Below are 112,378 nucleotides of genomic sequence, written 5' to 3'. Positions count from 1 at the left end.
CGCGGCCGAGCGGCTCGACGAGGGCGTGCGCCACCGGGTGGTGCGCGACCGGACGGCGTTGGAGACGCCCGGCGCCCTGGGGGGTACGGGCCGGAAGCGGTCGGCCTGCGAGGAGGTCCGGGTGGCGACGAGCCTGCCGATGCGGCTGTGCATCGCCGACCGGTCACTGGCTCTGCTGCCGCTGGCTCCGGAGACCGAAGTACCCAGCCCCGCGATGCTGTTGGTCCGTCCCAGCGGTCTGCTGGACGCCCTCGTCGCGCTCTTCGAGTCGGTGTGGGCGTCCAGCACGCCCTTGCGGGAGCGGGGCTCCGGCGGGCGCAGCGCCGTCCAGTTACGGATCCTGGCGATGCTGGTGAACGGCAGTACCGACCAGGCGATGGCCCGCGCGCTCGGGGTCGCCGTCCGTACCGTGCAGCGCCATCTCGCGGTGATGGAGCGTGCGGCGGGGGTCGAGAACCGCGTCCAACTCGTCTGGCACGCGGCACGGCACGGCTGGCTCGACGAGCCGGGAGCGGGGAACGGCGCTGGGGCGGGCGGTACCGCCGGCGGGCAGGCGAACGGAGGCGCAGACGGAGCGGCGGCGTCCGATTGACAGGAACGTGACGCTGAAGGCCGGGTCAATGACTGTCAGGTATCCGACAACCTTGTCACGTTCCGCTGATACGGCTGAGGCGTAGGTATACGCAAGCGGTCCATTGGACCCGCCGTCGGCCGGTCGACCCCGTGCACCGGCCGGCTCCGGTCAGATTCCAGGAGTCCTGCTTTGCGTATACCCATACCGCGGCGGCCCGGAAGACGCAGAGGCGTGGCGTCGGTCATCGCCGCCGCCGCCTCTGCCGCCGTCGCCCTGCTCGGCCTCCAACTGCCCGCCGCCGCAACGGCGTCGGCCGCCACCTCCGCCCGGCCCGACGTCACGGCCCAGTGCGGCGCCGCCAAGCCCGGTCAGTTCAGCTGCTTCGCGCTGCGCCGCACCGATCTGCACGGCACCGTCGGGATCAACGCCGCGACCCCGAACGGCTTCGGCCCCGGTGACCTGCAGAGCGCGTACGCGCTCCCCGCCGACGGCGGAGCGGGCCAGACCGTGGCCATCGTCGACGCCTACGACAACCCCACCGCGGAGGCCGACCTCGCGGTCTACCGGGCGCAGTACGGACTCCCGGCCTGCACCACCGCCAACGGCTGCTTCAAGAAGGTCAGCCAGCGCGGCGGCACCGACTACCCGGCCCCCAACACCGGTTGGGCGGGTGAGATCTCGCTGGACGTCGACATGGTGTCCGCGGCCGCCCCCAACGCCCACATCCTGCTGGTCGAGGCCGACGACCCCAGCTTTGAGAACCTCGGCGCGGCGGTGGACCAGGCGGTCGCCCTCGGCGCCAAGTACGTCTCCAACTCGTACGGCACCGGCTACGACTCGACGCCCGGCAGCGGCGAGGACCCGTCGGAAACCACCGCGATGGACCCGTACTACAACCACCCGGGCGTGGCCATCGTGGCCTCCTCGGGCGACAGCGACTACGGCGTCAGCTACCCGGCGGCCTCCCAGTACGTGACCGCCGTCGGCGGAACCGCGCTGGCCAGGGACGCGGGCAGCGGGCGCGGCTGGACGGAGTCGGTCTGGCACAACTCCTACGGCGGCCCCGGTTCCGGGTGCTCGCTCTACGAGCCCAAGCCGGCCTTCCAGACGGACACGCCCTGCGGCAAGCGCGCGGTGGCGGACGTCTCCGCGGTCTCCGACCCGCTGACGGGTGTCGCGGTCTACCAGACCTACGGAGCCTCCGGCTGGTCGGTGTACGGCGGCACCAGCGCCGCCTCGCCGATCATCGCGGGCGTCTACGCCGCGGCCGGCACCCCCGGCGCCGGCACCTACCCGAACGCGTACCCGTACGCGAAGCCCGGTTCGCTCAACGACGTCACCACGGGCATCAACGGCACCTGCACGCCGGCCTACCTGTGCACCGCCGGAACCGGCTACGACGGCCCGACCGGCCTGGGCACCCCCAACGGCCTGGACGCCTTCCGCAGCGGACCGCACGGCGTGATCTCCGGTACGGTCACCGACCACGCCACCGGCGCGCCACTGGCCGGAGCGCAGGTCAAGGCAGGTGACCACAGCGCGGTCAGCGATGCCGCCGGCGGCTACAAGCTCGACATCCCGCCGGGCAGCTACGACGTGTCGGCGAGCGCCTACGGCTACGCCACGAAGACCGTCGCGTCGGTCGTCCTCACCGACGGCGGTACGGTCAGCCAGGCGTTCGCGCTGGACGCGGTGCCCCGCCAGACCGTCTCCGGCAAGGTCGCCGACGGATCCGGCCACGGCTGGCCGCTCTACGCGAAGATCACCGTGGACGGCGTTCCCGGCGGCCCGGTCTTCACCGACCCGGCCACCGGCGCCTACCACCTGACGCTCCCGCAGGGCGTCTCCTACACCCTGCACGTCACCGCGGCCTACACCGGCTACCAGTCGGTGGACAAGGTCGTCGCGGTCGGCACGGCCGACCAGACCGTGAACGTCGCCGTCCCCGTCGACGCGATCGCCGCGCAGGCTCCCGGCTACGCCGTCCACCTGAACGGCGCGACCGAGCCGTTCGACTCCACCACCTCCGCGCCCGCGGGCTGGAGCGTGACCAACGCCGACGGAACGACCGGCGGCTGGGGCTTCGACGACGCCGGCAAGCGCACCAACAAGACCGGTGGCACCGGTGGCTTCGCCATGATCGACAGTGACCATATCGGCAGCGGCAAGCACCAGGACAGCCAGCTGCTCTCCCCGTCGTTCGACCTGACCGGGAAGACCACCCCGGTGGTCGGCTTCGACACCGAGTACAAGGGCTACTCCAACTCGACCGCCGACGTGGATGTCAGCGCCGACGGCGGGACCACCTGGACCACGCTGTGGCACCAGACCACCACCTCGCTCCTGGGCCCCCAGCACGTGGACCTGCCGCTGACCGCCTACGCGGGCAAGAGCGACGTCCGGCTGCGCTTCCACTACTCCGGCACCTGGGCCTACTGGTGGGAGCTGGACAACGTCTTCGTCGGCCAGCGTTCCTACGACCCGGTCCCCGGCGGCCTCGTGGTGGGCAACGTGACGGACGCCAACACCCACACCGGCGTCAACGGTGCGACGGTCATCAGCGCCGACGCCCCGACGGAGAAGACCACGACCGCGGCGACACCGGACGACGCGGCCCTCGGTGACGGCTTCTACTGGGTGTTCTCGCATCTGACCGGCAACCACCCGTTCGGGGCCGCAGCCGCCGGCTACACCAAGGCGACCGCCACCGCGAACGTGCCGCCGGACGGCACCGTCCGTGCCGACCTCGCCCTCACGGCGGGCCGGCTCCAGGTCACTCCCGGCGCCATCAGCAAGACGGCCGCCTGGGGCGGCACCGCCACCCAGAAGGTGACGGTGAAAAACACCGGCACCGCTCCCGCCACCCTGAACGTCGGCGAGACCGCGGGCGACTTCGTCATCGCGAAGACCGGCGGCGCCCCGCTGAACCTGGTGAAGACCAGCACCTCCAAGCTGTCCCTCAAGTCGGACAAGGCGCCCCGGGTCACCCCCGCCGCGCAGGGTGCGGCCGGCACCGCCTGGCAGTCGGTCGCCGACCTGCCGGTGGCGACGGGCGACAACGCCGTGGGCGTGGCCAACGGCACCGTCTACTCGGGCTTCGGCTTCACCGGCGCCGCGGACACCAGTGACCTGTACGCCTATGACACGACCGCGGGGACCTGGACCAAGAAGGCCTCCGCGGCCGACACCCGTGAGGCACCCGCCCACGGGGTCATCGGCGGCAAGCTCTACATCGCGGGCGGCTGGGGAGCCTCCGGCGCTCCGGACGCCAAGCTGGAGATCTACGACACCGCGGCCAACACCTGGTCCACCGGGACGGCGGCTCCCAAGCCGTACGCCGGCTCGGGCAGCGCCGTCGTCAACGACAAGCTGTACGTCGTCGGCGGCTGCACCGCGACCGCCTGCGGCACCACCGATGTGTCCGTCTACAACGCGGCGTCCAACAGCTGGTCCGCCGCGGCCGCCTACCCGGAGGCCATCGCCTGGGAGGCGTGCGGCGCCATCAGCGGCAAACTGTACTGCTCCGGCGGGACCACCGACGCGGGCACCGTCAAGCACGGCTACGTCTACGACCCGGCCACGAACGCCTGGTCGCCGATCGCCGACCAGCCCACCGACCAGTGGGGCACGTCGTACACCTCCGCCAACGGCCTGCTGCTGATCGCCGGCGGCGCCATCAACAGCGGTGCAGCCATCACCAACCAGGCGTGGGCCTACAACCCGGCCGACAACACCTGGAGCGCACTGCCCAACGCCAACGCCTCGGTCTACCGCGGCGGCGCCGGACCCGGCTTCTACGCGGTCGGCGGCCTGGCGGGCCAGACGCCCGTCAAGACGGCCGAACTGCTGCCGGGGTACGACCAGTCGGACAGCGCCGACGTCAGCTGGCTGAGCGAGAGCACGGACAAGCTGACCGTGGCGGCCGGCGCGACGGTCACCTTCACCGTCACGCTCGACGCATCGGTTCCGGAGGTCACCCAGCCCGGCACGTTCCACGCCTCGCTGGCCCTGACCAGTGACACGCCCTACCGGCTGGACCCGATAGGCGTCACCTTCACCGTCAAGCCTCCGGCCACCTGGGGCAAGATCACCGGCACGGTGACCGGCGCCGGCACGCCGCTGGCGGGTGCGACCGTCCAGATCAACACCTGGGCGACGCACTACACCCTCAAGACGGGCACGGACGGTACGTACGCCCTGTGGCTCGACGTCCGCAACAACCCGCTCACCCTGATCATCGCCAAGGACGGCTACCAGCCGACCACGACTACCGTGAAGATCAAGAAGGGAGCGGTCACCACCAGTAACTTCAATCTCCTGAAGGATTGACGAAAGGTGAGCTGAACCGCTGAGATCCGTGGAGGGGGCCGGGCGAACCGGTCCCCTCCACGCGGGTGGCGGCAGCGCCACCCCAAGGGAAGGCCGTTTCATGAGCACCGCCTGGTCCGGACTGATCGACGACGCCGCGCTGTTCCCGCCCGGCGACGTACCGCTGCCGCGGGCGCTGCCCGCGCACCTCGGCTACCGGACGGCATGGTTCGCGGACGTCGTCGGCCCCTTCGTCTTCCCCGCCCCCCGGCTCGACGAGCTCGCGGCCGCCCTGGCGGCGCTCCCCGGCGACGACGTCATCGGCATCGGCCTGACGGTGCCCGGCGGCACCCAGGCCCTGCTGCCCGCGCTGGACCTACTGGCGAAGGTGTCCGGCGCCCGGCTGGCGGCGGTGGAGATCGCGCTGCCCGACGGCGCCGCGGTCGGCGAAGCGCTCGCCGTCCTGGACCGGGAGCTGCCCGAGGACGTCACCGCCCATGTGGAGGTACCGCGCGGCGCCCTCGGCCCGGAGGTGGCCGACGCCCTCGCGGCCGGCCGGCACCACGCCAAACTGCGCACCGGCGGCACCGCCGCCGCGGCGTTCCCCGGCGAGGACGAACTGGCCGGGGCGATCGTCACCTGCGCGCAGCGCGGACTCGCCTTCAAATGCACCGCGGGACTGCACCACGCCCTGCGGCACACCGACCCCGCGACCGGCTTCGAGCACCACGGGTTCCTCAACGTCCTGCTGGCCACCGCGGCGGCCCTGGACGGCGCCGACGGCGACGCGGTGGCGGCGCTGCTCGCCGAGCGGACGGCCGGAACCGTTCGGGACCGCGTCAGGGAGCTCGGCGACGAGGGTGTGGCGCGGGTGCGCTCCACCTTCACCTCCGTCGGCTCCTGCAGCGTCCACGAGCCCGTCGACGACCTGACCGCGCTGGGGCTGCTGACCGCCCCGGCCGGGCAGAGCTGAGCGACTACCCCGGCGGGGAGGACAGCAGCCGCCCGCCCTGCGGGGTGCGCAGGTACAGCACCTCGCGGCCCGAACGCGTGCTGCTGACGAGCCCCGCCCGGCGCAGAACGCCCAGGTGGTACGAGACCGTCGCGGGACTGAGGAAGCGCGTCGAGGCCAGCGCCGTGGTGGTCGCCGGCCGGTCGAGCGAGGCGAGCAGATCGGCGCGGGTCGGTCCCAGCAGCCGCGCCAGTTCGGCGCTGGGCGGCGCCTCGGCCACCGCCGGCGGCCGCGCCGGGTAGATCAGCGCCGGCGGCCGGCGGGGCACACCACGGACCGGGTCGATGGAGACACCGACCGCGTAGGCCACCAGGGACGGCACCAGCAGCACCATCGGCGCGGGCAGCGCCACCTCGAAGCGGCTGTCGACGCGGAGGGTTCCGCCGTCCCAGCGGATCGACGGGTGCAGCGAGCCGAAGAGCCGCTCGGCGCCGTAGCGGGCCAGGGTCAGGGCCCGCTGGTCGACCTCGGCCTCCAGGACCGCACGGGCCTGCGGCCAGTGGGCCGCGAAGCCGCTCTCCCAGTAGCGGCCCAGCTCGTCCGCGGCGCGCTCCGCCAGATACCGGCCGCCGCGCTCCAGCGCCTCGCGCACCACGTCCGGCAGCTCCCGTCCCGCCAGCCCGCTCTCCGGGCGGCCGACGCGCACCGCCTCCATTTCGGCGGCGACCCGCTCCGGCGGTGTGGTCCGCACCTGCTCCAGCTCGTCCGCGACATCGGGGGAGGGGACGCTCGGATACGGCGTCAGGAAGTCCGGCAGGTAACCGGACCGGTCCACCGCGAGCGCGGTCAACAGCGGCAGGTCCTCCCTGCGCAGCACCCGCCGGGCCCGGTACACCCAGGGATCCGCGCTCAGCGGTCCCCGCACCCCCCACGGCATCAGGGTGCCGGCCGCCTCGATCAGCGGTGAGACGGCGAACCGGGACCTGGCCAACCCGGTGGAGTCCACTGCCAGTCGGATCATGCTCTCCCCCGGGGCCCGGCCCCTTTTAGCGCCTGTCCGGCGGACGCGTCCAACCGTTTGAACCTCATCGAATCCTGGCACAAACGCTCGCGGTACGGCGGGGCACGTAGCAGCCTGTGCGGTGCGGGGGCGCACCTTGGACGGACGGGGGAGTCCGGGAGGCGCGCCCCCGTACAGCCGTGCCACCACAGGGGAACAACGGGGAATGGGGAACGTTCATGGTCGCAGTGCGGTTCCGCAGACAGGCAGTGACGGGGCTGGTGGCGCTGGCCGCCGCCGGTGCGCTGATGACGGGGGCGGCTCCCGCCCCCGCGGCCACCGGGGCACCGGCCGGCGCGCCCCAGCACCTGGGCCGGCTCACCGGGCAGGCACCCTGCCCGGGGCAGGAGAGCTTCACCTGCGCCACGCTCGCCGTCCCGCTCGACCACTCCGGGCGCACCCCCGGCACCCTGTCGCTCAGCGTGGCCATGACCGGCAACACCCGGGCACCGAAGGGCGATCTGATCTTCCTCGCGGGGGGACCGGGACAGCCGGGCGTGCCCTTCATGACCAGGCTCGCGGGCATCTTGGCGCCGGTACTCGGCCAGTACCGGATGGTCATGATCGACCAGCGGGGCACCGGCGCGGGCGCGCTCCAATGCCCCGAACTCCAGAAGGAGATGGGATCCTCCGACCTGACGCCGCCCACTCCCAAGGCCGTCACGGACTGCGCGGCCGCCATCGGCCCCGACCGGCGCTACTTCAGCACCGCCGACACCGTCGGCGACCTCGACCTGCTGCGGCGGGCGCTGGGCGCGCACAAGATCACCCTGGACGGCGTCTCCTACGGCACCTTCGTCGCCGAACGGTACGCGCTGGCGCACCCGGAGCGCGTCAACCGGCTGGTCCTGGACTCGGTGGTACCGCAACAGGGCGACAACCTGCCGGACCTGACCACGCTCACCGCCACCGCCCGGGTGCTGCGCACCGCCTGCGCGGCCACCGGGTGCACCACCGACCCGGTCCGCGACCTCGCCCAGGTGGTGAGGACCTACCACAACGGCCCCGCCGTCCTGGACATGCTCACCACCTACGAGTTCGTCGACCCCGACTACAAGGGCGTTCCCGAGGCGCTGCATCTGGCCGCGGCCGGCCAACCACAGACCCTGCAGGGGTACATCGACGGCACCCATGAAGGGTCCGCGGCCACCGCCGAGCAACTCAGCCAGGGTCTGCACGCCAGCACGCTGTGCGCCGACTACCGCTACCCGTGGGGCACGTCCGACACTCCGGTCGACGGCCGGGCCGCGGTGCTGGACCGGGTCGAGCGCAGGCTCACCCCGGCCCGGACCTGGCCCTTCGACGCGGCCACCGCCACCCGTAACGGCTTCATCCTCAGCTGCCTGGACTGGCCACGCGAACCCGTGCCGGCGGCCCCGCCCCGTCATCAGAGGTTGCCCCGGGTGCCGGTGCTGCTGCTCGGCGGCGACCGGGACGTGTCCACCCCGATGGAATGGCTCCGCGAGGAGGCGAAGATGGCCCCGCTCGGGCAGGTCGTGATCGTGCCCGGCGCGGCGCACTCCGTGCAGAGCCGGGCCACCAGCGACGCCGGACGCCAGGCGGTGTACGACTTCCTTCTGCGCGGCTGACAGCAGCCCGTGGAACGCGAGGCCCCCGCCGGTCCCTCCCCGGGCACCGGCAGGGGCCTCGTCGCTCGTGTCCGTATTACAGCCCGTCACGAGCCCCGCTCAAGACCGGGCATTGAAGATGGGACCAGGCCAACGACCAGCCCGACCCACCAGGTTGCGCCGCCTGCTGGGTCGGGCCCTTCACCCGCTGTCGGGGCGGGGGAGGGTGTGACAGCGTCGGCCCCGGGATCCGCGGCCAGCTCCGGGTCCCGGGGCCGACGTCTACACGCGCGGACCCTGCGCTCCGGCACCGGTGGGGTCCTTCGATTTCGCGCATCTCTCCATCGAACCGATCTACTGCGAGGCCGCGACGGCCTGCTCGTAGAGGGAACCGATCACGCTGTCGAAGGCCGGGCTGTACGAGACGTCCGGAGTGTCGCCGCCCTCCTCGTAGCCGCCGATGACACCGATGACCGTCCCGGTACCGGTGTCCGGGTCCAGGCCGGTGACCCAGGGGCTGCCGCTGGTTCCGCCGCTGTAGTCGGTGCAGGCGATCCGCAGTTGGTCGGGGGTGTACGCCGTGGCGTCGTTGTAGCAGGTGAGGGGTGCGTCGGCGGTGGAGGGATAGCCGGTGAGGCGCACCGTGGTCGCTGTCGTCCCGTCGTTGTCGCCGCTCCCGCTGGTGCCGATCGTGTAGCCGCCGACCACGTCCTGGATCTCACGGCCGTTCACACGCGCCACCTCGGCGAACGCCACGTCCAGGTCCTGGTCCGCGCCGCTCGTCCACCCCGGGGCGAGCGTCACGCTCTCCAGCGGCCAGACACCGTACGGCGCTTCGCCGTCGTGGTAACCCGGTACGAAGACCGTGTCGCCGGTACCCCCGGACAGGCAGTGCGCCGCGGTCACGACGACGTTCTTGCCGGCGCTCTGCACCACGCTCGCCGTGCAGTAGTGGCCGCCGGACAGCCCGCCGTCGAAGAGCGCGCCGACCTGCTTGATGCTCGCCGTCGCGTGCACGGTGTTCGACACCCCGGGAAGCCCGGCGAACACGGCGGGCCCGCTCACCGCTTCGGAGGCCGCGACAGGCGACTCGCCCGTCGCGATGACCACTCCGGTCCCCGCGACGGTGACGGTCAGCCAGGCCACGACCAGGACACCGCTCCTGCCCAGCCGGCGGGACAGGGCGCGGACGGTTCCACCACACATGGGCTGCGGACGCTTTTTCATACGGCGGGCCCTCTCTCGTCGCCCCGGTTGACCTGATCATCTCGGGCCGGCGTGAGAGTCCTGTGAGAGCGCTGTGTGAGCGTTCTGAGAAGAGCCGCCGGCACGGCGGGGTGGCGATGTCGGATGCTCTGCTTGCACGGACGACTCCTTGAACAGATGAGCGATGCCTTACATCTGTACTTGGGTCGGGCGCCCAAACCCGTTACACGCCTCCGGGCGGTGCGAACCAGGCCCGCTCAGACCGCTTCCGGCGGCCCCCCGAGCAGCCGCGGAGCAGGGGCGCCCTGTGCGGCACCGGGATGGTCCGCCAGTTCGCGGGCCCAGCCGACGAGACCCGCGATGTTGATCCCGTACGGCGCGGCGTCCCGGTAGGGGTCGATGCCGTCGGCCCCCCTGCGCAACAGGCTCGCCGCGCCCGACGCGTTGCCACGTAGCGCGTGGGTGAGTCCCACGGCGAGCTGGGCCAGGGCGCGCCACAGCGCGCGCTGCGGCTCGTCGGCGGCCTTCCACGCGTCCTCCAGCACCTCATGGGCGTGGAACGGCAACCCGGCGTCGAGGAGGCGCTGGGCCTCGGTCAGCGACTGCCCGGGGGAGCGCACCACCCCCTCGGGCTGCCGCTCCACGCCTGGCGCCCCGTACGGCAGCGGGCGGCCGAGTCCGTCGCGCGGCCGGGCGTTGCGGGCCCGCCCGGCCGGGTCGCGGTCGCGGTCGTCGGGCAGGGCACTGTCGTGCTGCGGGGTCTCGTCCATCGTGCGATTGTTCATCAGTTCCCGGCCGGGCGGCGCGAGGGACGGGTCCGGACATCTGGGACGGATGTCGGCCCGGAGGCCTCCATCGGTCCCGGACTTTGCGAGGATCGCTGCCCATGAGGCCCGTCACAGTGCCCGAAACGCGAACCGGCCACGGCCGCCACCGTGCCCGGCACCGGTCCCGGCGTCGCGCTTCCGGCCGGACGGCCGCCCTGGCCGGGGTGACGACGGTGCTGTCGCTGGCCACCGCCGCGGCCTGGTTCGGGATCGGTTCCATCGACCCGGTCATCGGGTCGCGGTCGCAGGACCGGGCGGCCTCGGTCCCCGCCGCCATCAGGGCCGACTCCCGCCCCCCGGCGACGGACGCCGCGCAGGACAACGCGCCGGCCGGCCGGGAGACCGAACGGATACCCGGCCTGGGCCCGGCCGCCCTGGCGGCTATCCCCGCCGCCTCCCGCCAGGTGCTGCTGGCCTCCGGCCGGGCGAAGGACTCCTCCGACTCCACGGTCACCCTGTGGACCCGCGCCGCCGACGGCCGGTGGCGGGCGGGCGTCGTCTGGCCCGCGCACAACGCCCTGCGCGGCTGGATCGGCACGCACTACGAGGGCGATCTGCACAGCCCCATCGGGGTCTTCACCCTCAGCGACGCCGGCGGATTCAAGGCCGACCCGGGCAGCAGATTGCCGTACCACCGCTCCCAGGGCTTCACCGCGGGCGGCACTGGATTCCGCGGCGAGGCGCTGGGCGGGTCCTTCGACTACGTCATCGCCATCGACTACAACCGGGTGCCGGGTGCGTCACCGCTGGACAGCAGGCAGCCGATGGGCAAGCGCCGCGGCGGCGGCATCTGGATCCACGTCGACCACGGAGGCCCGACGCACGGCTGCGTCAGCCTGTCCGCAGCACACATGGTCGACCTGCTGCGGGCGCTCGATCCGCGGAACCACCCGGTGATCGCCATGGGCGACGAGGCCTCACTGGCGCACTGACGGCCGACCCCGCCGGGAGGCGGACATCGTGAGATTGGTGCCGGCACCGGGGAACTTCACGGGCCTGGAACACGTCTGAACGGTGGGGAGTTGGAGCATGAAGAGGTGGTGCGGCGGCCCGGTGGTCCGGAGCCGGGATGATGGCCGACATACCGTGCCGGGCACGGGCATGCCGGAGTTCGAGCCGGCCCTGAGGTCCCTTGGGCTCAGGGCGGCGAGCGGAGAGAATCCTGGCCGCGACCTTGCTGGGGCGCGGCCAGGAAGCTCAGAGCTTCGTAACCTTCGAGTACGGCTTGATGATCCGTACCTGGCGGGATCCGAAGTCGGCAAGCACGGCGACCTCGTCCTCGACACCGATGATTCGGCCGAGTCCATAGACGTCGTGCGTTACCCGGTCACCCACCTCGAAGTTCTCGACGGGAGGGGCGACCGGAATCCGGAAGGGGCTGGCGGGCAGGTGGCGGCGGGTCACGGCTGATTTCGTCATTACCCCCAGTATGGCCCCTCGCAGGCCCCTGCGGTCCTCTCAGCCGGTTCGCTTTCTTCCGGGCAGCTGTCGTGGAGTACCGCCCGGTAGGCGGCTCGTGGTGCCCGGCGGGGTCATCTGCTCAGTTCATCGCGGCAGCGGTCACCGAGCGTCGATCACCGGTGACGCCTCTCGGCGCCGCCGTCGGATCCACTGATTTTCAGCCGGGTGACATCTGTCCACCACCGGAACACTCCTGTACAGCGCCCCTGCGGCTACTTTCGGTGCCGCGATGTCACCTTCGGTGACAAGCCGCTCGGGCCGGCCTAGACGAGTCGCTGAAGATATCCGTTGGCCACCAGCCACATGACGTTGAGAGCGGTGGGAGAGCCGGGTACGAGGGCCGCGTCCAGCTGGTACTGGAGGCCGTAACCGGGCTGCGCGAACCAGGGGGCGATCGGTCCCGCGTCCACCGTGAAGGGCTTCAGGACGCGGTAGTCGTGGTAATTGCAACCGGCGGCAGGAGTGCCGTCGAGACTCTGCGGCGGGATGGAGCGGTTGGCGTACGGCAGGCCCTCGGGGGCCAGGAAGGAGCCGTATTCGCTGCCGAACCGGTCGATGTCCTGGCCGGGGAGCAGGGTCTGGTGCCACTCGACGGGCCGGCCGTCAGGGCCGATGACGTAGCCGTTGCTGGGCGGGTAGATCCAACTGGTGCCGGTGTTGTACGTCGACAGGAACGCCTGTTCGGACAGGCCGCCCGTGCGGTGGTAGAAGATCAGCTCGTTCCCCACCGCTCCCCGGGTCGGCAGCTCCTCCGGGCCGAGCCGCCGGTCCCCTTCGAAGAAGGACGCCGAGCACTCGGTCCGTGCGGTGCCGGCGTTGGCGGGCGCGGTGGTGGCCGCGGCGGCGCCGGCGGTGGAGAGCAGTAAGGCTCCCGCCACCAGTGAAACGAACAGCTGACGCAGCCTCATACAGCCTCCTGGTCAATCGGGTTGGTCGCGAGTTGCAACCGGAGGATCACAGCAGACGCAGTGGGGAGCGGGCAATGGTGCCCAAGCGTTCGAACGGCGGCGAGGGGGCCGGGATCGGAGGCGTAGGGGTTCGAAATGCTGCCGAGCTATTTGTGGGCCGCTGGGGGCACCCCCGGCCGAAGGCTGGGGGACCGTGAATGGTCGATTTCGAACTCCTGCGCCGGAGAGCCCGGCCCCCGTACCCAGGACACACCCGGCTACCCCGAAAGCACCCGCGCCCGACACTCGGCCGGCGTGCCCCACGCCGTGCGCAGCGCGGTCGCCTTGCCGATCCACAACGAAAGGTCGTACTCGGCGGTGTAGCCGATCGCCCCGTGCAGCTGGAGCGCGGTGCGGGCCGCCGCATAGGCGGCTTCGCCGCAGGCGACCTTCGCGGCGGCGATGTCGCGGCCCGCGCCCGACGAGCCGGAGGCCAGCGCCACCGCGGCGCCGTAAAGGAGCGGCCGGGCGAACTCCAGACCGATGAGAGCGTCGGCGAGCCGGTGCTTGACCGCCTGGAAGCCGCCGATGACCGTGCCGAACTGGGCGCGCTGCTTGGCGTACGCGACCGTCCGTTCCACCAGGGCGAGGCCGGTGCCCAGGGCCTGGGCGGCGGTCGCGAAGGCTGCCCAGTCGGCCGCGTCCCGCCCAGCCTCCCGTACGGCCGGGCCGGAGACGAGCGGTTCGCCCCCCATGGGGCGGGCGAGCCGGCGGGCGGGGTCGAGGGAGGCGCGGACCGGGCCGTGGTCGGCCGCGAGCGCCAGGCCGTCCGCCACGAGGTGGAAGACGGCGTCGGCGGCATCCGCGTCCAGGGCGTACGAGTCGGTCGGCGCCAGCGTGACGAGTACCTCGCCGGAGGCGATCCGCGGGAGCCACTCCTTTGCCGGGCCGCGGTCGCCAAGGCCCCGCAGCAGGGCGCAGACGGCGACCGTCTCGGCCAGCGGGCCCGGTACCGCGTGCCGGCCCAGTTCCACGAAAGCTGCGGCGAGTTCGACGGGGAGCGGGCCGAGCCCGTCGTACTCCTCGGACACGGCGAGGGCGAAGACCCCGGTCCTGGCGAGACGTTCCCACAGGGCGCGGCCCGGACCGTGGTCGCCCGCGGACCAGGCGCGGACGACGGCCGGAGTGTCCGCCGCGGCCAGCAGCTGGTCCAACGTGCGAACGAATTCGGCCTGTTCGGCGTCGAGGAGGAACCGCATCACCGGCGTCCCTTCGGGAGGCCGAGCAGTCGCTCGGCGATGATGTCGCGCTGGATCTCGTTGGTGCCCGCGTAGATCGGTCCGGCGAGGGAGAAGACGTATCCCTCCGCCCAGCCGTCGTCCCCGTCGGCGAGTTCTCCGTCGGAGCCGAGCAGGTCGAGGGCGGTTTCGTGCAGCCGGATGTCCAGTTCCGACCAGAAGACCTTGTTGAGGCTGGACTCGGCGCCGATGTCGCCGCCCTCCGCGAGCCGGGAGGCGTTGGCGAAGGTGAAGAGCTGGTAGGCGCGGGCGCCGATCACCGCGTCGGCGACCCGGTCGCGCAGCGCCGTGTCGTGCAGGTCCGCCCGCTCGCGCCACAGCGCGGTCAGCCGGTCGGCGGCGGCCAGGAAGCGGCCGGGGCTGCGCAGGGTGAGGCCGCGTTCGTTGCCCGCGGTGCTCATCGCCACCCGCCAGCCCTGGCCGGGGGCGCCGATGACGTCCTCGTCGGGTACGAAGACGTCGTCGAGGAAGAGCTCGGCGAAGGCCGGCTTGCCGTCGAGCCGCCCGATGGGCCGTACTGTCACGCCCGGCGCGTCCAGGGCGAACATCAGGTACGTGAGGCCGCGGTGCGGGCGGTCCGCCGCCGGGTCGCTGCGGAAGAGGCCGAACGCGCGGTCGGCGAAGGCGGCGCGGGACGACCAGGTCTTCTGGCCGTTCAGCAGCCAGCCGCCGTCGACGCGGGTGGCGGTGGAGCGCAGCGAGGCCAGATCGCTGCCCGCTTCCGGTTCCGACCAGGCCTGCGCCCAGATGGTTCGGCCGCTCGCCATGTCGGGCAGGACGCGGGCGCGCTGCTCGTCGGTGCCGTGTTCGAAGAGGGTCGGGGCGAGCAGGTTGATGCCGTTCTGGCTCACGCGGCCGGGGGCGTTGGCGGCGTAGTACTCCTCCTCGAACACCAGCCAGCGCAGGATCGAGGCGCCCCGGCCGCCGTACTCCTCCGGCCAGGACACCACCGACCAGCGGCCGGCGGACAGCTCGCGCTCCCAGGCGCGGTGCGCCGCGAAGCCCTCGGCGGTCTCCAGCGAGGGCAGGGGGGTTGCGGGAACGTGCGTGTTGAGCCAGGCGCGGGCCTCGGCCCGGAACGCGTCCTCCCCGGGCGTGAAGTCGAGGTCCATCGGATTCCGTCCTCCCCTGACGAGCTTCCCTAACAAGTGTTTGGTAGATTAACGTACGCCCCGTCAGCCGTCGAGGAGGAGTTCCGCGTATGACCGCGAACCTGCGCACCCCGCCCCCGTACCCGCAGGGGCACAACCTCCTGGTCGGACGTACCGCCGTCGTCACCGCCGCGGCGGGCGCCGGCATCGGAGGTGCCACCGCGCGCCGGCTGCTGGAGGAGGGCGCGAGCATCGTCATCGGCGACGCGCACCCCCGCCGGATCAAGGAGTCCGCCGAGGCGCTGGCAGCGGAGTTCGGCGCGGACCGGGTGGCGGGCGTGGCCTGCGACGTCACCAGCGAGGACGACGTCACCGCGCTGTTCGACCTCGCCGAAGAGCGGCACGGACGGCTCGACATCCTCGTCAACAACGCGGGCCTCGGCGGGACCACCGAGCTCGTCGACATGACGGACGAGCAGTGGTCGAAGGTCCTCGACGTCACACTCGGCGGCACGTTCCGCTGCACCCGTGCCGCACTGCGCCGGATGCGGCGGGCCGGCAGCGGTGGCGTCATCGTCAACAACGCCTCGGTGGTGGGCTGGCGCGCCCAGGCCGGGCAGGCGCACTACGCCGCCGCCAAGGCGGGCGTCATGGCGCTCACCCGCTGCGCCGCCGTCGAGGCCGCCGCGTACGGGGTCCGGATCAACGCGGTCTCGCCCAGCCTGGCCATGCACCCGCACCTGGCGAAGGTCACCACCCCCGAACTGCTCGCCGAACTGACCGAGCGGGAGGCCTACGGGCGGTACGCCGAGCCGTGGGAGATCGCCAACGTGATCGTCTTCCTGGCCAGCGGCTACTCCTCGTACCTGACCGGCGAGACCGTGTCGGCCAGCAGCCAGCACGCGTGAGGCGAGAATGACCCGGTGCCGAAAAGCAGCAAGAGCAGCAAGAAGACGACGATGAGCCCCGCCCCCGAGCGCCGCGGCGAACTCCTGGCGACCGCGGCCGAGGTGTTCGCCTCGCAGGGCTACAACGCGACGACCGTCCGGCGGATCGCGGACGAGGCGGGAATGCTCGCGGGGAGCCTCTACTACCACTTCGACTCCAAGGAATCGATGGTCGACGAGATCCTCTCGACCTTCCTCAACGAGCTGTGGGCCGGGTACGACGAGGTGCTGGCTGCCGGCCTCGGCCCGCGGGAGACCATCGAGGCCCTGGTCACGCAGTCCTTCAAGGAGATCGACCGGCACCGCGCGGCGGTGGCGATCTACCAGAAGGAGGCCCGGCACCTGGCCGCCCAACCGCGCTTCGGCTACCTCGCCGACTCGCAGGTGAAGTTCGAACGGGCCTGGCTGGGGACACTGGAGCGCGGGGTGGCCGCCGGAGTCTTCCGCGCCGACCTCGACATCCGGCTCACCTACCGGTTCGTCCGCGACACCGTATGGGTCGCGGCCTCCTGGTACCGGCCGGGCGGACAACACAGCCCGGAGGAGATCGCCCGGCAGTACCTGTCGATGGTGCTGGACGGCGTGGCCGTCCGGAGCTGACATGGATAAAGCGACATTCCCGAAGGACGCCGAGAAGTACACCGAGGAGTAGTCATGGCCGAGGCCTACATCGTCGAAGCGGTCCGCACCCCGATAGGCAGGCGCAAGGGCGGACTGTCCGCCGTGCACCCCGCCGACCTCGGCGCGCATGTCCTCAAGGCGCTCATGGAACGTTCGGGAGCCGACCCGGCGGCCGTCGAGGACGTGGTGTTCGGCTGCCTGGACACCGTCGGCCCGCAGGCCGGCGACATCGCCAGGACGGCCTGGCTGGCGGCGGGACTCCCCGAGGAGGTGCCCGGGGTGACCGTGGACCGGCAGTGCGGCTCCTCCCAGCAGGCCGTGCACTTCGCCGCCCAGGCGGTGCTCTCCGGCACCAGCGACCTGGTGGTGGCGGGCGGTACGCAGAACATGTCGATGATCCCCATCGCCTTCGCCAGCCGGCAGGCCGCCGACCCGCTCGGCCTCACCGAGGGCCCGTTCGCGGGCTCGGAGGGCTGGCGGGCCCGCTACGGCGACCAGCCCGTCAACCAGTTCCACGGCGCCGAACTGATCGCCGACAAGTGGGGCATCACCCGCGAGGCGATGGAGGGGCTCGCGCTGCGCTCCCACCAGCGGGCGCTGCGCGCCATCGACGAGGGACGGTTCGACCGCGAGATTGTCGCGTACGGCGCTGTGACCACCGACGAGGGACCGCGCCGGGACACCAGCCTGGAGAAGATGGCAGCCCTCAAACCGGTGGTGGAGGGCGGCAGGATCACCGCCGCCGTCTCCTCGCAGGTCTCCGACGGGGCCTCGGCGATGCTGATCGCCTCCGAGCGCGCGGTTGCCGAGCACGGTCTGACCCCCCGCGCCCGGATCCACCACCTGTCCTGCCGCGGCGAGGACCCGATCCGGATGTTGTCCGCACCGATCCCCGCGACGGCGTACGCGCTGAAGAAGACCGGGCTGTCCATGGACGACATCGACCTGGTCGAGATCAACGAGGCGTTCGCCCCCGTCGTGCTCGCCTGGCTCAAGGAGACCGGCACCGACCCCGGAAAGGTCAACGTGAACGGCGGCGCCATCGCGCTGGGTCACCCGCTCGGGGCCACCGGCACCAAGCTGATGACGACGCTGCTGCACGAGCTGGAGCGCACCGGCGGCCGGTACGGCCTGCAGACCATGTGCGAGGGCGGCGGCCAGGCCAACGTCACCATCATTGAGCGGTTGTAGGGCCGGTCCTGGAACGGCGGGGCAATTCGTTCGACGGCTCCCACCCCCGGTGGCAGGCTTTCCGGTATGACGTCGACTCCCGCCGCGACGCGTGACCTGCGCACGCTTCCCAAGGCCCATCTGCACGTCCACCTGGAGAGCACCGTGCGGTGGCCGACCCTGGCGGAGATCGGCGCCGCGAACGGAGTGGAGATCCCCGCGCATCTGGTGGACGGCGGTCATGCCTTCGAGAGCTTCGCCGACTTCTTCGCGCAGAACGACCTGGTCCGCTCGTGCCTGTGCCGGCCGGAGGACTTCCGCCGGATCGCCTACGAGTTCTGCGAGGACGAGGCGGCCAACGGCACCCGGTACGCGGAGGTGTCCTTCACCGCCGCCGGCCATGGAGAGCGGCTCGGCGATCTCGACATGCCGCTGGTGAGCGTGTTGGAGGGGCTGGCCGCGGGCCGGGACGCGTTCGGCATCGAGTGCCGGGTGCTGCTGGACCACTCCCGCCGCCGGTCGGTGGAGCGCGCCTGGCGCACCCTGGAGCTCGCCGAGCGCCACGCCGAGGGCGGCGTGGTGGGCATCGGGGTCGCGGGGGACGAGGCGCACCCCGTCGAACCGTTCGCGGAGGTGTTCGTCGCCGCCCGCAAGGCCGGGCTGCACATCGTGCACCACGCGGGAGAGGCCTGTGGGCCGGAGAGCATCCGCGCGGCCCTGGACATCGGGGGAGCGGAGCGGATCGGACACGGCATCCGGATCCTGGACGACGGGGCACTCGTCGCCGAGGTGCGGGAGCGGCGGATCCCGCTGGAGGTGTGCCCGTCGTCGAACGTCGCCCTCGGCTTCGCCGCGTCCCTGCGTGCGCACCCGCTGGAGCGGATGCGCGCGGCCGGGCTGTTCGTCACGCTCAGCACCGACATCCCGTCGATGATCAACGTGTCACTGGCGCGCGAGTACGAGCTCGTCCGTGACGCCTTCGGCTACGACGACGAGGTGCTGGCCGAACTGGCCCGCGCCGGAGTGGACGCCTCGTTCGCTCCGGACGGAACCAAGGCGCGGCTGCGGGCGGGGATCGACGACTGGCTCACCGCCGGCGCCTGACGATCGGTCCGGGTGCGCCTCTAGTGCTCTGGCCGGAAAGGTTCACCGGTTCGCGACGCCCGGCACGGCACCTCGCTGCGTTGTCGGAGTCGTCCGAGTACGCCCGGTACGAGGACGATCCTCCGCCTTGCGATGCACCGCGCCGGCCGCCGCGAACCAGGCAAACCTTTCCGGCCAGAGCACTAGCGGAGCGGCTCCCTGGGCAGCGTGCCGAGCGCTGCCCAGGCCTCCGCCATGATCCGGCCGACGAGCTCGGCGCACGACGGCAGGTCCTCGATCAGGCCCGCGACCTGGCCGGAGGCCATCACCCCGAGGTCGGTGCGGCCCTCGACCATCGACGCCTTGAGCATCATCGGGGTGTTGGCGGCCAGCAGCACCTGGCTCCAGGTCAGCTCCTTGCCGCGCTTCATCGCGAGACCGTCGCGGACCATCTGCCGCCAGCCGAGCCCGGAATCGTGCTTGAGCCCGGCCGCGTGCCGCAGGGCGCGCAGCAGGGCGGCGGGCCGCCCCGAGCGCTCCAGGGTGTCGACCAGTTCCGAACGGAGCATCCGGTGCGGCAGGCCGTCGACCTTCGTGGTGACGGTGACGTCCTTGACCGACGCCGCCAGATAGCGGGCCTTGACCGCGTCCGGGACCGTGCTGTCGGACGTCAGCAGGAAGCGGGTGCCCATCGCGATCCCCGCCGCCCCGTACGCCAGCGCGGCGACGAGCCCGCGGCCGTCGAAGAAGCCGCCGGCCGCGACGACGGGAATGCCGACGGCGTCCACGACCTGCGGGAGCAGCACCGTCGTCGCGACGTTCCCGGTATGCCCGCCGCCCTCGCCGCCCTGCACCAGGACGGCGTCGGCGCCCCACGCCTCGACCTTCTCGGCATGGCGGCGGGCGCCGATGGACGGGATGACGACCACGCCCGCGTCCTTGAGGCGGGCGATCAGGTCCCGGGACGGCGCGAGGGCGAAGGACGCGACCCGCACGCCCTCGTCGATGAGGATCCCGACCCGCTCGCCGGCGTCGCCCGCGTCCGCCCGCAGATTGACGCCGAACGGTGCGTCGGTCCGCGACCTGACCTCCCGCACGGCGGAACGGAGTTGCTCCGTCGTCATGGTGGCGGAGGCGAGGATGCCCAGCGCCCCGGCGTTCGCGGTGGCCGACACCAGCCGGGGGCCGGCCACCCAGCCCATACCGGTCTGCACGATCGGGTACCGCACACCGACCAGCTCGGTCAGCGGGGTCTCGAACGATGCCGGGGTCTCGGACGACGCGGGGGTCTCGTCGGGCGGCCCGCTCATGCCCGTACCTCGCGGTCACGCAGGCCCCGGGGGTCGATCACCTCGCGGATCAGCCGCAGTTCGACGTCCGTCGGTTCGCGGGTGAACGGGACATCGCGGGGGATCACGAGCGGGAAGCCCGTGGCGTCCTGTACCTGCTCGGCGGTCACCCCCGGGTGCAGGGAGCGGATCCGCATCGACCGGTCCGGGGTGTCGAAGTCGAAGACGGCGAGGTCCGAGATGACACGGCGGATCTCGTGGAACCGGGTCGCGGTCTTCCCGGCCGCCGCCACGCGGTCGTAGCCGACCCCGCTGACCATGTCGACGCGCGCCACGAAGACCCGGGCCGAATGCCTCGGAACCCAGTAACTGGTGGGGTTGTTCAGGGTGTTGACGGGTGCGCCCCGGGATCCCAGCAGCTGGCGCTTGGGCTGTTCCCAGTCGCCGATGCAGGAGATGTTCTGATTGCCGAACCGGTCCACCTGGCTGGCGCCCATCATCACATGCCGCTTGCCGCCGGTGACCATCGCCAGGTGCTGGCGGTACGGCAGCCACCCCTCGACCAGCTCCGACGCGCCCCCGATCGCCGGTACATCGCCGATCAGCATCGCCTCGCCGTCGGTGAGCAGCAGATCGGGCGAGAAGGTGAGCTTCGCCAGCCGGGCGCCGATCGCCGGTACGGTGCCCATCGGGCTGGCGAGGATCTCGCCGTCGCCGCGCCAGGCCTCCGCACACGCCAGCACGCAGTACTCGGCCCGGGTCACGCCTACGGTGTCCTGCGAGTCCTTCGCGGTGGTCATGAGCCCTCCTTCGCGAACGCCGCCACAGCGGCCTGGTACGTGTCCTCGTCGCCGGACAGGAAGCGTGCCGTGAACTCCCGCCATGCCGCGGGGTCGGCGGCGGCCTTGGCGTACGCGCTCTGGAAGGCCTCGTCACGGTCGTAGTCCGGGGCGCAGGAGGTGAAGTGCGCGCCGTTCGGGGTCTCGACGACCCCGGTGACCGCATGCCGCTTGACCAGCAACGTCTGCGGCGGGCCCGCCGTCACCAGCTCCGCGCTGGCGACGATGCGCTCACAGCTGACGTACGCGGTGTCGGCCGCCTCGCAGAACAGGTCGTCGAAGTACGGGTCGGGGCCCAGGTACTGGCCGTTGCCGAACGCGTCGGCCCGGTTCAGATGCACGAGCGCGGCGTCGAGCCGGAGGGCGGGCACGGCCACCAGCTCCTCGCCGTCCTCGTACGGGGAGACGATCGTCCGCAGGCCGGGGTTGACCCGCATGAGGTCCGAGCCGAGCCCGGCCCGGATCGGCATGAAGGGCAGCCGGTGCACGGCCGCGGTCAGCCCCCACATGAACATCGCCTCGTCGAGCTCCGTCATCTCGAAGGCGGCGCTCTCGCGGGCGGCCCGGAAGTGCGGTTCCAGCGGGATCGAGTCGAGGGTGGTGAAGGCGGCGACCAGTTTGCGGATCTTGCCGGCGGCGGCCAGCAGTCCGACGTCGGGGCCGCCGTAGGAGACCACGGTCAGGTCCGTGATGTCCGAGCGCAGCAGTGCCCGGATCAGTGCCATGGGCTTGCGGCGGGATCCCCAGCCGCCGATGCCGAGGATCATCCCGCTCTCCAGCCGGCCGACGACCTGCTCGGCGGTCATGGTCTTGTCCGTACTCACCGCTCCTCCTTCACCGGTTGCCCGGGGGTGGTGGTCTTCGCCGATTTCGTCGACACGAACGCGTCCCGATGCCGGTCGGCGAGCCCGCTGAGGTTGGCCTCGAAGGTGAAGCCCTGCTCGAAGCGGTAGCTGCGCCGGACGTCCACCGGGTCGATGCCGTTGATCGCGGCCTTGGCCAGCCGCAGCAACTCGCCGTCCTTGGCCGCCATTTCGCGGGCCAGCGCGAGCGCGGCGTCCAGTACCTTCTCGCGCGGCACGACCTCCCACACCGAGCCGTGCCGGTGCAGCTCCTGTGCGGTGGCGGTGCGGGAGGTGAAGTACAGGGCCCGCATGAGGTGTTGGGGGACGAGCCGGGACAGGTGGGTGGCGGCCCCGAGCGCGCCGCGGTCCAGCTCCGGCAGTCCGAACGTCGCGTCGTCGCTGGCCACGATGGCGTCGGCGTTGCCGACCAGGCCGATGCCGCCGCCCAGGCAGAAGCCGTGCACGGCCGCGATGACCGGAACTTCGCAGTCGTAGACGGCGCCGAACGCCTCGGCGCAGCCGCGGTTGGCGCCGATCAGTGCCTGGTGTCCGGGCGTGCGCTGCATCTCCTTGATGTCGACGCCCGCGTTGAAGCCGCGGCCCGCAGCGGTGAGCACGACGCAGCGGACGGAAGGATCGGCGCCGGCCGCGCGCAGTGCGTGGGCCAGGTCGAACCACCCTTGTACGGGGAGGGCGTTGACGGGTGGGAAGTCGACGGTGATGACGGCGATTCCGTCTTGCGGGGTCGAGGTGGAGACACCCATGATGAGGATCAGCTACCTTTCCACCAAACATTTGTTAGGTAGAAGGTAGCAGTGGTTCGAGCGCTGCGGGAGGTGCCAGTTGACGGTCACCGTCGATCTGTCCGGACGCGTCGCCGTCGTCACCGGCGGCACGAGAGGCGTCGGTGCGGGGATCGCCCGCGCCTTCCTGGAGACGGGCGCCGAGGTGGTGGTCTGCGCGCGCCGCCCCCCTGACGAACCGGTCGCGGCGGGCGGCCGCACGGCGCGTTTCCTCCCCCTCGACCTGCGCGATCCCGGCTCCGTCGACGCGTTCTTCGCTCGGGTGAAGGACGACTGCGGCCGCCTCGACACCCTGGTCAACAACGCCGGCGGAACACCCTTCCGGCTACTCGCCGACGGTGGGGCCGCCCGGCATGCCAGAGTCCTCGAACTCAACCTCACCACCCCGCTGACCGCGTCACTGGCCGCCTACGAGGTGATGCGCGGTCAGGAGAGCGGTGGCTCGATCCTCATGATCGGCAGTGTCAGCGGCGGCCGCCCGTCACCCGGCACCGCCGCCTACGGCGCCGCCAAGGCGGGACTGGACAGCCTGGCGCGCTCCATGGCCGTCGAATGGGCGCCCGCGGTGCGCGTCAACACCCTTGTCCTCGGCATGGTCCGCACCGAACTGTCCCATCTGCACTACGGCGACGACGCCGGTGTCGCGGCCGTCGGCCGGACCGTGCCGGCCGGCCGGCTGGCCGAGCCCGGCGAGGTCGGCGACGCCTGCGTCTTCCTCGCCTCGGACCGCGCCGCGTACATCACCGGGGCGAGCCTGCTCGTCCATGGGGGCGGCGAGCGCCCGGCCTTCCTCGATGCCGCCACCGTCAACCGCGAACCGTCAACCGCGAACAAGGAGAAGTGACATGACCGGAGCCGGAGTCGGAATCTGCGGGGGCCGGGTCGCCGTCGTCACCGGTGCGGGCCGCGGTCTCGGCCGCGCCCACGCACTCGCCTTCGCCGCCGAGGGCGCGAGAGTCGTCGTCAACGACCTCGGGGTCGGTCTCGACGGCGCCGGGGGCTCGGCGGGCCCGGCCCAGCAGGTCGTGGACGAGATCCGCGCGCTGGGCGGTGAGGCGGTCGCCAACGGCGACGACATCGCCACCGCGGCCGGGGCAGCCGCGCTGGTCGCCACCGCGATCGACGCGTTCGGCCGGCTCGACACCCTCGTCAACAACGCCGGGTTCCTGCGCGACCGGATGCTCGTCAATCTCGAAGAGGACGACTGGGACGCGGTGATGCGCGTCCATCTCAAGGGCCACTTCCTGCCGCTCAAGCACGCCGCCGCGCACTGGCGCGCGGAGGCCAAGGCCGGGCGCACACCCGATGCCCGGGTGGTCAACACCAGCTCCGGAGCAGGGCTGCTGGGCAGCGTCGGGCAGGGCAACTACTCCGCGGCCAAGGCCGGGATCATCGGCCTGACGCTCGTCGCCTCCGCGGAAATGGCCCGATACGGCGTCCGCGTCAACGCCATCGCCCCCGCCGCCCGCACCCGGATGACCGAGCAGACCTTCGCCGGGACCATGGCCGCGCCCGGCGGTGACGCCTTCGACGCCATGGCCCCGGAGAACGTCTCGCCGCTGGTCGTCTGGCTCGGCTCGGCGGCCTCCGCCGCCGTCACCGGCCGGGTCTTCGAGACGGAGGCGGGCCGGATCACCGTCATGGAGGGCTGGCGGCCGGGACCGACCGCCGACAAGGGCGCCCGGTGGACCCCGGCTGAAGCCGGCGAGACGGCTCTGAAGCTGCTGGCCGGCTCCGAACCGCCGCAGCCGGTCTACGGGGCGTGAAGATCCCGTCTGCTCCATGAAACGGTTCTGCGACAACGAGGGGCCGGTGATCCAACTCCGCCGGGGAGACGGCATAGTGGAGGCCGCCCCGGATGGGGCCATGACAAGAAGCGTACAAAAAGCACGTACATGGGGGAACAACTCAATGCCATTCATTCGACGGTCCGCCCGAGCCGCGGCGGCGTTGACCGCGCTGCTCGCGCTCACCGCCACCGCCTGCGGCCCGGACGACAGCGACGCGGCGGCGAAGCCGACCGCGGCTGCCAGTACCTCGGCCAAGGCCGACACCGGTTCCGACGCCAAGCTTCCCAGCGGTCTGCCGACCAGCATCAAGGACCTGGAGAAGTGGAAGCAGGGCGACTGGAAGAACTGGGACAAGTGGGCGCGTGAGGCGGCCGACTTCGCCAACCCGGTCATCAAGGACCTGTGGAAGCCGGCCCGGATGTCCGGGGCGAAGGAGAACCAGAACACCGTCCAGTCGAACTTCGGCTCGGACCAGGGGACCACCGACCCCGCTCCGCGCACGGTGGCGGCCAAGGAGGTCGCCCGCCCTTACCACCAGCACGCGGCACCCGTCGGCAAGATCTTCTTCGACAGCCCCGACGGCCCCAAGGTCTGTTCCGGCACCGTCGTCGACGACCCGGCGCACCCGGGCAAGTCGAACCTGGTCTGGACCGCCGGCCACTGCGTTCACAGCGGCTCCAAGGGCGGCTGGTACCGCAACATCATCTTCGTCCCGTCCTACAACGACAACGGGCTGTCCGCCTCCCGGGTCGACAACTCCCCGCAGCGCAACATCACCCCGTACGGCGCCTGGTGGGCCGACTGGGCGCAGACCTCCTCGCAGTGGATCGCCACCGGCACCCACACCGGGGGCGGCGGCTCGCCGTACGACTTCGCGGTGCTGCACGTCAAGCCGGAGAACGGCGGCGGCAAGTCCCTGCAGGAGACCGTCGGCGCGTCCCTGCCGGTGTGGTTCGGCGCCCCGTCGCCGACGCTGTTCAGCGGCATCGGCGCCTGGGGCTACCCGCAGGCGGCGCCGTACGACGGTGCGCGGATGTTCGACTGCATCGGCAAGCCCGGGCGGCTGTCGATGGGCGCGAGCATGCCGACCGAGTACCGGATCGGCTGCACGATGACCGGTGGTTCCTCGGGCGGCGGCTGGTTCGCCACCATGCCGAACGGAAAGACGGCCCTGGTCTCGAACACCTCGATCGGCCCGTCCAACGACACCTGGCTGGCCGGCCCGCACCTGGGCCCCGAGGCACAGGGCGTCTACAACGCGATCAGCCGGAAGTTCAGGTAGCAGGCAGGACGGCTACCGCGACCACGTTGGTCACGCGGTGAAGTGAAGTGAAGAGGAGGCCCGCCCCCGGATTCCAGGGGCGGGCCTCCGTGCGTCAGGTCTGGTTCAGTAGGTCTGGTTCAGTTCTGACTCAGGTCGACGCCCGGGTAGAGCGGGAACCCGGCCAGCAGGTCGGCGGAGCGCCCCGCGACCTGGTCCGCCACGGAGGCGTCGAGCACATGACTCGCCTTCGACGGAGCGCCGCTCGCGGTCGTGCCGGGGCGGGTGTTGGACAGCACGGTGTCGATCAGGCCCGCGATCTCGTCCATCTCCGGCACACCGAGCCCGCGCGTGGTGAGCGCCGGGGTGCCGATACGGACACCGGACGTGTACCAGGCGCCGTTCGGGTCCTGCGGGACGGAGTTGCGGTTGGTGACGATGCCGGCGTCCAGCAGCGCGCCCTCGGCCTGGCGGCCGGTGAGGCCGTATCCGGAGACGTCGGCGAGCACCAGGTGGTTGTCGGTGCCGCCGGTGACCAGGGAGGCGCCGCGCCGCCGCAACCCCTCGGCCAGCGCGGACGCGTTGTCGACGATGCGCCGGGCGTAGTCGCGGAAGTCGGGCCTGCGCGCCTCGGCGAGCGCCACCGCCTTGGCGGCCATCACGTGCGGCAGCGGGCCGCCGAGCACCATCGGGCAGCCGCGGTCGACGTGTTCGGCCAGTTCGGCGTCGCACAGGACCATGCCGCCGCGCGGCCCGCGCAGCGACTTGTGCGTCGTGGTCGTGACGATGTTGGCGTGCGGTACCGGGTCGAAGTCGCCGGTGAGCACCTTGCCCGCGACCAGACCGGCGAAGTGCGCCATGTCGACCATCAGGGTGGCGCCGACCTCATCGGCGATCTCCCGCATGATGCGGAAGTTGACCAGTCGCGGATAGGCGGAGTAGCCGGCGACCAGGATGAGCGGGCGGAACTCGCGGGCGGTCTCGCGCAGCGAGTCGTAGTCCAGCAGCCCGGTCGTGGGGTCGGTGCCGTAGCTGCGCTGGTCGAACATCTTGCCCGAGATGTTGGGCCGGAAGCCGTGGGTGAGGTGGCCGCCCGCGTCGAGCGCCATCCCGAGCATCCGCTGGTCGCCGAGGTCGCGGCGCAGCGCAGCCCACTCCTGCTCGCTGAGGTCGTTGACGTGCTTGACCTGGGCCCGCTCGAGCGCCGGGCTCTCCACCCGCTGGGCGAGCACGGACCAGAAGGCGACCAGGTTGGCGTCGATGCCCGAGTGCGGCTGCACGTAGGCGTGCGTCGCGCCGAACAGTTCCCGGGCGTGCTCGGCGGCGAGCGCCTCGACGGTGTCGACGTTGCGGCAGCCGGCGTAGAAGCGGCGGCCGACGGTGCCCTCGGCGTACTTGTCGCTGAACCAGTTGCCCATGGTCAGCAGGACGGCGGGGGAGGCGTAGTTCTCGCTGGCGATGAGCTTGAGGGAGGCGCGCTGGTCCTCGATCTCGGCGCCGATGGCGTCGGCGACGCGCGGCTCGACGGCCCGGATGACATCCAGTGCGCTGCGGAAGGCGATGGATTCGGTCGATTCGCCGGGCTTGATGTTGAATGACGACGGTTCTGCGGCCATGCGGGCCTCCTGAACGAGAAGGGAACGGCCCAGGCGCGCGGCATCACATCGTCGGGAGACGGAGCCGCTCCCCGATGGTCGGTCCCATCCAAGCGCCAGTTACGGCTCACGCCGACCCTAGCAGCGCGGCCGGCTCCGTGCTCAGTCCGGCCGGCTGCCGAGATAGGCCCGCAGCACCCGCTTGCACTCGGCGATCAGGGCCGGGTCGCCGTCCGGATCGGTGCGGAAGGCCAGCCGCAGTACGGCGTCGGCGCACTCGAGGGCGACGCGGCCGGCCAGTCGGGAGGCGGCGGGGTCCAGGAGCCCGCCGGTGAGGGACCACAGCCGGTCGGCGACGGCGGTGTTGTTGTCGATCTCGGTGTCGAGCAGATGCATGGCGGCGGCGTCCTCGCGGCCCACGGCGCCGAAGTCGACCACGCCGAACCCCGGCACCGCCCGCCGCATCGCGACGAACTCCTCGACGGCGAGGTCCACGAGGGCGGCGATGTCCCGGGGGGACTCGGCCGCGATCCGCCGGGAGAGCCGGTCGGTGTAGCGCTCCAGGTTGCGGGTGGCTAGGGCGCCGAGCAGCCCGTCCTTGCCGGGGAAGAACTGGTAGAGGGTGCCGATCGGCACCTCCGCCCGGCGGGCCACCTCCTTGGTGGTGAGCGCGGTGTAGCCGACCTCGTCCAGCAGGACGGCGCACGCGCCCAGGATGCGTTCCACCCGCTCGGCGCTGCGGCGCTGCACCGGGCTGCGGCGGACGGCGGCGGAGGCGGGGGCCGCGGTGGGGGTGTTGCCCGCGGGGGTGGTGCCCGCGGGGGTGGTGCCCGCAGTGGGGGCGGGGCCCGCAGTGGGGGCGGGGCCCGTGGCGGACGCGGGGTCCGTGGCGGGGGCGGCGTCCTGGGTCTGTTCCTGCATGGGGCCACTCTGCCGGATCCGCTCCGCCCTTGGCGACCAGCTATCGTGAGCCTTGCTCATGTTCTGCGTTTTGCACAACGCTATGCCATGCCATGCCATGCCATGCCATGCCATGCCCCGCCCTGTCATCTCGTGCCCGTTCCCGCCCCGCCCCGCCAAGGAGTGAGCCAGTGCCGGACCCGTCGACACCGCAGTGCCCGCAGCTTCCCGCATCCTTCACCTGGGGCGTGTCCACCGCCGCCTACCAGGTCGAGGGGGCCGTCACCGAGGGCGGCAGGGGGCCGTCGATCTGGGACACGTTCACCGCGCGCCCGGGCACGGTCCGCGACGGTCACACCGGAGCGGTGGCCTGCGACCACTACCACCGCTACCCGCAGGACGTCGCCCTGATGAAGGACCTCGGGCTAGACGCGTACCGCTTCTCCGTCGCCTGGCCGCGCGTCCAGCCGTCGGGCAAGGGTCCGGCGAACGCGGCGGGGCTGGACTTCTACGACCGGCTCGTCGACGAACTGCTCGCCGCGGGCATCGCGCCCACCCCCACCCTGTTCCACTGGGACCTGCCGCAGGCACTGGAGGACGAGGGCGGCTGGCTGGAGCGCGCCACCGCCGAACGGTTCGCCGAGTACGCGGGAGTGGTGGCCGACCGGCTCGGCGACCGCGTCCGGCGCTGGATCACCCTCAACGAACCCTTCGTGCACATGGTGTTCGGCTACGCCCTGGGCGTCCACGCGCCCGGCCGCGCCCTGATGCTGGACGCCCTGCCGGCCGCCCATCACCAGTTGCTCGGCCACGGGTTGGCGGTCGCCGCGCTGCGCGAGCGCGGCGCCGGCGAGGTGCTCATCGCCAACAACTGCACTCCGGTGCGCGTGGTGGGGGACTCCGCCGCGGACCGGGCCGCCGCCGCGGCCTACGACGCGCTGCACAACGGGCTCTTCAACGACCCGCTGTTCCTCGGCCGCTACCCCGACCTGTCGGCCTACGGCGTCGGTCCCGACCTGGGGGGCGTGGTCCTGGACAGCGACCTGGAGACCATCGCCGCCCCGCTCGACGGCCTCGGCGTCAACTACTACAACCCCACCTGGATCCAGGCCCCGACGGACGACCCCGCCCTGCCCTTCGCGGAGGCCCGCGTCGAGGGGTACGAGCGGACCGCCTTCGACTGGCCGGTCGTCCCGGACGGCCTCACCGAGCTCCTCGCCGGGCTGAAGGAGCGCTACGGAGCCGCGCTGCCGCCGGTGTACATCACCGAGAACGGCTGTTCCCAGGCCGACGAGATCGTGGGCGGCCGGATCGCGGACACCGCGCGGATCACCTATCTGGACGGCCACATCAGAGCGGTGGCCGACGCGGTGGCGCTCGGCGTGGACGTACGCGGGTACTTCACCTGGTCCCTGATCGACAACTTCGAGTGGGCGGAGGGCTATCACCAGCGGTTCGGGCTGGTGCACGTGGACCACGCGACGCAGGTCCGCACTCCCAAGGACTCGTACGCCTGGTACCGCGACCTGATCGCCGCCCACCGCGACGCCGGAGCCGACGCCTGATCCCACGCCTGGTCCCGCGCGTGATCCCGCGCCTCGTCGCATGACGGATCCCGCGACGGGTGAGGCCCCTTGGCGGCGCGCGGTGGCATGGCTACACTCGCGCCAACATGAGCGGCACTCATGTTCTTGTGAACTGAGGAGAGCTCATGCGCGCCGTGACCGCACGTCCGCCGGCCGCGCTCGACGAACCCGTCGCCCGGGTGCGGGCCGGCTGGACCGCGGCGCTGAGCCTGGCCAGCCTCGCGGTGTTCATGGCGTTCTTCACCCCGATCCAGATCCTGCTGCCCCTGCAGCTGGAACACCTCGACGAGCCGCACAAGGCGGCGAACCTCGCCTGGGTGACCGGCGCCGGCGCGCTGGTCGCGGTCGTCGTCAACCCGCTGGCCGGCGCGCTGTCGGACCGTACGACCGGGCGCTGGGGCCGCCGCCGGCCATGGATCGTCGGCGGCGCCCTCGCGGGCGCCGCCGGGCTGCTGGTCACCTCGGTGCAGCACACCCTCCCCGGCATCGTCGCCGGCTGGTGCCTGGCGCAGGGTGGTCTGAACGCGATGCTCGCCGGGGTCACGGCGCCGGTGGCCGACCAGGTGCCGGTCGGGCAGCGCGGCGCGGTCTCCGGCTGGACCGGGATCATGCAGTCGCTCGGCCTGGTGCTGGGCGCGCTGCTGGTGACCACCGCCGTCTCCGGCGTCGGTCCCGGATACCTGCTCACGGCGCTGCTGGCCGTCGCGCTGGCCCTGCCGTACGTGCTCTGCTTCCGGGAACCCGTCCTGCCGCGCGCGCTGCGCCCCGCCTTCCACCTCCGCGCGCTGCTCGCCGGACTGTGGGTCGATCCGCGCGCCCACCCGGACTTCGGCTGGGCCTGGCTCACCCGGTTCCTGATCAATCTCGGCAACGCGCTGGGCACGCTCTACCTGCTCTTCTACCTCACCGACGAGGTGCACCACCCGGACCCGGACACCGGAGTGCTGGTGCTGACCGTCATCTACACCGTCTCCGCGACCCTCACCGCGATCCCCGCGGGGATCGCCTCGGACCGCATCGGCAAGCGCAAGGTGTTCGTGGTCGCGTGCAGCGTGATCATGGCGGTGGCCGCTCTGCTGCTGGCCGTCGCCCACACCTGGACGGCGGTGATGATCGCCGCCGCGGTCCTGGGCGCCGGATTCGGCATCTACCTCGCCGTCGACCAGGCGCTGATCACACAGGTGCTGCCGACCGCCGCGGACCGGGCGAAGGACCTCGGCGTCATCAACATCGCCAATTCGGGTCCGCAGGTGCTGGCACCCGCCGTCGCCGCGCCGATCGTCGCCCACCTCGGCGGGTATCCGGGCCTGTACGTGGCCACCGCCCTGGTGACGCTGCTCGGCGGCGCGCTGGTGCTGCGTATTGTCGGGGTGGACTGAGGATCACCGACGAACGCCAGAAGCGGGCGCAGCGACGCGGCCGCGGAGACCCCACGGAGCACCAGCACCATGTACCTCCCCGTGCAGACGCACGTCGCCAACGGCACCGGCGTCATCGCCCTGGACCGGCCCGAGGCGCTCAACGCGCTCGACCTGACCATGGTCCGGGCGATGACCGAGGCCCTCGAGGCGTGGCGGGAGGATGAGGGCGTCCGGTCGGTCGTCGTCCGAAGCACCTCGCCCAAGGCGTTCTGCGCGGGCGGCGACATCCGTACGATCCGGGAGGCCAGCCTGCGCGGTGACCATGCCGCCGTGCGGGAGTACTTCGCCGCGGAGTACGGGCTCAACGCGCGGATCGCGGCCTATCCCAAGCCGTACATCGCGCTCATCGACGGGTTCGCGCTCGGCGGCGGTCTCGGGATCTCCGTGCACGGCACGGCGCGCGTGGTGACGGAGCGGGCGGCGCTGGCCATGCCCGAGACCGCCATCGGGTTCTTCCCCGACATCGGGGCGAGCCACTTCCTGCCCCGGCTGCCGGGCTCCGTCGGCCGGTATCTGGGGCTGACGGGGGCCAGGATCCCGGGCGCCGCCGCGGTCGCGTGCTCGCTCGCCACGCACTTCGTGCACTCCAGCGAACTGCCCGCGCTGGAGGAGGCGCTGACGGCCGGCGGCGATCCCGCCGCGCTGCTCGACCGCTTCGCGGCGCGGGCGCCCGCCTCCGAACTCGGCGCGCACCTCGACGCCGTCGACCGCTGCTTCTCCGCCCCCGAACTGCCGGAGATCTTCGAACGACTGGCGGCGGAAGGCGGCGACTGGGCGGACGAGACGCTGGCCGTACTGCGGCGCATGTCGCCGACGAGCCTGTTCCTCACCTTCGAACTGCTGCGGCGCGGCGCCGGATCCGACCTCGGCGCGTGCCTGGAGCGGGAGCTCCTGCTGGCCTGTCGTACCGCCCGCGCCCATGACTTCACCGAGGGCGTGCGGGCCGCCCTGGTCGACAAGGACCGCAACCCGCGCTGGTCGCCCGACCCGCTCACGGCCGCGGACCGCGCGGAGCTGCTGAGCTGGTTCGACGCGTAAGGCTGTCCTGCCCGCGGCCGCTGTGGCCGCGGCCGCTCCCCGGATCCCAGGTCCGGGGAGCGGCGCTGTTCTCCGGGGCTGCCTCAGCTCATGGCTTGGGCAGGGTGCATCCCGGAAGGCTGAGGTCGATCTTGTTGCCGGCGGCGACGCACTGGGTGATCAGATACGTCTCCTCGGCGTAGTTGATGCCCTGGTGCACGGTGATGTTGCCGTTCTGGTCGACCTCGCACGGGTTGTCGAGGGTGCAGCGTCCGCCGTCCTCGTTGCCCGTGTTGTTGATGGCGACGACCTTGCCGGTCGCGACGTCGACCACCGGGGAGCCCGAGGTGCCGCCGATGGTGTTGCACGACGGGGTGTAGCGGACCGAGTCCTTCCAGACCCAGCTGTCCTCGTGCAGCCGGTAGACGAAGGCGTCGATGTTGCAGCTGTAGATCCGCTTCCAGTAGCCGGACACCACCTTGATCGCGGACCCGGCGACCGGGTGGGTCGCGGAGAGCTCGAGCGCGGCGATGCCGTAGTTCGACTGGATCTGCGCGTACGTGGTGCTCAGCTGGTAGAGCGAGATGTCGGTGTCGGTCATCGTCGCGTAGGCGACCTTGGTGGCCCGCAGCGTGGCGACCTTGGTCCCGGCCGAGTTGAGCAGGCTGAACGTACGGCTGGACGCGACGTTGACGATGGACTCGCCCGGATCCAGGAAGCCGCCGGACAGGCAGTGCCCGTTCGACATGACGATCGCGGGGTCGGTCGGTACCGAGGTCGGCATCTTGACGACCGATCCGGAACAGTTGCTCAGTGCCACGGTGCCGGCGAAGTTGACGGTGACGGCCGCCTTCGCGGTGTGTGCGGGCGCCGCATCACGGCTTGTGGCCGATGCGGACGCCGCACCGGTGCCTGCGAGCGCCGCGCCGCTGAGCAGCAGGGCAGCCAGGACACCGACGAGAGGTCTTTTCATGTGGGGGGTCCTCTCCAGACCGAAGTTCTTTCGGCATTGTCATGAGCATTGTCGGGATTGGTTGTTGCCCGGGCAATAGGGCCTCATGTCCGGTCCGTTCGCGGGTCGGCCGGTACGTCATGATCGGTTCATGGACAGGACGCTGCGGGATGTCGCGGAAGTGGGGCCGTTCTTCGCCGTCCGGACCGGGAACGAAGAGGCCGGAGCGGACGGCGCCGGTAGCGCGGACGACGGCCCCCGCGCGCACGGCTACCGGCCGCTCGCCGAGCTCTACGCCACGGACCCGGGGCACTCGGTGCATCCCGTCCGGGAACGGGCCGCGGACATCGCCGGGCGGCTGGGCACCCCGGAGCTCCGGGTGGGCGCCTCCCTCGCCTTTCAGGGGCTGGCCGCCCGGCTGTGGTCGATTGCCCTGGGTGCGGCCGTCCTGGCGGGCCGGGTCCCCGACCTGGCCGCGGACCGGCTGTGGTGGAACCCCGCGCTCATCGCCCCGAACGATCTGTGGCTGCCGCGCCCATCGGCCCTGCCCGGCTCGGACGACCTCGCCGGGCAGCTGTCCGGGGCCGTGCTGGCCGGGCATCTGGTCCCGCTGCACCACGCGACCCGGGAAGCCTGTCCGGTGTCGGGCAGGCTGCTGTGGGGGAACGCCGGCTCCGCGCTGGCAGGTTCGCTGCGGGTGCTGCACACCTGGTGCGTCGCGCGGGGCCGGAAGACGGAGGCGCGCAGCGCCGTGGAACTCACCGCACGGCTCTTCCAGGAGCCGCTGCTGAGCGGCACCGGGACGCTGGACGCAGGAGATGTCAGCTTCGTGCGGCGCAGTTGCTGTCTCTACTACCGGGTCCCGGGCGGCGGCCTGTGCGGCGACTGCGTCCTGCGGTGATCACGTGCGACCGCGTGCGACCACGTGTGTCCGCCTCACCCACTGGCCGCACCTCGCACGGGATTCGGCCATCCCCCGTAAGTCGCGGGCGGATGACCGAATCCATGTCACGACGCTCTGCCGCACGGCCGGTCGCCCGCTCCGAACGCGGGAGCGGGCCGCGGCCTTTGGTTGGTATGTCAGTGCATGATGCGGCTGTTCTGGTAGGCGCTGTCCCGCCACTCGTGGCCCTGCTTCACGATCGTCCATGTCTGACGGCCGACCCGCTCCGGCGGGACGTCGATCTCGCCAGGAAGCTTCAGACCGCCCTGGGTGACCACGATTCCGACATCCTTGCTGATGCACTTGACATTGAGGACATTCGCGACCGGAAGGACGTCCTTGTAGGGGCCCGTGAAGATGGCCGACATGTACGCCCGGATCTCGTCACGGCTCTTCAGGTAAGTGTCCTCACCCGGCACGATGAAGCTCGCGTCCTCGGTGAACACATCACCGAACGCGGTTAAATCATGGGCGACCCACGCCCGGCTGACTCGCTGGGGTACGTCCGCGAGGGCGGCCTTTTCCGTGTAGCACGAGCCGTGGCCGTGCCCGGCGCCCTCTGTATCGGCCGTGGCGCCGCTGGCGACGCCACCGGGGACGACCACGGCGAGTACGACGATGCCAAGGCCGGCGATGATCGACGAGCGGATACGTCTGCGCATACTGTCTTCCCGTCTCTCCTGGTGGAAACCTGCCAAGGAATCTGACAGGTGTCGGCTATCGCCGCAACGCCTTCCAGGAATGAGCCCGCCGGAATGCGCCCGTACCGGAATGGATCATGCTGGCCAGGAATGTGTAATTCCACATTCGGGCGACCCCGCGGGCGGCAGGAAGGCCCGCTGGTAGCCGGCGCGGTGCGCCGATAGGAATTCCGCTGGTCTGCGAAGTAATCACGAAATCTCTGGAAATTCAACGATCGGGAGAAGCGGGGTGATTACGCGTCATCTTCCGGTGCGATGGGCGGTCTGTCGCGAGGCCCGGGCGCGGGGGGAGGATTACGCACGGAACGCGACCGGTGCGGCGGCGACCTGTCCCGGCCGGCCCGTGGTGTGCCTGGAGGCGGAGGGCAGCGCGATGTACACCCTCTCGGCGCTCTGGACGCACGCGCGCGAAGGGCTCGACGTGACCACCGTTGTGTTCAACAACGGCTCCTACGCGATCCTCAACCTGGAACTCAGCAGGTGGGCGCCGCCGCGGCCGGTGAGCGGGCCCGGCGGCTGCTCGACCTGCCGGGGCCGGCCCTGGACTTCGTCGCCCTGGCCACCGGTATGGGCGTGCCGGCGACCCGGGCCACCACCGCCGAGGAGTTCACCGCCCAGTTCGAGCGGGCGCCGGCCGAGCCCGGTCCGCATCTGATCGACTGCGTGGTGCCGCCGGTCTTCTGGGCCGACCGGCGCTCCCCGGGGCAGCCGCCCTTCCAGGCGTTCCGGGGCCCGCGGATCGTTCCAGGGCCGGGATCCGGCAGGTCGTCGGTCAGCCGCCGTGCGCGCGCAGCCGGTCGTGGACGGTGTATGTGGCGCCGGCCCCGGTGCGCGCGCCGCGTACCCGCGTTCCGCCGTCGACCACCAGATCCGTCCCCGTGACCCAGCAGGCATCGTCGGAGACCAGCCACAGGACGGCGCGCGCGATGTCCGCCGGCTCCCCGATCCGGCCCATGGGCAGCCCGGCGGAGATCTGCGGCTCGGCGTTCTCCCAGACGAAACGGGCCATTTCGGTGCGGACCAGGCCGGGGGAGACCGCGTTGACCCGGACGGTCGGGGCGAGTTCGCCGGCGAGCTGGCGGGTGAGGTGGAGCAGGGCGGCCTTGCTGGTGCCGTAGGCGCCGATGTTGGGGCCGACGCCGTGGGCGCCCTCGGTGCAGATGTTCACCACCGTGCCTCCGTGCTCGCGCATCCAGGCGCGCCACGCGCACTGGACCAGCCGCAGTGGTCCGTCCACATTGACGGCGAAGGCGTCCCGCCAGGCGTCCGGGTCGATGTCGACGAGCGGGCCGAACGGGGTGTTGGCCGCAGCGTTGTTGACCAGGATGTCCACTCCGCCGAGCTCCTCGACCGCGAGCGCGACGCACGCCTCGATGTGCGCGGGGTCGCCGGCCGATCCGGCGTACCCGGTGACCCGGCCGCCCAGCTCCCGCAGCTCGTCGACGGCGGCGCGCAGTCCTTCGGGGTCGCGGGCGGTCAGGCAGACCGCGGCGCCCGCCCCGGCCAGGGCGTGCGCGACGGCCAGGCCGATGCCCCGGGAGGCGCCGGTGACGAGGGCGGTCCTGCCGTGCAGCGGGGGAGTCGGGGTCGGTGTGGTCATGGGCGCACCGTCTCATGACGGTGCGTCAGTTCGTAAGGCGCCGGCACCGACTCCCCGTGCCGTCGGCGCCGCGACAGCGGCCGTTCCTGTGCGAAGTCTTGACGCGCCCAAGTCGCACGAGTTAACTCACGCCTCGAACTAAGCAATAAATCAAGGTCTGAATAAAGTCACGCACCAGGGCAAGTGCCGTAGAAAGGCAACCGGACCCATGCGCTCACACACCCGTCCCCACGCGGGCAGTACCAGGCTTCGCCGTACCGGACTCCGCCGCACGGTCACCGGACTGCTGGCCGCGGCCGTCGCCGTCGTCACCCCCATGCTGGCCACTCCGCTCACCGCGCACGCGGCGGGCGAGAGCGTCCAGGTGTGGCTGACCACCACCTCGGACGCGGGCGGCCGCAACGTCGTCAAGGGCCTCGAACAGCAGGCGCCGATCGCCTTCACCGCCGGGAGCGGTTCCGGCCAGTCCGTCACCGTCGACGAGAACACCCGCTACCAGCAGTTCGAGGGCGGGGGCGCGTCGTTCACCGACACCGCGGCCTGGCTGATGAACTCCAGCGGAGCGCTCAGCGGCGCCACCCGCGACGCGGTGATGAAGAAGCTCTTCGACCCGGTGAACGGCATCGGTATCGGGTTCCTGCGCAACCCCATGGGCGCCTCCGACCTGGCCCGCTCCAACTACACCTTCGACGACATGCCCAGCGGGCAGACCGACGCGAGCCTGGCGCACTTCTCCATAGCCCACGACCTGGCCGACGTCCTGCCGCTCACCAAGCAGGCCCGCCAGCTCAACCCCGCCGTCAAGGTGATGGGCGTGCCCTGGAGCGCGCCGGCCTGGATGAAGGACAACGGCAGCATGAGCCTGGGCTGGCTCCAGTCGCAGTACTACGCCGCCTACGCCCAGTACTTCGCGAAGTACCTGCAGGCCTACCAGGCGGCCGGCGTGCCGGTCGACTACATCTCGGCGCAGAACGAGCCCACCTGCTGCGGGGGCTACCCGTCCATGCAGTGGAACGGCGCCGGCCTGGCGTTCTTCACCAAGAACAACCTGCTGCCCGCCCTGCACACCGCCGGGCTCTCCACCAAGGTCCTGGCCCTGGACTGGAACTGGGACCAGTACGACGCCTTCGCCGCCCCGACCCTCGACGACGCGGCGATCCGCAACGACCCGAACTTCGGCGGCATGGCCTGGCACGGCTACGGCGGCGACGTCGCCGAGCAGACCACCGTCCACAACAAGTACCCGGGCGTGAAGGCCTTCGACACCGAGCACTCCGGCGGCACCTGGATCGCCAACCAGCAGAAGGAGGACATGCACAACCTGATCGACTACACCCGCAACTGGGGCCAGAGCTGGGTCAAGTGGAGCCTGGCCGTCGACCAGAACATGGGACCGCACAACGGCGGCTGCGGCACCTGCACCGGCCTGGTCACCGTGCACAACGGCGACAGCCGCAGCGGACAGGTCGACTACACCGTCGAGTACTACACGATGGGCCACCTCACCAAGTTCGTGAAGCCCGGCGCCTATCGGATCGCCTCGACCGCCAACACCTCGGTACCCAACGTCGCCTGGCGCAACCCGGACGGATCGAAGGCGCTCATCGCGTACAACGACACCGGCAGCGCCCAGCCCGTCCGGGTCAACTGGGGCAACCAGTCCTTCGCGTACACCCTGCCCGCCGGCGCCTCGGCGACCTTCACCTGGACCGGCACCCCCGGATCCGGCGGAGGGGGCGGTTCGACCGGACCCATCACCGGTTTCGGCGGCAAGTGCGCGGACGTCGCCGCGGGCAGCAGCGCCAACGGCACCGCCGTGCAGCTCTACGACTGCAACGGCAGCGCCGCCCAGCAGTGGACGGGCTCCGCCGGCACCTACCAGGCGCTGGGCAAGTGCCTGGACCTGGCCGCCGGCGGCACCGCCAACGGAACCAAGGCCCAGCTGTACGACTGCAACGGCACCGGCGCCCAGCAGTGGCAGCCCGGCAGCGGTGGAACGCTGGTCAATCCGGCATCCGGCAGATGCCTGGACGCCACCGGGATGAGCTCCGCCAACGGGACCCGGCTGCAGATCTGGGACTGCGCCGGGGGCGCCAACCAGAAGTGGACCGTTCCCACCGGCTGACCTGCACGTAGGCTTGCTGGTGTCGTCCCACGCCCAGCAGGAAGAGGCCGCACCGTGTTCGCTCTGCACGCCCTGTGGAGAGCGGATCAGCGGCTCGCCCTGTGGGCCGAGGACTCCCGGCAGCCGCCCGTCCCCGCGCCCGGTCACCCGTATGCCGTCCCCGGATCCGCCGTCGCCGAGCTGCTCGGCGACGGCGGATCCGCGCTCGGCTGGCTCGCGGGCCGGGCCCGCGAGGGCCTGACCGGCCTGCTGCTCCCCACCCGCGACGGCGCACCGCTGCCCTCGCCGGAACTCGGCGGCCCCACCGCCGCCAGGGGCGTTCCCACCGCACCGTGGACCGTCACGTCCCTGCTCTTCGACCCCGCGGACACCGCACTGCTGCTGGGCGAGCTCTCCGCCGCGGGACTGCCCGAGGCGCCCTACGGTGCGTCGCTGCGCTGGCTGATCGCCGCCCACGACCTGGCCTGGCGCACGGTGGGACGGGGCAGGCTGCTGCCCGTGCTGGTCAGCGAGGCCGGAGCGCCGTACGCCCGCTGGCGCCCGGTCCGCGACGAGCGCGGCTGGAAGGAGGCCGGAGAGCTCGCCGCCACCGCGCCGCAGGAGTGCCGCGCCGAGCACCACGACGGCCGGCCCGACGGCCGCGCCGCCGCCAACGTCCTCACCGACCTGCTCGACGTCCTCACCGACCGCGAGGCCCGCGCGGTCCTCGACGACGAACCCGAGCTGCTGAGCACCGCGCGCGGCCGGCGCCCCGCCACCACGGCCACCGAGCTGTGGCTGCGGGCCCTGACCTCGCCGACCGGCCGCGTCGAGGGCGCCGACCCCGCCGAGCTGGCCGAACTGGAGGACCGGCTCACGGCCTGGCACCGTTCCGAGCCGCCCGTCCACGGCCCGCTGCGGGTCTGCTTCCGGCTCGTCGAACCGGTGGGCCCCGACCCCGCCGACCCGCGCGGCCACCCCTCCGACGACAACTGGCGGCTGGACTTCCTGCTCCAGGCGGCCGACGAGCCGTCGCTCATGGTCCACGCCGAAGACGTCTGGACCGAAGGCCCCGCCCTCAGCGCCCTGGAACGCAAGACCGCCCGCCCCCAGGAGGCGCTGCTGGCCGGCCTCGACCGGGCCGGCCGCGCCTACCCCGAGGTGCAGCGCGCGCTGCGCGGCAACCGGCCCGCCGGGCTGCGGCTGGACCGGGCCGGCGCTCTCGGCTTCCTCCGGGACGCCGCGCCCGCCCTGGCCGACGCTGGCTTCGGCGTCCTGCTCCCCACCTGGTGGCAGCGCCCCCAGAAACTCGGCATGGCCCTGACCGTGCGCACCCCGCAGCCCGGCGCCGTGGACATCGGCAGCCTGGCCGACCAGGACGCCATCGTCGCGTTCCGCTGGCAGGCCGCGCTCGGCGACCAGCCGCTGACCCCCGCCGAACTCGCCGAGCTGGCCGCCGCCAAGCAGCCGCTGGTACGGATCCGGGGCCAGTGGACCGAGGTCGACCCGGACACGATCGCCGCCGCTCTCGCCTTCCTGGAACGAGACGGCAGCGGTGCGACGGACTCCGGGCGGATCCTGCGGATCGCGCTCGACCCGGACGCGACGGCGGGCGGCCTGCCGGTCGCCTCCGTCAGTGCCGACGGCCGGCTCGGCGAACTCCTCTCCGGCCGCGCCGAGCAGCGGCTGCGCCCGGTCCCGGTGCCCGCCGGATTCGGCGCGACGCTGCGCCCGTACCAGGAACGGGGCCTGGCCTGGCTCAAGTTCCTGTCGGACCTGGGGCTCGGCGCCGTCCTCGCCGACGACATGGGCCTCGGCAAGACCGCCCAGGCGCTGGCCCTGCTCGCGGTGGAGCACGCGGAGCGCGCAGAGCAAGCGCAGCGCGCTGAGCACCCGGACCGCGCCGAGCACCCGGACCGCACGGCGGAGATCCGGCCGACGCTGCTGGTCTGCCCGATGTCGCTGGTCGGCAACTGGCGCCGGGAGACCGCGAAGTTCGCCCCGATGCTGCGGGTATACGTCCACCACGGGGCCGGCCGGCTGTCCGGCGCCGAGCTGCGGGAAGCGGTCGCCGGCGCCGATCTGGTGATCACCACGTACGGGCTCGTGCAGCGCGACACCGAGGCGCTCGCGCAGACCGGCTGGCGGCGCGTCATCATCGACGAGGCGCAGCACATCAAGAACTCCGCCACCCGCCAGTACCGGGCGGTCCGCGAGCTGACCGCCGACCACCGCATCGCGCTCACCGGCACTCCGGTGGAGAACCGGCTGGCCGAACTGCACGCCATCCTGGACTTCGCCAACCCCGGACTGTTCGGTTCGGCGATCCGTTTCAAGGAGCGGTACGCCGTCCCCATCGAGCGCGACGGCAGCGAAGAAGCCGCGCTGGCGCTGCGGCAGCGCACCCGGCCGTTCGTCCTGCGGCGGCTCAAGAGCGATCCGGCCATCTCGCGGGAGCTGCCCGCCAAGCAGGAGATGACGGTGCTGTGCAATCTCACCGCCGAACAGGCGGCCCTATACCAGGCGGTCGTGACCGACCTGCTGGAGCAGATCAAGGAGAGCCGCGGCATCGAGCGCAAGGGCCTGGTGCTGGCGTCGCTCAGCAAGCTGAAGCAGGTGTGCAACCACCCCGCGCAGTTCGCGCACGACGGCTCGCCGTTGGCGGGGCGTTCCGGCAAGGTGGCCCGGCTGGAGGAGACGCTCGAGGAGGCGCTCGCCGAGGGCGACAAGACGCTGTGCTTCACCCAGTTCGCCGAGTTCGGGTCCCTGCTGCAGGGGCATCTGGCCGAGCGGCTGGACACCGACGTCCTGTTCCTGCACGGTGCGGTGCCCCAGCGCGCCCGCGACGAGATGATCGAACGCTTCCAGGATCCGGACGGCCCCTCGGTGTTCCTGCTCTCCCTCAAGGCCGGCGGCACCGGCCTGAATCTGACCGCCGCCAACCAGGTCATCCATGTCGACCGCTGGTGGAACCCGGCGGTCGAGGAGCAGGCCACCGACCGGGCGTTCCGGATCGGCCAGCGGCGTAACGTCCAGGTCCGCAAGTTCGTGTGCGTGGGCACCGTGGAGGAACGCATCGACGCCATGATCGAGGCGAAGCGGACCCTGGCGACAGCCGCGGTCGGCACGGGCGAGAACTGGCTGACGGAGCTGTCGACCGACGCGCTGTACGACCTGGTCGGCCTCGGCGCCGACGCGGTGAGCGAATGACGCGGCGGCCCGGGATGCCCGGGAGGGCACGTTCGTGGTCCCAGCGGTTCGCCGACCGGCTGGAGGCCATCGGCACGACCGTACCGTCGGGCCCGCCCGCCGCGGGGGTGACCGGGCTCACGGTGGAGGCCGGCGCCGTCACGGCCCGGGTCAGGGAGCGGCAGGCGCGGTACGAGGTGCGGATCGGGCTGGCGGAGTTCACTCCGGCGCAGTGGACCCGCGCCGTTCGGGCCGTCGCCGGCGATCCCGACTGTCGCGCGCGGCTGCTCGACAACGAACTGGCCCCCGACGCGGAGGACCTGTTCGCCAGGGCCGGTCTCCGGCTCTTCCCCGCGCGGACCCAGGATCTCGTGATGGAGTGCTCGTGCCCCGACTGGGCGCTGCCCTGTGCCCATCTCAGCGCGGTACTGCGGAGTCTGGCCGACGCGTTCGACGCCGATCCGTATCTCGTCCTGACCTGGCGGGGGCGCACCCGCGAGGAGTTGCTGCAGGAGCTGCCGCCGGCCGTACCGCGGCGCGAGCCCGCGGACTCCGCGCTGCTCCTGCTCGGCCGGCCGGGGATCACCGTTCGCGGCCGCAACCTGGCCGAGGTTCTGGGGCCGGCCTACGAGGCGTTCACCGGCTGGTGACGTGGCCCGCTGGGATCGGATATCCGATGTCCCGCTGCGACTGCGGCTATTGGTCGGGGCTCGAGTGGCCGTTCTAGGATTGGATCATGGCCTTTGAGATCGTCAAGGAAAACATCACCATCCCGACCGGTGAGGGCTCCATGGCCGCCCACCTGGTCAGGCCGCAGGCCCCCGGCAGTTACCCGGGCGTGGTCGTCGCCTTCGAGATCTTCGGGCTGACCGCGCACATCCGTGACGTCGCGGAGCGGATCGCCCGTCTCGGCTACACCGTCATCGTTCCGGACTTCTACCACCGGAGTGGAACGGGCATCGATTTCACCGACGACCCCGACGGCCGCCGCAAGGGCCTCGATCTCAGCGGCGGGCTCACCCGCGAGGAGGCCATCGAGGACGTCCGCGCCGCCGTGGACCTCCTGCGGGGTGCGCACGGCGCTCCGTCCGTCGGCATGATCGGCTTCAGCTTCGGCGGCCACGTCGCCTATCTGGCCGCCACCCGGTTCGATCTGGCCGCGACCGCGGTCTTCTACGCAGGCTGGCTCGGCAGCACCGACATCGGACTCGGCCGGCCGGAGCCCACCCTCGAACTCACCGGGGGCATCGCCGAGCACGGCGGCCGGCTGGCCTTCTTCGTCGGCGACGAGGACCACGCCGTCCCCGCCGCGGACCGCGCCGCGATCGCCGCCCGGCTGGCGGAGTCCGGCGTACGGCACGAGATCACCGTCTACCCCGGGATCCCGCACGGCTTCTTCTGCGACGTCCGGGACTCGTACCGCAAGGAGGCCGCGGACGACGCCTGGATCCGCGTCCAGGAGCTCTTCGCGGCGGAACTCCCGCAGCCGGCGTAGCGCGTTCGTCCAGCCGGCCCACCCGGCCGGCTGGGGAGCGCTCTCCCTGAAGGTCGGATGTGTCGTCAAGGCTGTCCTCACGCGTAACGAACTCCCCTCGGTTCGTCGAACAACCGGGCCCAACTGGTCCGATCTATTGACGCAATTGGAAGGTTTCTTTACCGTCCATTGCGGTAGAGGTTCGGCCCATCCGCCGCAGTTCGTCCAATGGTTTGTCATGTCTTGATCAAGTGCTGGGCCGAGCACGGAATCCGTAGGAGGACGCGCAATGCCGAGGCCCCCCACCCCTCGCCGCTTCACCCCGAAAGCCCTGATCGCCGCCGCAGCGGTCACGGCCACCGCCGCCGGACTGCTGGTGGCCGTCGCCGGCCCGGGCAGTGCCGCTCCCGTGCTGCTCAGTCAGGGCAAGCCGGCCACCTCGTCGTCCGACGGTGGCACCGGATACGCCGCGAAGCTCGCCTTCGACGGCGACACCGCGACCCGCTGGGCCAGCGTCAGAAACGTCGACCCGCAGTGGATCAAGGTCGATCTGGGCACAGCGGCCACCATCAGCTCGGTCAAGCTGATCTGGGACCTGTCGTGCGCCACCTCGTACAAGGTCGAGTTCTCGACGGACGGCAGTACCTGGAAGAGCGTCTACTCCACCACGACGGGCGACGGCGGCACCGACGACCTCGCGGTCACCGGAACCGCCCGCTACGTCAGGACCACCGGCTCCGCGCGCTGCCGCCCCACCATGGGCTACTCGCTGCAGGAGTTCCAGGTCTTCGGTGGCGGCAGCGCCGACACCCAGCCCCCCACCATCCCGGGCAACCTGCACTCCACCGGCTCGACGTCGAACAGCGTCGCGCTCGCCTGGAACGCCTCGACGGACGACACGGCCGTCACCGCGTACGACATCTACAACGACGGCAACAAGATCGCGGAGGCGGCCGGCAGCGCCACCACCAAGAACGTCACCGGGCTGACCCCCAACACTGCCTACCGCTTCACCGTCTTCGCACGTGACGCAGCGGGCAATGTCTCGCCGGCCAGCAACCTGGCCACCGTCAGCACGCCGCCCAGCTCCGACACGAAGCCGCCCACCGCGCCCACCGGACTCGCCGTCACCGGGACGACCTCCGGCAGCGCCTCCCTCAAGTGGTCGGCCGCGACCGACGACACGGGGGTGACCGGCTACGACATCTACAACGGCACGGACGTCATCCTCCCCGACGTCACCGGCACCACCGCCACGGTCACCGGACTCGCGGCCGACACCTCGTACACCTTCACCGTCAAGGCCAAGGACGCGGCGGGCAACGTCTCGCCGGCCAGCAACCAGGTCACGGCGAAGACCCTGCCCGACAGCGGCAGCGACAAGACCCCCTCCAGCATCAAGACCGTCTCCACCGGCTGGACGATCCCCTGGGGCATGAGCTGGCTGCCCGACGGCTCCGCGCTCATCACCGAGCGCGACTCGTTCAAGGTCTTCAAGCTCACCCAGGCAGGTGCGAGGACCCAGATCGGCACCGTGCCGAACGCGGTCACCACCGACGGCGAAGGCGGCCTGCTCGGAATCGCGGTCTCGCCCAACTGGAGCAGCGACCACTACGTCTACATCATGCACACCGCCTCGGAGGGCAACCGGATCGTCCGGATGACCTACGACGGCTCGACGCTGAACGGCTACACGCAGCTGGTCGGCGGCATCAAGAAGAGCAAGTACCACAACGGCGGGCGCCTCAAGTTCGGCCCCGACGGGTACCTCTACGCCACCACGGGCGAGGCCCAGACCCCGGACCTCGCGCAGGACAAGAACTCCCTCAACGGCAAGATCCTGCGGATGACCACGGCGGGCAAGGCCGCCCCCGGCAACCCGTTCGGGACCCTCATCTACTCCTACGGCCACCGCAACCCGCAGGGCATCACCTGGGACCCGCAGGGCCGCCTGTGGGAGGCCGAGTTCGGCAATTCCAAGTACGACGAGCTGAATCTGATCACCCCGGGCGCCAACTACGGCTGGCCCACCTGCGAGGGCAAGTGCTCCACGTCCGGCATGACCAACCCCAAGGCCCAGTGGTCGGTCGCCCAGGCGTCACCCAGTGACATCGCCTACTCCGACGGCGCCATCTACATGGCGGCGCTGAAGGGCCAGCGGCTGTGGCGCATCCCGGTCAGCGGGACCACCGCGGGCACCCCGGCCGCGTACTACGTCAACCAGTACGGCCGGCTGCGGACCGTCGAGAAGATCCCCGGCAAGAGCGTGCTGTGGCTCTCCACGACCAACTGCGACAACAACGGCAACGCCGCCGACGGCTCGGACAAGGTCTTCCAGATCGAGCTGAAGTAACACGATCCGGGCCGGGGCCGTGAGGCCACCGGTCGCAGACCGCCGGGCGGGGAGCAGGGGGCCCCGCCCGGCTTCGTGTTTCCGCGGGTGCGTCACCCCTTTGGGCGGTGGGAGCGGGAGTACTCCTTCACGGAGTGTTCGACCCGCGGACCCCCGCTCTTTCCGTGTGCGGGGCATGAATTGACGCAGTGGCGGGAACGCGCACACCCGTCCGGCAGGTGGTCGTGCGGGAGACCGGGTGCCGCGACGCGCTTACGCTGAGCGGACCGTCGCATCGCCGTAACCGCATTGTCGCCGTATCGAGACCACCTGTACCGAGGAGGGGCCATGACGCTTGCCCAGGCCGAACGGGTCAAGTGGCAGGGCGGGTGGCAGCGGACCTCGGTACGCTCCATGGCCGTCCTGATCCCCGTACTCGCCATCGCGGTGCTCGCCGGCCGCCGGTGGTCGCTGATCGACTCCAGCGCCGACCAGCTCGGCGCCGCCGACCGCCAGTGGCTGGCCGTCGCGGCCGCCGCTGCCGTCATGACCTGGATCTGTTCGGCCACCGCCCAGCAGGGCGCGGTGGTGGAGTCGCTGCCGCCCGGACGGCTGCTCGCCACCCAGTTCGCCGCGTCCGCCGCCAACCATCTGCTGCCGGCGGGAGTCGGCGGCAATGCCGTCAACCTGCGGTTCCTGCTGCGCCGCGGGCTGCCGCCGGGCCGCTCGGCCGCCGCGCTCGGCGTGCGCGCCGTGGCCGCCGCGGTGGTACGGGTCGGCATGCTCCTGATACTGCTCGCCCTCTTCCCGCACGCTCTCAAGGTCGACCGGGTCGCTCCGCGCGGCCCCGCCCACCCGCTCGTCATCGTGGCGGTGGTGGCCGGCTGCGCCCTGGCCGTCGCGCTGACGCTGCTCCTCGCCCGCCGGGTCCGCGCCCGCGTGCGCACCTTCTTCGGCACCATGGCGGTCGATGTGCGGGCCCTGCACTGCAAGTCGGCGCGGGTCGCGGCCCTGTGGGGCGGATCGCTGGCCTTCCCCGTGATGCACGCCACCGTGCTGGTGGCGGTGATCCAGGCGCTGAACGCTCCCGTGCCGGTCAGCGGAGTCGTCCTCGCGTACCTCTTCGCGAGCACCGCCGCGGCCTGGCTGCCCGCCCCCGGCGGCCTCGGCTCGCTCGACGCCGCCCTGGCCTTCACCCTGGTGACCGCGGGCGCCTCGGCCGTCATGGCCACCTCGGCCGTCCTCGGCTACCGGCTGGTGACCGTCTGGCTGCCACTGATCCCCGGCGTCCTGGTGCTGGCCGCACTGATGCGGCGCCGCGTGCTCTGAGCCGGGGCCGGCCGCGGCCGATCGGTGGGAACGCCGGAGTATCGTGCGTCCCCATGGTGGAACCACGGGTCGATTCAGCAGGTCGGGGGCGGGTTCTCGTCGTCGACGACGACGCGGCGATCCGCCGTTCGCTCGGCCGCGGGCTGCGCCTGGACGGCTTCCGCGTCACCGAGGCGGACGGCGGCCGGGCAGCCCTCGCCGGGCTGCGCGACGACCCGCCGGACGTGGTGGTGCTGGACATCTCCATGCCGGACATCAGCGGTATCGACGTGTGCCGGAAACTGCGCGAGGACGGCAATGACATACCGGTGCTGATGCTGTCGGCGCTGGACGAGGTGGCCGACCGCGTCGCCGGGCTGCAGGCGGGCGGCGACGACTACCTCGTCAAGCCGTTCGCCCTCGACGAGCTGGTGCTGCGGCTGCACGCGCTGCTGCGCCGCCGCCCGCCCCGGCATACGGACACCGTGCGCGCCGGCGGCCTGCTGCTCGACCCGGCGGCCCGCACCGCGCAGCTGGACGGCGCCGAGCTGCATCTCACCCGCCGCGAGTTCGAGCTGCTGGAGACCCTGGCGCGCAACGCGGGGATCGTCCTCACCCGCGACCAGCTGCTCGACCGGGTCTGGGGTTACGACTTCGAGGTGCGGACCGACGCGGTCGACACGTTCGTCAGCTATCTGCGCCGCAAACTGGAGGCCGGCGGCCGGCCGAGAATCGTGCACACGGTGCGCGGCGTCGGATTCGTGCTGCGCGACAGCCCGGCCGAGGGCGCGCGATGACCATGCGACTGTCGACCCGGATCGCGATCGCCGTCGGCGTGCTCGTTCCGCTGCTGGTGCTCGCGTCGGGCTGGCTGCTGGTGCGGCTGGTCACGAACGATCTGCACGCCCAGGCCGACGCCCATCTGCGGGAGCGGGCGGCGGCGATGGCGCAGGACGCCCGCAACCTGCTGCGCGTCACGGCGGCGGACCGTTCGGCCGCCGCCGAGCAGGCCAAGGAGAAACGGCTGTTCACCGCGGCGCTGGACGTCGGGATCAGGCTCATCGGCCCGGACGGCACGGTGACCGGCGGGCCGCAGCCCGGCCCGTCCTTCACGCTGCCCGCCGAAGCCGCCCGGCCCGTCACCGTGGGCGACGGGCAGCGGAGCTGGCGGGTGCTGTCGGTGCCGGTGGTCTCGAAGCGCCCGGCGGCGACCGGCACCCTGTGGCTGTTCTCGCCGGACACCGCGAGCCGGACACAGATCCAGCTCGTCCGCCGCCGGGTGGTGACGGTGGCGCTGCTCGGCGCGCCGCTGGCCGCGGCCGTCACCTGGCTCGCCGCCACCGCCGCGGTGCGCCCGCTGCGCCGGCTCCAGCGGCGCGCGGCCGGCCTCGACCCGGGAACCAACACCGCCCGGCTCGACCACGAGCCGTCCAGGGTCGCGGAGGTCGACGATCTGGCGCTGACACTGCGGACGGTCCTGTCCCGCTACGACGAGCAGGCCGCGCGTACCGCCGAGGCGCTCGCCACGGCGCGCTCGTTCTCCGCCGCGGCCTCGCACGAGCTCCGCACACCGCTGATGAGCATGCGGATCAACCTCGACGTGCTCGGCGGCCACCCCGGTCTGGACCCCGCCGAGCGCGCCGAGATCGTGGACGACCTGAGCCGCGAGCACGCCCGGCTGCTCGGCCTGCTGGTCATGTTGCGGGCCCTGGCGCAGGGCGACCTCGTGGAGGCCGAGGCCTTCGGCCCCGTCGATCTCGCGGAGGTGGTGGAGTCCTCCGCCGCCGCGCTGCGCGGCAGCCGGCCGGGGACGGCGCTGACTGTGCGCGGCGGGTCCGGCTTCCTGGTCCACGGATGGGAACCCGGGCTGCGCTCGGTGGTCGACAACCTGATCGTGAACGCGCTGACGCACGGGGGCGGCGCCGTCGACGTGGCGCTGCGCGCCGGGGAGGAGGGCGGGCCGGGCGAGCCGGCCGGCCCGGTCGTCGTGCTCACGGTGGACGACGACGGGCCCGGCGTGCCGCCGGAGTCCCGGCAGCGGGTCTTCGAGCGGTTCCAACGCGGTCCCGACAGCCCCGGCTCCGGCCTCGGTCTCACGCTCGTCGCCCAGCAGATCGCCCTGCACCGGGGCACGATCCGGATTCTGGACCGGTCGGCCGGAGAAGGCCGCGGGGCCCGGGGAGCCCGGTTCGAGGTACGGCTCCCGCTGACGGTCACCGGGCGGCCGGGCTCGGGACTCCCGTCGCGCAGAGACTGGTTGAGCGCGGAACCGGCGACCGGAACGGCGTCAGAACCGGCCCCACAAGGTTTCCACAAAGACCGCTCCTAGCGTCGTCCCGCGGCCGGGCACCCTGCCCGGTCCGTCGAGGAGGACACCATGCGCACCACTCGCTCCACCCGAACGGCGATCGCCGCGTGTGCCGCCGTCGCCGCGCTGCTCGGAGCCGCGGGAAGCGCGGCCGCCGCGCCGTCCGCGCCCCCGACCGGGGATGGCGCCAAGGGGGTCTGCAAGCGCGCGCCCAAGGCCGACGCCCGCATCGACAAGGCGCTCGGCCGGCTCAACGGGAACGCCGGCACGAAGGGCTCCATCGCCCGGATCACCCAGCGCGTCGCCAACGCCAAGTCGGCGGGCCACACCGAGATCGAGACCTATCTCAACGACCGGCTGACCTTCCGCAAGTCGCTCGTGCCGACGCTGCAGCAGCGCCAGAAGGATCTGAAGGCGGTCCTCGTCTGGTGCCAGGCCAACAACAACGGAACGTCGAAGTGACCCTGACACACCGGGCGGCCGCGGTCGCCGCGACGGCGCTGCTCTGTGCCGCGCTCGCCACCGGCTGCGGTGGCAAGGGCGGCAGCGCCGACGGGTCGGCCACCACACCGACGCCGTCCGGGTCGCAGATCTCCCAACTCGACAAGGTCGTCGGCGACGCGGAGTCCGCGGCGAGCGCGGCGGAGTCCGACTCCGCGTCCGACAACTGACCGACCGCTGGCGTAACGTGTTCGGCCATGGAGTCGATGGCACGGACTTTGTGGCTGCGCACGGAACCACTGCACGCGGTGGTCTACTTCGACGCGCAGTGCCGCGAGATGGGTCGCTCGCTGGGGCTCAAGGGCTACTGGATGGGGTACTTCGCCACCCGGTCCGCCCCGCTGGGCCGCGCACAGCCGTCCGTGGTGACCGCCGCGTTCGGTGTGTTCGCCCCCGGACCGATCGCCCGCGCGCTGCCCGCGTCCTGGGACATCACCTCCCCTGAGCAGGCACTCGACCTGCGGGCCGAACGCTCGGCCGCCGCCCTGCGGGCGCTCGATCCCGGAGTGGAGCGACGGGCGGAGCGGCTGACCGGTCCGCTGCGCGCGATGGTGGCGGACGCCCCCGCACTCGCCCGGCCGGTGTTCGCCGCCAACCGGGACCTCCCCGACCGCGCCGATCCCGTCGAGCGGCTCTGGCAACTCGTCACCTCACTGCGTGAGTTCCGCGGTGACGCGCACCTGGCCGTACTCGCCGACCGGGGCCTCGACGGCTGCGAGGCGCTGCTCCTCGCCGCCGCCGACGGCCGGGTGCCCGCGGATACCATCCGGCAGGACCGCGGCTGGACCGAGACGGAATGGGCCGACGCCGGTGCCCGGCTGCGCGAACGCGGACTGCTCGCAGCGGACGGTGCTCTCACCGGACGCGGACGCGACGAGCGCCGGTCCATAGAGGACGCCACCGACCGGCTGGCCGGCCGCCTGCTGCGCCCGCTGTCCGGCGACCGCGCGCAGGCGCTGTTCAGCGATCTGGCCCCGGTGGTGGACCGCGTCCTGGCCGGCCAGGTGCTGCCGTTCCCGAACCCGATCGGCCTGCCCCGGCCGGTGCAACCGCTGTAGCCGCGTAGCCGAGCGGAAAGGGCGGAACGGGCGGAGTCGTCGGGCGGCAGCGCTACTTGGCGTCGGCGTAGCACTCCACGACGTTCGTCTCCAGCGGGAAGCGCACGGGAGTGTCGCCGAAGACCAGCCGGCGGGCCTCCTCGCCCGACTCGGCGACAGCGGCCTCGACGGCGCCCGCGAGGTCGGTCGGGGTCTGCACGATGATCTCGTCGTGCTGGAAGAAGACGAGCTGCGGCTCGGGGCCGATCGCGGCGAGGCGGCGGCGGGTGGCGGCGAGCATCGCCAGCGCCCAGTCGGAGGCGCTGGCCTGGATGATGAAGTTGCGGGTGAAGCGCCCCCAGGAGCGGGCGGCCCGCCGGTCGGGCGAGGAGCCGTCGTCGGAACCCGATCCGGAACCCGATCCCGAACCGGAGTCCAGGTCGCCGTCCTCCGAATCCAGCCAGTCCGACGACGGCGTCGGGGACGTCCGGCCCAGCCGGGAGCGGACCACGCCGCCGCCCTCGCCGATGCGGGCCGCGGATTCGACGAGGCCCATGGCGTCGGGGAAGCGGCGGCGGAGCACCGCGAGCAGTTGTCCCGCCTCGCCGCTGGTCTGCCCGTACATGGCGGCCAGCAGGCCGATCTTCGCGCGGCTGCGGTCGCCGCCGAACGCGGTGCGCGCGATACCCGCGTAGAGATCGCCCTCGGCAGCCGCGGCGGCCAGGCCCCTGTCGGCCGACATGGCGGCGAGCACCCGGGGTTCCAGCTGTCCCGCGTCGGCGACGACCAACCGGTGGCCGGGGTCGGCGACGACGGCGGAGCGCAGCAGCCGGGGGATCTGCAGGGCGCCGCCGCCGCGGGTGGCCCAGCGGCCGGAGACCACGCCGCCGACGACGTACTCCGCGCGGAACCGGCCGCCGCGCACCCAGGTCTCCCGCCAGGCCCAGCCGTGGGCGGCATGGATCCTGGACAGCTCCTTGTAGCGCAGCAGCAGAGCCGCCGCCGGGTGCTCGACGTCCCGCAGCACGTGCGAGCGGGTGGACGGCAGCTGGACGCCGACCCGGGCGAAGGCGGGCAGGACCTGGGCGGGGGAGTCCGGGTTGACCGGGCTGCCGAGCGCTTCCTGGACCTGGGTGGCGAGCTCGCCCAGCAGCTTGGGCCGGGCGCCGCCCGCCGGGCGCGGGCCCAGCAGGCCGGTCAGCAACTCGTCGTGCACGGCGGCGCTCCACGGCAGCCCGCCGCGGCCCATCTCGGCGGCGGCCAGCGAACCGGCGGACTCGGCGGCGCACAGCAGCCGCATCCGGCCCGGGTGCTCACCCTCCTTGAGACGGCGCTGCTGTTCGGCATGGACGGCGACGACGGCCGTCAGCGGATCGGCGTCCTGCGGCAGGTGGTGGCGGTCGGCTGCGAAGAGCACCGGCTGGTCGTCGGCCGCGCCCTCCCGGGCGTCCTCGGGGACCGGCAGATCGTTCAGCCGCGCCCAGGCGGCGCCGAGCGAGCGGGGCTGCCCATGCCGGCCGTCGCGGCCGAGCAGCAGCGTTTCGACGAGCTTCAGATCATGGCAGCGGGCCGGCCGGACCGGCAGCCGGTCGAGCAGCCGGGGGTACAGGTCCTCGGTCGCCGCCCACACCCAGCGCGGTGCGTCCGACGTCTCGCGGGCGGCGATGGCCGCGGCGAGATCGCCGACCCGCTCGGCGGGCCCGGCCGGGACGCCCTCCTCGTCCAGCGGCAGCAGCCGCCCGCCGGACCCCACGGGGTCGGGTGCGACGGCGACGCGTGGCGCGGAGAGGCGAGGAGTGGTCACGGGTCGAGCGTAGAGCGGGGCACTGACAACGGGCCGCCGGCAATGCCGCCGGTCAGCGGTCCAGGAGCGCGTCGCGGTCCTGGGCGCGGTACTGGTCGAGCAGCGCCAGCCGGTCCGCCGCGGTGAAGGGCCGGTACGCCGCGCCGCAGGGGCCCGCGTCCGGCGGGGACCACCAGACCGGATCGGCGCAGCGGAAGCCGGTGCGGCGCAGGCCGACACGGTGGACCTTGTTGGTGGCGGTGACCGGCATCCGGTCGGTGACGCGCACGAAGCGCGGCGGCATCTTCGTCCCCAGATCCGGCTGGGCGGCGAGGAAGGCGGCGAACGCGGCCGGGTCGAAGGCGGCGCCGTCGTGCAGCGCGAGCGTCGCCATGACCTGGTCGCCCGCCACCGGGTCCGGGACGGCGTAGACCGCCGCCGAGGCCGCGTCCGGGAAGCGGGCCAGGATGTTCTCGATGACCGCGGCGGCCAGGTTCTCGCTGTCCACCCGCAACCGGTCGTCGCTGCGCCCGGCGAAGTGGAAGAAGCCCTCGGCATCGCGGAAGAACAGATCGCCGGTCCAGTACCAGTTGCCGCGCAGCCGGTCGGCGACGGCCTGCTCGTTCTTCCAGTAGCCCTCGAACGTGCTCGGGCCGCGGTTGACCAGCTCGCCGATCGCCTCGTCGCCGTTGAGCAGGCGCCCGTCGGCGTCGAAGGCGGCGGGCGGGCGTTCCCGGCCGGTGTCGGGGTCCACGACGGCGAGATCCGCGCCGGAGGCGGCGCGGCCGATGGCGCCGGGCGGTGTGCCGGGGGAGCGCTGGATGGCGGCGCCGCCCTCGGAGGAGCCGTACCCCTCGATGAGCGGCGTGCCGAAGCGGGCCGCGAAGCGGGCGGCGTCGACAGCCCCGGCCTCGGTGCCGAAGCCGTGCCGCAGCGGGTGGTCGCGGTCGTCGGGGCGCTCGGGAGTCGCCAGCAGGAACTGCACGGCGCGGCCCACGTAGGTGAAGTACGTGGCCCCGTAGGACCGTATGTCGGGCAGGAACCCGGAGGCAGAGAACTTGCGGCGCAGCGCGACGGCGGCGCCGCCGGCGAGTGCGGGGGCCCAGTTGGCCATGACGGCGTTGCCGTGGAACAGCGGCATGCAGATGTAGTGGACGTCCTCCGGCACCACGTCCAGGAAGTCGACCAGGGCCCGGCCGGCGTGGGCGAGGCGGCCCTGCGAGCAGATCACCGCTTTGGGGGCGCCGGTGGAGCCGGAGGTGAAGTACAGCAGCATCCGGGTCCCGGGCGTGACCTCCGGCGCGGGTTCCGGCTCGGCGCCCGCGTACGGGGCGAGCAGCGCGTCGTACGCGGGGTCGTCGACGACGAGGACGCGGTCGCGGGAGAGCGACGGTCCCAGGTCGAGGCAGTCCAGCAGCGGGAGGTGGGCGCGTTCGGTGACCAGCAGGGCGCACTCGGTGTGGGCGATGTCGCGGGCCAGCTCCGGGCCGCGCCGGGTCGGGTTGACGCCGACCACGGTGGCTCCGGCGAGCGCGGCCGCGCCCAGCCACAGGGGGTACTCCGGGACGTTGTCCAGCAGGACGCCGACGTGCGGCTGCGCCCCGGGCGGCAGCAGATCGCGCAGCAGCGCGGCGCGGGCCGCGGAACCGGCGGCGGTCTCGTGATGGGTGAGGACCAGATCGCCGTACTTCAGGCCCGGCCGGTGGTCCTTCCACCGCGCGCGCACCAGCTCCGCGACCGTGGTGCCGGCCGCGGAGCCGGTGTCCGGGGTGTGTGCGGCCCCCGCCCGGCCCGCCGTTTCCGTGCTCCCCATCGCCGCCTCCCGTCCGTTGGACAGCAAGCCGCACCATAACTGACTATCCGTCAGATAGGGAGGGGCGGTCAGCGGCGGGCGGTCGGGGGCCGTGGGATCAGGAGCCCTGCTGGGCCTGCTCGACGGACTTGCGTACCTCGTCCATGTCCAGCGCGCGTGCCTGGCCGATCACATCGTCCAGCGCCGCGGGCGGCAGGGCGCCGGGCTGCGCGAAGACGGCGACGCGGTCGCGCACGATCATCAGCGTCGGGATCGACTGGATGTCGAAGGAGGCGGCCAGCTCCGGCTGCGCCTCGGTGTCGACCTTCGCGAAGACCAGGTCCGGATTCGCCTCGGCGGCCTTCTCATAGACCGGTGCGAACATCCGGCACGGGCCGCACCAAGCGGCCCAGAAGTCGATGAGGACGAAATCGTTCTTGGTCACGACCTCGTCGAAGTTGTCCTTGGTCAGCTCGACAGTGCTCATGGTGCGGATAACGGGGGGTGCCGGTCGGATATTCCGGTGGCTTCACTCATTCGGGTGATGGGGTCACCGGGTGCAGTGGCGATCAGCGGGTGGGCCTCGTTGGTCCGGTCATGGGAGCGACGGAACGGACCTGGGACAGCGGTGGCGCGAACGACGGAGCGGCCTGGCGCCTCATCCGGGGCGGAACGGTTCCGCACGGCTCGGACGCCCCGGTCTACGCCGCCCTGGCCGACCAGTGGCGGTCGGCCGGGCGGATGGTACCGGGACAGATCGACATGGAGTGGGCCGAGCTGGTCGGCCGGATCCCCCGGTTGACGGGCGTCTGACGGAGAGCAGCGGGGCGCGGCAGGGGACCGGGGCACCTCAGCCCTCGTCTCAGCCCTCGTCGAAGACCAGATCCTCCGGCGGGCGGTTCATCCGCACCGTCTGGCCGGAGACCTCCACCACCGTCTCGAAGCCGGTGTACTGGCCGCGGGACACGATCAGCACACGGTCACCGCGCTGGTCCAGGAACGCGGCGAAGCCGGCCAGTGACGGGTCCCCGGCGCCCAGCGCCAGGTAGTCGGCCAGCCGCCGGAACAGCTTCGGCATGATCACCGCCTCCGAGGTGATCGACTCCAGACCGTCGATCCGCGCCCCCGACTGGGTCACGTCCAGCGACCACAGCCCGGCTCCCTTGGACCTGGCCCCGTCCACCGCGGCCGTCAGTGCCTGGCGCAGGTCCACGTAGAGGTTCCGGTAGTACGTCGGGTAGGCCAGCCCCTCCGCGAGCTGGTGGAAGTTGGCCGTCTCCTCCAGCAGCGCGGCCTCGACCCGGATCCGCGTCCCACTGGCGCCCGGCGCCGCGCCCTTGCCGACCAGGGCCACGCACCGGCCGTACAGGTCGGCGCCACGGGTGAGGAGGTAGCCGGGCAGCTGCGCGGGCTCCGCCGTACTCACCGTGCCGTGCCCGTCGCGGGTGACCCCGGTGTAACCCAGCCAGGACACCAGCTCCGCGGCGGCCTGGTCGGCGTAGGGAGCCGGCTGGTGCAGTTCCTGGCCGTGCGCCGGTATGTAGTGCGTCTCCAGCGCGTCGATCGCGTCCAGCCGCAGCTGCGCCCCGCCCGTCGCGTTGCGCTGCACTTGGTGGACGCCTCCGACCAGGTCCCACTGGGCCGGATCGGTGGGGTAGAAGCGGATGGAGTCCCCGTCGGGACGGGCTCCGGTGATCCGGTACGTGCCCTCGATGACGAGCATGGGCATGGCGACGCCTCCTCAGCGTGTCCACGTGTCCGCCCGGTCGGCGCGGCCGGCTTTCCGCCGCGGGCCGCCCGCGGATCCTCGGTGGATGTCCCGCGCGGTTCCCTTCCCTCCAGCGTGACGCAGAAGTCCCGGCGGCACCGGCCACCCGCCGGTAACGGCGGGCTGAATTCTTCTCATCAACCCGTGGCGTGGACGCCCCCTTGAGCTGGATTCGAGGGCCGGTCCACATCCTCGGACGCATCGCCCGGAGTGACCCGAAAGGAACCTGCTGTGAACGTACGCGCGACGTTCCACAAGTCGGGACGGCGGCCATGGTGACGGTCCTGCGGCGCGTCGGTGCCGGGGAAGGTGCCCCGGCAGTCCCGCAACTGCGCCATCCGTCCTGGGAGCTGGCGGCCCGCTTCGACCGGGAGCTGGGGGATCCGGGCGACCCGGCCACCGTCTTCTCCTACCAGGAGGCCGTCCGGCTGGACGACGCCGAGGAGTTCCCCGACGAGGCGTGCGCCGCCCTCGACGTCTGGGGCCTGGCCGACTACTACGTGCCCGCCGACTACGGCGGGGTGCTCACCGGCTTCGAGGATCTGCAGCAGCTCATCCGGATGCTTGCCCGGCGCGATCTGACAGTCGCCGTCGGACACGGCAAGACCTTCCTCGGCTCGGTGTCGGTGTGGGTCTCCGGCGACCACGCGGCGGCGGTCCGGCTCGGTGCGCTGGTCAAGGCCGGTGCCCGCGTCTCGCTCGGGCTCACGGAACGCACCCACGGCAGCGACATCATGGCGGGCGAGCTCACCGCGGAACCGGTCGGCCCCGGCTACCGCGTCAACGGCGAGAAGTGGCTGATCAACAACGCCACCCGCGGCCGGCTGCTGAGCCTCCTCGCCCGTACGTCGCCCGTCGGCGGCCCGCGCGGCTTCACCCTGCTCCTCCTCGACAAGGAGGAACTGCCCCAGGAGACCTACCGCTGCCTGCCCAAGGTGCCCACCCACGGCATCCGCGGCGCGGACATCAGCGGTGTCGTCATCCAGGACGCCGTGGTCGGCCCGGAGGCGGTGGTCGGCGGGGCCGGCGGTGGCGCGGAGCTGCTCCTCAAGTCGCTGCAACTCACCCGCACGCTCTGCCCGTCGTTGTCGCTCGGCGCCGCCGACCACGCGCTGCGACTGGCCATGGAGTTCGCCGGTGAGCGGGTGCTCTACGGCCGACGGCTGACCGAACTCCCGCTCACCCGGCGCACCCTGGCCGAGGCCTACGCCGACCTGCTGGTCTGCGAGGCGCTCAGCACGGTCGCGACCCGCAGCATCCACGCCCTGCCGAGCGAGCTGAGTGTCACCTCCGCCGTCGCCAAGTACCTCGTCCCGACCATCATCGACAGTCAGGTGGCCTCGCTGGGATCCCTGCTGGGCGCCCGGTCGTTCCTGTCGGGCGAGTTCGCGCACGGCAGCTTCCAGAAGGTGGCCCGCGACCACCGCATCGTCGGGATCTTCGACGGCAACACCCTCGTCAACCAGTACTCGCTGGTGGCCCAGTTCCGCTCGCTGGCCCGCAACTACCTCGGGCCGCTGGACCACCGCCCGCGGCTGGGCACCCTGTTCAACCTGAGTCGGCCGCTGCCGCCGTTCGACCCCGAGCGGCTCACCCTGCTCTCCCGCTACGGCAGCAGCATCCTGGGCACCCTCCCCGCCTCCGTGACGCGGCTGGCGGACGCGGCCCTGCTCGACCCCGCGCTCGGCGGGGCCGCCCAGTGCGCCGCGGAACTGCGGGTCGCGGCGGACGCGCTGCACCGCAGGATCGCCCGCCGGATGGAAACGGTGGCGGCCGCGTCACCCGAGAGCTTCACCGACGCACGCAAGTACGGGCTCTGCTTCGCCGGGGCGGCCTGCCTGGGCCTGTGGCTGCACAGCCACCGGGAGGCGGAGGCGGGCGGGACCGGCGGACTCTGGAAGAACGGTCTGTGGCTCGAAGCCGTACTGAACCGGCTGCTGGCCCGCCTGGAGGTGCGCCCGCCCGCGGGCGCCGCGGAGGACCCGCTGTTCGAGCGGCTCTACACACAGCTGACCCAGCAGTACCAGGACGGCAGTCTCTTCTCGTTGCTGCCCTGCCCGATAGCCGAGGGACCGCCATCATGCTGAAGGACAACAGCTCCCGCCCGCAGCCGGGTCTCGACCCGGACGCCGCGCCGGCGCAGTCGGCCGGGCTCCGGTCGGTGGACCCGGCGGAAGTGGCCATCCAGGCCAGGATCACCGAACTGGAGCAACTGCTCGGCGACCCCCGCGACCCGGACAACCCCTTCGGGCACGACGCGCTGCTCGCCGCCGACGACCGCAGCGAACTCCTGCCCTCCGCGGAGGACGCGCTCACCGGCTTCGGCCTCAACCACGAGTTCGTGCCCGTGGAGCTCGGCGGACGGCTCGCTCGGGTGGACACCCTCGCCCGCGTGCTGCGCCCGGTCTTCCGCCGGGACGCCTCGCTGGCACTGGGGTACGGGGTGACCTCGTTCCTCGCCGCGGTCGCGGTGTGGGCGGCGGGCACACCGGAGCAGCGCCGCTGGACCGCCGACCTGCTGATGGGCGGCGGCCGGCTGGCCATCGCCTACCACGAGCTCGCGCACGGCAACGACTTCGTCCGCAACGAGTTCACCGCGCTCCCCGACGGCACCGGCTTCCGGCTGGACGGCCGCAAGGAAGTGATCAACAACGCCGGGCGCGCCGAGGCCCTCGTCCTGTTCAGCCGCACCGCGAAGGAGGCCGGCGCCCGCAGCCACTCCGTGCTGCTCGTCGACAAGAGCGTGCTGCCCGCCGACCGGTTCGAGCACCTGCCGCGCTACCGCACGGTCGGGGTGAAGGGCTGCGAGATCGGCGGGTTCCACTTCCGCGACTGCCCGCTGCCCGGCGACGCACTCGTCGGCGGTCTCGGTGAAGGTGTGGAGATCGCGCTGCGGTCCTTCCAGATCACCCGCAGCGCCATCCCCGCGATGGTGCTGGCGGGCGCCGACACCGCACTGCGCACCGTGGTGGGCTTCGCCGTCGACCGGCAGTTGTACGGCCGGTCGGTGCTGGAGATCCCGCACGCCCGGTCCACCGTGGCGGGCGCCTTCACCGATCTGCTGATCTGCGACTCCCTCGCGCTGGCCGCGACCCGTGCGGTCCATCTGCTGCCCGGCCAGACCAGCGTGTACGCCGCGGTGGTGAAGTACCTGGTGCCCAAGTTCCTGCAGGACGCCACGTACGACCTCTCGATCGTGCTGGGCGCCAACTTCTACGTACGCAACGGCGAGTACGGCATCTTCCAGAAGCACGTACGGGACCTGCCGATGACCAGCCTCGGGCACGCCGGGACCGCCGCCTGCCAGGCCACCATCATCCCGCAACTGCCGCGGCTGGCACGCAAGTCGTGGTTCGCGGGCGAACCCGCCCCGGCCTCGCTGTTCCGCAGCTGGGAGGGGCTGCCGCCGCTCGACACGAGCCGGCTGTCCCTGGCGGCGGACGGCGACGCGCTCGCCGCCTCGCTGGTGAGCGGGTACGACTGGCTGCGGGCCACCGGCAGCGGGGGCACCGACGCCGCCGCGCTGATCGAACTGGTCCGCTCGCTCGTCGAGGAACTGCGCGAACTGCAGGGCGAGTGCACGGAGATGCCGCCCGAGGACCGCACCGTACTGGCCAGCCCGCACGCCTATGCGCTCGCCGACCGGTACGCCCTGGTGCTCGCGGGATCCGCCGTTCTGAACGTATGGCGCGAACAGCTGGGGGGCGGCTCGCCGTTCCTGGCCGACCCGGCCTGGCCGACGGCCGCGCTCGCCCGGATCGCCCGGCGGCTGGGCCTGCCCGTCCCGGAACGCAGCCGGGACGAGGTGGACTGGCTGCTCGGCGAGGTCCTCGACCGCTACCACGGCGAACGCAGCTACGACCTCTACGACAGCCCCCTGGCCGGTTGAGCGGCACCGAGACAAAGAGGAGTCGGACATGGTGGTTCCCGGCAGCGCTGTCCAGGAGCGGGAGTTTCGCGGATGGCTCCTGGAGAAGCTCGGCCAGTACCTGCGGCGCCCCCCGGTGGACATCGACATCAGCGTGCCGTTCGCGGAGTACGGCATCGACTCGGTGGCCGCGCTGAGCATCTTCGGTGACATCGAGGACGGATTCGGCCTCTATCTGGAGCCGACGGTGGCCTGGGACCACCCCACGGTGCAGTCCCTCGCCCGCTATCTGGCGTCCGAGTCCGCTCGCAGCGCCACCGGCCCGCTGACGCAGGCCCCTTACGGCGAACCGACCGGCGGGAGCCAGGCGGGCGGCGATCCGACCGACCCCCGCGACAACCCCGGGACGGCGGGCTGGACGCGGAACACCCCGGGAGGTGGACCGCGGTGAACCCGATCGCCGTTCTCGGCCTGGACTGCCGCTTCCCGGGGGCCCCCGACCCGGGGGCGTACTGGGACCTGCTCGCCGCCGGAGCCGACGGCGTCGGGCCGAGACCCACCTCCCGCCGGGTCGGGGACACCCGGCGGGCGAGCGGGCCCGCGGCCCGGCCCGACGGCGGATTCATCGACGACGCCGACGCGTTCGACCACGCCTTCTTCGGCATCGGCCGCGCCGAGGCCGCCGCCATGGACCCGCAGCAGCGGCTGCTGCTGCAGACCGCCTGGCGCGCCCTGGAGGACGCCGGCATCAACCCCAGGGACCTGGCCGGCAGCGGCACCGGCATCTACGTGGGCGCCATGGCCGACGACTGGTCGCGGCTGCGGCTGGCCGACGACGCGGCGATCACCCCGCGCACCGGCACCGGCGCCGGCCGGGCGATCCTCGCCAACCGGCTCTCGTACCAGCTGGACCTGCGCGGCCCCAGTCTCACCGTCGACTCCGCCTGCTCCTCCGCGCTGATCGCCGTGCACCTCGCGATGGGCGCGCTGCTGTCCGGCGAATGCGACATCGCCCTGGCCTGCGGGGTCAATCTGGTGATGTCCGACGTCCTCGACGAGATCTACGGGCAGTCAGGACTGGCCGCCCCCGACGGCCGCTGCAAGCCCTTCGGCGCGCAGGCCGACGGCATCGGCCGGGCCGAGGGCGTCGGCGCCGTCGTCCTGCAGCGGTTGGCGGGCGCCCGCGAACAGGGCCGCCCGGTCCGGGCTCTGCTGCTGGGCAGCGCCGTCAACCAGGACGGCCGCAGCAACGGCATCATGGCGCCGTCCCGGCGCGCGCAGCGCGAGGTCATCCAGGCCGCCTGCCGGCGGGCCGGGGTGGAGCCGCAGCGGATCGGCTGGGTCGAGGCGCACGGCACCGGCACCCCGGTCGGCGACCTCATCGAGGCCCGCGCTCTCGGCGACGTGTACGGCGGGCTGCGGCCCGAACCGTGCGCGATCAGCTCGGTGAAGGGCAACATCGGCCACGCCGAGGGCGCGGCGGGTATCGCCGGCCTGATCAAGGCCGTGCTGGCGCTGGAACACCGGCTGGTCCCGCCGGTCAGGACCGCGGGGGGCGAACACCCGGGGCTCGAACTGTCGGCGCACGGGCTGAAGTTACTGACCGAACCCCTGTCGCTGCCCGACGGCGAGATGCTCGCCGCCGTCTCCAGTTTCGGCATGGGCGGCAGCAACGCCCACGTCGTGCTCTCCTCCGCGCCCCGGCAGACCGCCCCCATCGCCGCCCCGCAGACCAACAACGGTGAGAGCGGTGAGAACCCGGGGGTGTTCACGCTGACCGCGCCCACGGCCGAGGCGCTGCGCCGCAACCTGGTGGTCCAGGCTCGGTCGATCGCGGGTCGCGCCCAGGAGCCGGTCACCCCGCTGTGCTGGACCAGCAATCTGACCCGGACCGGTATGGCGTACCGGATCGCGATCCCCGCCGAGGACACCGCCGGGCTCGCCGCCGCCCTGGACGCCGCCGCGGAGGCGGGCGAGGGCGTGCCGGAGCCGCCGGAACCCCCGGTGGTGGCGTTCCTCTTCACCGGCCAGGGCGCCCAGTACCCGGGGATGACGAGCCGGCTGTACCGCGAGTCGCCGCTCTACCGGCAGTACCTCGACGAGGCGTCCCGGGCCCTGGAACCGCACCTCGGCGGTTCGATCACCGAGCTGCTGCTCGGCCGTGACGAGCGGGTGCACCGCACCGGCTGGACCCAGCCCGCCGTCTTCGCCGTGCAGTACGCGCTGGCCGGCTACCTGGAGGAGCTGGGCGTGCGGCCCGGCGCCGTACTCGGCCACAGCATCGGCGAGTTCGCGGCGGCCGTCACCGCGGGCGCGCTCGGTCTTGAGGACGCCGCGGCCCTCGTCGCGGCCCGCGGCACCGCCATGGAGGCGCTGCCCGAGGGCGGCGGGATGCTCGCCGTGCGGGCGCACCCCGACGACCTGCGCGAAGTCCTCGCAGGCGAACCGCTGGTGGGCCTGGGCGCCGCCAACGGCGCTGCCGCGTCCGTGCTGTCCGGCGATCTGGCGGGCCTCGCCAGGATCCGCGAACAGCTCGCCGCGCGCGGCGTCGGCTGCACCCCGCTCAAGGTCTCGCACGCCTTCCACTCGGTCCTGATGGAGCCGGTGCTGCCCGGCTTCCGCACGACGGCGGATGGGATCACCGCGGGCGAGCCGCGCATTCCGTTCTTCTCCACCGTCCGCGGCGGCCTGTTCGCCGGACGCCCGCTCGACGCCGACTACTGGTGCGAACACATCACCGGCACCGTCCGGTTCGCCGACGCCGCCGCCGCGCTGCTCGGCTCCGACGTGACGCATCTCGTCGAACTCGGCCCCAAACCCGTCCTGCTGCCCCTCGCCCGGCGGCTGCCCGGCGGCAGCGGGCTGCCCGGGATCTCGGTCGTCCGTGACGCCCACAGCGGCGCGCTGACCGCGGCCGAGGCGGCGGCCGCGCTCTACACGGCCGGGGTCGACATCCGCTGGGAGCTTCTCTACCGCCCCGAGGACAAGGTGCACGCCCAGCTGGCGCCGCAGAGCTTCGACACCTCGGCCCGGTTCTGGTACGAGCCGCCCCGACCGGCGGCGGCCCCGGCCGGCGAGCCGGGGAGTCCGGTTCTGTCGCTGGTGCGGGCCGGCGCCGGTCCGCGGGCGCCCGAGCGGGACGGCGGCGGGCTTGCCGAGGCGGTGCGCGAGACGGTCGCCGGGATCACCGGCGCCGAAGAGGGCACGCTCCGCGACGACGACCGGTTCTACGACGATCTGGGCTTCGACTCGGTGATGTTCATGGAGCTCAAGTACCGGCTGGAGGAGGCGGTTCCGGCACTGGGCGAGTTGTCCATCCCGGAGATGATGTCGAGCCTGGTCTCGCTGACGACCCTCATCGGCTATCTGCGTGAGCAGCTCGCCCGGGTCCCCGCCTGATGACCGGGAGCCCGCCCTCGGAGCCCGGCATGCACCTGCTCGCGGCGGCCACCGCGCTGCCGGGCCCGGCGATCGGCAACGAGGCGCTGGCCGGTCGGCTCGGGCTCTCCGCCGAGTGGGTGGAGATGTTCATCGGCACCCGGACCCGGCACTTCGCGGTGGACCTCGCCGGCGGTGTCGGCTGCCGGCTGGCCGACCTGTGCGAGCAGGCCGCCGCACGGAGCCTGGAGCGGGCCGGACTCACCGTGCACGACCTCTCCTTCGTGGTGCTCGCCACCGCGACCCCGGACTCCCTGATGCCCACCACCGCCGCCGTCGTCGCGGACCGGCTGGGAGCGGCGGGCATTGCGGCCTACCAGCTGCAGTCGGGCTGCTCCGGCGCCGTCCAGGCGTTCACCCTCGCCGAGGCGCTGCTCGCCCGCCAACCCGCACGGTCGGGCGGCGGGCCGTACGGGCTGGTCCTCGGCGGGGACGTCTGCGCCAAACACCTCGATCTGGAGCAGGACTTCCGCCGGATGCCGCCCGCCCAGCTCGTCAACTACGTGATCTTCGGCGACGGCGCGGGCGCCGCCGTGGTGAGCGCGGCCCCGGCCCCCGGCAGCGCCGCCTTCCACGGGCTCGGCCATCGGCTGGCCCTGCCGGGACAGCCGCCGGGCCAGCACGTCGAGTGGTACGGGGCCGCCGACCGCGGCAGCGCGCTGCCGCCGGTCTCCGAGGACTACAAGGCCGTCGAGTGCCTGGTCCCGGAACTGGCCCAACAGGTCTGCGCCGACCTGCTGGACACCCTCGGCTGGTCGGCGCCCGACCTCGGCTACCTGCTGCCACCGCAGCTCGGCGGTCTGATGACCCGGCGCATCACCGCCGCGCTGCGCGCCGGGCTCGGGGTGGAGAAGGCCGTCGAGATCTCCTGCGTCGCCGACACCGGAAACACCGGCAACGCCCTCGTGCTGAGCCAGCTGGAACTGCTGCTGCCCCTGCTGACCCCAGGCGAGCGGGCGCTGTGCGCCTGCGTCGAGTCCAGTCGGTGGATCTCGGCCGGCTTCGCCCTGGAGGCCGCATGACGGACGGCACCCATGGACCCGCACCGACGAACCCGCACGAACGAACCCGCACACGGAAATGAAGGAGGAGGCACAGTGACAGGAGTCGAGGACATGATCACCCTGCTCAACCGGGAACTGGGCCTGTTCCTGCGCCCGGAGGACGCCGGGTCGCCCCTGGACGCGCTCCCGGGCTGGGACTCGCTACTGCTGTTCCGGCTCGTCGCGGTACTGGAGGAGGAGGCAGGGCGGCCGCTGCCGGTCGCCGAGGTCGTCACGGCGGGCACCCTCGCCGAGATCCACGCGCTGGCGGTGGGGCTGTGACGCCACAGGCCGCGACCCGCCGGGCCGGCACGTCGCAGGAGACGGCCCGTCAGGACACGGCAGGAGCCGACCGGGCCCGGCGCCACACCCGGTACTTCCTGCGGTGGGCTCGCGCCGCCGCACCCGTACACCTGGCCGCGGACATCGACATGTCCGGCGTCCAGGAGCACCGGGCGGCGGCCCGCGCCGAGGGCCGGCGGTACTCCGTCGTGAGCTACCTGCTGTACGCGGTCGGCCAGGTACTGGCCGACCACCCGGAGGCCAACGCGACAACGGCCGGCGGGATCGTGCCGCGCACCCTGCGCTACGAGCGGGTGAACGCGAAGCTGGCCATCGACAGCGGGGACGCCGACGAGGGCCGGCGGGCGGTGCGCGTGGCGGTCCTGCCCGATGTGGACCGGCTGGACCTGGAGGCAATCCAGCAGTTGGTCGACCGCTACCGGAACGGAGCCGCCGAGGACCTGCCGGGCGCCGCGGGGGTGCGCCGGCTCGGCCGGCTGCCGTCGCTGCTCGGGCACCTCGCCTTCCGGACGGCCGTGAGCAGCGGGGCCCGCCGGGCCGAGCTGCTCGGGACCGTGGCGGTCAGCTCTCTCGGCCACCGCAGGGTGGACACCTTCCACTCCTACGGTGGTACCGCGGTCACCCTGACCGCGGGCCGGATCGCCGAGGTTCCGGTGGCCCGTGCGACGCGTGTCGCCGTGGCGCCGGTGATGCGCCTGGGTCTGACCTTCGACCACCGCGTGCTCGACGGCGCGGCGGCCGCCGACGTACTGGACGACCTGGCACTACTCCTGGAGGCATGCGATGCCGCTCTTCCCGGGGGGTGGGACGCCCCCCAACGCCGTTCCGGTGATCGGCCGGCCCATCAGGGTGACCAGTCCGGAAGGCCCGTGGCACCGCGTGGTTGAGGCGCTGGACGAGCGTGGCAGCGTCATGGTCCACGCCCTGCTGTCGGACTGGGTGCCCGAGAACCTCGACGACCCGGAGCTGCGCCCGGTCCTCGGACGGGACTGGCACCGCTACCAGGCGATGCGCCACCACCATGTGCGGGAGCGCTTCGCCGCCTCCCGGCTGCTGCTCAAACACGTGGCGGCGCAGGCGATCCAGGCACCGCCGGCCACCGTGGAGCTGGCCTACAAGCCCGGTGGCCGCCCGTACCTGCGCGGCTGCGACCAGATCGACATCAGCCTCAGCCACACCGAGGAACTGCTGCTGGTCGGCATCACCCGGCGCGGCTGGATCGGCGTGGACGCCGAACTGGAGGACCGCTCCATGCTGGTCTCCGGCATCGAGCGGCAGGTGTGCACCCCGTACGAACGCACCATGCTGTCCCAGGTCCGCGAGAGCGACCGCAACCAGGAGATGGTGCGGCTGTGGACGCTGAAGGAGGCGTACAGCAAGGCCATCGGCCAGGGCATGCGGTTCCGGTTCAACGAGTTCGGCTTCGGCCCGAGCGGCCATCCGGTCCAAGTGCTCAGACCGGACGGCTCTCCCGGCACAGGTGAGGAGTGGGCGTTCGGCACCTGCCGCGTCGAAGGGCGCTACACCGCCAGTTGGGCGCTGTACGACGCGGGCTTCGGCGACACCGACGACACCCGGGCCGGCACCATGCTCGACGAGGGCCTGGTCACCGCGCTGCTGCACCAGCCGGCCGAATCGCCGCAGCCGGCCGCCGAGGCGACCACGGCGCCGGACGTTCCGCTGACCGGAGCCGGAGTGGCGGCATGACCGGCCCGCCGCCCGCCGAGACCGACGCCGTCGTGGTCGGCGGCGGGCCGGCCGGGCTCGCGCTGGCGCTGGCGCTGGTACGGCTCGGCGTGCGCACCACCGTGCTGGAACGCTCCGCCGGCGGCCGTCGCGACTTCCGCGGCGAGTCGCTGTCCCCGGACGGCGTCCGGCTGCTGGACCGCTGTGGCGTCCTGGAGCCGCTGCGCGCCATCGCCCTTCCGGTGCGCCGGCTCGAGGTCGCCGACGGCGGCAGGACCGTACTCGACGTCGGCTTCGAGTCCTTCCCCTATCCGTACCGCTTCCCGCTGGAGATCCCGCAGTCCCTGCTGCTCGCGGAGATCGAGGCCGCGGCGCAGGGCCGGGACGGCTTCCGGATGCTGCGCGGCTGGACCGCCAAGGGCCTGCTGTCCGCGGACGGCAGGACCGCCGGCGTGCGGGCCGTCGGGCCCGGCGGGGCGGAGTGCGAGATCCGTGCCCGACTCACCGTCGGCGCGGACGGCCGCTACGGCAAGGTCCGCGAACTCGCCGAACTGGCCGCCCGGGTCAGGCCGCTGGACCGGGACGTGATCTGGATGCGGCTGCCGCGCCCCGTCGAGTGGACGGACGCGGCCTACCGGATCCGTATCCGCGGCGACCGGCACGCCCTGCTGCTCCCCGACTCCGGCGGCACCGTCCGGGTGGGCCTCAACATCCCCAAGGGCGGGCTGCGCGAACTGCGCAGGTCAGGACTGGACGCGCTGCACGGCCGGCTCGCTGAACTCGCCCCCGAACTGGCGGAGCCCGCCCGGCAGACGCTGCGGGACTGGTCCGACACCGCGCTTCTGGACATCTTCAGCACCACCGTGCCGCACTGGTCGGCGCCGGGCGTCGTGCTGATCGGAGACGCCGCGCACACCCTGTCGCCCGTCCTCGGCCAGGGCGTCAACCACGCCCTCGCCGACGCCGCAGCGCTCGCGCCGCTCGCCGCCGCGGCGCTCCACAGCGGGGAACCAGCCGGACTCGACCGCGCCACGGGACAGTTCCAGCGACAGCGGTCCCGCGAGGTGGCCCGCTCCCGGCGGCTGCAACTGCGCCAGGAGCGGATCTTCACCTGGTCGGCCCCGGCCGCCGTGGCGGTGCGCCGCGGCGTCTACCGGGCGTTGGACACCTCCGCCCGGCTGCGCGCCCGGATGCTGGAACCGGCGTACTTCGCCGACCAGCGGGCCGACCGGGAGCGGTCCGAACGGGGCCGCGGCACCCGGCGCGAGGACCACGACGAGCACGAGCAGGAGGCACGGACATGACCACACGGCTCGGTGCCGACGACGCCATCGGCCTGGAGGAGCTGCGCGGGCTGTCCCTGCTGCACGCACAGGCCCAGGGCATCGAACCCGGCGCCGCCCAGGAACTGCTGGCCCGGATCACCGAGCCGTGGGGAGACCGTCCGCGCTCCTGGGGGCGCGTCTGGTGCGCCGAGGGCGACCGGCTCGCGGACCAGGGACTGCACCTGGAGGCCTCCCGCCACTACGCCATGGCCCGCTTCCCCTACCCGGGGGACGAGCCCCGCCAGGAGGCCCAGCGCCGCTGCGTCGCCGCGTTCGACACCTGGCGCGCGGAACAGGACGCCGGCATCGAGCGGTTGGAGGTCCCGCTGGAGGACGGCACCGCCGTCTGCTGGACCGCCGGGCTGTCGGCCACCGACCCGAAACCGCTGATCGTCGTCATGGGCGGCATCGTCAGCGTCAAGGAGCAGTGGGCGCCGCTGCTGGTGCACGCCGAGGCGTTCGGAGTCGCGCTCGCCGTCACCGAACTGCCCGGCGTGGGCGAAAACACCGTGCCGTACGGGCCGCGCTCCCCGCGCATGCTCTCGGCGATCCTCGACGCGCTCTCCGGCCGGGCCGACGTCAGCCGCACCGCCGCCATCGCGCTCAGCTTCGGCGGCCATCTCGCGCTGCGCTGCGCCCTGGTGGACTCCCGGCTGGCCGGCGTGGCCACCGTCGGCGCCCCGCTACGGCTCTTCTTCGAGGACGAGGCCTGGCAGCGCCAGGTGCCCCGCACCACGCTCGCGGCCCTGGCCCACACCACCGGCGTTCCGCCGTCCCTGGTCTTCGGGTACACCCGCGGCTGGGGCCTCACCGACCAGGAACTCGGCGCCCTGCGCATCCCCGTCCACTACATCGCCGCCCTGCGCGACGAGATCGTGCCGCTGGGCGAGGCCGCGGTGCTGCGCCGGGCATCCGTCCCCGGCGAGGTGACCGTCCTCGACGACGTGCACGGCGCGCCCGCCCACCTCGACCACACCCGCGGAGTGCTGCTGGGGGCCGCGCTGGCCGTCGCCGCGCCCGCGGTGCCCGGCGCGGTACCGGAAGCCGCCTGATGACCCTGAACCCCGGCGGCGGAACCGCCCCGCCGGTCACGCACACCGCCTCGGGGGCCCGGCCCCCGGCCCCGCCGTCGGCCCCCGCCACGGCCCGCTGGAGCGGCGCTCCCGCCACCTGGGCGCACCGCCACCCCGTCGGGCGCGCGGTGAGCCTGGCGGTGGGCCTGGGCGCGCTGGGCGGCGCGGTGGCGCTGGGCGGGAGACGCGACAAGGTGCTCTGGTTCTGCGCGGTGGCACCGGACACCGCCCTGTTGCTCGGCATTGCCGGAGCGCCCACCTGGCACCGGATGCCGTCCTACGCGGTGCGCCCGTACAACGTGCTGCACTCGCCCGCGGTCCCGGCCGTCCTGCTGACGGCGGCGGCCCTCACCGGCCGCCGCCGCCTCGCCGTCGCGGGCATGGCCTGGCTCGGGCACATCGGCTGGGACCGCGCCTGCGGTTACGGACCGCGGGACGCGGCCGGCTACGTCACCAGGTGACCGGCAGCGCCGTCAGCCGATTCACCAGCAGCCCGGTGTGCATCGTGATGTCCTGCTCGGGAACGGCCAGCCGCAGCTTCGGCAACGCGCGGGCCAGCGTCGTCAGCGCGATCTCCAGTTCGGCGCGGGCCAACGGCGCGCCCAGGCAGTGGTGCACACCGTGACCGAACGCCAGATGCGACGGGCCGGGGCGGCCGGGGTGGAAGGTGTCCGCGTCCGGGAAGACCTTCTCATCACGGTTGGCGGAGCAGATCGAGGCGATGACGGCGCTGTTGGCGGGGATCGGCACACCCGCGACCTCGGTGTCCCGCAGGGTCACCCGCAGCGGGCCGCCGTCGCCCATCGGGTTGTGCCGCAGCAGTTCCTCCACCACGGAGGAGGGCCGGCGCAGCAGCGTCGCGAAGCCGTCCGGCTCGCGCAGCAAGGTGAACACGCAGGTGCCGATCATCCCGGCGGTCGTCTCGTGCCCGGCGACCAGCAGTGTCATCGCCATCGTGAGCAGCTCCAGATGGCTGAGGCTGCCGTGCTCGTCGTGCGCCTGGACCAGCGCGCTCAGCAGGTCGTCGCCGGGCTCGCGGCGCTTGGCGCCGACCAGGTCCGCGAGATACCCCACCAGTTCGTCGCGGTTGGCCCGCATCACCTCGGGGGAGTGCGCGGTGAGCGACAGCAGCGCGTCGGACCAGCCGCGGAAGCGGTCCCGGTCCTCGTAGGGCACCCCCAGCAGCTCGCAGATGACGAAGGCGGGCAGCGGGAACGCGTAGGCGCCGATGAGGTCGACGCCCTCGCCCGCGGTCACCATCTCGTCGACGAGCCGTTCCGCGGCCCGCTCGATCCGCGGCCGCAGCGCGCGCACCCGGCCCGCGGTGAACTCCGCGGTGACCAGGGCGCGCAGCCGGGTGTGCTCGGGCGGGTCCAGGGTGAACAGACCGCCCGCGTCGAAGGGCATCGCGGTCAGTTTCGGGGCCTGCGGCAGGACGGTGGCCGCGCGGCTGAAGTCGGCGCCGCCGAGCACTGCACGGACGTCCTCGTAGCGGCTCACCAGATACCCCGGGTCGCCGCTGGGCAGGGTGACCCGGGCGACCGGGCAGCCGGCGCGGAGGTCCTCGTAGGCCGGTGGCACCTGCGTCGCGGACGGCCTGGGCGGCGGGTAGGTGGTCACAGTGACACTCCTCGGGGCCGGTGGAGCGCGGGAGCGCGCCCCGGCCCGAGCGTCCGCCGCCGGGCTCGTGATCCGGTCAACGTCCCGTCAAGGAAACCTGGTGGAACCGGATCAGAGCTTCCATGACTCGTGCTGGAGTCGTCCTTGAGCGGCCGCGGACACTATGGACGCAGCGCCGGAGAGAGCGCGAAATCCCACGGAGGCCTCAGATGAGCCAGCTCGCCAAGTGGTCTGTCACCTACTTCCTGGGCCCGGTCTACCGGGCTCTGGTGACCTACGGGACGTTCTACGTGCCGATCACTCCGTACCTCTATCCCTCGGGTCGGACCGCCGGGCTGGGACGGCAGCAGCGCAAGCCGGGCCACGACTACGCAGACCCGATCGCCGGCTACGCGGGCCCTGCCGACGGGCACCCGGAGACGGTCCGTCCGGACGTCCCGCTGAGTGCCTTCGAACGGGAAGCCGCCCGCCAGCTGGGCCTTGTCCACGAGTTCGAACGCCCCTGACCACTCAGGTTCAAGGCGGGTTTGAGGCGACGAGCTCATTCTGACCCCGTACGGCGACGCCAACGGGGGAGCAGCCTTGTCTGGACAAGCGGACTTCGCAGAATTAGTGCGGCAGCAAGCGCAGGCGCGGACCGGCCAAGAGGCCTTCGCCTTCACCGGGGAGGGACGCGACGGGGCCGCGACCGTCGACCGGATCACCTACGGCCGGCTCGACCGGGAGGCCCGGCGGCTGGGCGCCTGGTTGCAGGACCACCACGCGACCGGCAAGCGGGTGCTGATCCTGCAGGACCGGGGACCGCTGTTCATCGCCTGCTTCCTCGGCTGTCTGTACGCCGGGGCGGTGGCGGTGCCCGCCCCGCCACCCGGCGGCACCCGCCGGCACATCGAACGCGTGGCCGGCATCGTGAAGGACTCCGCCGCGTCGTTCGCCCTCACCGACTCCCGGCACGCGCCGGTCATCTCCCAGCTGCTGGCCGAGGCCGGCCACGGCGACGTGGTGTGCCTGGCGACCGACGCGCTGCCGGCCGACGCCATCGCGCCGGCCGACCCGGACGACTGGCGGCGTCCGGACGTCTCGCTGGACGACATCGCCTTCCTGCAGTACACCTCGGGTTCCACCAGCGAGCCCAAGGGCGTGATGATCTCGCACCGCAATCTGCTCGCCAACCAGCGGGCGATCCAGCGGGCGATGGGCACCGGCGCCCGGTCCACGATCGGCGGCTGGCTGCCCTTCCACCACGACATGGGCCTGGTCGGCCACTTGCTGCACCCCCTGTGGCTGGGCGCCCAGGGTGTGATCATGCCGGCGATGAGCTTCGTACGGCGTCCGGTGCGCTGGCTGCAGATGATCTCCGAGTACGGGATCACCACCGGCGGCGGCCCCAACTTCGCCTACGAACTGTGCGTCCAGCGCGTCACCGACGAGCAGGTCGCCGAGCTCGACCTGTCCCGCTGGGAGAACGCCGTCAACGGGGCCGAGCCGGTGCGGGCGGAGACGCTGTGCGCCTTCGCCGAGAAGTTCAAGCCCGCGGGCCTCGACCCGTCCGCGCTCTACCCCTGCTACGGGATGGCCGAGGCGACGCTGCTGGTGTCCGGCGGGATACCCGGCAGCCGGGCGCCCCAACTGCCGGTGGACGCGGCCTCGCTGGAGCGCCACCGGCTGGAGGACCCCGCTCCTGGCCGACCGGTCCGCACCCTGGTGGGCTCCGGTCTGGTCCGGGACTTCGACCTGCGGATCGTCGACCCCGAGAGCGGCCGGCCGAGGATGCCCGGGACGATAGGCGAGATCTGGATACGCGGCGACAGCGTCGCCCAGGGGTACTGGAACCGGCCGGCGGAGACCGCGTACTCCTTCCAGGCGGTCACCTCGACCGGTGAGAGCGGCTTCCTGCGCACCGGAGACCTCGGGGTGGTGCGGGACGGAGAGCTGTTCGTCACCGGCCGGCTCAAGGACGTCATGATCGTCGCCGGGCGCAATCTGTATCCGCAGGATGTGGAGCGCACCGTCCAGCGGGTGAGTGCCCTGTTCAGCTCGACGGTGGTCTTCGCCGTCGACTCCGATCGCGAGCATGTGGTGGTCGTCCAGGAGGTGAGGTCCGGGCGCACCTTCGACGCGGATCTGCCCGGCCTGGTGTCGGCGGTCCAGCAGAGCGTGTCGCGGGAGTTCGCGATGCCGGTGCGGAACGTGGTGCTGGTCCGGCCCGGGACGGTCCGCCGGACCACCAGCGGAAAACTGCAACGCGCCGCCATGCGCCAGCTGTTCCTCACCGACCGGCTCCGCCCCCTGCACGAGGTCGTCGACCCGGACCTCAAACGTCTGGTGCGGCACGGGTAGGACCGGCTCAGGACCGGGCCGGAGGTCGTTTCCTGCGACCATTGGTACCGGCCGTTCACGTAATCTGCTCATCCGTGTGCCTAACGTGGCTGAATCTGCGATCCTGTGACCCGGAAGTTGGCAGTTGGGAGCCGGGAGGCGCGACGCATGATTCACGTTCTCCTCGCGGAGGACATGCACATGGTCCGCGGTGCGCTGGTCGCCCTGCTGAACCTCGAGGTCGACATCAAGGTCATCGCGGAGGTCGAGTCCGGGGACGAGATCGTGCCCACCTCCGTTCGGACACGCCCCGATGTGGCAGTGATCGACATCGACCTGCCGGGCATCGACGGTCTGACCGCCGCCGCGGACCTGCATGAGCAGATGCCGTCGTGCCGGACGTTGATCCTCACGAGCCTCGGCAGACCCGGCAACCTCCGCCGGGCTCTGGACGCGCATGTCTCCGGTTTCATCCTCAAGGACGCGCCGCCGGCCAAACTGGCCCAGGCGATCCGCAGCGTGCGTGCGGGAGAGCGGGTGATCGACTCCCAACTCGCCCTGGCCGCCTGGGACACCGGTGAGAACCCGCTCACCCGGCGGGAGGTCGAGGTCCTCCGGCTCACCGCCAACGGCGCGGAGGCGGTGGAAATAGCCGCCCGGCTGTTCCTCTCGGTCGGCACGGTCCGCAACTATCTGACGACGATTCTCGCCAAGCTCAACGCGCGTAACAAGGTCGACGCCATCAGGATCGCCCGCGACGCCGGTTGGCTGTAACGGCCCGGCGTGAGCTCTACGCCGCCGCGCCACTCAGCGGCACCAGGGCGGTCAGCCGGAACCAGCCGTCCTCGGCGGCCGCGGCGTTGAGCGTGCCGCCCAGCTCGCCGAGTCGTGTACAGAGGTTGTCGAGGCCCCTGCCGTCGCGCCGGGCGGTGACGGACGGGGAGGTGTTGAGCCCGTCGTTCTCCACCCGCAGGCGCACCACGCCCTTGTCCAGGATCGCTTCTATGACGCAGTTCTGCGCCTTGCTGTGCCGCAGCAGGTTCGACACCCCCTCACGCAGCACGGTGGAGAGCACGGTGTTGACCCGGTCCTCGAGCGGGCCGCAGTCGACGGTCACCACGGTCGCTATGTCGGCCGAGACCAGCACGGCCCGGGTGGCGGCTATCTCGGCGGCCAGCGACATGTCGCGGTAACTGCTCGCCACCATGCGGACATCGGACAGTGCCTGGCGGGAGATGGCCAGCATCGTCGAGATCTCCTCGCAGGCGCGATCCGGATGGCTGTTGACCAGCCGGTAGACGAGTTCCCCCTTGAGGGTGATCGCGGAGAGGCTGTAGCCGAGCAGATCGTGCAGATCCCTGGCGACCCGATCACGCTCCTGGGCCACTGCCAGCCGGGCGAGTTCGGCGCGGGCGGCCTGTACCTCCACCAGCAGATCGCCCAGCCGGGTGAGGCCGAAGACGGAGAGGCCGATGGTGCCGACGCCGCATGCGTAGTAGAAGGCGCTGAACCCGTCGGACCCGAGGTGCTGTTCGATGAAGAACATGCTGATCGCCACGGCTGACGCGCTCAGCCAGGAGACTTTGCCGCGAAGGAACAACAGGAGTGATCCGGCGAAGTAGCCCGGCATCCCCACCCAGCTGTCCTTCAGGATCAAGAAGGGGATATAGGTGAGCAGCCCCTGCATGGACAGCGTCCAGATCCAGTAACGAGGTCTGTCGCCGCCCCGATTGGGGAGGGAATGGAGGTTCTGCAGCAGGAATAGCGCAACGAGTATGCCGGCGCCCCATGCCATGTCCGAAGTCGGCACCTGGCGGGCCAGCATGCTGACGATTCCCAGCAGCAGATACCCCAGCATGGTCAAGGCCACGATCGCCCGGCCGAGCCGGGGCACAGGAATGTCGCCCCCTGGCAAATCGTGTTCTACCTGCCCCCGTACACCGACCATTACCTGTCTCCCCTGCAGCAATGGATCAGCGGTCATCGTGCTGAGCACCAGGCCGTGCCGGAAGACTACTCGCTACAGGCTGAACATGACCTGCTGTTGCCGCGCATCGTTCGCCCCAATCACTGTCATTGACGGGGTATCCCATGGCACTTTCTGCCTCCGCGGAGGTGTCGTCCGGTGCCAGCGGGCCGAGAAGGAGCTCGCCGATACTGGATTCCTCGCGCCAGTCCAGTCCGAAGGCCTGCGCCGACGTTTCGATGTCTCCGCTGCCCAGCGGCAGGGGAGCGAGCCGCATCGCCGTGGCGACCAAGCACATCGTCTGCTGGACCACGCCCACATGCTTGAGCGCGAGGGCGTACCACATGCCGCTGTATTTCCATGACAACCTGCGGAAGCGGGCGGTGATGGTGATCAGGACCTGTGGCGTCGTGGTCATACCCGCGGCGGCGCTCGCCTGTGCGAGCAGTTCGGCAGCGGAGTTCGACGGGTCGTCCAGCCGTACCAGACAGTGGCCGTAGGGGTCGTAGTAGTAATTGCCGGCCGCCAGTCCCACGCAGCGGCTGAGAGTGATGTAGCACTCCAGCTCATAGGCCGATCCGCCACTCGGATAGGGACGGCTACTGGCGGGATAGGAGGCGGGCTCCAGACCGATGCTGCTGTAGAGGGAACGGATGCGCGCTATCCGGTAGAGGAACTCGCCCAGTTGCCGATCACTGAGCGGCTCCTCCGCGTAGGTGCGGGTGGACCGGCGGGTCTCCAGTACCGCGGTCAGCGGCGGGTCCGCCGCCAGCACCGCGTCGAGATCGGGCCGGTACAGCGGGATGCGTACGCCGTCGGGCGCGCTCTTGACCGCCGGTTCCGGGGACAGCTGGCCGAGATAGGGGAAAGTGGCCCCGAAGTCGCCGTCATGGCGGCCGAGCCGGGTGCGGGTGTGGAAGAGCAGTTCGTTCGGGGTCCAGGTGATGAGCGAGGGATCGTGGTCCTCGGCGAAGACCACCACCCCGTTCGCGTCATGTTCGCCGAGCGTGACCATGCCGGCGGCGGCGAGGTAGGCGATGATGTCCGCCACCACGCCCTCCGCCACCGGCAGCGCGGCCGTGGCGGCTTTCAGAGTGGTCGCCTTGCCGAGGACCCCGATCACCCAGGCCGCCTCGGGCCGGCGGAACTGCGCCCGGTGCAGGGACAGCGCCGATTCCAGGACCAGCAGCTCGTCCTTGGTCTGCAGTACGGCGAACCGGGAGAGTCTGATCGGCTGGTCGGGCGGCACCGCCCGGATGTCCAGCCGGGCGCCGCGGGCGATCGGGACCATGTCCAGGAGTTGCGGTTCGGTGTCGTCCAGGCCCAGCGAGCGGACGACGAGGTAGGAGACGCTGTCGAGGAGTGCCAGCAGGCGGGCCCGGTCGCTCGCGGTGATCTCGCCGTGCGGCCGGGGGGTGGCGCGCAGGATGTTCTCCAGATCCACCGGCCCGAAGCTCATCCTGCGCAGCGATTCGTAGACCAGCTCATCGGGACCGGTCAGGAGCACGTCCCCCCACCGGCTGTGCAGCACCGCCCCGCCGGCGGAGGATGCCCGTTCCAGATGGACATCCTCCCGTAGCGACCACAAGGAGACCCTGCGCAGGTCGGTGCCTACGTCCGGGCGTGGTTCTGAATGCACAGGAGGTCTCCTTCGGATGCGGTGTTGCGGACGCGATGTCAGAGGAAGAGAGGAACCGGATTGAGGTTCTCGTACCCCAGCGGCGTCGTACGACGGCCGAGCAGAACCGGGACGTCGAACAGGCGGCCCGGTGCGAAGCGGGCCCAGAAGTGGCGCAGCCCCGGCACGATGACCTTGACGACCGGCAGACCGATGTCGGGCCGCGTCTGGTCGAGGACGAGCAGTTCCATTCCCTTGGCCTCCACCAGACGCTGGATGCCCATGACGTCGTCGAGCAGGTCCGGATGGGCGGTGTACGGGTAGTCGTCCGGGGTGGACATCGGAGCCAGCGGATCAGGCAGCAGATACGGTTGGTTGGCGACGGTGGCGGTACGGCACCACTCCAGGATGTCGTTGCCCGAACACTCGTAACCCCCGCCGTCCGGGCGGGCGTTCATGACATAGGGCAGCATCTGGTCGAGCTCGGTGAGTGCCCGGCGCAGCGCGACACGCATGTCGAAGTGGGCGCCGAGCCCGATCACGATGTCCTCGTCCTCCTTGTCCGTACGCCGGGACAGGGCCGCCACCGCGGGGATGCCGAAGTCGGCGGTCAGGTCCAGGGCCCACACCTCGCGGTTCCGGCCCGCGTACAGGGAGCGCCGCTCGGCGATCCAGGGTTCGTCGAACGCGCTGAGACTGAGCCCCGGATGGCGGGTGCGGTTGTACCACCACAGGGCCGTCGAATCGCGCTCCACGAGTTCGAGGAAACCCTGCACGATGGCGTCCTCCAGGCTGCTTCCGGCCGCACACCCGTTGGAGTCGGCCGAGCAGAAGCCGCCGCCGGAGGATTCGGGGGTGTTGTAGTACAGCATGCTGGTCGGCAGCAGCCGCTGCCGCTGCTCGGTGAGCGACCAGACCGGTGTCCAGTCCACGTCGGCGGTGACGTCGAACACCTCGTTCACCTGTTGGAAGTCCCCGTGCGCAGCGTTCCAGCGGTCCCGGTCCGCGTACTGGCGCTCGTCGAAGAGCTGGCAGCGGTTCGGGTGGATGGCCAGGTCGCCGAGGTTCCGCAGTGAATCGCGTACGCGCAGTTCCTCGCCGGTGAACACACCGGAGAACCTCTCGAGCGCCTCGCACAGCGCCCCGACCTCGGCCTCCACCGAGGTCACACCTTTGCCGGCGCTCATACCGCGGAAGCCGTGCCGCAAGGAGCGCAGCCCCGGCGTCCCCAGCGCCATGTTGTGGCCCGCCCGGTACACCTGGAGTCCGGGTGGCGCGGCCGGGTCGGGGTCGAGCCGGCTCACCACCCCGGTCAGCGGGCTGACCTGCGTCCGGTAGCGGGCGAGGACGTTCTCGGGAGAGGCGGACCGGTCGCCGCTGCCGTTCGCGTACGCCTTGGAACGCGAACGCAACGGCAGCGGACGTCCGATCCGTTCGGTACTGAGAGAGGGATCCCCGCAGAAGGAGCACTGCGGGCGGCGCTGTACCGCGTGATGACGGGCCGTCATCGTGAAGTTGTCCAGGGTCAGTACGGACTGCTGCCCGTGGTAGCGGTGCCCGGCCATCCATTTCGCCGCTTCGAGAGCCACCATGTGCAGTCCCACCCCCTGGCTCGGGGGTATGGAGGCCTGCGGAATCAGCAGCGGACCGGAACGCCCCAACGTGCGCTGTACGTGATTCTCCACTTCCCGGTGACCGCGCAGTCGGTGGGCGAGGCAGTTCCAGCACGGGCCCTCACCCGGCTGGAACACGGGGCCGAGCCAGATGTCGGCCCCGTGCGGCTTCGCCAGCAGCCACGGCCGTCCGGCCGCGCGGTGCGATGCGTCGACCGCGGCCAGTTCACTGGCCAGGTAGTCGTCGCAGACCACGACGGACAGGTCGGCGCGCGGAATTCCGCAGCCGGCCCCCGTCACCGCGGAGGTGGCGTGGACCGACACCCCGGTGGCCTGCAGCGCGGCCCTCACCGCGCTGCCGTCGACCGCGCCGACCGTGAGAATGCGGACCGATCCGTCCGCCAGCCGGGCCGCGGTCTGCGCGCCGTCGAGCCCGGCCAGTTCCCAGAACGCGAGCCCCGTCCTGGCCGGGTTCTCCAACGTGCGTGCGGTACGCCGGAAGTCGACCAGTGCGGCATTGGCGAGTTGGGCCAATACGTATCCGATTTGCTCCGGGGCGAGTTCCCGTCCGGCGTCCCGGATTATCTCGTTGAATCCCCGGCGGCCGTCCATGAGCGGAGCCATGAGCTCCAACTGCGGACAGTCGATCATTTTCACGTCCCGCTCGGAGAAGAGATATGTCCCTTCGCCCGGTATTACCTCAGCACGCAGATGAGCCTTGAACTCCGTCATAGCAGCATCCCCCTGTGCCAGCACGGTTTTAGTGGATCATCCCTTGACGCAGAAACAACTGACGGAGCTGCGTGCCTTCATCTCGCCGGTGAAGTCCTCGATCACCAGCGCCAGTTGCGGTGCCGGCGGGAGGGCGGGGGTGCTGACGTCGCCGGCGACGTGCAAGCCGAACTCGGCGAGTACCTGGGAGGGGTTCTGTGCGTACCGGAGGCTTAAGGCCGGCTCGATCCAACTGAGCGCCACCAGCTCCGCGAAGCGCCAGTCCTGCTCTATTGCGTCCATTCTCGTTCTCCAGTTCTGTGACCTGTTCATGGCCGGTTGATGCGTTCCTGGCGGTACACCGAGGAGTGTGCGGCTGAAAATCGGGCAGCGAACAGTGGGTCGGTCATGGAACTCATGTGAAGATTTCATGATCTCGGAATCCCGTCCTCCCCTGAAACCCGTGAAGATCTCACTGTTCAGGTCAATGCCCTCGATGGGAACCTTTGCTCGTGCTCCTATGTGCGCAGCGATCGCCGGGTCGAGACGACACAACGGCGGCGTGGAACGGGGAGAGGACGGCACCAATGGAGATCAACGTCTTGGGACCATTGACGGCGAGCGAAGCCGGCACTTCGATTGTGCCCAGCGCCGCCAAGCCGCGGCAGATCCTGGCCGTTCTCGCTCTGAACGCCAACCATGTCGTGACTGTCGCCAGGTTGATGGAGGAGCTGTGGGGTTCCGATCTGCCGCGCAGTGCTCCGACGACGCTGCAGACGTACATTCTGCAGCTCCGCCGGAAACTGAGCGCGGCGCTGGGGTCGGTCACCGGAGCGAAGGACGTGCTGGCCACCCGGCACAGCGGCTATCAGCTGAGCATGGACTCCGCTGCCATCGACGCCTGGCAGTTCGACCAGCTGACGGTGGCGGGATACGCGGCCTACGAGGCCGGGGACGTCGCCCGGGCCTCCCGCCGGCTGAGCGAGGCACTGAACCTGTGGCGAGGGCCGGCGCTGGTCGACCTGCAGCACGGAACGCTGCTCGAAGTCGAGGTGATGCGGCTGAGGGAAAGCCGCCTCGCGGCGCTGGAGCGCCGGCTCGACGCCGACCTGGCCATGCGCCGGCACCATGAGTTGCTCGGCGAACTGGCCGGTCTGACCGCGGAATTCCCGCTGCACGAGAACCTGCACGCACAATTCATGCTGGCGCTCTACCGGTGCGGCCGCCCTTCGCAGGCGCTCGAGGCATTTCGCCGGCTGCGGTCCGGTCTCGTGGACGAGCTGGGGCTCGAGCCTTCCGCCCGGGTGCAGCGCCTGCAACGGGCGATTCTCTCCGCGGACCCGGTTCTCGACGGGGTTCACCCCGGCGCGGTGGTCGGAGTGGCGAGTATCGGCTGAGGCCCGGCCGGCTGCTCCAGCCTGCGTCCAGTGACTTTCCAGGCGGCCTGTGGACGATCGCGGCATCCGTCCGGATGCGGGCGGAACAAGTCCAGGAGGCGGTCGGCTGTGGGTGGATATCTGGCGGTGAGACCAAAAATGGCCGCCAGGCTTCGGCTTTTCTGCTTTCACCACGCGGGTGGCGGCGCAATGTCGTTCGCTCGATGGCAGAATCGTTTCGGCTCTGACATTTCCGTTATCCCGGTACGGCTCCCCGGACGTGAGACGCGACTGCGTGAAGAGCGCGTCACCGATGGAGAACAGTTGTCGCGCGAGTTGGAAGCCGAGCTGGGGCCCTTTCTCGACCGACCGTACGCCCTCTACGGGCACAGTCTCGGCGCCCTGGTCGCCTACTCCTTCGCCCTCCACCACCACAGGTCGGGAGGACGTCCGCCCGAGGTGCTGACGGTCGGAGCCTGCTCCGCACCGCACTTGGGGATGCCGGACCTGGAGGGTGCGGAAGGGTCCGACGAACGGGTGCTCTCGGTGATGAGGGCGTCCGGCGGCATCACCAGCCAGCTGCTGGACCGGCCGCAGTGGCTGCAACTCACGATGACGATCATGCGGGACGATCTGCTGCTCGCCGCCGGCCTGCGGGCCGCGGCGGGGGACCCGCTCCCGTGCCCGGTGCTGGCCGTGTCCGGCCGGGACGACCTGTTGGTACCGCCAGGTGCGGTACATGCCTGGTCCCGCTACGCGCCCGAGGGTTTCCGGACGGGCTCGGTGCCCGGGGACCACTTGTTCGTAAGGGACGCCGACCTGGCCGATCTGCTGCGCGCCGAGCTCGAAGAGCGGCGTCCACTGGAACCGGCCGTCTGACCCTCGAGAGGAGCCGAGAAGATGGACATTGGTGTGCTTGGCCCCTGCCGGGTGACGCAGGCGGGACAATCAGTCGTCCCGACTGCGATCAAGCCGCGCAAGGTGCTCGCCCTGCTCGCCCTGCAGCCGGACCGGGTGGTCTCGGTGAGTTCGCTGATCGAGGAGTTGTGGGGCGGCAATCCGCCGCGCAGCGTGCAGACCACCCTGCAGACGTACATCCTGCAGATCCGGAACCTGATCACCAGGTCACTGGCCGGTGAGGACCAGCGCGATCTGCCGCTGGGAGCCAAGAGCGTCCTGGTCACCGAGGCGGGAGGCTATCTGCTCGACACCCAGGGCGGTGTGGTGGACTCCGTGGAGTACGAGCGGCTGGCGGGTGCCGGCCACCGGGCCCTGGAGTCCGGCGACCACTCCGGGGCAGCGCTGCTGTTCCAGCAGGCGCTCGCCCTGTGGCGCGGCCCGGCGCTCGTGGACGTACAGGTCGGCCCGTTGCTGGAGGCGGAGGTGACCCGGCTGGAGGAATCGCGGATGAGCATCCTCAGCCAGCGCATCGAGGCCGATCTGCAGCTCGGCCGGCACCACGAGATCCTGGGCGAACTGGCCGGGCTGGCTGCCCAGCACCCCACGCACGAGAGGTTGCAGGGTCAGCTGATGCTCGCCCTGTACCGGGCCGGCCGCCGGGGCGGCGCCCTTGAGGCCTACCACCGCATGCGCGTGGTGCTCGGCAGGGAACTGGGACTCGACCCGTCCTCGGCGTTGCAGGAACTGCAGCAGGCGATGCTCGCGTCGGACCCGGGACTCGAATGCGACCCGGTCGGTTCGCTGACCGGCGGGGGACCGCTGCGAGTGGTGCGGGCCGGCTGACCGGCTGACCGGCACAGTGACAGGGCGGAGCCGGTGCGTGGATCAGGATTCGCGGGCCGAGATCTGGGTCAGGCAGGTGAGCAGACTCCGGTTGAAGGTGGCGATGAAACCCTCCGGCGTACCGGTGTCGCGGGGCCGGGAGAGATACGGGGCGAGCTTGCGCTCCACCTCCTGGACGCCGGGCTGGGAGGCCATGAAGCGGGCCACGTCCTGGAGGTCGCCTTCGTACTCGATGACCCGGACCATCGTGGCGTCCCTGATGAAGACAGCGGTGGCGAGGATCCGGGTCGTCTCCGCGCCGTCGGCGCCCTCGACGACGGGGGAGCCCACCCGACGGAATCCGCCGAAGATCTCCCCGATCTCCTTCTCATAACCGGCCTTGATGTCGTAGGTGATGGCGGCGAACGGCATGGGCGGCCTCCGAAGGCGGCAAGGGGGTCGGCGGACCTGCTCGGTCCCGCCGATGCGGGCCGGGAACGGCCCCGGCACCTATCGTCACCCTCGCGCTCTCGCGGCACTGGAGCGCTGCTCGGCCCCCGCACGAGACGTTCGCGCGAGGGCCGGGCCGGCATGGGTGATCGCGGCTATGTGCCGACCGCGTCCTGCGCCCCGGGATGCGCGGGGGCGGGCGGCCGGGGGGCGGACAGCCGTACGTCGATGAGACTGAGCCCGTACCGTTCGACCGCGTCCCGCAGATCCGCGGTGGTCGGCGGGCGGTCCGGGTGGATCGTGAGGTCGAGCCGGCGCTGCGCGGCGGGACCGTAGAGGCGGATCAGCCGGAGGTAGCCGTTCGCGATCCGGACCGGGTCCGTCACCAGATCCAGGCGGGCGGTCCGGCGGTCCCCCTGCCAGGTGATCTCGGCGTCCCCGCCGCCCGCGAAGTTGTGCCGCCAGTTGCCCGAAGTAGTCAGCACCAGATCCTCGTCGAGGGTGTGCGCGCCCACCGGGATGGTGAACGCCCGCCCCGTGCGCCGGCCGGTGAAGTGCAGCAGCAGCAACCGCTGCGCCATGGGTCCCGGAGCAGGCGCGGAGAGCGCGGCGATCACGGCCGCGTTGTCCGGCAGGCCCTCTTCGCCAGGCCGTCCCAGTTCGATCAGGGGCCGCGCGGTGGGGCTCATCGGAGCACTGCCACGGCCGAGGCGGTCAGGATCAGGGCCACGATCGCGAACGCGGTACGCAACGCATGCCAGTTGCGCCACTGCTGACGCGGGTCCTGCCAGTCGGGGCTGAGGTTGTTCTCGTCCTGGCTCTTCACCCGGTTGTTGATCGGCACGTTCCGGGTCTGGGAGACAACGGCGACACCCACCATGAAAGCGCCCGCGACGGCGAACAGCGGCCGGCTCGCGGTGGACTCGGTCCGGAAGGCCGCGAAGACGTCGACGACCACGGAGGTCATGACGAGGTACGGCATGATGTGGTCGTAGCGGCGGCCGAGAAGCCTGTGCGTCGTGATGTACCGGTCCGCAGGCATCGCGATCAACGCGGGCATGACACTGATCGCCACGGCGAACAGCACTCCGGCGACGATACCGGTGCCCAGGATCACGGCGACGCTCAGCACTTGCAGCAACACCATGCTCATCCCTCTCTCGACTGTGGGTCCACGGTCAGTTCGCGGCAACGTCGCAGGGATCTCTCGGCGGGTACTGGAAGACCGGTCGAATCCGGAACGCGGCCGCGGGCCGGGCTCTGCAGCACCACGGCGCCGGGGGACCGCTCGCGACCGCCCCGGCCCACTCCGGCTCAAGTCCTTCTGGAGGAAGGGTGGTCACGCTGCCGTCCGGGTCCTTCAGCGGGCTCACGACAGTGAGGAGAGGAAACCGGATGAGTGATTTCACTCTGCAGGAGCTGACCGCGAAGCTGCGCGAGTGCGCGGGCGAGCCCGACGGTGTCGACCTCGACGGAGACGTCCAGGACACCCCCTTCATGGAACTCGGATACGACTCGCTCGCGCTGCTCCAGGTGACCGGTGTCATCAAGCGGGAGCGCAGGATCGACCTTTCGGACGACGCCGTGGTCGAGGCGGAAACACCGCGCATCCTGCTGAAGATGATCAATACCAGCCTGGCGCAACCCAGCTGACCAGCACAGCACGGCCGTCCCGCCGGGCGACCGGTCGCTGTCGAGATCGAAGTCTGTGGGAGGAATCGGATGCCGTACGGAGCGATCATGTACCGGGTGAAGCCCGGTCACGAGGATGAGATCGCCAAGATCTTCGAGAATTTCAACCGGGTGGACACCGCGGACCTGCGGTCCGACGACGGTCAGCAGACCGGTCGCATTCTCGGGACCGGACTCTTCATCAAGGACGATGTGATGGTCCGGGTCATCCACTACGAGGGTGATCTGGCTGCCGTGGGCAAGCACATGGCCACCCAACCGGGCGTGCATGCGGCCGAGGCCCGGTTGGCTCCCTATCTGCAGGAGGAGCGGGACACATCGTCCCCGCGGGCGTTCGGCGAGTACTTCCGGAATGCCTCCATGCGCAGTCTCCTCCAACTCGACGTGGAAACGCTGGAGACCAAGGCGTGACCGCACCCTGACGGGGTCGTCTCCCGGAGCTCCGTGCGATCGGGCCGATCGCACGGAGCTCCGGCGCGTCCCCGGCCGGCCGCCCGGCCCACCGGCTCCGACGCGCTCCGATGCGCGATGCAGTCCGATTCGAGCAGGTCTTTAGAGCCAGCTGTGACGGTTCCGGCTGATGGTTCGAGGAACTCGTATGAAGGAGGTCGACGGTGCACCGGACATTAATCGTGGCGAAGATGCAGCCGGGTAAGGCAGACGACATCGCGAAGATCTTCGCTGAGTCGGATGCGTCGGATCTGCCGCACATGATCGGCGTGTCGCGACGGACCCTCTTCGCTTTCCACGATCTGTACTTTCACCTGGTCGAGGCGGACGAGGACATCACCGACGGCCTCTACCGGGCGCGCAGCCACCCGCTCTACGACGACATCAACCGCAAGCTCGCGGAGTGCGTGTCACCGTACGACCCGAACTGGAAAGAGCCCAAGGACGCCATGGCCGTGCCCTTCTACGTGTGGACTCCGGAGCAGGGGAGGATCCAATGACCACGCAGCAGCCTGTGCGCATCTCGGCGAACGAGGTCGCGTCCAACCGCAAGCGCGGTGGCGACATCCGGGTAACGCTCAGTCCGGTGACTGCGGGCTCGACCTCGGGCTTCGGCGGAGTGATGTACCTGGACCCGTCCGAGTTCGTGACCGAGCACTACCACCCGTACTCCGAGGAGTTCATCCACGTCATCGCCGGAGAACTGGAGATGACGCTCGACGGTGAACCGCTCAAACTCGGCCCGGGGGACTCCCTGCTGGTGCCGATCGGTGTACGCCACCGGCTGGTCAACATCGGTGAGGTCCAGGCGCACTGTGCCTTCCACCTCTCCCCGTTGGCACCCCGGCCCGACCTCGGCCATGTGGACACCGAGAAGCCGACCAACCCCCAGGCGCCCAACCCGAACGTGGGCGGGGCCCCGTGAGCCGTCGCGCGGTGGTCACCGGGATCGGTGTCCTGGCACCAGGAAGCCTGGGCCGAGAGGGCTTCTGGGATCAGCTCTCCGCCGGCCGCACCGCCACCCGGCGCATCACCCTCTTCGATCCCGCGCCGTTCCGCTCCCAGGTGGCCGCGGAAGTCGACTTCGATCCGGCCGCCGCCGGTCTGACTCCCCAGCAGATCCGCCGGATGGACCGTGCCGCGCAGTTCGCCGTGGTGTGCGCACGCGAGGCGCTCGCGGACAGCGGAGCCGAACTCGCCGCGCTCCCGCCGGAGCGGATCGCGGTTTCCATCGGCAGCGCGGTCGGCTGCACCATGGGCCTGGAGGAGGAGTACGTCACCCTCAGCGACGGCGGCAAGAACTGGCTCGTCGACAGCAGTTACGGGGTACCGCACCTCTACGGCTACATGGTGCCCAGCACCCTGGCGGTGGAGGTCGCGCACGCGGTGGGAGCCGAGGGCCCCGTGTCCCTGGTCTCCACCGGCTGCACCTCGGGTCTGGACTCCATCGGACATGGAGTGCAGCTGATCGAGGAGGGTTCCGCCGACGTCGTACTGGCGGGCGCCACCGATGCCCCGCTCTCCCCGATCACCGCCGCCTGCTTCGACGCGATCAAGGCGACCACGCCGAACAACGCCGACCCGGAACACGCCTCGCGGCCGTTCGACCGGGACCGCGACGGCTTCGTCCTGGCCGAGGGCTCGGCCGTCCTCATCCTGGAGGAGAAGTCGGCCGCGGAGGCTCGCGGCGCCCGCATCTACGGGGAGTTCGTCGGGTTCGCCGGACGCAGCAACGCCTTCCACATGACCGGTCTCAAGGCCGAGGGCCGCGAAATGGCGGAGGCCATACGGGCCGCCCTCGACCAGGCGAAACTCGACCCGACCGCCGTCGGCTACATCAACGCCCACGGCTCGGGCACCAAACAGAACGACCGGCACGAGACCGCCGCGTTCAAGCGGAGCCTGGGCGACCACGCCTACCACGTGCCGGTCAGCTCCATCAAGTCCATGGTCGGCCACTCGCTGGGAGCGATCGGTTCCATCGAGGTCGCGGCCTGCGCGCTGGCCCTGGACCGCCAGGTGGTCCCGCCCACCGCCAACCTGAAGAACCCCGACGCCGAGTGCGACCTGGACTATGTGCCGGTCACCGCCCGGGACCACGCCATGGATGTGGTGCTCAGCGTGGGCAGCGGATTCGGCGGCTTCCAGAGCGCGATGGTGCTGGCCAGGCCCGGCGCCGTCCCGTATGAGAGGAGCTGACGGTGAGCAGCGCGACGAACGGATCGTCGGCCGCCCCCGTGATCACCGGTCTGGGAGTCACCGCGCCGACGGGTCTGACGGCGGACGAGCACTGGGCGGCGGTCCTGGCCGGGAAGCCGGCCATCGGCCGGATCAGCCGTTTCGACCCGTCCAGCTATCCGGTCCAACTCGCCGGAGAGGTGGCGGACTTCGACACCAAGGCCAGGGTGCCCAGCCGGCTGATCCACCAGACGGACCGCTGGACCCACCTGGGTCTGTCCGCCGCCGCCGAGGCGCTGGAGGATGCCAAGGTGGTGCCGGCCGAACTGCCCGAGTTCGAGATGGCCGTGGTCACCGCGGCCTCCTCCGGCGGCACCGAGTTCGGCCAGCACGAGATGGAGAACCTGTACCAGCACGACCCGTCCTGGGTCGGTGCCTACCAGTCGATCGCCTGGTTCTACGCGGCGTCCACCGGTCAGATCTCCATCCGGCACGGCATGCGCGGACCCTGCGGTGTGCTCTGCTGCGAGCAGGCCGGCGGGCTGGACGCCATCGGGCAGAGCCGTCGGCTGCTGCGCGGCAGCTCCCGGCTGGTCGTGACCGGCGGAACGGACGCCTCGCTGTGCCCGTACGGTCTGACCGCCCAGTTGAGCACCGGAAACCTGTCCACCGTCAGCGACCCGGGACGGGCCTACCTGCCGTTCGACACCGCGGCCAGCGGCTATGTGCCCGGTGAGGGTGGCGCGATGCTGATCCTGGAACGGGCCGCGGACGCGGAGGCTCGCGGCGCCGGCGGCTATGCCCGGGTGCTCGGTTACGCGGCGGGCTTCGACCCGGCGCCCGGATCCGAGCGCCCGCCGGCGCTGCGCCGCACTCTGGAGGCGGCTCTCGCGGACGCCGGAGTGACACCCGCCGGGGTCGATGTGGTCTTCGCTGACGCGTCGGGTGTTCCCGCACAGGACGCGGCGGAAGCCGCAGCGATCCGGGCTGTCTTCGGGCCCGGCAGCGTGCCGGTCACGGCTCCCAAGACGCTGACCGGACGGCTCTACGGCGGTGGTGCGGCCCTTGACGTGGCAACCGCCGCGCTGGCCCTGCGCGACCAGGTGATCCCGCACACCGTCGGACCCGAGTCACCGGTTCCCGGGTACGGCCTGGATCTGGTGCTCGGCGAACCACGGGCCGCCGCACTGCGCACCGTACTGGTCCTGGCCCGGGGACACGGCGGTTTCAACGCGGCCTTGGTACTGGGACGTCCGGCTTCCTGACAGCGGAGCGGGACGAAGGCGAGAGACAAGGGAGAGTGGCGATGGCCGGGCACACCGACAACGAGATAGTGATCAACGCACCGATCGACGAGGTCTGGGAGACCACCAACGACGTGGTCAACTGGCCGGATCTGTTCAGCGAGTACGCCAAGGCCGAGATCCTGGAACAGGACGGGCAGACCGTGACGTTCCGGCTGACCATGCACCCGGACGACGAAGGCCGGGTGTGGAGCTGGGTGTCGGAGCGCACCCCCGACCCGGTGACCCGCACGGTGCGCGCGCGCCGGGTGGAGACCGGGCCGTTCGAGTTCATGAACATCTACTGGGAGTACACCGAGACGCCCGAAGGCGTACGGATGCGCTGGGTGCAGGACTTCCACATGAAGCCGCAGGCACCCGCGGACGATGCCGGCATGACCGAACACCTGAATCGGAACACCGCCATCCAGATGAAGCTCATCAAGGACAAGGTCGAGGCCGCTTCCCTCCGGAAGTAGCCGCGGACGTACCCCGGAGGTCACCGGTGCCCGCTCTCCTCATCCCTCTCGTGCTGCTGATGAACGGGCTCGCGGCCGGATGCATGCTCGGTACGCTGCTCGGCGGCTGGCCACTGCTCGCAGGCCTGCCCGACGACGGCTACGTCCGGACCCACGCGTTCTTCTCCGGCCGCTACGACCCGTACATGCCCATCTGCACGCTGGGCACCCTGCTGGGCGACAGCGTTCTCGCCGCCGGTGTGGATGACGGCTGGGCCAGGGCCTGCTTCACCGCCGCGGCACTGCTCGCGCTCTGCACCGTGGTCATCTCCTTCGCCAAGAACGTCCCCGTCAACCGGTGGATCCGCACCGTGGACCCGGACAACCTGCCCACCGGCTTCGACGCCACGGAGCGCCGCAGCCAGTGGGGCCTGTGGAACAAGCGGCGCAGCGTGATCACCATGCTCGCCCTGCTGTCCAACTGCGCGGCGCTGGCCACGCTTCTTTGAGGAGGAACAGATGGATCTCGAACTGCAAGGAAAGAAGGCGCTGGTCACCGGCGGCACCCGTGGTGTCGGACGCGGCATAGTGCTCGCACTGGCCCGCGCCGGCGTCGATGTCATCACCTGCTACCTGCAGGAAGGGGAGCGGGTCGCCACCCTGGAGCGGGAGCTCAAGGAGATCGGCGGCGACCACCACGTGCTGCGCGCCGACCTGAGCGACCCCGCGCAGGTCGCGAGCCTGCTGGAGCAGGCCGGCAGCCTGTACGGCCACCTCGACCTGGTGGTGAACAACGCGGGCACCATCAGCCACATCCCCTACGCGAAGCTCCCGTTCGAGGAGTGGCAGCGCATCGTCGCAACCAACCTCACCGCCACCCACCTGGTGACGCAGAACGCCCTGCCGTTACTGGGCGAGGGTTCCTCCGTCGTGAGCATCGGATCCAAGGGCGCGGAGGCGGGGATCCCGCTGCGGGCGCACTACACGGCGACGAAGTCGGCACTGGTCGGGCTCACCCGCTCGCTCGCCAAGGAGCTGGGCTCCCAGGGCATCCGGATCAACGTGGTCGCCCTCGGCGTCATCGAGACCGAGGCGCTCTACGACCTGCCGCAGGAGCAGCAGGACCTGATGGTCCAGCGCTACAGCAGCAAGACCGCGCTCGGCCGGCTCGGCCGGACCGACGAGGTCGCCGGCGCCATCCTGTGGCTCGCCAGTGACCTGTCCCGCTACGTCACCGGTGCCACCATCTCGGTCGACGGGGGAATCTCCTGATGGCCGGCGGAGCCTTCCGGGTGATGCTGGAGATGACGATCAAGCCCGGTCTATCGGCGGAGTTCGAGCAGGAGTGGCGCAGCGGTACCGACGCGGTCACCGGCCACCCCGCGAACATCGGCCAGTGGCTGGCTCGCAGCACCGCCGACGAGGACACCTACTACATCGTCAGCGACTGGGTCGACGAGACGGGCTTCCGGGCGTTCGAGGACGGCAAGGCGCACGTCGCCCATCGCGAGCGACTGCACGCCTACCGCGCCTCGGCGACCTTCGACACCATGCGGGTGGTCGAGCACATCCAGGGAGCCGCCCATGCCGCCTGAGTCGGGCGAGGTCCTGGTGATGATCCATCACCAGGCCCGGGACGAGGCCGAGCTGGCCGCGGTACGCGAGGCGTACCACGTGGTCAGCCGGCGGCTCGCCGACGTACCGGGAATGCTCGCCAATGAGTTGCTGCAGTCTGCCCTCGACCCCTCGGCCCTGACCGTGGTGAGCCGGTGGGCGGATCTCGCGGCCTTCCAGTCATGGGAAGAGGGCGCCGGGCACCGCGCGGACACCGCTCCGCTGCGGCCGTACCGCGACACACGACTCTCCGCTCCGTTCGGTATCTACCGGGTCGACGCGGCGTACTGAAGGAGGAGCAGATGGAGCAGGGACTGGCCGGCAAACGCGTACTGATCACCGGCGGTACGCGCGGCATCGGAAGGGCGGCGGCACTGGCCTTCGCGCGCGCCGGCGCTCGCGTCGTGGTGGTGTCGCGCAGCGCGGGGGAGGACGGCGAGTCACTCGCCCGCGAGTTGAAGGAGACCGGTGACGGACATCTGCTGCTGCGCGCGGACGTGACCGACGCCGCCGACGTCCGTACGGTGGCCGCACAGGTGAGGGAGGCCGTCGGGGGGCTCGACGTTCTCGTGAACAATGTCGGGGTGGACGGCCAGGTCTGGTTCGCGGAGCTGCCCGAGTCCGAATGGCACCGGGTTTTCGACCACAACGTCACCTCGGCCTACCTGATGACCCAGGCCGCGCTCGACCTGCTCGTCGACGGTGCCTCGGTGGTGAACATCGGATCCTCGGTGGCGCTGCGCGGCCGGGTCCGCGGGGTGCACTACACCGCCTCCAAAGCCGCGCTGATCGGGCTCACCCGCGCGCTGTGCAAGGAACTCGGACCTCGTTCGATCCGCGTGAACACCATCGCGCCGGGTCTCACCGAGACCGAACCGGGCGCCGGTCTGCCGCCGGAGGCCGTGGAGCGGATCGTCGGGATGACCGCGCTCGGCCGGATCTGCACCCCGCAGGACGTGGCGGGCGCCGTGCTCTTCCTGGCCGGCGACACCTCCCGCTACATCTCGGGCGCCACGCTCAATGTCGACGGCGGGGTCTGACCGTGGACATCGGACTCGGGCTGCCCACCACCGTTCCCGACAAGTCCGGGCCCGGACTGGCCGCCTGGGCGCGTGCGGCCGAGGACTCAGGTTTCACCACTCTGGGCGTGCTGGACCGGTTGGTGTACGACAACTTCGAACCGTTGATGTCGCTGGCGGTGGCGGCTGCGGTCACCACCCGCATCAAGCTGGCCAGCACCATTCTCATAGCCGGCTATCGCGGTGGGGCGGCGCTGCTCGCCAAGCAGACGGCGACCCTCGACGCGGTCTCCGGGGGGCGGTTCACGCTCGGTGTCGCCGCCGGCGGCCGTGACGACGACTACAAGGCCACCGGCGCCGACTACGCCGGCCGGGGAGCGCGGCTGGACGAACTCCTCGGTGAACTCCGCGACATCTGGAGCGGGGAGGGTCCGGGGCCCGGCATCGGTCCGCTCCCCGCCGGGCAGGGCGGTATCCCGCTGCTGGTTGGAGGCCATTCCCGGACCGCGATGAGGCGTTCGGCGAGATTCGGCACCGGCTGGATCGCGGGCGGCAGCTCGGCCACGGCCTACGGGGAACTGGTCCGCCAGGCACAGCACGAATGGACGCTGGCCGGGCGCACCGAACGGCCCAGGATGGTCTCGCTGGTGTACGCGTGCCTCGGCCCGGACGCCGGATCGACGGCGGGCCGCTATCTGCGCGACTACTACTCGTTCATCGGCGTGAAGGCCGAACGGGCCGCCAGCGGCGTGCTCGTGGACGCGGTGCAGATCCGTGACGCGGCCCAGGCGTACGCGGAGGCCGGTTGTGACGAGCTGATCCTGCTGCCGTGCACCGCGGACCCCCAGCAGGTGAGTCTGCTCGCCAAGGCGGCCCTGTAGCCCCTTTCAGGGTCTTCGCACACCAGCTTCCGGCCCGGACTCAGTACCACGAGTCCGGGCCGGAAGCTTGTGTGCGTGTTGGCCCGCGTGAGCCGTGGGCCGCGGGGCGATGGAGTGCCGGAGGCGCCCGTCACGTCAGGTGTGACGGGCGCCTCCGGCGGCTGTGGGGCAGAGCTGTGGTTACCCGAGGCCGGCGGCCCGGGAGAGGACCTCGGTCAGCACCTGCTGCGGGTCCGCCACCGGCCCCTGCGAGCGCCATGCGACGAACGCGTCCGGGCGGACCAGCACCGCGCCACCCGTGCCCACGCCGTACACCGAACCCCAGTCGCGCTCCTCGCCCGGTGTCAACTCGGCCCCAGGGCCCACCAGATGGGCCCTGAGTGGCACACCGAGCTCCGCGGCGGCCTTCACCGCGGACTCGGCCCACGCGGCGCCGGAGGCGTCCGTGAGGAGCACGTAGGAGTCCCAGAACAGATCGATGGTGGAGAGCTTCGCACCGTTCCGCTCCACCCACAGGTGCGGCGCCCTGGTGCCGGGCTCGCCCTTCAGTTCCAGGTGCGGGGTGAGCACCGGACCGGTCTGGTCGTGGGTGATGGCCTCCGACTTGTACCGGTACCCGAGGGTGATGATGATGTCGTCCACCATCGTCGCCCGGTCCTCGTCGGTGGCGTAGCCGTGCCGGATGCGGTTGCGCACCATGGCCTGCTCGGCCATGGCGGAGCCGACCGCGTGCCGCTCCTCGTGGTAGCTGTCCAGCAGTACGTCCCCGGCCCAGCCCTTGATGACGGCGGCCAGTTTCCACGACAGGTTGTGCGCGTCGTGGATGCCGGTGTTGGCCCCGAACCCGCCGGCCGGCGGGTGCAGATGGGCGGCGTCCCCGGCCAGGAAGATACGACCGGTCCTGAACCGCTCGGCGACCAGTTGGGCGCCCTGCCAGGGAACCTTGGCGACGATCTCCACCTCCATGTCGGGCCGGCCGGAACCGGTCCTGACGATGTCGATGCAGCGCTCGTCGGTGAAGTCCTCGGGCTTCTCGCCCTTGTCCGGGAAGTAGATCGGGGCGGCCAGGAAGGGGTCGCAGCCGTGCAGCCGGGACAGGCCCATCAGAGTCCCGTTGACATTGGCGTAGCACAGGATGAACGGGCGGTGCTTGATCAGTGATTCCAGCTCCGGAGCCTTGAAGTAGATGCTCAGAGCGTCGAACACCGTTCCCCGGCCGCTGCGTTCCACGCCCAGTTCGGTCCGCACATGGCTGTTGGCGCCGTCCGCGCCGACCAGGTAGCCGGCCCTGATGGTGTAGCGCCGGCCGGTCTCCAGTTCCTCGGCGACGGCCGTCACGCCCTCGTCGTCCTGGGTGAACTCGATCAGCTTGGTCCCGAACCTGATGTCGGCACCGAACTCCCGGGCCTTGTCGACCAGGACCCGCTCGTAGCGGTCCTGGCCGCAGCCCATCACGCGTTCGGGGCTGACGGTGGGTCCGTCCAGTGAGGGCGACTCGAGGACGACGGCGTTGTCGATGTCGGCGAAGGTGTCGACCTGGATGATCCCGCCCTCGAAGAAGGGGTGCGAGTCTCCCATCTCCAGGGCCCGGATGTCCTTGCCGATTCCGGCGGCACGGAACAACTCCAGGGTGCGCGACTGCAGGCCGGGGGCCCGCGGCAGCGTGGAGGTCGCCGTGCGCTTTTCCAGCAGAAGAGTACTGATCCCGTGGCGCCCGCTGAACAGGGCGGTGGACAGCCCGACCGGTCCGGCACCGACGATCAGTACAGGGATGTTCACGTCATACATGCGTATCCCCTCAGGAACACTGCCATGCGGACTGTCCGCGGCACAGGTAAGGGGTACTGACCGGTGCTCAAGGATGCCTGGCCTCCCGGTCGGGTCCGTTGGCCCGCCTGCGGTTCGAGGCGTGTTCGAGGTCAGCTCCACGGCCGGCTGCGAGCGTCACGACGATGACACCGGCGCCTGGTGGCCAGGCGTCCAGGAAGGAGTCCGCCCGATGACGACCACCCCCCCGGACGTCAGTACGGCCGCCGGGATCCTCCGGCTCGGCAACGCGTTCTGCGATGCCAAGGCCCTGCTGACCGCCGTGGAACTCGATCTGTTCACGCAACTGCAGGAGGCCCCGTCCGGCGGGGCGACCGCCGAGGAGATCAAGGGGCTGCTGTCACTGCACGGCCGGGGCCTCAGCGACTTTCTTGATCTGCTGGTGGCCCTGAAGGTGCTGCAGCGCACCGACGGCGTCTACCGCAACGCGCCGGGTGCGGCCAAGCACCTGGTCCGCACCGGGGACGCCTATGTGGGTGGCTTCCTGCTGCGGTCCAGCCGCAACCTCTACCCGGCCTGGGGCCGGCTGGAGGAGGCGCTGCGCACCGGCAAGCAGCAGTCGGGCAGCCACTACGACGAAGTCACGCAGAACCCCGCGATCCTGCGCCAGTTCATCGGCAGCATGGATGCCTTCACCAACGTCCTCGGTGCCCAGCTGATCGAGGCGTTCGACTGGTCCGGATTCACGTCCGTACTGGACGTCGGTGGCGCCCGCGGCAATCTGTGCTCCCAGATCGTCCAGGCCCAGCCGCATCTGGCCGGGCATGTCTTCGATCTTCCGGAGATGGCGCCCTTCGCGAAGGAACTCGCCGAGGAACTCGGCATTCCCGGCAAGGTGGAATTCCACGGCGGCAGCTTCTTCAGCGACCCGCTGCCGCAGGCCGAGATCGTGGTCATGGGCCATGTCCTGCACGACTGGGACCCCAGCCAGCGCAGCTACCTCATCCACAAGGCGTACGACGCTGTGCTGCCCGGTGGAACGCTGCTCGTCTACGACCGGATGCTCGACGACGAGCCGGAGCACGCCGAGAACCTGGTGATCAGCCTCGACATGCTGCTGGTCACCGACGGCGGTTCCGAGTACCCGGCCGCGGAGATCGTCGGATACGCGGAGCACGCCGGCTTCGCCGGCACCGAGGTCAAGCTGCTCGGCGACTACGACACCCTCGTCGTCGCCCGTAAGGCCGCCTGAGCACCGCCCCTGCCGTACACAGCACTCCGCCCCCGGTCCTGGAAGAGGACCGGGGGCGGAGTGCTGTGTACGGGGCTGTGTCAGCTCGCCGGTTCGGGCTCCGGCTGCTTGTCCGCGACCCCGGTGCGGGACCGCGGGATCTGCGTGCCGAACACGCGGCGGGACGGCCACCAGGTGCGGTCGTCCAGCTGCAGCGCGAGCGCCGGAACCAGCAGGGACCGGACCACGATGGTGTCGAGCAGCACGCCGAACGCGACGATGAACGCCTGCTCGGCCATCGACACCATCGGCAGGACCGCCAGCGCCGCGAAGGTCGCGGCCAGCACCACCCCGGCCGAGGTGATGACCCCGCCGGTGCGCTGCAGCGCGGTGAGCGTGCCGGCCCTGGTGCCGTGCGCCAGCGACTCCTCCCTCACCCGGTGCATGAGGAAGATGTTGTAGTCCACGCCGAAGGCGACCAGGAACACGAAGCCCATCAACGGGACCGACGGGTCGGCGTTGGCGAAGTGGAAGACGTGATTGAACACCAGTGCGGAGATTCCCATGGTGGCCGCGTACGACAGCACCACGGTGCCGATGAGCAGCAGCGGCGCCACCAGCGCCCGCAGCAGCAGCGCCAGCACGATCAGAATCGCCACCAGGACCAGCGGAACCACGACCTTGAGGTCGCGGATGCCACCGGCCCGGGTGTCGATGGAGATGGCGGTGAAGCCGCCGACCTTGGCATCCGCGTCCGGAACCGCGTGCACCGCGACCCGGATCTGCTTGACGGTCTCCACGGCCGCCGGTCCGTCGGGTGTGGCGGCGAGCACCGCGTCGACCTCGGCCAGCCCGTTGACCACCTTGTTCAGCCGGGTGACGGAGGTGACACCGCTCACCTTGCTCGTGGCCGCGACGACCTGGTCCGCCGTGGCGGCCTTGGTGATGATGGACACCGGCGTGCCCGCGCCGCCCGCGAAGTGGGCGCCGAGGATCTTCTGGCCGGTCGAGGAGTCGGTCGTCTTGGTGAAGCTGTCGGTGATGGCGATCCCGGACGCCTTGAACTGCGGGACGAAGCAGGCAGCGAGCAGCAACACGACGCCAGCGGTGAGCCAGACCCTCCTGGGCTTGCGGCCGACCAGGCCCGCGACCCGGCCCCACAGACCACTACCGGTGCGCTCGGCGGTACCGAAGGCGGGCCGGAACGGCCAGAAGACGCCACGGCCGGCGAGGGCCAGGACGGCGGGGATGAAGGTCAGTGCGGCCAGCATGGAGGCCGCGACGCCGATCGCGGCGACCGGTCCCATGCTGCGGTTGCTGTTGAGGTTGCTGAAGAGCAGGCACAGGGTGCCCAGGATGACGGTTCCGCCCGAGGCCAGCACCGGCTTGAGGATCGCGCGCCAGGCGGTGCCCAGGGCCTCGTACTTGTTCTGGGTGCGGCGCAGTTCCTCCTGGTAGCGGGCGATGAGCAGCAGCGAGTAGTCGGTGGTCGCGCCGACCACCAGCACCGACAGCACGCCCTGGCTCTGGCCGGTGAAGGTGATCGAGCCGTGCTTGGCGAGCCCGTAGACCACGGCCCCGGCCACGCCGCTGGCGCACATGACTCCGAGCAGGACCAGGAACGGCAGCGTGGGACTGCGGTAGACCAGCAGCAGGACCAGGATCACCAGTCCGACGGCGACCAGCAGCAGCTGCCCGTCGATATTGCTGAACGCCCCGGCGAAGTCGGCGAACATCCCGCCGAGTCCGGTGACATGCCCGGCCAGCCCCGGGTGCTGCGACGCGTTCGCCCGCAGCACCTTGACCGCGTCACTGACCGGCTTGGCCTGGTTGACGAGCGGAACGGTGAACTGCAGGGCGCGGCCGTCCTTCGAAACGCTCACCGGGCTCACCGGGCCGCGCAGACCGGCCAGCTTGCCCGCGGCGGCGGCGTCGGACCGTACGGCGGCCTGGTCGGCGGAGGTGACGCCGGACGCCCGTTCGTAGACCACCACGGCGGGGTAGGTCTTGTTGTCGGAGAACGTGGACTGCAACTGGTCGGCGTGTACTGACTCGGCCTTGGCGGGCAGGTACGCCGCGCCGTCGTTCGTGGCCACATCGCCCAGTTTCTGACTGAACGAGCCGGTCGCACCGCTCACCAGGAGCCATCCGAGGATGAGCAGCAGCGGCACCAGCCACCGCAGCCGGCGACCTGACGCCTCCGTGCGCCTAGGGGTCATGGTGGGGTACCTCCGTACATTCGGTGACACATCGCGTGATGCGGGGGTGCTCATGGTCCCGCTCGGGGCTTGAGCGCAGGTCGAGCGACCGGCGCGTATAATTTCGGCCCCTGTTGGCCTGAAACCGGGCTTGTATCGGGGGAGTTCCGACCGCGGCCCCGGCCGGTGACCGGCCCCTTCGAGCACCTGTCCAGCGGACCTCCACCCGGTGGGGACACGGTGAGCCGATCGCGTGCCCTCACTACCTGAAGTTGCATTCGTCGGAGGATGGAGATGTCCATGCGTGAGTCGACCCAGATCCTCGTAGTGGGAGGCGGACCCGCGGGAGCCACCGCGGCCGGCCTGTTGGCGAAGGAGGGATTCGAAGTCACGCTGCTGGAGCGGGAGCGCTTCCCGCGCTATCACATCGGCGAGTCGATCCTGCCGTCCTGCCGGCCGATCCTGGAGCTGCTCGGCGTATGGGACAAGGTGGAACGCCACGGCTTCCAGCCCAAGGGAGGCGCCTACTTCTTCTGGGGGGACGAGGAGTGGGAGGTCCGCTTCAGCGCCATGGGCGATGACAACCCCAGTGCCTGGCAGGTCGTCAGGTCCGAGTTCGACGAGATCCTCCTGGACCATGCCCGCGAGCTGGGCGTCGAGGTAGTAGAGGGCATCTCCGTCAAGGAGCTGGAATTCGACGGGGACCGTCCGGTGGCCGCGCTGTGGGCCGAGACCAAGGACGCCGCCCGCAAGGGCCGTATCGCCTTCGACTACATCGTCGACGCCTCCGGCCGCAACGGTGTCATCGCCACCAAGCACCTGAAGAACCGCAAGCTCCACGAGGTCTTCCGCAACGTCGCGGCCTGGACGTACTGGAAGGGCGCCAAGCCGCTGCCCAAGGGCCCCGCGGGCGCCATCGGGGTGGCCTCGACGGCCGAGGGCTGGTTCTGGGTGATCCCGCTGCACGACGGCACCACCAGCATCGGGCTGGTCACCGGCCGGGACAGGTTCAACGCGCAGCGCGCCGAACTGGGCAGCATCCAGGCCGTCTACGACCAGTCGGTCGAGCAGTCGGCCATCATTCAGGAGCTGATCGCCGGCGCGGAGCGGGTCGCCGACTTCAAGGTCGAGCAGGACTACTCCTACGCCGCGGAGTCCTTCGGCGGCCCCGGCTTCCTGCTCAGCGGCGACGCCGCCTGCTTCCTGGACCCGCTGTTGTCCACCGGCGTCCACCTCGCCACCTACAGCGCCATGCTGGCCGCCGCCTCCATCTCCAGCGTGCTGCGCGGAGAGGTGACGGAGGAGCAGGCCTGGGAGTTCTACGGGACGGTCTACCGTCACGCCTACGAGCGGCTGCTGGTCCTGGTGTCCGTCTTCTACGAGAGCTACCGCGGCAAGGACTACCACTTCTACAACGCGCAGCGGCTCACCGAGCAGCAGCGCGACGGGCTCAACATCCAGGATGCCTTCGACCGGATCATCACCGGCATCGCCGACCTGGAGGACGCCCAGGACGTCTACGCCAAGGTGCAGCAGCACCTCACCGGAGCGGAGAGCGGCGACCCCATCCCGTTGAACAACCTCAACCGGGTGCACGAGCAGAAGGCGGCGCCGATGACCGAGGAGAGCGCGGTGAGGGGGCTGTATCTCTCCTTCTTCCCCAAGCTCGGCCTGCGGCGGGCCGGCGAGTGAGTGCGGTGCGGGCGGCGTCCTGACACCGGTTGTCCGCGAAGGACCCGGGAACGGCCCAGCGGCCGGGGGGCGGGAGCTGAGGCTCCCGCCCCCCGGCTGTTCGCCGTGCACACCCGGCAGCACGGCACAGCACGGCGGCGGGCGGAAGGGGAGTTCCCCCTCCGCCCGCTGCCGTGTCGGCCGACTTCTAGGCCGAGTGCGCGACGCGCTCGGATTCCCGCTCGGATTCCAGGTTCGGTTCCACCACCACCAGCGATGCCGGCAGGGTGTCGCGTTCGATCTGCTCGGTCGGGTAGATCAGCCGCAGGATCGGTCCTGCCATGAAGGTGGTGACCATGGCCATCACGACCATCAGCGAGTACAGCCCCTTGTCGAGGACGCCGAGCTGCACGCCCACGGTGAGGATGACCAGCTCCGTCAGCCCGCGGGTGTTCATCAAGGTGGCCAGTACGCCGGAGTGCCGGGTGGAGACGCCCTGCAGCTTCGCCCCGGTGAAGGCCCCGATGAACTTGCCGGAGATGGCCACCAGCAGGATCAGTCCGAGCTCGCCCAGATCGCGTGTGCTCAGGTGCGACAGGTCGACCTTCAGCCCGGCGGTGACGAAGAAGACCGGGAGCAGGAAGACCATGCCGACGTTCTCGAAGCTGTTCAGCAGTCCTTCGCGGACGACCTGCGGGCCGCCGCGCGGCATGACGAGTCCGAAGAGGAAGGCGCCGAAGATGAAGTGCACGCCCATCCACTCGGTGGCCCAGCAGGACAGCATCAGCCCGATCAGCACCGGGGTGAGCACCTGCGGCGAGAGTCGGCCGGACGTCGAGTGCGTGGCGAACAGCCGCCGGAACAGTGGTCGGACCACGCCGATCATCAGGGCCAGATAGACCGGTGCGAGCAGGGTGTGCCACTGCCCGGTACCGCTGGCGATGGTGGTCACCACCGCCAGCAGCGACCAGGCCAGCAGGTCGTCGACGGCCGCGCAGGCCAGCGCCATGCTGCCGACGGGTGTGCGCTGCATTCCGCGGTCCGTCAGGATCCGTGCGAGCACCGGAAAGGCGGTCACCGACATCGCAGCTCCGAAGAAGAGGACGAAACCGGCGGTGCTGTGGGCCGGGTGACGGTGGCTCAGATGCAGTGCCAACACCACCCCGAGGCCGAACGGCAGCAGGATCGAGCTGAGTGACACCCCGGCGGCGATCCGGCCGCGGCCGCGCACCAGGGAGTGTTCGAGCTCGAAGCCGATGACGAACATGAAGAGGATCAGCCCGAGGTTGGCCAGCGCCGAGAGGAACGGACCGACCGAGGCAGGGAAGAGGTGTCGGGCGACAGCGCCGTTGAAGAGCGTGGGGCCGAGCAGTATTCCGCCCAGGATCTCACCCAGCACGGGAGGTTGGCCGATGGCCTTCGCGCCGGCGCCCAACAGCCGGGCTAATAGCAGGATTACGGCGATTCCCAAGAACAGTGTGGCAGCCTGACTTCCTGTCATGGCGTCTACTCCTCGTATGTGGCGGACAGTGTCATGTCATGCCCCGCGGGGAGCGGGTGACCGGGACCCGTCGGGGCCCCGCCCGCGGTCGGTACCGGGCTCGGGCTCCCACACCACTGGATGTCGCGTCACCTGACTGACATGCCCCCGATGAGTACCGGGCCTGCCTCAAGGACGCCTGGCAGACGAGTCAGGACGCCGCCGCCGGGCTGCCGCGCCCGCCCGGCCGGCACCGGTCGACCGCATCCCCATCGGAGTTCGAGCGGGAGCCGGGAACCTGTGCGCGGAAGCCTGGAGGAATGGAACCGTCCCACCGCCGATGGCCGGCCCCGAGCCGGCCGACGAACCGGTCCCGGGCGACATCGCCCTGCTGGAGTACCGACCGGTGCAAGGGTCTGTCCGGCTGGACAGGCCCTACCCGGCCCCGGTACGGACCCGACGACACAGCAAGAAGGTGTGTGGATGCCCATCCCGCTGCCCGACCCGATGAACCTGCCGGCCGAGCGACGCTGCCCACTCGATCCGCCGGAAGAATACGCGCAGTTGCGTGCCGAACGGCCGCTGAGCCGGCTGCGGCTTCCGGGCGGGCGGATCGGCTGGCTCGTCACCCGCTACGAGGACGTGCGCGCGACGCTGGCGGACCAGCGCTTCAGCCCGCCCCTCATCCAGGTGACCCCCGCGACGGACCTGCCGCTGCCCGAGGAGGAGCTCCAGGTACCGCCCGGGGTGTTCTCCGCGATGGACCCTCCCGAGCAGAGCCGGTATCGCCGGCAGGTCAGCCGGTACTTCACCCGCAAGCGCACCCGTGAGATCACTCCCCGACTCACACAGATCATCAACGACCAGCTGACCGCCATGATCGACCACGGCCCGCCCGTCGATCTGGTCAGCTGGTTCTCCCAGCCCATCCCGACCCGCGTCATCACCGAGATGCTCGGCATCCCCGAGCCGGACCGGGCCGAGTACCAGCGCTGGATCCTGGCGATGCTCTCCCTGAAGACCGACGCCGACCAACTGCGCGAAGCCAGCGACGGCCTCTACGGAAGCCTGGGCGAACTCGTCCGTGCCAAGCGCACGGCGCCCGGGGACGACATCGTCAGCGACCTGCTGCACCACGGCACCAGTCCGCTCAACGACGACGAAGTCGTCGGCATCAGCGCGCTGCTGCTGATCGCCGGGCTGGAGACCACCGCCAACATGCTCGGCCTCGGTACGTTCGCCCTGCTGCAGAACCCTGACCAGGCCGCGAAACTGCGGGCCAACGAGGATCTCCTCGACACGGCTGTCGAGGAGCTGCTGCGATACCTGACCATCGTGCAGTTCGGCCTCACCCGCACGGCGCGTGAGGACACCGAGATCGCCGGGCAGCTGATCAGGGCCGGCGAGACCGTCGTCACCTCACTGGCGGCGGGCAACCGTGACCCCGGTGTGTACCCCGATCCGGACCAGCTGGACGTGAGCCGCCAGGGAGCGCCGCACATGGCCTTCGGCTTCGGTGTGCACCAGTGCCTCGGCGCCCATCTCGCGCGGGTGGAGATGAAGATAGCCTTCGAGGCCCTGCTGCGCAGACTGCCCGGGCTGCGGCTCGCGGTGCCGGCCGAGGAAGTACCCACCGGTGTGGACAAGGTCTTCTACGGAGTCCACTCGCTCCCGGTGACCTGGGACACCTGATCCACCGAGGGAAGTGACAGCGCGACACGAAGCCGGTCCCGGTCGAAAGCCGGGGCCGGCTTCTCGCTGCGCCACGGCGCCGCTACGTCGCATCGGCGTCGCCAGGGCAGCGCCGAGCGGGCCCGGAGCTGCTTGCTCCGGGCCCGCCCGACCGACTGCCCTGCTGCGGAGTCAGGAGGCGGTGGCCTCCAGCGCGTAGTAGAGCCAGGGGCAGGGAAGCGCGGTCGCGGTCGAGAGCTTCAGTCCCGCGTCGGTGAACAGCTGGGCGTACTCGCTCTGGCTGCGCTCCAGACCTGTGGTCATCACCAGCATCTCGATGTCGGAGATGGCACCGCCCAGCGCGTCGCCCGGGTCCTCGTCCTCGCCCTCGGAGAGCACTGAGGACAGCACGACCACACGCCCGCCCGGTGCCATCGCCTTGCGGATGTTGGAGAGGATCTGGACGCTCTCCTCGTCGTTCCAGTCGTGGAGGATGTTCTTCAGCACGTACAGGTCGGCGCCCTCGGGAACCGAGTCGAAGAACGAGCCCACGACGACCTCGCAGCGGTCACCGACCCCGGCGGCCTCGATCACGGCAGCGGCCTCGACCACCCCGTTGGCGGTGTCGAAGATGGTGCCCTGAAGGTGTGGATTGGCGGCCAGAATGGCGGTCAGGTGCGTGCCCTTGCCGCCACCGCAGTCCACGATGGTCTTGAACCGGCTGAAGTCGAAGTGCTCGACGATCGCCGGCACCTGGGCGTCGCTGCCTGCGGACATCGCGGCGTGGAAGGTGGCCGCGAGCTTGGGATTGGTCTTGATGTAGTCGAACAGCGGCGCGCCGTTGGCGATCTGGAACGCGTCCACTCCGGTACGGATCGACTCCTCGAAAGCTCCCCAGGCCGCCCAGATCTCGGGCGCGGCGTGGTAGTCGGACAGCGGGCCGAAGAAGGCCGACAGCGGAGCGAGGTGGTAGCCCTCGCTGTCGACGGTGAGCAGCTTGGCCTTCGTGGCGGCGTACAGCAGGCGACGCAGGCTGCCGGCATGTGCGTCGGTGACCTCGACCAGCTGCGCGGCGGTACGGGGCCCGTCGGCCAGGGCGTCGAGGACGCCGAGCGATGACACGGCGGCGCCTATCTGGTGCAGGGCGAAGCCGAAGGAAAGCGGAAGGTATTCCGCCGCGGTCGCCGGCTGTCCAGAGATCTGACTGCTCATTGCACTCCCCATGGTTCCTTAGTTCGGCCCGCCGCGCGGCGCGGCGGCGGTCAGTCCTTCCGGCACGACACCAGCGTGTCGTGGTCGGCCAGTGGCCGGTGGGTGATGGAGCTGAAGCCGGTGGCTCGGGCCTGTGCTCCCAGCTCGGCGACGGTGTACTCCCTGCCGCCTTCGGTGACCAGCAGCATGTTGAGGCTGGCCACCAGGTTCTCGGTGTCGTCCCGGCGTTCGCCGAGCATCCGGTCGTAGACCAGCACCGTGCCGCCGGGGCTCAGGGCCGTGTATGCCTTGGTCAGCAGCAGCCGGCGTTGGTCCGGGTCCCAGTCACTCAGGTTGTGGCCAAAGATGATCACGTCTGCCGGCGGCAGCGGATCTCTGAAGAAGTCTCCCGCGTGAAAGTGCGCCCGTTCCGTGAGGCCGAGTTCGGCCATGTGCTCGTCGAAGACCGGCTCCATCTGGGGCAGGTCGAAGACATGCCCGACCAGGTCGTCGCGGGCGGCGAGCAGCTGCCCGGTCAGATGGCCCCGGCAGCCGCCGACGTCGAGGACGGTGCGGAACCTGGTGCCGTCCAGGGCGTCCAGCAGCTTGGCGCCGAACCCCTCGGTGAGGCCGTCCATCATCCGCGCGAAGCGGTCGACCGCCACCGGGTCCTGCAGCATTCCGGCGAAGTCGCCGTCGGCCTGCGGCTTGCCGGTGCGCAGTGCCTCTCCCAGCCGCCCGTAGACGTCGTACAGATTGATGTCCGCGCCGATCAGGAAGCCGGTGACGGCGCCCGGACGGCCGGCGACCAGATGGCGATCGGCGCCCTCGGCGTTGTGGTAGCGGCCGTCCACGTCCCGGCGCAGCAGGCCGCGGGCGGCCAGCAGGGCAAGGAACTCCGGCAGCCCGCGGCCGTGCAGGCGTAGGAGCGTGCGCAGTTCACCGGCGGTCGCCGGGTTCTGGGCGAGGACCGTGAACAGATCCAGACGGACGGCGGTGAGCAGGGTCTTGGCGTCGCAGAACGCGGTGCCGAGCCGGATGATCCCCGCTGCGGTCCCAGGGTCCGCTCCGGTCGATGTCATGGGCGGTTCTCCTTTCACCGGCGGCAATCTCGCAGCGGCGGACCGAGGATTGCTCGACTGGCGCTAGGGCCTGTCCGGCCGGACATGGGGCGGACATGAAGGGCACCTCATGGCTACCGCTGGGAGGTGGTCCCAGCCTCGGGCGGGTGCGGTGGGGCGGGTATCGACCGGGCTTCGAGCCGGTCACCAGACCGAGCGCCCAAGCTGTGCGCGATACAAGCGGTGAGTGTATTGAGAGGGCGGTTCCCGTATGAGTGAGTCGTGCCCCGTCGGCTACCCCATCCCCTGGGCCCCGACCCCGGACATCCCTGAGGAGTGGAAGGCACTGCGCGAGCGGTCGCTCGTGGAGATCACTCTGCCCAGCGGCGAACCCGCCGTGCTGGTCACCAGGTACAAGGACGTACGGCGGTTGTTCGCCGACGAGCGGCTGAGCCGCAACACGTTCGGCCGGGCGTCGAGGGTGTCCGCCAGCAACGACCTGTTCGGCGACCCGAATGTCGACAACGATCCACCGCGCTATCTGGAGGAGCGCTCCGTGGTGATGCGGGCGTTCAGCGCCCGCCGCATCGAGGCGCTGCGTGTGTTCGTCAAGAAGGTCGTCATCGACCTGCTGGACGAGATGGAGGCGGGACCGCAGCCCGCCGAGCTGATGGAGGCGTTCGCGTATCCGCTCCCCATCCTGGTGATCTGCCAGATGCTGGGAGTGCCCGCGGAGGACCGCACGAAGTTCCGTCGGCTGATCGACGGCTATCTGTCGGTGACCCGGCTGCCGGAGGACGAGGTCGAGGAGTGCCGCAAGCAGTACTGGGACTACCTCACCGAACTGATCGACTCCAAGCGGGCCCAGCCCGGTGACGACCTGATCAGCGAGCTGATCGAGATCAGCCGGGAGGACCCGGGCAAGCTGACCGACTACCAGCTGCAGAACTGGGTCAAGACCCTGCTGATCGCGGGCTATGTGACGACGGCCTCGCAACTCGGTACCAGCATGGCGGTCCTGTTGCACCGCCCGGAGGTCGCCGACGATCTGAAGGCCGACCTGTCGCTGGTGCCGTCGGCGGTGGAGGAGCTACTGCGCTACCAGATCATGGGCACTTCGCTGGGCACGCTGCGGTACGCGGTCGAGGACATCGAACTGGACGACGGCGCCGTCGTCCCGAAGGGCTCCTCGGTCCTGCTCTCCCAGGAGTCCAACCACGACGAGGAGGTCTTCGAGGACCCGCTGACGCTGGACATCCGGCGCGAGGACAACCACCACCTGACCTTCGGTGCAGGCATCCACTTCTGCGCCGGCGCGGCACTGGCCCGCATGGAGCTGCAGGAGGCGACCGAGGGCCTGCTGCAGCGCTTCCCCGGACTGAAACTGGCCATACCGGGTGACGAGTTGGTGCGTCCCGAGGGTGGCTTCCTCGCCGGGTACACCAACGTCCCTGTGACCTGGTGACGGCGATGGGCAGCCTGAGAGTCTCCGCCAACCAGGACACGTGTGTGACGAGCAGCCTGTGCGTCTACCGGGTGCCCCAGGTGTTCGACCAGGACGAGGACGGCCTGGTACTCGTCGTGAACGCGGAGCCGCCGCAGGAGTTGCGTGAGGACCTGCTGCACGCCCAGCGGAGCTGTCCGACCCGGTCGATCCGGATCGAGGAACCGGCGGTCGGCGCCGGAGCCGACGGCGGCGACAGCGGTTCAGAGCAGGCCACGACCGGCTGAGCACCGGGCAGAGTTCCGGCCGGGCCCCGCTGTTCCCCTCCTGGGAGCGGCGGGGCCCGGCCGTGTCCGCCGGGCCGCCGCACTCCGTACCCGGGGCCGGGGTGCGGCGAGCCCTCAAGCGGCAATGGAGGCAGCGGCAAGCGCCGCGTGCTGCCATGGCGGTATGCGTATCGTCTTCACTTCCTGGGCGTGGCCGTCACACCTCTACGCGATGGTGCCTCTCGCGTGGGCCTGCCGCGTCGCCGGTCATGATGTGCTGATGGCCAGTCAGCCGGCCCTCACCGACGCCGTTCTGCGTACCGGCCTGCCCGCCGCACCGGTCGGGCAGGACGTGGACGCGGAGGCGGTCTTCCGGAACATCGTGCTGACGCCGCCTTCCGCGCAGCCGGGATCCGGCGGCGGTCCGCGCGTCCTGGACCTGCTGAGCAACCTGGCCCAGGCCATGGTCGACGACCTCGTCGAGCTCGGCAGGGAATGGCGCGCCGACCTGGTCGTCTTCGATCCCACGGCCTTCGCGGGGCCGCTGGCCGCCGCCAAGCTGGGCATCCCGGCCGTGCGCCATCTGTACGGCACCGATCTGATGAGCGTCGTCGGGCGGTTCGTTACCGGTGCGCTCGGTCCGCTGAGCGAGAAGCTCGGCCTGGACGGCGTGGACCCGTTCGGGGTGGGGACCGTGGACCCGTGCCCCGGCGGACTGCAGGTCCCCACCGCATCGCGGCGCCTGCCGATGCGGTACATCCCGTACAACGGCCCGGGGCTGGCGCCGCCGCGGTTGCCCGAACGGTCGGGCCGGCCCCGCGTCTGCGTCAGCTGGGGTACCACCATGGGCCGGCTGGATCCCGGGCTCTTCCTCGCCGGCGACGTGGCCCGGGCGATCGACGGCCTTGACGTGGATGTGGTGGTCGCGAGCACGCGCGGCCAGCGGGAGCTGCTCGGCACGCTGCCGGCCGGCGTCCACGTGGTGGAGTCCGCACCGCTGCACCTGCTGCTGCCCCAGTGCGACCTGATGGTCGCCCACGGCGGCGCGGGGACGCTGCTGACCGCGCTGTCCCATGGTCTGCCCCAACTCCTCGTTCCCCGGCTGCCCGACCATGTGCGGCACTCGGGCCGGCTCGCCGAGGCGGGCGCCGGAGTCGTCCTCCCGGCGCCGGTGGACGGACCGGAGCCGATCCGGGAGCGGCTCGCCGAGTTGCTGGCCGGGTCGGGATACCGGGAGAGCGCACAACGGCTGCAGGAGGAGATGCGCCGGCAGCCCGCACCGGCGCAGGTCGTCGGAGAGCTGGAGAGCATCGTTGCGGGCGCACCCGCGACGTGACGGTTGCGGCCCCCCGCCTCCGTGTCCAGGATTCTTCGACCGGCTCTCAGCGCCCCGGTGCGAGCCTCGCAGGACTCCCGGCCGGCCAGGGCCCAGGCCCTGTCCGGTCGATCACCCCTGGATGAGGAGTTCCTCATGTCGGCGCCCACCTCCACTCTGCATGTCGTCATCATCGGCGCGGGAACGGGCGGGCTGTGCCTGGCGCACGGCCTCAAGCGCGCCGGAGTCAGTGTCGCGGTCTACGAAAGGGACGCCACACGGGCCGACGGGCTGCAGGGATACCGGGTCGGGATCAACCCGGACGGCACCCGCGCCCTGCGCGACTGCCTGCCCCCCGATCTGTACGCCACGTTCCTGGCCACCTGCGCGCGGCCGCCGGAGTACGTGAACTTCCTGACCGAGGGGCGCAAGGAGGTCCTGTCGCTGGACGGCTTCAAGTCCGACGACGCGGTCGACAGCGAGAAGTCCGTGTCCCGAATGACGCTACGTCAGGTACTGCTGACCGGCCTGCAGGACGTCGTCCACTTCGGGAAGACCTTCAAGCGCTACCGGACCAATGACGACGGTTCCGTCACGGCGTTCTTCGAGGACGGCAGCTCGGTGGACGGCACCGTGCTGGTGGCGGCGGACGGCAGCAACTCGCGGGTCCGGCGGCAGTACCTGCCGCACGCCCGGCTGGAGGACTGCGGGCCGATCGGCATCACCGGCAAGGTACCGGTCACCGATGAGACCGTGGCGCTGCTCACCCCGAAGATGCGGCGCGGCATCTCGATGATCTACGCGCCCAAGGGCGTCTTCTGCATCTACCACGCGATGGAGTTCCCCTGGGACGCCGATGGCGCCCCCAAGGACGGCATCGGTTCCAGCGACGCCGAGCTCCTCGGCCAGTGGCCCGGGCTGACCTTCGACAACACCCGTGACTACATCAACTGGGGCTATGTCACCCGTGCCAAGCGGCTGCCGGACGACACCTTGAAGATGAAGGGCCCCGACCTGTACCGGCTGGTCAATGAGCGCACCACGGACTGGCACCCCGACCTGCGCAAGCTTTTCCAGCTCGCCGACCCCAACAGCTGCTTCCCGATCAAGATCCGTACCGCGGTCCCCATTCCGCAGTGGGAGACCACCCACGTCACGCTGCTCGGCGACGCGATCCACACCATGACCCCCGGCCGGGGGGTCGGCGCCAACACGGCACTGCGCGATGCCCGGCTGCTGTGCCGGATGCTCGTCGCCGCCCACGAAGGGCGGGAACCGCTGCTGGCCGCCATCCGCGACTACGAGACGAAGATGATCGAGTACGGGTTCGACGCCGTCAAGGAGTCCCGTAAATCGGGCGGCGGCACCGGGCCCGACCAGCCGTTCGTCGGCCGGATCCTGCTGGCCGCGCTGCGTACCGCGATGCGCGTCGTCAATCACCTGCCTGCCCTCAAGCGCCGACTGGCCGACTCCGACCGGTCCTACCGCGGTCACGGCCGGGAGGACTAGGACGGTCCGGCCGGTCGACCGTCCAGGACGCCACCAGGCCCATTCGAGCAGTGGTCGATACGGTCCCTCATCGGGAGAACACGGCGCGGGAGGGAACAGATGCTGTACGAGGAACTCGCCGAGATCTGCGGCCCGGTGCTGCGGAAAGTGCTGGACCATCCCTTCTGGGCCGGCCTGCGGGACGGCTCGCTGCCGGTCGGGTCACTGGCACGCTTCGTGGAGCAGGACGCCGGATTCCTGCTGCCGGCCTACGCCCGCGCGCTGGCCCGCTGCGCGGCCGCCGCGCCCGACGAGGCGGACACCTATCTGTTCGGGCAGTCGGTCACCGGCACGCTGGAGGCCAGGGACGCGTTGCGCTCGTCGTACCTCTCGCTGGCCGGCGAACTCGGCCTGCCGGAACTCGACGCCCGGCCGGCGATCCACCCGGCCACCCACGCGCACACCTCGTTCTTCACGGCTGCCAGCGCCTCGTCCTTCCATGCCGGCGTCGGCGCGCTGCTGCCCATGGTGTGGTTCAACGCCGAGGTGTCCGACAACCTCCTGCGGAACGCCGTACCCGGCACGCGCTATGTGCCCTGGATTCGCAGTTACCACCCCGGTGAGTCGTACCAGTACGCGGTGCAGGCCTTCCGCGACATGGCCGACCGGGTCGGCGAGAGCTCCTCGGCCGCCCAGCGTCGGGTGATCATCGACCAGTTCTCCCTCAGCATCCGGTACGAGTGGGCATTCGCCGAATGCTGCGCGGGACAGCCCTCGTGGCCGGTCTGAGACGAGCGGCCACCGCACCGGCGGGCCGACGAGAAAGGCGAGCAATGGCCACCAACGATCTCGACCTGATGGATCCCAAGGTGTTCAACAACGGGATCCCCTACGACTACTTCCGCCAACTGCGCCGGTCCGAAGGGCTGCCGCTGGGCAAGGACACCGACGGCGAGCGGTTCTGGTATCTGACGCGCCATCGGGACGTGTCCGAGGTCTCCCGGGACACCAAGCGGTTCTCGTCCAGCCCGACCACCATGACCTCCATCCGCAAGGTGGACCCCAGCCCGCCGATCATCACCTTCCTGGACAGCCCCGACCACACCAGACTGCGCAAACTGACCTTCAAGGCGTTCGCCCCGGCACGGCTCGCCGCTCTGGAGGGGCCGATCCGCCGCATCGTCGACTCGCTGCTCGCCGAGGTGGCCGAGAAGGGCGAGTTCGACCTGGCGGAGGACATCGCGCTGCGTCTCCCCTTCGAGGTCCTACTCGAACTGCTCGACATCCCGGCCGGCGACCGGGCCATGATGCTCGGCTGGGCCGGCCAGACGGTGAACCTGGGTGACGCGGAGTACGAGGCGGCCGCCGCCGAGGGCGGCCTGGACTCCTTCCAGAGGATCTACGAGTACCTGCTGGACTTCGCCCGTTACCGCGCCAAGAACCTCACCGACGACTGCTTCTCCGTCCTGCTGTCCGCCCGTTTCAACGGTGAGCGGCTGGGCCTTCCCGACCGGCTCACCCCGGACGAGGTCGGGCTGTTCGCCTCCACGCTGATCACGGCCGGCAGCGAGACCACCTACTGCTCCGTCACCGGCGGCGTCCTGGCCCTGATGGAGAACCCCGACCAGCTGACCGCGTTACGGGCCGACCGCACCCTGATGCCCGGCGCCGCGAACGAGGTGCTGCGCTGGGTGACCCCGGTGACCCACTTCGCCCGCAGGGCTTTGGTCGACACCGAGGTCGCCGGCCAGCCGATCGGCGCGGGCGAGCGCGTGGTGATGTGGTACACGTCGGCCAACCGGGACGAAGAGGTGTTCACGGACCCGGACCGGTTCGACATCGCCCGCAGCCCCAACCCGCACCTCGCCTTCGGCGGCGGCGGTCCGCATGTGTGCATCGGCAACGCGCTGGCCACCATGGAGCTGCGCCAGTTCCTCGAAGGCATCGTCGACCTGCTGCCGCGGCTGGAGATCGCCGGTACGCCGGTGCGACCCGAGACCAACTTCATGAACAGCATCAAGTACCTGCCCATGCGATTTCGCTGACCCGGGTGGATGTGACGAATGACCAGTGAGAACGCGGCGACCCCGCCGCGTACCGCCCTGATCACCGGAGCCAACCGTGGCATCGGCCGTGCGGTCGCCGCCGAGCTCCACCACCGGGAGCTCCAGGTGGTGGTGGCCGCGCGGCTGGCCGGCGAGGGCCGCGCCGCGGCTGCCGGGATCGGGCCCGGAGTGCGGTCGTGCGTACTGGATGTCACCGATCCGGACAGCGTGAAGCTGGCCGGCTCGGAGGCCGGGCCCGTCGATGTGCTGGTGTGCAACGCCGGCGTGCTGCTGGACGCCCGCACCGATCCGCTCTCCGTGCCGTTGGAACTCGTCGAACGGACCTTGCGGGTGAACCTGCTCGGCACCTGGCGCGTTCTGCAGGAGTTCGTGCCGCCCATGGTCCAGCGGGGATGGGGCCGGGTGGTGATCATCTCCAGCGGCACCACCGCCGACTTCGGGGGCCGGCTCTTCGCCGGTACTCCCGGCTACTCCCTTTCGAAGAGCGCGCTCAACGGGCTGACGACCATGCTGGCGGCCCAGACCGCCGGGACCGGTGTCCTGGTGAACGCCGTGAACCCGGGTCGGGTGCGCACCCGGATGATGCCGACCCAGGAGCAACTTCCTGAAGCTGCCGCCCGGTTCATCGCCGATGTGGCGACCCTTCCGGACGACGGACCGACCGGGCACTTCCTCACCGAGAAACGCGGACCGGGCTGAGCCCGCGGCGTCCCAGGAACAGGAGATCCGATGCAATTCGACTTGACCGGCAAAACGGCCGTGGTCACCGGGGCCGGCAGCGGGATCGGGCTGGCGTCCGTCCAGGCACTCGCCTCGGCGGGCGCCCAGGTGCTCGGCGGCTCCCGGACCATCAGCCCGGAGCTGCTGGACGCCACGCCGCACGTGTTCGAGGTCGATCTGCTCACCGAGGCGGGACCGACGGCGCTGCTGGAACACGCGCTCGGCAAGTTCGGGGGCGTCGACATTCTCGTCAACAACGTCGGTGGCGGGGTGAAGCTGGCGACCGGCTTCCTCGACATCGAGGACGAGACCTGGCGCCACACCTTCGAGCTGAATGTCTTCAGCATGATCAGGACGACCAGAGCGGCGTTGCCCAGCCTGGTCGAGCGAAGGGGCGCGATCATCAATATCGGCTCGATGAACGCGAGCATGGCGGACCCGGCACTCGGCCACTATTCGGCTGCCAAGGCCGCACTGGCCAACATCAGCAAGTCGCTCTCCCTGGAGTTCAGTTCGCAGGGTGTCACCGTCAACACCATCTCCCCGGGACCGGTGCGGACGCGGCTGTGGACCAATCCGGAGATCGCACGCCGGCTCGGGATCACGACCGAGGAGTTCCTGGAGACCGTCCCCAAGATGGCCGGTCTCTCCACCGGCAAGATGATCGAGCCCGATGAGATCGGGGCGCTGGTGCTGTTGCTGGCCTCCGGCAAGGTGCCGAGCATCACCGGCTCCGACTACTTCATCGACGGCGGCATGAGCAGGGCCGCCGTGCGCTGACCGGGTCACCCGAGAGCGGGAACAACAAGGAGTCGGGGGCCCCCCCCCCCCGGGGGGGGGGGGGGGGGGGGGTTGTTGGGGGGGGGGGGGGGGGGGGGGTTGGGGGGGGGGCCCCCGCCCGCGGCCCCGGGC

Annotated in this window: 104 protein-coding genes, 1 pseudogene and 1 riboswitch (1 of these 106 cut by a window edge); of the genes and pseudogenes, 71 read left to right on the top strand and 34 right to left on the bottom strand. The window is 71.3% G+C overall.

Annotation, left to right across the window (positions count from 1 at the left end; all coding sequences use genetic code 11):
* The 3 genes from AC07DC_RS03330 to AC07DC_RS03320 all read left to right on the top strand — a co-directional run.
* A protein-coding gene (locus AC07DC_RS03330; RefSeq protein WP_478911348.1) for a helix-turn-helix transcriptional regulator crosses the window boundary here: on the top strand, positions 1-592 show its 3' portion. The gene continues 464 nt to the left of window position 1, outside the view; the window shows 592 of its 1,056 coding nt (coding positions 465-1,056); its start codon lies beyond the left edge, outside the window; the stop codon is at positions 590-592.
* A 213-nt stretch (positions 593-805) separates the two neighbouring features.
* Positions 806-4,903 carry a Kelch repeat-containing protein gene (locus tag AC07DC_RS03325; RefSeq protein ID WP_478911347.1) on the top strand — a complete coding sequence of 1,366 codons (4,098 nt, stop codon included), beginning with the start codon at positions 806-808 and terminating at the stop codon, positions 4,901-4,903.
* Positions 4,904-5,003: 100 nt separating this feature from the next.
* Positions 5,004-5,855 (top strand): hypothetical protein, encoded by an 852-nt coding sequence (locus AC07DC_RS03320; protein WP_478911345.1) that lies wholly within the window; start codon positions 5,004-5,006, stop codon positions 5,853-5,855.
* 4 nt (positions 5,856-5,859) lie between these two features.
* On the opposite strand, the gene AC07DC_RS03315 is transcribed toward AC07DC_RS03320, so the two are convergent.
* A complete protein-coding gene (locus AC07DC_RS03315) occupies positions 5,860-6,855 on the bottom strand; it encodes an ArsR/SmtB family transcription factor (protein ID WP_478911343.1) in 996 nt (331 codons plus the stop codon).
* 218 nt (positions 6,856-7,073) lie between these two features.
* Between AC07DC_RS03315 and AC07DC_RS03310 the strand changes: the two genes are divergently transcribed.
* Positions 7,074-8,483, top strand: coding sequence for an alpha/beta fold hydrolase (locus AC07DC_RS03310; RefSeq protein WP_478911341.1), 1,410 nt, complete (start codon positions 7,074-7,076; stop codon positions 8,481-8,483).
* A 333-nt stretch (positions 8,484-8,816) separates the two neighbouring features.
* On the opposite strand, the gene AC07DC_RS03305 is transcribed toward AC07DC_RS03310, so the two are convergent.
* Positions 8,817-9,689 carry a trypsin-like serine peptidase gene (locus AC07DC_RS03305; RefSeq protein ID WP_478911340.1) on the bottom strand — a complete coding sequence of 291 codons (873 nt, stop codon included), beginning with the start codon at positions 9,687-9,689 and terminating at the stop codon, positions 8,817-8,819.
* A 236-nt stretch (positions 9,690-9,925) separates the two neighbouring features.
* Positions 9,926-10,438, bottom strand: a complete 513-nt coding sequence (locus AC07DC_RS03300; protein WP_478911338.1) for a DUF309 domain-containing protein — start codon at positions 10,436-10,438, stop codon at positions 9,926-9,928.
* Between the two features lie 116 nt (positions 10,439-10,554).
* On the opposite strand from AC07DC_RS03300, the gene AC07DC_RS03295 reads away from it, so the two are divergent.
* A complete protein-coding gene (locus AC07DC_RS03295) occupies positions 10,555-11,427 on the top strand; it encodes a L,D-transpeptidase family protein (protein ID WP_478911336.1) in 873 nt (290 codons plus the stop codon).
* A 265-nt stretch (positions 11,428-11,692) separates the two neighbouring features.
* On the opposite strand, the gene AC07DC_RS03290 is transcribed toward AC07DC_RS03295, so the two are convergent.
* The 4 genes from AC07DC_RS03290 to AC07DC_RS03275 all read right to left on the bottom strand — a co-directional run bounded on the left by AC07DC_RS03290 (position 11,693) and on the right by AC07DC_RS03275 (position 15,253).
* Positions 11,693-11,914: a hypothetical protein gene (locus AC07DC_RS03290; protein ID WP_138354203.1), complete on the bottom strand. Its 222-nt coding sequence runs from the start codon at positions 11,912-11,914 to the stop codon at positions 11,693-11,695.
* Between the two features lie 305 nt (positions 11,915-12,219).
* On the bottom strand, positions 12,220-12,864 hold the full coding sequence (locus AC07DC_RS03285) for a TNT domain-containing protein (RefSeq protein WP_478911333.1): 645 nt from the start codon (positions 12,862-12,864) through the stop codon (positions 12,220-12,222).
* 257 nt (positions 12,865-13,121) lie between these two features.
* A complete protein-coding gene (locus AC07DC_RS03280; RefSeq protein ID WP_478911331.1) occupies positions 13,122-14,102 on the bottom strand; it encodes an acyl-CoA dehydrogenase family protein in 981 nt (326 codons plus the stop codon).
* A complete protein-coding gene (locus tag AC07DC_RS03275; RefSeq protein ID WP_478911329.1) occupies positions 14,102-15,253 on the bottom strand; it encodes an acyl-CoA dehydrogenase family protein in 1,152 nt (383 codons plus the stop codon). The genes AC07DC_RS03280 and AC07DC_RS03275 overlap by 1 nt, the downstream gene beginning before the upstream one ends.
* 89 nt (positions 15,254-15,342) lie before the next feature.
* On the opposite strand from AC07DC_RS03275, the gene AC07DC_RS03270 reads away from it, so the two are divergent.
* The 4 genes from AC07DC_RS03270 (at position 15,343) to add (ending at position 19,074) form a co-directional block, all read left to right on the top strand.
* On the top strand, positions 15,343-16,140 hold the full coding sequence (locus AC07DC_RS03270) for an SDR family oxidoreductase (protein ID WP_478911327.1): 798 nt from the start codon (positions 15,343-15,345) through the stop codon (positions 16,138-16,140).
* A gap of 51 nt (positions 16,141-16,191) precedes the next feature.
* Positions 16,192-16,779 (top strand): TetR/AcrR family transcriptional regulator, encoded by a 588-nt coding sequence (locus AC07DC_RS03265; RefSeq protein WP_478912585.1) that lies wholly within the window; start codon positions 16,192-16,194, stop codon positions 16,777-16,779.
* A gap of 54 nt (positions 16,780-16,833) precedes the next feature.
* Positions 16,834-17,991, top strand: coding sequence for an acetyl-CoA C-acetyltransferase (locus AC07DC_RS03260; RefSeq protein ID WP_478911326.1), 1,158 nt, complete (start codon positions 16,834-16,836; stop codon positions 17,989-17,991).
* 66 nt (positions 17,992-18,057) lie between these two features.
* On the top strand, positions 18,058-19,074 hold the full coding sequence (gene add, locus AC07DC_RS03255) for an adenosine deaminase (RefSeq protein WP_478911325.1): 1,017 nt from the start codon (positions 18,058-18,060) through the stop codon (positions 19,072-19,074).
* Between the two features lie 182 nt (positions 19,075-19,256).
* Here add and AC07DC_RS03250 read toward each other — a convergent pair whose 3' ends face one another.
* From AC07DC_RS03250 to AC07DC_RS03235, 4 genes are read right to left on the bottom strand one after another with little or no spacing between them, the layout of a single operon-like run.
* The gene (locus AC07DC_RS03250; protein WP_478911323.1) at positions 19,257-20,363 is read right to left on the bottom strand and encodes an NAD(P)H-dependent flavin oxidoreductase; all 1,107 of its coding nucleotides are present in this window, start codon (positions 20,361-20,363) and stop codon (positions 19,257-19,259) included.
* Positions 20,360-21,142 (bottom strand): CoA-transferase subunit beta, encoded by a 783-nt coding sequence (locus AC07DC_RS03245; RefSeq protein WP_478911321.1) that lies wholly within the window; start codon positions 21,140-21,142, stop codon positions 20,360-20,362. The genes AC07DC_RS03250 and AC07DC_RS03245 overlap by 4 nt, the downstream gene beginning before the upstream one ends.
* Positions 21,139-21,987, bottom strand: coding sequence for a CoA transferase subunit A (locus tag AC07DC_RS03240; protein ID WP_478912583.1), 849 nt, complete (start codon positions 21,985-21,987; stop codon positions 21,139-21,141). Before AC07DC_RS03240 ends, AC07DC_RS03245 begins: the two co-directional genes overlap by 4 nt.
* A 14-nt stretch (positions 21,988-22,001) precedes the next feature.
* Positions 22,002-22,790, bottom strand: a complete 789-nt coding sequence (locus AC07DC_RS03235) for an enoyl-CoA hydratase family protein (protein WP_478911319.1) — start codon at positions 22,788-22,790, stop codon at positions 22,002-22,004.
* Between the two features lie 79 nt (positions 22,791-22,869).
* On the opposite strand from AC07DC_RS03235, the gene AC07DC_RS03230 reads away from it, so the two are divergent.
* From AC07DC_RS03230 to AC07DC_RS03220, 3 genes are all read left to right on the top strand, one after another.
* Positions 22,870-23,673 carry an SDR family oxidoreductase gene (locus AC07DC_RS03230; protein ID WP_478911317.1) on the top strand — a complete coding sequence of 268 codons (804 nt, stop codon included), beginning with the start codon at positions 22,870-22,872 and terminating at the stop codon, positions 23,671-23,673.
* A gap of 1 nt (position 23,674) precedes the next feature.
* Positions 23,675-24,595, top strand: coding sequence for an SDR family oxidoreductase (locus AC07DC_RS03225; protein ID WP_478911316.1), 921 nt, complete (start codon positions 23,675-23,677; stop codon positions 24,593-24,595).
* 145 nt (positions 24,596-24,740) lie between these two features.
* Positions 24,741-25,901 (top strand): trypsin-like serine peptidase, encoded by a 1,161-nt coding sequence (locus AC07DC_RS03220; protein ID WP_478911315.1) that lies wholly within the window; start codon positions 24,741-24,743, stop codon positions 25,899-25,901.
* 119 nt (positions 25,902-26,020) lie between these two features.
* Here AC07DC_RS03220 and AC07DC_RS03215 read toward each other — a convergent pair whose 3' ends face one another.
* Positions 26,021-27,496: a glycine hydroxymethyltransferase gene (locus AC07DC_RS03215; protein ID WP_478911314.1), complete on the bottom strand. Its 1,476-nt coding sequence runs from the start codon at positions 27,494-27,496 to the stop codon at positions 26,021-26,023.
* A 20-nt stretch (positions 27,497-27,516) separates the two neighbouring features.
* Positions 27,517-27,609: riboswitch (ZMP/ZTP riboswitch) on the bottom strand.
* A 28-nt stretch (positions 27,610-27,637) separates the two neighbouring features.
* Positions 27,638-28,396, bottom strand: a complete 759-nt coding sequence (locus AC07DC_RS03210; protein WP_478911313.1) for a TetR/AcrR family transcriptional regulator — start codon at positions 28,394-28,396, stop codon at positions 27,638-27,640.
* Between the two features lie 107 nt (positions 28,397-28,503).
* Between AC07DC_RS03210 and AC07DC_RS03205 the strand changes: the two genes are divergently transcribed.
* From AC07DC_RS03205 to AC07DC_RS03195, 3 genes are all read left to right on the top strand, one after another.
* On the top strand, positions 28,504-29,940 hold the full coding sequence (locus tag AC07DC_RS03205) for a GH1 family beta-glucosidase (protein ID WP_478911312.1): 1,437 nt from the start codon (positions 28,504-28,506) through the stop codon (positions 29,938-29,940).
* A 146-nt stretch (positions 29,941-30,086) separates the two neighbouring features.
* Complete coding sequence (locus AC07DC_RS03200; RefSeq protein ID WP_478911311.1) at positions 30,087-31,340, top strand: MFS transporter; 1,254 nt, start codon at positions 30,087-30,089, stop codon at positions 31,338-31,340.
* Between the two features lie 69 nt (positions 31,341-31,409).
* Positions 31,410-32,420 carry an enoyl-CoA hydratase/isomerase family protein gene (locus AC07DC_RS03195; RefSeq protein WP_478911310.1) on the top strand — a complete coding sequence of 337 codons (1,011 nt, stop codon included), beginning with the start codon at positions 31,410-31,412 and terminating at the stop codon, positions 32,418-32,420.
* Positions 32,421-32,508: 88 nt separating this feature from the next.
* On the opposite strand, the gene AC07DC_RS03190 is transcribed toward AC07DC_RS03195, so the two are convergent.
* Positions 32,509-33,372, bottom strand: a complete 864-nt coding sequence (locus tag AC07DC_RS03190; RefSeq protein WP_478911309.1) for a S1 family peptidase — start codon at positions 33,370-33,372, stop codon at positions 32,509-32,511.
* A gap of 130 nt (positions 33,373-33,502) precedes the next feature.
* On the opposite strand from AC07DC_RS03190, the gene AC07DC_RS03185 reads away from it, so the two are divergent.
* Complete coding sequence (locus AC07DC_RS03185; protein ID WP_478911307.1) at positions 33,503-34,252, top strand: (2Fe-2S)-binding protein; 750 nt, start codon at positions 33,503-33,505, stop codon at positions 34,250-34,252.
* A gap of 179 nt (positions 34,253-34,431) precedes the next feature.
* On the opposite strand, the gene AC07DC_RS03180 is transcribed toward AC07DC_RS03185, so the two are convergent.
* The gene (locus AC07DC_RS03180; protein ID WP_478911305.1) at positions 34,432-34,956 is read right to left on the bottom strand and encodes an SgcJ/EcaC family oxidoreductase; all 525 of its coding nucleotides are present in this window, start codon (positions 34,954-34,956) and stop codon (positions 34,432-34,434) included.
* Positions 34,957-35,224: 268 nt separating this feature from the next.
* Between AC07DC_RS03180 and AC07DC_RS03175 the strand changes: the two are divergent.
* Positions 35,225-35,407: pseudogene (locus AC07DC_RS03175) on the top strand (hypothetical protein); the annotation flags it as partial.
* A 38-nt stretch (positions 35,408-35,445) separates the two neighbouring features.
* Here AC07DC_RS03175 and AC07DC_RS03170 read toward each other — a convergent pair.
* Positions 35,446-35,646 (bottom strand): hypothetical protein, encoded by a 201-nt coding sequence (locus AC07DC_RS03170; RefSeq protein WP_478912657.1) that lies wholly within the window; start codon positions 35,644-35,646, stop codon positions 35,446-35,448.
* Between AC07DC_RS03170 and AC07DC_RS03165 the strand changes: the two genes are divergently transcribed.
* The gene (locus AC07DC_RS03165; RefSeq protein ID WP_478911303.1) at positions 35,563-35,877 is read left to right on the top strand and encodes a hypothetical protein; all 315 of its coding nucleotides are present in this window, start codon (positions 35,563-35,565) and stop codon (positions 35,875-35,877) included. The genes AC07DC_RS03170 and AC07DC_RS03165 overlap by 84 nt on opposite strands.
* Here AC07DC_RS03165 and AC07DC_RS03160 read toward each other — a convergent pair.
* On the bottom strand, positions 35,768-36,595 hold the full coding sequence (locus tag AC07DC_RS03160) for an SDR family oxidoreductase (protein WP_478911301.1): 828 nt from the start codon (positions 36,593-36,595) through the stop codon (positions 35,768-35,770). The two genes, AC07DC_RS03165 and AC07DC_RS03160, sit on opposite strands and share 110 nt — an antisense overlap.
* A 208-nt stretch (positions 36,596-36,803) precedes the next feature.
* Between AC07DC_RS03160 and AC07DC_RS03155 the strand changes: the two genes are divergently transcribed.
* From AC07DC_RS03155 to AC07DC_RS03105, 11 genes are all read left to right on the top strand, one after another.
* Positions 36,804-38,720, top strand: coding sequence for an RICIN domain-containing protein (locus tag AC07DC_RS03155; RefSeq protein WP_478911299.1), 1,917 nt, complete (start codon positions 36,804-36,806; stop codon positions 38,718-38,720).
* Between the two features lie 54 nt (positions 38,721-38,774).
* Positions 38,775-41,909, top strand: a complete 3,135-nt coding sequence (locus AC07DC_RS03150) for an SNF2-related protein (protein WP_478911298.1) — start codon at positions 38,775-38,777, stop codon at positions 41,907-41,909.
* A 14-nt stretch (positions 41,910-41,923) separates the two neighbouring features.
* On the top strand, positions 41,924-42,538 hold the full coding sequence (locus AC07DC_RS03145) for an SWIM zinc finger family protein (RefSeq protein WP_478911297.1): 615 nt from the start codon (positions 41,924-41,926) through the stop codon (positions 42,536-42,538).
* An 86-nt stretch (positions 42,539-42,624) separates the two neighbouring features.
* A complete protein-coding gene (locus AC07DC_RS03140) occupies positions 42,625-43,383 on the top strand; it encodes a dienelactone hydrolase family protein (protein ID WP_478911295.1) in 759 nt (252 codons plus the stop codon).
* Between the two features lie 268 nt (positions 43,384-43,651).
* Positions 43,652-45,715 carry a PQQ-dependent sugar dehydrogenase gene (locus tag AC07DC_RS03135; protein ID WP_478911293.1) on the top strand — a complete coding sequence of 688 codons (2,064 nt, stop codon included), beginning with the start codon at positions 43,652-43,654 and terminating at the stop codon, positions 45,713-45,715.
* Positions 45,716-46,042: 327 nt separating this feature from the next.
* Complete coding sequence (locus AC07DC_RS03130; protein ID WP_478911291.1) at positions 46,043-47,023, top strand: lysylphosphatidylglycerol synthase transmembrane domain-containing protein; 981 nt, start codon at positions 46,043-46,045, stop codon at positions 47,021-47,023.
* Positions 47,024-47,076: 53 nt separating this feature from the next.
* Positions 47,077-47,799, top strand: coding sequence for a response regulator transcription factor (locus AC07DC_RS03125; protein ID WP_478911290.1), 723 nt, complete (start codon positions 47,077-47,079; stop codon positions 47,797-47,799).
* Between the two features lie 2 nt (positions 47,800-47,801).
* Positions 47,802-49,331 (top strand): sensor histidine kinase, encoded by a 1,530-nt coding sequence (locus tag AC07DC_RS03120; protein ID WP_478912581.1) that lies wholly within the window; start codon positions 47,802-47,804, stop codon positions 49,329-49,331.
* A 48-nt stretch (positions 49,332-49,379) separates the two neighbouring features.
* On the top strand, positions 49,380-49,772 hold the full coding sequence (locus tag AC07DC_RS03115; protein WP_478911288.1) for a hypothetical protein: 393 nt from the start codon (positions 49,380-49,382) through the stop codon (positions 49,770-49,772).
* Entirely contained in the window at positions 49,769-49,981 is a 213-nt protein-coding gene (locus tag AC07DC_RS03110; RefSeq protein ID WP_478911286.1) for a hypothetical protein, read from the top strand. Before AC07DC_RS03115 ends, AC07DC_RS03110 begins: the two co-directional genes overlap by 4 nt.
* Positions 49,982-50,017: 36 nt before the next feature.
* Positions 50,018-50,869: an SCO6745 family protein gene (locus AC07DC_RS03105; protein WP_478911284.1), complete on the top strand. Its 852-nt coding sequence runs from the start codon at positions 50,018-50,020 to the stop codon at positions 50,867-50,869.
* Positions 50,870-50,921: 52 nt separating this feature from the next.
* Here AC07DC_RS03105 and AC07DC_RS03100 read toward each other — a convergent pair whose 3' ends face one another.
* From AC07DC_RS03100 to trxA, 3 genes are all read right to left on the bottom strand, one after another.
* Positions 50,922-52,652: a bifunctional 3'-5' exonuclease/DNA polymerase gene (locus AC07DC_RS03100; protein WP_478911283.1), complete on the bottom strand. Its 1,731-nt coding sequence runs from the start codon at positions 52,650-52,652 to the stop codon at positions 50,922-50,924.
* A 52-nt stretch (positions 52,653-52,704) separates the two neighbouring features.
* Positions 52,705-54,444 carry an AMP-binding protein gene (locus tag AC07DC_RS03095; protein WP_478911281.1) on the bottom strand — a complete coding sequence of 580 codons (1,740 nt, stop codon included), beginning with the start codon at positions 54,442-54,444 and terminating at the stop codon, positions 52,705-52,707.
* A 97-nt stretch (positions 54,445-54,541) separates the two neighbouring features.
* Entirely contained in the window at positions 54,542-54,910 is a 369-nt protein-coding gene (gene trxA, locus AC07DC_RS03090) for a thioredoxin (protein ID WP_478911279.1), read from the bottom strand.
* Between the two features lie 110 nt (positions 54,911-55,020).
* On the opposite strand from trxA, the gene AC07DC_RS03085 reads away from it, so the two are divergent.
* Positions 55,021-55,236 carry a hypothetical protein gene (locus tag AC07DC_RS03085; RefSeq protein WP_478911278.1) on the top strand — a complete coding sequence of 72 codons (216 nt, stop codon included), beginning with the start codon at positions 55,021-55,023 and terminating at the stop codon, positions 55,234-55,236.
* 49 nt (positions 55,237-55,285) lie between these two features.
* Here the strand turns inward: AC07DC_RS03085 and AC07DC_RS03080 are convergent, their stop codons facing one another.
* Entirely contained in the window at positions 55,286-56,152 is an 867-nt protein-coding gene (locus tag AC07DC_RS03080) for a nuclease (RefSeq protein ID WP_478911276.1), read from the bottom strand.
* A 311-nt stretch (positions 56,153-56,463) separates the two neighbouring features.
* On the opposite strand from AC07DC_RS03080, the gene AC07DC_RS03075 reads away from it, so the two are divergent.
* From AC07DC_RS03075 to AC07DC_RS03025, 11 genes are all read left to right on the top strand, one after another.
* Positions 56,464-58,278 (top strand): acyl-CoA dehydrogenase family protein, encoded by a 1,815-nt coding sequence (locus AC07DC_RS03075; RefSeq protein ID WP_478911274.1) that lies wholly within the window; start codon positions 56,464-56,466, stop codon positions 58,276-58,278.
* Complete coding sequence (locus AC07DC_RS03070) at positions 58,272-60,080, top strand: acyl-CoA dehydrogenase (RefSeq protein ID WP_478911272.1); 1,809 nt, start codon at positions 58,272-58,274, stop codon at positions 60,078-60,080. The genes AC07DC_RS03075 and AC07DC_RS03070 overlap by 7 nt, the downstream gene beginning before the upstream one ends.
* A 28-nt stretch (positions 60,081-60,108) precedes the next feature.
* Entirely contained in the window at positions 60,109-60,510 is a 402-nt protein-coding gene (locus AC07DC_RS03065; RefSeq protein ID WP_478911270.1) for an acyl carrier protein, read from the top strand.
* Positions 60,507-63,458 (top strand): type I polyketide synthase, encoded by a 2,952-nt coding sequence (locus tag AC07DC_RS03060; RefSeq protein WP_478911268.1) that lies wholly within the window; start codon positions 60,507-60,509, stop codon positions 63,456-63,458. Before AC07DC_RS03065 ends, AC07DC_RS03060 begins: the two co-directional genes overlap by 4 nt.
* Positions 63,459-63,487: 29 nt before the next feature.
* Positions 63,488-64,519: a 3-oxoacyl-ACP synthase III family protein gene (locus AC07DC_RS03055; RefSeq protein WP_478911266.1), complete on the top strand. Its 1,032-nt coding sequence runs from the start codon at positions 63,488-63,490 to the stop codon at positions 64,517-64,519.
* A gap of 75 nt (positions 64,520-64,594) precedes the next feature.
* Positions 64,595-64,822: a phosphopantetheine-binding protein gene (locus tag AC07DC_RS03050; protein WP_478911264.1), complete on the top strand. Its 228-nt coding sequence runs from the start codon at positions 64,595-64,597 to the stop codon at positions 64,820-64,822.
* A complete protein-coding gene (locus tag AC07DC_RS03045; protein WP_478911262.1) occupies positions 64,819-65,730 on the top strand; it encodes a 2-oxo acid dehydrogenase subunit E2 in 912 nt (303 codons plus the stop codon). Before AC07DC_RS03050 ends, AC07DC_RS03045 begins: the two co-directional genes overlap by 4 nt.
* Positions 65,723-66,550, top strand: coding sequence for a 4'-phosphopantetheinyl transferase family protein (locus AC07DC_RS03040; RefSeq protein WP_478911260.1), 828 nt, complete (start codon positions 65,723-65,725; stop codon positions 66,548-66,550). Before AC07DC_RS03045 ends, AC07DC_RS03040 begins: the two co-directional genes overlap by 8 nt.
* On the top strand, positions 66,547-67,833 hold the full coding sequence (locus AC07DC_RS03035; protein ID WP_478911259.1) for an FAD-dependent monooxygenase: 1,287 nt from the start codon (positions 66,547-66,549) through the stop codon (positions 67,831-67,833). The genes AC07DC_RS03040 and AC07DC_RS03035 overlap by 4 nt, the downstream gene beginning before the upstream one ends.
* Positions 67,830-68,906 carry an alpha/beta hydrolase gene (locus tag AC07DC_RS03030; RefSeq protein ID WP_478911257.1) on the top strand — a complete coding sequence of 359 codons (1,077 nt, stop codon included), beginning with the start codon at positions 67,830-67,832 and terminating at the stop codon, positions 68,904-68,906. The genes AC07DC_RS03035 and AC07DC_RS03030 overlap by 4 nt, the downstream gene beginning before the upstream one ends.
* Positions 68,906-69,388, top strand: a complete 483-nt coding sequence (locus AC07DC_RS03025) for a DUF4260 family protein (protein ID WP_478911255.1) — start codon at positions 68,906-68,908, stop codon at positions 69,386-69,388. Before AC07DC_RS03030 ends, AC07DC_RS03025 begins: the two co-directional genes overlap by 1 nt.
* Here the strand turns inward: AC07DC_RS03025 and AC07DC_RS03020 are convergent.
* Positions 69,378-70,547, bottom strand: a complete 1,170-nt coding sequence (locus AC07DC_RS03020; RefSeq protein ID WP_478911253.1) for a cytochrome P450 — start codon at positions 70,545-70,547, stop codon at positions 69,378-69,380. The two genes, AC07DC_RS03025 and AC07DC_RS03020, sit on opposite strands and share 11 nt — an antisense overlap.
* Before the next feature lie 209 nt (positions 70,548-70,756).
* Between AC07DC_RS03020 and AC07DC_RS03015 the strand changes: the two genes are divergently transcribed.
* The 3 genes from AC07DC_RS03015 to AC07DC_RS03005 all read left to right on the top strand — a co-directional run bounded on the left by AC07DC_RS03015 (position 70,757) and on the right by AC07DC_RS03005 (position 73,640).
* A complete protein-coding gene (locus AC07DC_RS03015; RefSeq protein WP_138356856.1) occupies positions 70,757-71,053 on the top strand; it encodes a DUF6059 family protein in 297 nt (98 codons plus the stop codon).
* 106 nt (positions 71,054-71,159) lie between these two features.
* A complete protein-coding gene (locus AC07DC_RS03010; RefSeq protein ID WP_478911251.1) occupies positions 71,160-72,887 on the top strand; it encodes a fatty acyl-AMP ligase in 1,728 nt (575 codons plus the stop codon).
* A 147-nt stretch (positions 72,888-73,034) separates the two neighbouring features.
* Positions 73,035-73,640, top strand: coding sequence for a response regulator transcription factor (locus AC07DC_RS03005; RefSeq protein ID WP_138356855.1), 606 nt, complete (start codon positions 73,035-73,037; stop codon positions 73,638-73,640).
* Positions 73,641-73,656: 16 nt separating this feature from the next.
* On the opposite strand, the gene AC07DC_RS03000 is transcribed toward AC07DC_RS03005, so the two are convergent.
* From AC07DC_RS03000 to AC07DC_RS02985, 4 genes are read right to left on the bottom strand one after another with little or no spacing between them, the layout of a single operon-like run.
* Positions 73,657-74,862: a sensor histidine kinase gene (locus tag AC07DC_RS03000; RefSeq protein ID WP_478911249.1), complete on the bottom strand. Its 1,206-nt coding sequence runs from the start codon at positions 74,860-74,862 to the stop codon at positions 73,657-73,659.
* The gene (locus AC07DC_RS02995; RefSeq protein WP_478911247.1) at positions 74,840-76,471 is read right to left on the bottom strand and encodes a SagB family peptide dehydrogenase; all 1,632 of its coding nucleotides are present in this window, start codon (positions 76,469-76,471) and stop codon (positions 74,840-74,842) included. Before AC07DC_RS02995 ends, AC07DC_RS03000 begins: the two co-directional genes overlap by 23 nt.
* A 38-nt stretch (positions 76,472-76,509) precedes the next feature.
* Positions 76,510-78,795, bottom strand: a complete 2,286-nt coding sequence (locus AC07DC_RS02990; protein ID WP_478911245.1) for a TOMM precursor leader peptide-binding protein — start codon at positions 78,793-78,795, stop codon at positions 76,510-76,512.
* A gap of 36 nt (positions 78,796-78,831) precedes the next feature.
* Positions 78,832-79,077: a hypothetical protein gene (locus AC07DC_RS02985; RefSeq protein WP_478911243.1), complete on the bottom strand. Its 246-nt coding sequence runs from the start codon at positions 79,075-79,077 to the stop codon at positions 78,832-78,834.
* A 284-nt stretch (positions 79,078-79,361) separates the two neighbouring features.
* Here AC07DC_RS02985 and AC07DC_RS02980 point away from each other — a divergent pair, with 284 nt between their 5' ends.
* From AC07DC_RS02980 to AC07DC_RS02970, 3 genes are all read left to right on the top strand, one after another.
* Complete coding sequence (locus AC07DC_RS02980) at positions 79,362-80,171, top strand: AfsR/SARP family transcriptional regulator (protein WP_478911241.1); 810 nt, start codon at positions 79,362-79,364, stop codon at positions 80,169-80,171.
* A 138-nt stretch (positions 80,172-80,309) separates the two neighbouring features.
* Complete coding sequence (locus AC07DC_RS02975; RefSeq protein WP_478911239.1) at positions 80,310-81,029, top strand: thioesterase II family protein; 720 nt, start codon at positions 80,310-80,312, stop codon at positions 81,027-81,029.
* A 21-nt stretch (positions 81,030-81,050) separates the two neighbouring features.
* Entirely contained in the window at positions 81,051-81,893 is an 843-nt protein-coding gene (locus tag AC07DC_RS02970) for an AfsR/SARP family transcriptional regulator (protein ID WP_478911237.1), read from the top strand.
* Between the two features lie 42 nt (positions 81,894-81,935).
* Here AC07DC_RS02970 and AC07DC_RS02965 read toward each other — a convergent pair whose 3' ends face one another.
* The 3 genes from AC07DC_RS02965 to AC07DC_RS02955 form a co-directional block, all read right to left on the bottom strand.
* Positions 81,936-82,304 carry a SchA/CurD-like domain-containing protein gene (locus AC07DC_RS02965; RefSeq protein WP_138356847.1) on the bottom strand — a complete coding sequence of 123 codons (369 nt, stop codon included), beginning with the start codon at positions 82,302-82,304 and terminating at the stop codon, positions 81,936-81,938.
* A 173-nt stretch (positions 82,305-82,477) separates the two neighbouring features.
* Positions 82,478-83,011 carry a hypothetical protein gene (locus AC07DC_RS02960; protein ID WP_478911236.1) on the bottom strand — a complete coding sequence of 178 codons (534 nt, stop codon included), beginning with the start codon at positions 83,009-83,011 and terminating at the stop codon, positions 82,478-82,480.
* On the bottom strand, positions 83,008-83,469 hold the full coding sequence (locus AC07DC_RS02955) for an anthrone oxygenase family protein (RefSeq protein ID WP_187145135.1): 462 nt from the start codon (positions 83,467-83,469) through the stop codon (positions 83,008-83,010). The genes AC07DC_RS02960 and AC07DC_RS02955 overlap by 4 nt, the downstream gene beginning before the upstream one ends.
* A gap of 248 nt (positions 83,470-83,717) precedes the next feature.
* Between AC07DC_RS02955 and AC07DC_RS02950 the strand changes: the two genes are divergently transcribed.
* The 13 genes from AC07DC_RS02950 (at position 83,718) to AC07DC_RS02890 (ending at position 91,897) form a co-directional block, all read left to right on the top strand.
* Entirely contained in the window at positions 83,718-83,975 is a 258-nt protein-coding gene (locus tag AC07DC_RS02950) for an acyl carrier protein (RefSeq protein WP_138356845.1), read from the top strand.
* Positions 83,976-84,044: 69 nt separating this feature from the next.
* A complete protein-coding gene (locus tag AC07DC_RS02945; RefSeq protein WP_138356844.1) occupies positions 84,045-84,425 on the top strand; it encodes a SchA/CurD-like domain-containing protein in 381 nt (126 codons plus the stop codon).
* Between the two features lie 203 nt (positions 84,426-84,628).
* Positions 84,629-84,964 (top strand): TcmI family type II polyketide cyclase, encoded by a 336-nt coding sequence (locus AC07DC_RS02940; RefSeq protein WP_138356843.1) that lies wholly within the window; start codon positions 84,629-84,631, stop codon positions 84,962-84,964.
* Positions 84,961-85,389, top strand: a complete 429-nt coding sequence (locus AC07DC_RS02935; RefSeq protein ID WP_138356842.1) for a cupin domain-containing protein — start codon at positions 84,961-84,963, stop codon at positions 85,387-85,389. Before AC07DC_RS02940 ends, AC07DC_RS02935 begins: the two co-directional genes overlap by 4 nt.
* On the top strand, positions 85,386-86,663 hold the full coding sequence (locus tag AC07DC_RS02930) for a beta-ketoacyl-[acyl-carrier-protein] synthase family protein (RefSeq protein ID WP_478911233.1): 1,278 nt from the start codon (positions 85,386-85,388) through the stop codon (positions 86,661-86,663). The genes AC07DC_RS02935 and AC07DC_RS02930 overlap by 4 nt, the downstream gene beginning before the upstream one ends.
* Positions 86,664-86,665: 2 nt before the next feature.
* A complete protein-coding gene (locus AC07DC_RS02925) occupies positions 86,666-87,907 on the top strand; it encodes a ketosynthase chain-length factor (RefSeq protein ID WP_478911231.1) in 1,242 nt (413 codons plus the stop codon).
* 41 nt (positions 87,908-87,948) lie between these two features.
* Complete coding sequence (locus tag AC07DC_RS02920) at positions 87,949-88,404, top strand: SRPBCC family protein (RefSeq protein ID WP_478911229.1); 456 nt, start codon at positions 87,949-87,951, stop codon at positions 88,402-88,404.
* Between the two features lie 26 nt (positions 88,405-88,430).
* Entirely contained in the window at positions 88,431-88,892 is a 462-nt protein-coding gene (locus AC07DC_RS02915) for an anthrone oxygenase family protein (RefSeq protein ID WP_478911228.1), read from the top strand.
* Positions 88,893-88,902: 10 nt separating this feature from the next.
* On the top strand, positions 88,903-89,655 hold the full coding sequence (locus AC07DC_RS02910) for an SDR family NAD(P)-dependent oxidoreductase (RefSeq protein WP_138356837.1): 753 nt from the start codon (positions 88,903-88,905) through the stop codon (positions 89,653-89,655).
* On the top strand, positions 89,655-89,978 hold the full coding sequence (locus AC07DC_RS02905; protein ID WP_138356836.1) for an antibiotic biosynthesis monooxygenase family protein: 324 nt from the start codon (positions 89,655-89,657) through the stop codon (positions 89,976-89,978). The genes AC07DC_RS02910 and AC07DC_RS02905 overlap by 1 nt, the downstream gene beginning before the upstream one ends.
* Positions 89,968-90,288: an antibiotic biosynthesis monooxygenase family protein gene (locus tag AC07DC_RS02900; RefSeq protein WP_478911225.1), complete on the top strand. Its 321-nt coding sequence runs from the start codon at positions 89,968-89,970 to the stop codon at positions 90,286-90,288. Before AC07DC_RS02905 ends, AC07DC_RS02900 begins: the two co-directional genes overlap by 11 nt.
* A gap of 11 nt (positions 90,289-90,299) precedes the next feature.
* Positions 90,300-91,037: an SDR family NAD(P)-dependent oxidoreductase gene (locus tag AC07DC_RS02895; protein WP_138356834.1), complete on the top strand. Its 738-nt coding sequence runs from the start codon at positions 90,300-90,302 to the stop codon at positions 91,035-91,037.
* Positions 91,038-91,039: 2 nt separating this feature from the next.
* Entirely contained in the window at positions 91,040-91,897 is an 858-nt protein-coding gene (locus AC07DC_RS02890; RefSeq protein WP_478911223.1) for an LLM class flavin-dependent oxidoreductase, read from the top strand.
* A 180-nt stretch (positions 91,898-92,077) separates the two neighbouring features.
* Here the strand turns inward: AC07DC_RS02890 and AC07DC_RS02885 are convergent, their stop codons facing one another.
* Complete coding sequence (locus AC07DC_RS02885) at positions 92,078-93,685, bottom strand: FAD-dependent monooxygenase (protein WP_478911221.1); 1,608 nt, start codon at positions 93,683-93,685, stop codon at positions 92,078-92,080.
* A gap of 211 nt (positions 93,686-93,896) precedes the next feature.
* Between AC07DC_RS02885 and AC07DC_RS02880 the strand changes: the two genes are divergently transcribed.
* Complete coding sequence (locus tag AC07DC_RS02880) at positions 93,897-94,916, top strand: methyltransferase (RefSeq protein WP_478911219.1); 1,020 nt, start codon at positions 93,897-93,899, stop codon at positions 94,914-94,916.
* An 80-nt stretch (positions 94,917-94,996) separates the two neighbouring features.
* Here AC07DC_RS02880 and AC07DC_RS02875 read toward each other — a convergent pair whose 3' ends face one another.
* Positions 94,997-97,114, bottom strand: coding sequence for an MMPL family transporter (locus AC07DC_RS02875; RefSeq protein WP_478911218.1), 2,118 nt, complete (start codon positions 97,112-97,114; stop codon positions 94,997-94,999).
* A 279-nt stretch (positions 97,115-97,393) separates the two neighbouring features.
* Here AC07DC_RS02875 and AC07DC_RS02870 point away from each other — a divergent pair, with 279 nt between their 5' ends.
* Complete coding sequence (locus AC07DC_RS02870; protein ID WP_478911216.1) at positions 97,394-98,785, top strand: NAD(P)/FAD-dependent oxidoreductase; 1,392 nt, start codon at positions 97,394-97,396, stop codon at positions 98,783-98,785.
* A gap of 187 nt (positions 98,786-98,972) precedes the next feature.
* Here the strand turns inward: AC07DC_RS02870 and AC07DC_RS02865 are convergent, their stop codons facing one another.
* Positions 98,973-100,265 (bottom strand): cation:proton antiporter, encoded by a 1,293-nt coding sequence (locus AC07DC_RS02865; RefSeq protein WP_478911215.1) that lies wholly within the window; start codon positions 100,263-100,265, stop codon positions 98,973-98,975.
* 462 nt (positions 100,266-100,727) lie between these two features.
* Here AC07DC_RS02865 and AC07DC_RS02860 point away from each other — a divergent pair, with 462 nt between their 5' ends.
* Entirely contained in the window at positions 100,728-101,936 is a 1,209-nt protein-coding gene (locus AC07DC_RS02860) for a cytochrome P450 (protein WP_164293529.1), read from the top strand.
* A gap of 171 nt (positions 101,937-102,107) precedes the next feature.
* On the opposite strand, the gene AC07DC_RS02855 is transcribed toward AC07DC_RS02860, so the two are convergent.
* Both AC07DC_RS02855 and AC07DC_RS02850 read right to left on the bottom strand, forming a co-directional pair.
* Complete coding sequence (locus AC07DC_RS02855; protein ID WP_198358526.1) at positions 102,108-103,127, bottom strand: methyltransferase; 1,020 nt, start codon at positions 103,125-103,127, stop codon at positions 102,108-102,110.
* A 50-nt stretch (positions 103,128-103,177) separates the two neighbouring features.
* Positions 103,178-104,188, bottom strand: coding sequence for a methyltransferase (locus AC07DC_RS02850; protein ID WP_478911213.1), 1,011 nt, complete (start codon positions 104,186-104,188; stop codon positions 103,178-103,180).
* A 250-nt stretch (positions 104,189-104,438) separates the two neighbouring features.
* Here AC07DC_RS02850 and AC07DC_RS02845 point away from each other — a divergent pair, with 250 nt between their 5' ends.
* The 8 genes from AC07DC_RS02845 to AC07DC_RS02810 all read left to right on the top strand — a co-directional run bounded on the left by AC07DC_RS02845 (position 104,439) and on the right by AC07DC_RS02810 (position 112,246).
* Complete coding sequence (locus AC07DC_RS02845) at positions 104,439-105,632, top strand: cytochrome P450 (protein WP_478911212.1); 1,194 nt, start codon at positions 104,439-104,441, stop codon at positions 105,630-105,632.
* A gap of 5 nt (positions 105,633-105,637) precedes the next feature.
* A complete protein-coding gene (locus AC07DC_RS02840; RefSeq protein ID WP_478911211.1) occupies positions 105,638-105,898 on the top strand; it encodes a ferredoxin in 261 nt (86 codons plus the stop codon).
* Between the two features lie 124 nt (positions 105,899-106,022).
* Positions 106,023-107,213: a nucleotide disphospho-sugar-binding domain-containing protein gene (locus tag AC07DC_RS02835; protein ID WP_478911210.1), complete on the top strand. Its 1,191-nt coding sequence runs from the start codon at positions 106,023-106,025 to the stop codon at positions 107,211-107,213.
* 135 nt (positions 107,214-107,348) lie between these two features.
* A complete protein-coding gene (locus AC07DC_RS02830; protein WP_478911208.1) occupies positions 107,349-108,701 on the top strand; it encodes an FAD-dependent oxidoreductase in 1,353 nt (450 codons plus the stop codon).
* A 99-nt stretch (positions 108,702-108,800) separates the two neighbouring features.
* A complete protein-coding gene (locus tag AC07DC_RS02825) occupies positions 108,801-109,469 on the top strand; it encodes a TenA family protein (protein WP_478911207.1) in 669 nt (222 codons plus the stop codon).
* Positions 109,470-109,513: 44 nt separating this feature from the next.
* Positions 109,514-110,725: a cytochrome P450 gene (locus tag AC07DC_RS02820; protein ID WP_478911205.1), complete on the top strand. Its 1,212-nt coding sequence runs from the start codon at positions 109,514-109,516 to the stop codon at positions 110,723-110,725.
* An 18-nt stretch (positions 110,726-110,743) separates the two neighbouring features.
* Positions 110,744-111,445 (top strand): SDR family NAD(P)-dependent oxidoreductase, encoded by a 702-nt coding sequence (locus tag AC07DC_RS02815; protein ID WP_198358529.1) that lies wholly within the window; start codon positions 110,744-110,746, stop codon positions 111,443-111,445.
* Positions 111,446-111,475: 30 nt separating this feature from the next.
* On the top strand, positions 111,476-112,246 hold the full coding sequence (locus AC07DC_RS02810) for an SDR family NAD(P)-dependent oxidoreductase (protein WP_478911203.1): 771 nt from the start codon (positions 111,476-111,478) through the stop codon (positions 112,244-112,246).
* Positions 112,247-112,378 lie beyond the last annotated feature (132 nt).

It is taken from the genome of Streptomyces sp. NPDC045021, from assembly GCF_056432645.1.
Note: the sequence above shows the minus strand (reverse complement) of the source record. Positions and strands in the feature narration are given on the sequence as shown.

Bases quoted from the DNA above. Each gene is read 5' to 3' on its own strand.
- AC07DC_RS03320 (WP_478911345.1), top strand. From the start codon at position 5,004: ATGAGCACCGCCTGGTCCGGACTGATCGACGACGCCGCGCTGTTCCCG.
- AC07DC_RS03315 (WP_478911343.1), bottom strand. From the start codon at position 6,855: ATGATCCGACTGGCAGTGGACTCCACCGGGTTGGCCAGGTCCCGGTTC.
- AC07DC_RS03310 (WP_478911341.1), top strand. From the start codon at position 7,074: ATGGTCGCAGTGCGGTTCCGCAGACAGGCAGTGACGGGGCTGGTGGCG.
- AC07DC_RS03305 (WP_478911340.1), bottom strand. From the start codon at position 9,689: ATGAAAAAGCGTCCGCAGCCCATGTGTGGTGGAACCGTCCGCGCCCTG.
- AC07DC_RS03300 (WP_478911338.1), bottom strand. From the start codon at position 10,438: ATGGACGAGACCCCGCAGCACGACAGTGCCCTGCCCGACGACCGCGAC.
- AC07DC_RS03295 (WP_478911336.1), top strand. From the start codon at position 10,555: ATGAGGCCCGTCACAGTGCCCGAAACGCGAACCGGCCACGGCCGCCAC.
- AC07DC_RS03290 (WP_138354203.1), bottom strand. From the start codon at position 11,914: ATGACGAAATCAGCCGTGACCCGCCGCCACCTGCCCGCCAGCCCCTTC.
- AC07DC_RS03285 (WP_478911333.1), bottom strand. From the start codon at position 12,864: ATGAGGCTGCGTCAGCTGTTCGTTTCACTGGTGGCGGGAGCCTTACTG.
- AC07DC_RS03280 (WP_478911331.1), bottom strand. From the start codon at position 14,102: ATGCGGTTCCTCCTCGACGCCGAACAGGCCGAATTCGTTCGCACGTTG.
- AC07DC_RS03275 (WP_478911329.1), bottom strand. From the start codon at position 15,253: ATGGACCTCGACTTCACGCCCGGGGAGGACGCGTTCCGGGCCGAGGCC.
- AC07DC_RS03270 (WP_478911327.1), top strand. From the start codon at position 15,343: ATGACCGCGAACCTGCGCACCCCGCCCCCGTACCCGCAGGGGCACAAC.
- AC07DC_RS03265 (WP_478912585.1), top strand. From the start codon at position 16,192: ATGAGCCCCGCCCCCGAGCGCCGCGGCGAACTCCTGGCGACCGCGGCC.
- AC07DC_RS03260 (WP_478911326.1), top strand. From the start codon at position 16,834: ATGGCCGAGGCCTACATCGTCGAAGCGGTCCGCACCCCGATAGGCAGG.
- add (WP_478911325.1), top strand. From the start codon at position 18,058: ATGACGTCGACTCCCGCCGCGACGCGTGACCTGCGCACGCTTCCCAAG.
- AC07DC_RS03250 (WP_478911323.1), bottom strand. From the start codon at position 20,363: ATGAGCGGGCCGCCCGACGAGACCCCCGCGTCGTCCGAGACCCCGGCA.
- AC07DC_RS03245 (WP_478911321.1), bottom strand. From the start codon at position 21,142: ATGACCACCGCGAAGGACTCGCAGGACACCGTAGGCGTGACCCGGGCC.
- AC07DC_RS03240 (WP_478912583.1), bottom strand. From the start codon at position 21,987: ATGACCGCCGAGCAGGTCGTCGGCCGGCTGGAGAGCGGGATGATCCTC.
- AC07DC_RS03235 (WP_478911319.1), bottom strand. From the start codon at position 22,790: ATGGGTGTCTCCACCTCGACCCCGCAAGACGGAATCGCCGTCATCACC.
- AC07DC_RS03225 (WP_478911316.1), top strand. From the start codon at position 23,675: ATGACCGGAGCCGGAGTCGGAATCTGCGGGGGCCGGGTCGCCGTCGTC.
- AC07DC_RS03220 (WP_478911315.1), top strand. From the start codon at position 24,741: ATGCCATTCATTCGACGGTCCGCCCGAGCCGCGGCGGCGTTGACCGCG.
- AC07DC_RS03215 (WP_478911314.1), bottom strand. From the start codon at position 27,496: ATGGCCGCAGAACCGTCGTCATTCAACATCAAGCCCGGCGAATCGACC.
- AC07DC_RS03210 (WP_478911313.1), bottom strand. From the start codon at position 28,396: ATGCAGGAACAGACCCAGGACGCCGCCCCCGCCACGGACCCCGCGTCC.
- AC07DC_RS03205 (WP_478911312.1), top strand. From the start codon at position 28,504: ATGCCATGCCCCGCCCTGTCATCTCGTGCCCGTTCCCGCCCCGCCCCG.
- AC07DC_RS03200 (WP_478911311.1), top strand. From the start codon at position 30,087: ATGCGCGCCGTGACCGCACGTCCGCCGGCCGCGCTCGACGAACCCGTC.
- AC07DC_RS03195 (WP_478911310.1), top strand. From the start codon at position 31,410: ATGTACCTCCCCGTGCAGACGCACGTCGCCAACGGCACCGGCGTCATC.
- AC07DC_RS03190 (WP_478911309.1), bottom strand. From the start codon at position 33,372: ATGAAAAGACCTCTCGTCGGTGTCCTGGCTGCCCTGCTGCTCAGCGGC.
- AC07DC_RS03185 (WP_478911307.1), top strand. From the start codon at position 33,503: ATGGACAGGACGCTGCGGGATGTCGCGGAAGTGGGGCCGTTCTTCGCC.
- AC07DC_RS03180 (WP_478911305.1), bottom strand. From the start codon at position 34,956: ATGCGCAGACGTATCCGCTCGTCGATCATCGCCGGCCTTGGCATCGTC.
- AC07DC_RS03165 (WP_478911303.1), top strand. From the start codon at position 35,563: ATGGGCGTGCCGGCGACCCGGGCCACCACCGCCGAGGAGTTCACCGCC.
- AC07DC_RS03170 (WP_478912657.1), bottom strand. From the start codon at position 35,646: ATGCGGACCGGGCTCGGCCGGCGCCCGCTCGAACTGGGCGGTGAACTC.
- AC07DC_RS03160 (WP_478911301.1), bottom strand. From the start codon at position 36,595: ATGACCACACCGACCCCGACTCCCCCGCTGCACGGCAGGACCGCCCTC.
- AC07DC_RS03155 (WP_478911299.1), top strand. From the start codon at position 36,804: ATGCGCTCACACACCCGTCCCCACGCGGGCAGTACCAGGCTTCGCCGT.
- AC07DC_RS03145 (WP_478911297.1), top strand. From the start codon at position 41,924: ATGCCCGGGAGGGCACGTTCGTGGTCCCAGCGGTTCGCCGACCGGCTG.
- AC07DC_RS03140 (WP_478911295.1), top strand. From the start codon at position 42,625: ATGGCCTTTGAGATCGTCAAGGAAAACATCACCATCCCGACCGGTGAG.
- AC07DC_RS03135 (WP_478911293.1), top strand. From the start codon at position 43,652: ATGCCGAGGCCCCCCACCCCTCGCCGCTTCACCCCGAAAGCCCTGATC.
- AC07DC_RS03130 (WP_478911291.1), top strand. From the start codon at position 46,043: ATGACGCTTGCCCAGGCCGAACGGGTCAAGTGGCAGGGCGGGTGGCAG.
- AC07DC_RS03125 (WP_478911290.1), top strand. From the start codon at position 47,077: ATGGTGGAACCACGGGTCGATTCAGCAGGTCGGGGGCGGGTTCTCGTC.
- AC07DC_RS03120 (WP_478912581.1), top strand. From the start codon at position 47,802: ATGCGACTGTCGACCCGGATCGCGATCGCCGTCGGCGTGCTCGTTCCG.
- AC07DC_RS03115 (WP_478911288.1), top strand. From the start codon at position 49,380: ATGCGCACCACTCGCTCCACCCGAACGGCGATCGCCGCGTGTGCCGCC.
- AC07DC_RS03105 (WP_478911284.1), top strand. From the start codon at position 50,018: ATGGCACGGACTTTGTGGCTGCGCACGGAACCACTGCACGCGGTGGTC.
- AC07DC_RS03095 (WP_478911281.1), bottom strand. From the start codon at position 54,444: ATGGGGAGCACGGAAACGGCGGGCCGGGCGGGGGCCGCACACACCCCG.
- trxA (WP_478911279.1), bottom strand. From the start codon at position 54,910: ATGAGCACTGTCGAGCTGACCAAGGACAACTTCGACGAGGTCGTGACC.
- AC07DC_RS03085 (WP_478911278.1), top strand. From the start codon at position 55,021: ATGGGAGCGACGGAACGGACCTGGGACAGCGGTGGCGCGAACGACGGA.
- AC07DC_RS03080 (WP_478911276.1), bottom strand. From the start codon at position 56,152: ATGCCCATGCTCGTCATCGAGGGCACGTACCGGATCACCGGAGCCCGT.
- AC07DC_RS03075 (WP_478911274.1), top strand. From the start codon at position 56,464: ATGGTGACGGTCCTGCGGCGCGTCGGTGCCGGGGAAGGTGCCCCGGCA.
- AC07DC_RS03070 (WP_478911272.1), top strand. From the start codon at position 58,272: ATGCTGAAGGACAACAGCTCCCGCCCGCAGCCGGGTCTCGACCCGGAC.
- AC07DC_RS03065 (WP_478911270.1), top strand. From the start codon at position 60,109: ATGGTGGTTCCCGGCAGCGCTGTCCAGGAGCGGGAGTTTCGCGGATGG.
- AC07DC_RS03055 (WP_478911266.1), top strand. From the start codon at position 63,488: ATGCACCTGCTCGCGGCGGCCACCGCGCTGCCGGGCCCGGCGATCGGC.
- AC07DC_RS03035 (WP_478911259.1), top strand. From the start codon at position 66,547: ATGACCGGCCCGCCGCCCGCCGAGACCGACGCCGTCGTGGTCGGCGGC.
- AC07DC_RS03030 (WP_478911257.1), top strand. From the start codon at position 67,830: ATGACCACACGGCTCGGTGCCGACGACGCCATCGGCCTGGAGGAGCTG.
- AC07DC_RS03025 (WP_478911255.1), top strand. From the start codon at position 68,906: ATGACCCTGAACCCCGGCGGCGGAACCGCCCCGCCGGTCACGCACACC.
- AC07DC_RS03015 (WP_138356856.1), top strand. From the start codon at position 70,757: ATGAGCCAGCTCGCCAAGTGGTCTGTCACCTACTTCCTGGGCCCGGTC.
- AC07DC_RS03005 (WP_138356855.1), top strand. From the start codon at position 73,035: ATGATTCACGTTCTCCTCGCGGAGGACATGCACATGGTCCGCGGTGCG.
- AC07DC_RS02990 (WP_478911245.1), bottom strand. From the start codon at position 78,795: ATGACGGAGTTCAAGGCTCATCTGCGTGCTGAGGTAATACCGGGCGAA.
- AC07DC_RS02985 (WP_478911243.1), bottom strand. From the start codon at position 79,077: ATGGACGCAATAGAGCAGGACTGGCGCTTCGCGGAGCTGGTGGCGCTC.
- AC07DC_RS02980 (WP_478911241.1), top strand. From the start codon at position 79,362: ATGGAGATCAACGTCTTGGGACCATTGACGGCGAGCGAAGCCGGCACT.
- AC07DC_RS02975 (WP_478911239.1), top strand. From the start codon at position 80,310: ATGGCCGCCAGGCTTCGGCTTTTCTGCTTTCACCACGCGGGTGGCGGC.
- AC07DC_RS02970 (WP_478911237.1), top strand. From the start codon at position 81,051: ATGGACATTGGTGTGCTTGGCCCCTGCCGGGTGACGCAGGCGGGACAA.
- AC07DC_RS02965 (WP_138356847.1), bottom strand. From the start codon at position 82,304: ATGCCGTTCGCCGCCATCACCTACGACATCAAGGCCGGTTATGAGAAG.
- AC07DC_RS02960 (WP_478911236.1), bottom strand. From the start codon at position 83,011: ATGAGCCCCACCGCGCGGCCCCTGATCGAACTGGGACGGCCTGGCGAA.
- AC07DC_RS02955 (WP_187145135.1), bottom strand. From the start codon at position 83,469: ATGGTGTTGCTGCAAGTGCTGAGCGTCGCCGTGATCCTGGGCACCGGT.
- AC07DC_RS02950 (WP_138356845.1), top strand. From the start codon at position 83,718: ATGAGTGATTTCACTCTGCAGGAGCTGACCGCGAAGCTGCGCGAGTGC.
- AC07DC_RS02945 (WP_138356844.1), top strand. From the start codon at position 84,045: ATGCCGTACGGAGCGATCATGTACCGGGTGAAGCCCGGTCACGAGGAT.
- AC07DC_RS02935 (WP_138356842.1), top strand. From the start codon at position 84,961: ATGACCACGCAGCAGCCTGTGCGCATCTCGGCGAACGAGGTCGCGTCC.
- AC07DC_RS02920 (WP_478911229.1), top strand. From the start codon at position 87,949: ATGGCCGGGCACACCGACAACGAGATAGTGATCAACGCACCGATCGAC.
- AC07DC_RS02910 (WP_138356837.1), top strand. From the start codon at position 88,903: ATGGATCTCGAACTGCAAGGAAAGAAGGCGCTGGTCACCGGCGGCACC.
- AC07DC_RS02905 (WP_138356836.1), top strand. From the start codon at position 89,655: ATGGCCGGCGGAGCCTTCCGGGTGATGCTGGAGATGACGATCAAGCCC.
- AC07DC_RS02900 (WP_478911225.1), top strand. From the start codon at position 89,968: ATGCCGCCTGAGTCGGGCGAGGTCCTGGTGATGATCCATCACCAGGCC.
- AC07DC_RS02895 (WP_138356834.1), top strand. From the start codon at position 90,300: ATGGAGCAGGGACTGGCCGGCAAACGCGTACTGATCACCGGCGGTACG.
- AC07DC_RS02885 (WP_478911221.1), bottom strand. From the start codon at position 93,685: ATGTATGACGTGAACATCCCTGTACTGATCGTCGGTGCCGGACCGGTC.
- AC07DC_RS02880 (WP_478911219.1), top strand. From the start codon at position 93,897: ATGACGACCACCCCCCCGGACGTCAGTACGGCCGCCGGGATCCTCCGG.
- AC07DC_RS02875 (WP_478911218.1), bottom strand. From the start codon at position 97,114: ATGACCCCTAGGCGCACGGAGGCGTCAGGTCGCCGGCTGCGGTGGCTG.
- AC07DC_RS02870 (WP_478911216.1), top strand. From the start codon at position 97,394: ATGCGTGAGTCGACCCAGATCCTCGTAGTGGGAGGCGGACCCGCGGGA.
- AC07DC_RS02865 (WP_478911215.1), bottom strand. From the start codon at position 100,265: ATGACAGGAAGTCAGGCTGCCACACTGTTCTTGGGAATCGCCGTAATC.
- AC07DC_RS02860 (WP_164293529.1), top strand. From the start codon at position 100,728: ATGCCCATCCCGCTGCCCGACCCGATGAACCTGCCGGCCGAGCGACGC.
- AC07DC_RS02855 (WP_198358526.1), bottom strand. From the start codon at position 103,127: ATGAGCAGTCAGATCTCTGGACAGCCGGCGACCGCGGCGGAATACCTT.
- AC07DC_RS02850 (WP_478911213.1), bottom strand. From the start codon at position 104,188: ATGACATCGACCGGAGCGGACCCTGGGACCGCAGCGGGGATCATCCGG.
- AC07DC_RS02845 (WP_478911212.1), top strand. From the start codon at position 104,439: ATGAGTGAGTCGTGCCCCGTCGGCTACCCCATCCCCTGGGCCCCGACC.
- AC07DC_RS02840 (WP_478911211.1), top strand. From the start codon at position 105,638: ATGGGCAGCCTGAGAGTCTCCGCCAACCAGGACACGTGTGTGACGAGC.
- AC07DC_RS02835 (WP_478911210.1), top strand. From the start codon at position 106,023: ATGGAGGCAGCGGCAAGCGCCGCGTGCTGCCATGGCGGTATGCGTATC.
- AC07DC_RS02830 (WP_478911208.1), top strand. From the start codon at position 107,349: ATGTCGGCGCCCACCTCCACTCTGCATGTCGTCATCATCGGCGCGGGA.
- AC07DC_RS02825 (WP_478911207.1), top strand. From the start codon at position 108,801: ATGCTGTACGAGGAACTCGCCGAGATCTGCGGCCCGGTGCTGCGGAAA.
- AC07DC_RS02820 (WP_478911205.1), top strand. From the start codon at position 109,514: ATGGCCACCAACGATCTCGACCTGATGGATCCCAAGGTGTTCAACAAC.
- AC07DC_RS02815 (WP_198358529.1), top strand. From the start codon at position 110,744: ATGACCAGTGAGAACGCGGCGACCCCGCCGCGTACCGCCCTGATCACC.
- AC07DC_RS02810 (WP_478911203.1), top strand. From the start codon at position 111,476: ATGCAATTCGACTTGACCGGCAAAACGGCCGTGGTCACCGGGGCCGGC.